Source organism: Prevotella phocaeensis, from assembly GCF_900065875.1.
Taxonomy (GTDB): Bacteria; Bacteroidota; Bacteroidia; order Bacteroidales; family Bacteroidaceae; genus Prevotella; species Prevotella phocaeensis.
The window spans coordinates 1-115343 of the sequence record NZ_LT160619.1 but is presented as its reverse complement, the minus strand read 5'-3'; the positions used below and the strand labels follow the sequence as shown (position 1 = coordinate 115343).

General features: G+C 46.2%; 81 protein-coding genes and 2 tRNA genes (1 of these 83 running past the window's edge). 55 read left to right on the top strand and 28 right to left on the bottom strand.

Translation table 11 applies throughout. The features are described 5' to 3' along the window. The 8 genes from BN3912_RS01500 to BN3912_RS01470 all read left to right on the top strand — a co-directional run. Positions 1-46 carry the 3' portion of a type 1 glutamine amidotransferase domain-containing protein gene (locus tag BN3912_RS01500; RefSeq protein ID WP_023983840.1) on the top strand. It extends 626 nt beyond the left edge of the window, so 46 of the gene's 672 nt are visible here — the last part of the coding sequence; the start codon falls outside the window, past its left edge; the stop codon is at positions 44-46. 118 nt (positions 47-164) lie between these two features. Beyond that, positions 165-1550 (top strand): amidohydrolase family protein, encoded by a 1386-nt coding sequence (locus BN3912_RS01495; RefSeq protein ID WP_230204609.1) that lies wholly within the window; start codon positions 165-167, stop codon positions 1548-1550. A gap of 151 nt (positions 1551-1701) precedes the next feature. Then, a complete protein-coding gene (locus BN3912_RS01490) occupies positions 1702-2232 on the top strand; it encodes a YceD family protein (RefSeq protein WP_023983838.1) in 531 nt (176 codons plus the stop codon). Between the two features lie 13 nt (positions 2233-2245). Next, positions 2246-2431 carry a 50S ribosomal protein L32 gene (gene rpmF, locus BN3912_RS11835; protein ID WP_016665353.1) on the top strand — a complete coding sequence of 62 codons (186 nt, stop codon included), beginning with the start codon at positions 2246-2248 and terminating at the stop codon, positions 2429-2431. Continuing rightward, entirely contained in the window at positions 2431-3447 is a 1017-nt protein-coding gene (locus BN3912_RS01485; protein ID WP_004368728.1) for a beta-ketoacyl-ACP synthase III, read from the top strand. The genes rpmF and BN3912_RS01485 overlap by 1 nt, the downstream gene beginning before the upstream one ends. 84 nt (positions 3448-3531) lie before the next feature. After that, complete coding sequence (gene era / locus BN3912_RS01480; RefSeq protein WP_023983837.1) at positions 3532-4413, top strand: GTPase Era; 882 nt, start codon at positions 3532-3534, stop codon at positions 4411-4413. A 419-nt stretch (positions 4414-4832) separates the two neighbouring features. Then, positions 4833-6146, top strand: coding sequence for a ribosome biogenesis GTPase Der (der, locus tag BN3912_RS01475; RefSeq protein ID WP_064972249.1), 1314 nt, complete (start codon positions 4833-4835; stop codon positions 6144-6146). Between the two features lie 66 nt (positions 6147-6212). Beyond that, entirely contained in the window at positions 6213-6599 is a 387-nt protein-coding gene (locus BN3912_RS01470) for a hypothetical protein (protein ID WP_023983835.1), read from the top strand. 72 nt (positions 6600-6671) lie between these two features. Here the strand turns inward: BN3912_RS01470 and BN3912_RS01465 are convergent, their stop codons facing one another. Continuing rightward, complete coding sequence (locus BN3912_RS01465; protein WP_023983834.1) at positions 6672-7442, bottom strand: ABC transporter ATP-binding protein; 771 nt, start codon at positions 7440-7442, stop codon at positions 6672-6674. 10 nt (positions 7443-7452) lie between these two features. Continuing rightward, on the bottom strand, positions 7453-8211 hold the full coding sequence (locus BN3912_RS01460; RefSeq protein ID WP_016665350.1) for an MlaE family ABC transporter permease: 759 nt from the start codon (positions 8209-8211) through the stop codon (positions 7453-7455). Between the two features lie 549 nt (positions 8212-8760). Here BN3912_RS01460 and BN3912_RS01455 point away from each other — a divergent pair. From BN3912_RS01455 to BN3912_RS01385, 15 genes are all read left to right on the top strand, one after another. Continuing rightward, the gene (locus tag BN3912_RS01455) at positions 8761-11838 is read left to right on the top strand and encodes a SusC/RagA family TonB-linked outer membrane protein (RefSeq protein ID WP_023983833.1); all 3078 of its coding nucleotides are present in this window, start codon (positions 8761-8763) and stop codon (positions 11836-11838) included. A gap of 14 nt (positions 11839-11852) precedes the next feature. Next, positions 11853-13508, top strand: a complete 1656-nt coding sequence (locus tag BN3912_RS01450; protein WP_023983832.1) for a SusD/RagB family nutrient-binding outer membrane lipoprotein — start codon at positions 11853-11855, stop codon at positions 13506-13508. Between the two features lie 279 nt (positions 13509-13787). Further along, positions 13788-14615 carry an LPS export ABC transporter ATP-binding protein gene (lptB, locus tag BN3912_RS01445; protein WP_036859297.1) on the top strand — a complete coding sequence of 276 codons (828 nt, stop codon included), beginning with the start codon at positions 13788-13790 and terminating at the stop codon, positions 14613-14615. Between the two features lie 309 nt (positions 14616-14924). Further along, on the top strand, positions 14925-16283 hold the full coding sequence (gene tig, locus BN3912_RS01440) for a trigger factor (RefSeq protein ID WP_023983830.1): 1359 nt from the start codon (positions 14925-14927) through the stop codon (positions 16281-16283). 163 nt (positions 16284-16446) lie between these two features. After that, a complete protein-coding gene (clpP, locus tag BN3912_RS01435) occupies positions 16447-17115 on the top strand; it encodes an ATP-dependent Clp endopeptidase proteolytic subunit ClpP (protein WP_023983829.1) in 669 nt (222 codons plus the stop codon). Positions 17116-17117: 2 nt separating this feature from the next. Further along, the gene (gene clpX, locus BN3912_RS01430) at positions 17118-18362 is read left to right on the top strand and encodes an ATP-dependent Clp protease ATP-binding subunit ClpX (RefSeq protein WP_023983828.1); all 1245 of its coding nucleotides are present in this window, start codon (positions 17118-17120) and stop codon (positions 18360-18362) included. Between the two features lie 96 nt (positions 18363-18458). After that, positions 18459-20636: a DNA helicase RecQ gene (gene recQ / locus BN3912_RS01425; RefSeq protein ID WP_023983827.1), complete on the top strand. Its 2178-nt coding sequence runs from the start codon at positions 18459-18461 to the stop codon at positions 20634-20636. Between the two features lie 279 nt (positions 20637-20915). Beyond that, a complete protein-coding gene (locus BN3912_RS01420; protein WP_036859468.1) occupies positions 20916-22385 on the top strand; it encodes a PepSY-associated TM helix domain-containing protein in 1470 nt (489 codons plus the stop codon). A 90-nt stretch (positions 22386-22475) separates the two neighbouring features. After that, a complete protein-coding gene (gene guaB / locus BN3912_RS01415; RefSeq protein WP_023983825.1) occupies positions 22476-23960 on the top strand; it encodes an IMP dehydrogenase in 1485 nt (494 codons plus the stop codon). A gap of 79 nt (positions 23961-24039) precedes the next feature. Continuing rightward, positions 24040-25467: a peptidylprolyl isomerase gene (locus BN3912_RS01410; RefSeq protein ID WP_004368711.1), complete on the top strand. Its 1428-nt coding sequence runs from the start codon at positions 24040-24042 to the stop codon at positions 25465-25467. A gap of 44 nt (positions 25468-25511) precedes the next feature. After that, positions 25512-26948 (top strand): peptidylprolyl isomerase, encoded by a 1437-nt coding sequence (locus BN3912_RS01405; RefSeq protein WP_064972248.1) that lies wholly within the window; start codon positions 25512-25514, stop codon positions 26946-26948. Beyond that, entirely contained in the window at positions 26936-28630 is a 1695-nt protein-coding gene (locus BN3912_RS01400; protein ID WP_023983823.1) for an OstA-like protein, read from the top strand. The genes BN3912_RS01405 and BN3912_RS01400 overlap by 13 nt, the downstream gene beginning before the upstream one ends. Beyond that, positions 28627-28923, top strand: a complete 297-nt coding sequence (locus BN3912_RS01395) for a hypothetical protein (RefSeq protein WP_023983822.1) — start codon at positions 28627-28629, stop codon at positions 28921-28923. Before BN3912_RS01400 ends, BN3912_RS01395 begins: the two co-directional genes overlap by 4 nt. After that, on the top strand, positions 28920-30722 hold the full coding sequence (gene mutL, locus BN3912_RS01390) for a DNA mismatch repair endonuclease MutL (RefSeq protein ID WP_023983821.1): 1803 nt from the start codon (positions 28920-28922) through the stop codon (positions 30720-30722). Before BN3912_RS01395 ends, mutL begins: the two co-directional genes overlap by 4 nt. 167 nt (positions 30723-30889) lie before the next feature. After that, complete coding sequence (locus tag BN3912_RS01385; RefSeq protein WP_004368706.1) at positions 30890-32035, top strand: OmpA family protein; 1146 nt, start codon at positions 30890-30892, stop codon at positions 32033-32035. Between the two features lie 278 nt (positions 32036-32313). Here the strand turns inward: BN3912_RS01385 and trpS are convergent, their stop codons facing one another. Then, positions 32314-33300 (bottom strand): tryptophan--tRNA ligase, encoded by a 987-nt coding sequence (gene trpS / locus BN3912_RS01380; protein ID WP_004368705.1) that lies wholly within the window; start codon positions 33298-33300, stop codon positions 32314-32316. A gap of 132 nt (positions 33301-33432) precedes the next feature. Here trpS and BN3912_RS01375 point away from each other — a divergent pair. The 4 genes from BN3912_RS01375 to BN3912_RS01360 all read left to right on the top strand — a co-directional run bounded on the left by BN3912_RS01375 (position 33433) and on the right by BN3912_RS01360 (position 35648). Further along, positions 33433-33507, top strand: a tRNA-Val gene (locus BN3912_RS01375). Positions 33508-33623: 116 nt separating this feature from the next. Continuing rightward, positions 33624-34922, top strand: a complete 1299-nt coding sequence (locus tag BN3912_RS01370; protein ID WP_023983819.1) for a phenylacetate--CoA ligase family protein — start codon at positions 33624-33626, stop codon at positions 34920-34922. 25 nt (positions 34923-34947) lie between these two features. Next, positions 34948-35373 (top strand): hypothetical protein, encoded by a 426-nt coding sequence (locus BN3912_RS01365; protein ID WP_004368703.1) that lies wholly within the window; start codon positions 34948-34950, stop codon positions 35371-35373. A 200-nt stretch (positions 35374-35573) separates the two neighbouring features. Then, a tRNA-Val gene (locus BN3912_RS01360) sits at positions 35574-35648 on the top strand. Between the two features lie 358 nt (positions 35649-36006). On the opposite strand, the gene BN3912_RS01355 is transcribed toward BN3912_RS01360, so the two are convergent. From BN3912_RS01355 to BN3912_RS01325, 7 genes are all read right to left on the bottom strand, one after another. After that, entirely contained in the window at positions 36007-36786 is a 780-nt protein-coding gene (locus BN3912_RS01355; protein ID WP_023983818.1) for a glycosyltransferase family 2 protein, read from the bottom strand. Continuing rightward, complete coding sequence (locus tag BN3912_RS01350) at positions 36783-38063, bottom strand: glycosyltransferase family 4 protein (RefSeq protein ID WP_023983817.1); 1281 nt, start codon at positions 38061-38063, stop codon at positions 36783-36785. The genes BN3912_RS01355 and BN3912_RS01350 overlap by 4 nt, the downstream gene beginning before the upstream one ends. A gap of 774 nt (positions 38064-38837) precedes the next feature. After that, the gene (locus tag BN3912_RS01345) at positions 38838-39908 is read right to left on the bottom strand and encodes a carbohydrate-binding protein (RefSeq protein ID WP_023983816.1); all 1071 of its coding nucleotides are present in this window, start codon (positions 39906-39908) and stop codon (positions 38838-38840) included. A 24-nt stretch (positions 39909-39932) separates the two neighbouring features. Beyond that, positions 39933-40850: a BT_3044 domain-containing protein gene (locus BN3912_RS01340; RefSeq protein WP_023983815.1), complete on the bottom strand. Its 918-nt coding sequence runs from the start codon at positions 40848-40850 to the stop codon at positions 39933-39935. 22 nt (positions 40851-40872) lie between these two features. Next, a complete protein-coding gene (locus BN3912_RS01335) occupies positions 40873-42867 on the bottom strand; it encodes a RagB/SusD family nutrient uptake outer membrane protein (protein WP_016665342.1) in 1995 nt (664 codons plus the stop codon). Positions 42868-42891: 24 nt separating this feature from the next. Further along, complete coding sequence (locus BN3912_RS01330; RefSeq protein WP_036859289.1) at positions 42892-45942, bottom strand: SusC/RagA family TonB-linked outer membrane protein; 3051 nt, start codon at positions 45940-45942, stop codon at positions 42892-42894. Positions 45943-45997: 55 nt separating this feature from the next. Then, positions 45998-47308: an IPT/TIG domain-containing protein gene (locus BN3912_RS01325; protein WP_023983813.1), complete on the bottom strand. Its 1311-nt coding sequence runs from the start codon at positions 47306-47308 to the stop codon at positions 45998-46000. 448 nt (positions 47309-47756) lie between these two features. Between BN3912_RS01325 and BN3912_RS01320 the strand changes: the two genes are divergently transcribed. The 4 genes from BN3912_RS01320 (at position 47757) to ispF (ending at position 53937) form a co-directional block, all read left to right on the top strand. After that, on the top strand, positions 47757-48374 hold the full coding sequence (locus BN3912_RS01320; RefSeq protein ID WP_036859466.1) for a fumarylacetoacetate hydrolase family protein: 618 nt from the start codon (positions 47757-47759) through the stop codon (positions 48372-48374). Between the two features lie 67 nt (positions 48375-48441). Then, a complete protein-coding gene (gene porU / locus BN3912_RS01315; protein WP_023983812.1) occupies positions 48442-52011 on the top strand; it encodes a type IX secretion system sortase PorU in 3570 nt (1189 codons plus the stop codon). An 82-nt stretch (positions 52012-52093) separates the two neighbouring features. Then, a complete protein-coding gene (gene porV / locus BN3912_RS01310; RefSeq protein WP_023983811.1) occupies positions 52094-53272 on the top strand; it encodes a type IX secretion system outer membrane channel protein PorV in 1179 nt (392 codons plus the stop codon). Between the two features lie 101 nt (positions 53273-53373). After that, a complete protein-coding gene (gene ispF, locus BN3912_RS01305) occupies positions 53374-53937 on the top strand; it encodes a 2-C-methyl-D-erythritol 2,4-cyclodiphosphate synthase (RefSeq protein ID WP_023983810.1) in 564 nt (187 codons plus the stop codon). A 218-nt stretch (positions 53938-54155) separates the two neighbouring features. Here the strand turns inward: ispF and BN3912_RS01300 are convergent, their stop codons facing one another. The 4 genes from BN3912_RS01300 to BN3912_RS01285 all read right to left on the bottom strand — a co-directional run bounded on the left by BN3912_RS01300 (position 54156) and on the right by BN3912_RS01285 (position 59058). After that, entirely contained in the window at positions 54156-55103 is a 948-nt protein-coding gene (locus BN3912_RS01300) for a peptidoglycan DD-metalloendopeptidase family protein (protein WP_023983809.1), read from the bottom strand. Positions 55104-55404: 301 nt separating this feature from the next. Beyond that, a complete protein-coding gene (gene recG / locus BN3912_RS01295; RefSeq protein ID WP_023983808.1) occupies positions 55405-57507 on the bottom strand; it encodes an ATP-dependent DNA helicase RecG in 2103 nt (700 codons plus the stop codon). Positions 57508-57710: 203 nt separating this feature from the next. Next, a complete protein-coding gene (locus BN3912_RS01290) occupies positions 57711-58376 on the bottom strand; it encodes a 2-C-methyl-D-erythritol 4-phosphate cytidylyltransferase (protein ID WP_023983807.1) in 666 nt (221 codons plus the stop codon). 112 nt (positions 58377-58488) lie between these two features. After that, on the bottom strand, positions 58489-59058 hold the full coding sequence (locus tag BN3912_RS01285; protein WP_023983806.1) for a DJ-1 family glyoxalase III: 570 nt from the start codon (positions 59056-59058) through the stop codon (positions 58489-58491). Positions 59059-59160: 102 nt separating this feature from the next. Between BN3912_RS01285 and BN3912_RS01280 the strand changes: the two genes are divergently transcribed. From BN3912_RS01280 to BN3912_RS01255, 6 genes are all read left to right on the top strand, one after another. Continuing rightward, on the top strand, positions 59161-60048 hold the full coding sequence (locus BN3912_RS01280) for an NAD kinase (protein ID WP_023983805.1): 888 nt from the start codon (positions 59161-59163) through the stop codon (positions 60046-60048). A gap of 1 nt (position 60049) precedes the next feature. Then, the gene (locus BN3912_RS01275) at positions 60050-61723 is read left to right on the top strand and encodes an ABC transporter ATP-binding protein (RefSeq protein WP_023983804.1); all 1674 of its coding nucleotides are present in this window, start codon (positions 60050-60052) and stop codon (positions 61721-61723) included. A 138-nt stretch (positions 61724-61861) separates the two neighbouring features. After that, on the top strand, positions 61862-62581 hold the full coding sequence (locus BN3912_RS01270) for an ABC transporter ATP-binding protein (RefSeq protein WP_023983803.1): 720 nt from the start codon (positions 61862-61864) through the stop codon (positions 62579-62581). Positions 62582-62601: 20 nt separating this feature from the next. Continuing rightward, positions 62602-63861: an ABC transporter permease gene (locus BN3912_RS01265; RefSeq protein ID WP_023983802.1), complete on the top strand. Its 1260-nt coding sequence runs from the start codon at positions 62602-62604 to the stop codon at positions 63859-63861. Positions 63862-63921: 60 nt separating this feature from the next. Next, on the top strand, positions 63922-65172 hold the full coding sequence (locus BN3912_RS01260; protein ID WP_023983801.1) for an ABC transporter permease: 1251 nt from the start codon (positions 63922-63924) through the stop codon (positions 65170-65172). Positions 65173-65345: 173 nt separating this feature from the next. Next, entirely contained in the window at positions 65346-66464 is a 1119-nt protein-coding gene (locus BN3912_RS01255) for an efflux RND transporter periplasmic adaptor subunit (protein WP_064972247.1), read from the top strand. Positions 66465-66713: 249 nt separating this feature from the next. On the opposite strand, the gene BN3912_RS01250 is transcribed toward BN3912_RS01255, so the two are convergent. The 7 genes from BN3912_RS01250 to BN3912_RS01220 all read right to left on the bottom strand — a co-directional run bounded on the left by BN3912_RS01250 (position 66714) and on the right by BN3912_RS01220 (position 79560). Continuing rightward, the gene (locus tag BN3912_RS01250) at positions 66714-67973 is read right to left on the bottom strand and encodes a glycosyl hydrolase 53 family protein (RefSeq protein ID WP_023983799.1); all 1260 of its coding nucleotides are present in this window, start codon (positions 67971-67973) and stop codon (positions 66714-66716) included. A 537-nt stretch (positions 67974-68510) separates the two neighbouring features. After that, complete coding sequence (locus BN3912_RS01245; RefSeq protein ID WP_023983798.1) at positions 68511-70508, bottom strand: alpha-amylase family glycosyl hydrolase; 1998 nt, start codon at positions 70506-70508, stop codon at positions 68511-68513. A gap of 102 nt (positions 70509-70610) precedes the next feature. After that, positions 70611-71990: a glycoside hydrolase family 53 protein gene (locus BN3912_RS01240; protein ID WP_023983797.1), complete on the bottom strand. Its 1380-nt coding sequence runs from the start codon at positions 71988-71990 to the stop codon at positions 70611-70613. A gap of 104 nt (positions 71991-72094) precedes the next feature. Beyond that, a complete protein-coding gene (locus tag BN3912_RS01235; protein ID WP_023983796.1) occupies positions 72095-73543 on the bottom strand; it encodes an Outer membrane protein SusF domain-containing protein in 1449 nt (482 codons plus the stop codon). 20 nt (positions 73544-73563) lie between these two features. After that, entirely contained in the window at positions 73564-74778 is a 1215-nt protein-coding gene (locus tag BN3912_RS01230) for a SusF/SusE family carbohydrate-binding protein (RefSeq protein ID WP_023983795.1), read from the bottom strand. A 29-nt stretch (positions 74779-74807) separates the two neighbouring features. Continuing rightward, positions 74808-76499, bottom strand: coding sequence for a starch-binding outer membrane lipoprotein SusD (gene susD, locus BN3912_RS01225; RefSeq protein WP_023983794.1), 1692 nt, complete (start codon positions 76497-76499; stop codon positions 74808-74810). A gap of 16 nt (positions 76500-76515) precedes the next feature. After that, the gene (locus BN3912_RS01220; RefSeq protein ID WP_036859464.1) at positions 76516-79560 is read right to left on the bottom strand and encodes a SusC/RagA family TonB-linked outer membrane protein; all 3045 of its coding nucleotides are present in this window, start codon (positions 79558-79560) and stop codon (positions 76516-76518) included. Between the two features lie 404 nt (positions 79561-79964). Between BN3912_RS01220 and BN3912_RS01215 the strand changes: the two genes are divergently transcribed. The 10 genes from BN3912_RS01215 to BN3912_RS01170 all read left to right on the top strand — a co-directional run bounded on the left by BN3912_RS01215 (position 79965) and on the right by BN3912_RS01170 (position 95453). Then, on the top strand, positions 79965-80990 hold the full coding sequence (locus tag BN3912_RS01215; protein ID WP_023983791.1) for a LacI family DNA-binding transcriptional regulator: 1026 nt from the start codon (positions 79965-79967) through the stop codon (positions 80988-80990). Between the two features lie 183 nt (positions 80991-81173). Continuing rightward, complete coding sequence (locus BN3912_RS01210) at positions 81174-82487, top strand: MFS transporter (RefSeq protein WP_004368672.1); 1314 nt, start codon at positions 81174-81176, stop codon at positions 82485-82487. Between the two features lie 125 nt (positions 82488-82612). Beyond that, a complete protein-coding gene (locus BN3912_RS01205; protein WP_023983790.1) occupies positions 82613-83176 on the top strand; it encodes a phosphatase PAP2 family protein in 564 nt (187 codons plus the stop codon). A 391-nt stretch (positions 83177-83567) separates the two neighbouring features. Next, positions 83568-86270, top strand: a complete 2703-nt coding sequence (locus BN3912_RS01200) for a 4-alpha-glucanotransferase (protein ID WP_023983789.1) — start codon at positions 83568-83570, stop codon at positions 86268-86270. Positions 86271-86336: 66 nt separating this feature from the next. Further along, positions 86337-88469: a glycoside hydrolase family 97 protein gene (locus BN3912_RS01195; RefSeq protein WP_023983788.1), complete on the top strand. Its 2133-nt coding sequence runs from the start codon at positions 86337-86339 to the stop codon at positions 88467-88469. A 53-nt stretch (positions 88470-88522) separates the two neighbouring features. After that, the gene (pulA, locus tag BN3912_RS01190) at positions 88523-90511 is read left to right on the top strand and encodes a type I pullulanase (RefSeq protein WP_023983787.1); all 1989 of its coding nucleotides are present in this window, start codon (positions 88523-88525) and stop codon (positions 90509-90511) included. Positions 90512-90533: 22 nt separating this feature from the next. Continuing rightward, a complete protein-coding gene (locus BN3912_RS01185; protein WP_004368667.1) occupies positions 90534-92459 on the top strand; it encodes a glycoside hydrolase family 13 protein in 1926 nt (641 codons plus the stop codon). 174 nt (positions 92460-92633) lie between these two features. After that, positions 92634-93173: an RNA polymerase sigma factor gene (locus BN3912_RS01180; RefSeq protein WP_004368665.1), complete on the top strand. Its 540-nt coding sequence runs from the start codon at positions 92634-92636 to the stop codon at positions 93171-93173. Further along, on the top strand, positions 93170-94471 hold the full coding sequence (locus tag BN3912_RS01175) for a zf-HC2 domain-containing protein (protein WP_036859285.1): 1302 nt from the start codon (positions 93170-93172) through the stop codon (positions 94469-94471). Before BN3912_RS01180 ends, BN3912_RS01175 begins: the two co-directional genes overlap by 4 nt. A 604-nt stretch (positions 94472-95075) precedes the next feature. Then, positions 95076-95453: a hypothetical protein gene (locus BN3912_RS01170; protein ID WP_036859283.1), complete on the top strand. Its 378-nt coding sequence runs from the start codon at positions 95076-95078 to the stop codon at positions 95451-95453. A gap of 383 nt (positions 95454-95836) precedes the next feature. Here the strand turns inward: BN3912_RS01170 and BN3912_RS01160 are convergent, their stop codons facing one another. The 5 genes from BN3912_RS01160 to BN3912_RS01140 form a co-directional block, all read right to left on the bottom strand. Beyond that, entirely contained in the window at positions 95837-96712 is an 876-nt protein-coding gene (locus BN3912_RS01160; RefSeq protein WP_023983783.1) for a DMT family transporter, read from the bottom strand. A gap of 77 nt (positions 96713-96789) precedes the next feature. Further along, positions 96790-97365: a chromate transporter gene (locus tag BN3912_RS01155; protein WP_023983782.1), complete on the bottom strand. Its 576-nt coding sequence runs from the start codon at positions 97363-97365 to the stop codon at positions 96790-96792. After that, the gene (locus tag BN3912_RS01150; protein WP_004368649.1) at positions 97362-97910 is read right to left on the bottom strand and encodes a chromate transporter; all 549 of its coding nucleotides are present in this window, start codon (positions 97908-97910) and stop codon (positions 97362-97364) included. The genes BN3912_RS01155 and BN3912_RS01150 overlap by 4 nt, the downstream gene beginning before the upstream one ends. 32 nt (positions 97911-97942) lie before the next feature. Next, a complete protein-coding gene (purL, locus tag BN3912_RS01145) occupies positions 97943-101692 on the bottom strand; it encodes a phosphoribosylformylglycinamidine synthase (RefSeq protein WP_023983781.1) in 3750 nt (1249 codons plus the stop codon). A gap of 115 nt (positions 101693-101807) precedes the next feature. Beyond that, positions 101808-102896, bottom strand: a complete 1089-nt coding sequence (locus BN3912_RS01140) for a 4Fe-4S binding protein (protein WP_004368645.1) — start codon at positions 102894-102896, stop codon at positions 101808-101810. Between the two features lie 423 nt (positions 102897-103319). On the opposite strand from BN3912_RS01140, the gene BN3912_RS01135 reads away from it, so the two are divergent. Beyond that, a complete protein-coding gene (locus BN3912_RS01135; protein WP_016665334.1) occupies positions 103320-104156 on the top strand; it encodes an OmpA family protein in 837 nt (278 codons plus the stop codon). 175 nt (positions 104157-104331) lie between these two features. Here BN3912_RS01135 and BN3912_RS01130 read toward each other — a convergent pair whose 3' ends face one another. After that, positions 104332-105228: a serine O-acetyltransferase gene (locus BN3912_RS01130; protein WP_023983780.1), complete on the bottom strand. Its 897-nt coding sequence runs from the start codon at positions 105226-105228 to the stop codon at positions 104332-104334. Between the two features lie 157 nt (positions 105229-105385). Between BN3912_RS01130 and BN3912_RS01125 the strand changes: the two genes are divergently transcribed. From BN3912_RS01125 to BN3912_RS01100, 6 genes are all read left to right on the top strand, one after another. Next, positions 105386-106120, top strand: coding sequence for a helix-turn-helix domain-containing protein (locus BN3912_RS01125; protein ID WP_023983779.1), 735 nt, complete (start codon positions 105386-105388; stop codon positions 106118-106120). 197 nt (positions 106121-106317) lie between these two features. Then, positions 106318-108372 carry a TonB-dependent receptor gene (locus BN3912_RS01120; RefSeq protein ID WP_023983778.1) on the top strand — a complete coding sequence of 685 codons (2055 nt, stop codon included), beginning with the start codon at positions 106318-106320 and terminating at the stop codon, positions 108370-108372. A gap of 683 nt (positions 108373-109055) precedes the next feature. Next, the gene (locus BN3912_RS01115) at positions 109056-109421 is read left to right on the top strand and encodes a BlaI/MecI/CopY family transcriptional regulator (RefSeq protein WP_023983777.1); all 366 of its coding nucleotides are present in this window, start codon (positions 109056-109058) and stop codon (positions 109419-109421) included. 20 nt (positions 109422-109441) lie between these two features. Then, positions 109442-111025, top strand: a complete 1584-nt coding sequence (locus tag BN3912_RS01110) for a M56 family metallopeptidase (RefSeq protein WP_023983776.1) — start codon at positions 109442-109444, stop codon at positions 111023-111025. Positions 111026-111043: 18 nt separating this feature from the next. Then, positions 111044-112093 carry a tetratricopeptide repeat protein gene (locus BN3912_RS01105; protein WP_023983775.1) on the top strand — a complete coding sequence of 350 codons (1050 nt, stop codon included), beginning with the start codon at positions 111044-111046 and terminating at the stop codon, positions 112091-112093. Between the two features lie 89 nt (positions 112094-112182). After that, positions 112183-112950, top strand: a complete 768-nt coding sequence (locus BN3912_RS01100) for a TlpA family protein disulfide reductase (RefSeq protein ID WP_023983774.1) — start codon at positions 112183-112185, stop codon at positions 112948-112950. Positions 112951-112989: 39 nt separating this feature from the next. Here BN3912_RS01100 and BN3912_RS01095 read toward each other — a convergent pair whose 3' ends face one another. Beyond that, positions 112990-114162 (bottom strand): pepsin/retropepsin-like aspartic protease family protein, encoded by a 1173-nt coding sequence (locus BN3912_RS01095; protein ID WP_023983773.1) that lies wholly within the window; start codon positions 114160-114162, stop codon positions 112990-112992. 211 nt (positions 114163-114373) lie between these two features. Here BN3912_RS01095 and BN3912_RS01090 point away from each other — a divergent pair, with 211 nt between their 5' ends. Next, entirely contained in the window at positions 114374-114928 is a 555-nt protein-coding gene (locus BN3912_RS01090; RefSeq protein WP_023983772.1) for a sugar O-acetyltransferase, read from the top strand. Positions 114929-115343: the final 415 nt, after the last annotated feature.

The following is a 115343-nucleotide window of genomic DNA, read 5'->3' as shown; positions in this document are numbered from 1 at the left end:
GGCACATAGTGTTGGTGAAGCTGTACTTGCTGAGCTGAAGAAATAAATCGTTGACAACTGTCTGTAGATATTTCCATTGTCTACAGACAGTTTCTTTTTCTGTAGAGTAGAGAATGAAAAGGAACTTATTCATATTATTTTTATTAATTTTATTTCCGATGACAATGAGTGCAAAAGAGGCGCAAGACAGCATGCTTGTGCGTATTGCCGAGATCGAAGTTTATCCCGATTACTTGGACGAATACCTGAAGATGTCGAGGGAAGTTGGTGAAACATCGGTACGAAACGAGCGTGGTGTGGTTTGCATCTACCCTGTGCAGGTGAAGCGTAACAAAAACCTAATTCGCATTTTGGAGATTTATAAAGACCGAGAGGCTTATCAGTCGCATATAGAAACGGCGCATTTCCAGCGATACAAGCAGGGTACGTTGCACATGGTTAAGTCGCTCGATTTGGTCGATACCTATCCGCTCGCTCCGGAAGCAATGCCTCTGATATTCAAAAAAGGCGATATGGCTGCGGAACCTGTTAAGAAAATCATCACCATAGAGGAACATTTCACGTTGCCGAACATTGGTAAAAAGGTGATGGCTTGGCTGACGAAGCAGAACGGAGGTACTCCGCCTGTGAGCGAAACGCAGAAAGAGTTGATGAAGATAGTATTGCCGACGAACGAAGATATAGAGGATGTGGCTGAAAGACGTATCCGCTTTATGGACGAGGCGGGAGTAGACATGCAGGTACTTTCGTATGGTGCGGGCAGTCCGCAGAACATTACCGACCGTAAAGTGGCCGTTCAACTGTGCAAGGAGGCCAATGACGAGCTGGCGCGGCTTATTGCCAAGCACCCTACACGCTTCGCCGGTTTCGCTCTTCTGCCTATGGCAGATCCGCAGGCTGCTGCAGATGAGTTGGAACGGGCGGTAAAGGTATTGGGCTTAAAGGGGGCGATGCTGTCGGGAACATTCAACGGACGTTTCTTCGATGAGCGCGAGTTTAGGCCGGTATTCCGGCGTGCTACTGCGTTGGGAGTGCCCATATACCTGCATCCCGCCACGATAAAAGGCGACGTGGCAAAGTATTATTATCAAAACGAACAGTGGTCGCAGGTGGCGAGTGCGATGTTTGCAACGGCAGGATACGGCTGGCATGTAGACTCCGGCATCGGGGTGCTCCGGCTGATTATGTCGGGAATATTCGACGAATTGCCGTCGCTTCAGATTATTTCAGGGCATTGGGGAGAGCTCGTTCCGTTCTATCTGAACCGGCTCGACGACCAACAGAGCAAGACCATGAAGCTACCCCGCAAGATTTCGGATTACTATAAAAGCAACATATATATCACGCCCAGCGGGTTTTTCTCCGATGCCCAGTTGCGGTATGCCATAGAAGCGGTGGGCGCCGATCGCATTATATACGCGGCAGACTATCCTTTCCTGATCGATAAGAATACGCGGGCGTTTCTCGATATGGCTCCCATATCTAATGAAGACAGGGATAAGGTCGGGTATCTGAATGCCGAACGACTGTTGAAACTGAACGATAAGTAACGCGCTGTCGGTCGTTGTGCCGGCGGCAGTATTACAGTTCGATGTACCGAGATGCCGCTTCTCGGTTTACACCTTATTATATATAGGGGCAGATAAAATAAATCCTATTTTTTTTCATTTATCGGAAAATATTAGTAACTTTGCAACCCAAATGTGTAGTTTAGATACCTTTAAGATTGATTTGAAAGGCTTGCAGGAGGGCAAAACGCAGTTCCGGTACAACCTTGATGATGATTTCTTTAAGGCTATAGATGCTCCCCACGTGCGTCGAGGCAGGCTCATCGTGAAGCTGTCTGTACGCAGAACGGCCGATGTCTTTGAACTCGATTTCCATACGGAGGGCAGTGTACACGTTCCGTGCGACCTGTGTTTGGACGATATGGAAGTGGTAATCGACGCGGATAACCGCTTGGCGGCCCGATTAGGTGCAGAATATTCGGAAGACGATGACCTCATAACGGTAGACGAGAACGATGGAACAATTGACGTGGCGTGGTTCATTTACGAGTTTATAGAGCTTGCTCTTCCCATCCGGCATGTGCATGCGGCCGGTAAATGCAATCCTGCTATGGTCGAATTGCTTAATAAACATTCGGCCGCACAAGGCGGTGAGGCCGAAGAAGAACATACGTCTATGGATCCTCGTTGGGCAGAATTGAAGAAATTAAAGATTAAAGATTAAAAAATAGAACAAAATGGCACATCCTAAAAGAAGACAGTCGAAGTCTCGTACACTCAAGAGAAGAACCCATGATAAAGCAGTAGCTCCTACGCTGGCACTATGTCCTAATTGCGGTGCTTACTATGTTTACCACACCGTTTGCCCCACCTGCGGGTATTACAGAGGCAAGGTAGCTGTTGTTAAGGAAGTAGCTGAATAATGGGCAAGGTAAAAGCAGTCATCACAGGTATCGGAGGTTACGTTCCCGATTATATCCTTACGAACGAGGAGTTGTCGCGAATGGTCGATACGAGTGATGAGTGGATCATGACGCGAGTGGGTATCAAGGAGCGTCGTATACTTACCGAAGAGGGGCTGGGTACCAGTTATCTGGCTCGTAAAGCTGCCAAACAGCTGATACAGAAGACCGGTGTTGATCCAGATACCATAGATGCTTTGATCGTTACAACGACCACACCCGACTACAAATTCCCGTCCACTGCGTCGATCGTATTGGGCAAATTAGGATTAAAGAATGCGTTCGCATTCGACTTCGAAGCTGCTTGTTGCGGTTTCATGTATACGTTGGGAGTGGCTGCTTCGATGATTGAAAGCGGCAGATGCAAGAAGATTATCGTGATCGGAGCGGACAAAATGTCGTCGTTGGTCGACTATCAGGACCGTCAGACATGCGTTCTGTTCGGCGATGGTGCCGGAGCTGTGCTCGTTGAAGGTACGGAAGAAGACTACGGTTTGCAGGATTATTACTTCAGAACCGATGGAAAAGGGCTCCCTTACCTGCACATGAAAGCAGGCGGAAGCGTATGTCCGGCATCGCATTTCACGGTAGATCACCGGCTTCATTACCTCTATCAAGAAGGGCGAACGGTGTTCCGGTATGCCGTAACGGATATGAGCAACGATGTGATAGAAGTGCTCAAGCGCAACAAACTTACGGCAGAAGACGTGAATTGGGTGGTGCCTCACGAGGCTAACCTCCGCATTATCGAGGCCGTGACCAAGCGTGCAGAGATACCACTGGATAAAGTTGCCGTGAATATAGAGCACTATGGTAACACCAGTGCGGCTACTATACCGTTGGCTCTTTGGGATTATGAAAGCAAATTAAAGAAGGGAGATAACGTTATTTTTACCGCTTTTGGGGCCGGATTCGTGCATGGCGCGTCGTATTATCGATGGGCCTACGACGGAGCGACTGCAGCGGCAAAGGGTTAAAGCTCTTACAATATCGCAACGAATAAACGCATCCTTCCTTAGAAAAGAATGCGTTTTTTTATTATAAAAGCAACAAATATCGCTATGCATAAGGCCGGATTTGTGAATATAGTAGGCAACCCGAATGTGGGAAAGAGTACGCTTATGAACCAACTTGTAGGCGAAAAGATCAGCATTGCCACGTTCAAAGCGCAGACAACGCGCCACCGTATCATGGGCATCGTAAATACCGATGATGCACAGATCGTGTTTTCGGATACGCCCGGTGTGCTGAAACCCAATTATAAATTGCAGGAGTCGATGCTCGCTTTCTCGGAGTCGGCGCTGACAGATGCCGATGTTTTGCTTTATGTAACCGATGTTGTGGAGGCTCCGGAGAAGAACATAGAGTTCCTCGACAAGGTAAAGAAGATGACCATTCCCGTGTTGTTGCTCATCAATAAGATAGACCAAACCGACCAGAAAACATTGGGAAACATCGTTGAGAAGTGGCACCAACTGCTTCCGAATGCCGAGATACTGCCCATATCCGCACAAAATAAGTTCGGTACGGATATGCTTTTGAAGCGTATCAAGGAGCTGTTGCCCGAATCTCCGCCCTATTTCGATAAGGAACAGCTTACGGATAAGCCTGCCAAATTCTTTGTCAGCGAGATTATCCGCGAGAAAATTCTGCTTTATTATGATAAGGAAATACCCTATTCCGTGGAAGTTGTGGTAGAGAGTTTCAAGGAAGACAGGAAACACATCCATATCAATGCCGTGATTTATGTGGAGCGAAACAGTCAGAAAGGCATCATCATCGGGCATCAGGGCGTGGCATTGAAAAAAGTAAGTACCGAGGCTCGCAGGGCTTTGGAGCGTTTCTTCGGCAAACCGGTGTACTTAGAAACTTTCGTAAAAGTGGATAAAGACTGGCGCAGTTCGCAGAAAGAACTGAGCAACTTCGGATATAATCCGGAGTAAAGGTAAAAGGGTAAAAAAGTAAAAAGATAAAGGCAGCCGCATAAAAGGCCATCTCTTTACGCTAAAAAGACCGTCTCTTTACGCTAAAAAGGCCATCTCTTTACGGTAAAAAGGCCGTCTCTTTACGGTAAAAAGGCCGTCTCCTTACAGTGAAAAGGCCGTCTCCTTACGGATAAGAGGATGCCTCTTATGTAATTAAAGGGTTTGAATACTCGTGTAACAGCTTGTGCCTGTTGCCGATAGATATGTGCCCTAAGGGGCTTACACAATAGATGTATTACTAATAGGGAGCCTGTGTAATCTGTACGTATCGGGATGCTTGGCATCCGAGAGCCGTGCATGAACAGGTTTCAAACGTGCCTATAGAATGCGTACCCTCGCGGGGCACTCTCCTTTTTGAGAGGAGTTGGGGAAAGTTTATGGCAAATTTAGTAGCGATAGTGGGGCGCCCCAACGTGGGTAAATCCACCTTATTCAACAGACTGACGCAATCCCGAAAGGCGATTGTCAGCGATACTGCCGGTACTACACGCGACCGCCAATACGGCAAATGCAACTGGAACGGGCGGGAGTTTTCCGTTGTCGATACCGGCGGATGGGTAGTTAATTCCGACGATATATTCGAAGATGCCATCCGACGTCAGGTACTTGTGGCAACCGAAGAGGCGGATATCGTGATCTTCCTTGTAGATACGATGACGGGAGTTACCGACTGGGATGAGGACGTGGGGCAGATATTGCGCCGCTCGAAGCTGCCGGTGCTCCTCGTAGCCAACAAGGTAGACAACAGTTCCGACTACTATCAGGCCGCCGACTTCTACCGTTTGGGGCTTGGCGATCCTATCTGTGTCAGCGCTGCAACGGGCGGAGGAACGGGCGATTTGCTCGACCTGCTCATTACAAAGCTGAAGACCGATGACTTCGACGACGTGCAAGACGACATTCCCCGCTTCGCTGTAGTGGGGCGGCCTAATGTCGGTAAGTCGAGCATCATCAATGCCTTCATCGGCGAAGACCGTAATATCGTGACCGAAATTGCCGGTACTACACGCGACAGCATCTACACTCGTTTCGATAAGTTCGGCTTCGATTTCTATTTGGTCGATACGGCCGGCATCCGTAGGAAGAACAAAGTAACCGAAGACTTGGAGTTCTACAGCGTGATGCGGAGCATACGTTCCATCGAAAACAGCGATGTTTGTATTCTGATGATCGATGCAACGCGAGGCATAGAGGCGCAGGATATGAATATTTTCCAGCTGATACAAAAGAATAACAAGTCGCTTGTGGTCGTGGTAAACAAGTGGGATCTGGTAGAAAACAAAGATCAGAACGTTATTAAAACGTTCGAAAATGCCATTCGAGAGCGCATGGCACCGTTCGTAGACTTCCCCATTATCTTCGCTTCGGCGCTCACCAAGCAGCGCATCTTTAAGGTTCTTGAAACGGCAAAGCAGGTATATCTTAACCGTAAGGCCCATGTGGGAACCTCTAAACTCAACGAGGTAATGCTGCCGATTATCGAAGCAACGCCGCCACCTTCTATCAAAGGCAAGTATATCAAGATAAAATACTGCACACAGTTGCCCAACACACAGATACCGTCTTTTGTGTTTTATGCCAATCTGCCGCAGTATGTAAAGGAGCCGTATCGCCGGTTTTTGGAAAACAAGATACGCGAAAACTGGTCGATGCACGGCTGTCCGATCAACGTGTTTATCCGTCAGAAGTAACATTTATGCGATATCCGGTCCCGACAGACCGTGCATATCTGTCGGGATTTTTTATATTTACAAGCAATGAAGAAACTGTTATATCTTGTGTTAGCGGGCCTGCTGGCAGCTTGTTCTGCGGAACTTTCTCCCAATGATGTGGCCGCACAGGCTGCCAAGGTGTATTATGAATATTTGCTGAAAGGCGATTATGCTGCTTTCGTAGACGGGCATTATCGGCAAGACAGCATCCCCCGAAGCTATCGGGAGCAGCTTATTACTAATGCTAAGATGTTTGTCGGCCAGCAACAGACCGAACGCCGGGGCCTGAAAGAAGTACGCATTGTGCGTGCCGAGGCCGATACGGCACTTCACGTAGCCAGCGTATTTATGTTGTTTACATATGGCGACAGTACCAACGAAGAAGTGCTGGTACCGATGGTAGAGCATAAAGGCGTTTGGTATTTAAGATAAAGACATCCGTGGCGAGCAGTGCGGATTTCGTACAATATGTGGCCGGTCAGGTTCCGAAAGCAATCCGTAAATTCACAGATTTCCTTCCTCTTGTTCCACCTCTTTTACCTTTTTGAATAAATCGGAAGCAAAGACAAGGTCGTTCAGACGCTTATTAGTCGAGTTGATGATGTCGTCTTTAGTGCCTTGCCATTCCTTTTTTCCCTTGTATATAAATATGATGTTCTCGCCGATACCCATTACCGAATTCATGTCGTGGGTATTGATGATAGTCGTTATGTTGAATTCATGAGTGATGCCCGAGAGCAGTTCGTCGATGACGAGCGACGTCTTCGGATCGAGTCCGGAGTTGGGTTCGTCGCAGAAGAGATACTTCGGATTGAGCACAATTGCACGGGCTATGGCCACACGCTTTTGCATTCCGCCCGATATTTCGCCCGGGTATTTGTCTTGGGCATCGGTCAGATTAACGCGGGCAAGGCAGTCTTGCGCCCGTTTCACGCGCTCGCGATAGTTCATGGCAGAGAACATATCGAGGGGAAACATAACATTTTCGAGCACTGAAAGGGAATCGAACAGCGCTGCACTTTGAAAAATCATGCCCATTTCGCGCCGCATCCTCACCTTATCTTTCTTGCTCATGCCCACAAAGTCGCGCCCGTCGTAGAGCACTTCGCCGCTTGTAGGCTCGAGAAGTCCCACGAGATTTTTCATCAGAACGGTCTTTCCCGAGCCGCTCTGACCGATGATAAGGTTCGTCTTCCCATCGTCGAAGCGTGCATTGATGTCTTGCAACACCGTCTTGTCTTCGAAAGATTTGGTTAAATTCTTTACTTCTATCATGATAAAAGAGTTAAGAGAGCAACTGTGTGAGGAACACATCGGAAAAAAGGATGAGCACGCTGCTGCTCACAACTGCATCTGTCGACGCCTTTCCTACCTCCACCGAGCCGCCCTCTACGCTGTAGCCGAAGTACGAAGACACACTGGCAATGATGAACGCAAAGAACAAACTCTTGATGATACTCATCCATACGAACCACGGATTGAACGAATGTTGCAGTCCGAGAGTAAGGTCTTCGGGCGTTAGTATGTGCCCGATGTAGGCCGTACCGTAGGCGCCGAGGATACCTGTAAGCGAGCTGAAGATGACGAGGAACGGCATAATGGTGACCAAGCCCATGATCTTCGGCAGTATCAGATAGCTTGCCGAGTTCACTCCCATGATATCCAAAGCGTCGATCTGTTGGGTAACTCGCATCGTTCCGAGCTCCGAAGCGATGTTCGATCCTACCTTTCCGGCGAGGATAAGACACATGATCGACGATGAAAACTCGAGCAACATGATCTCGCGAGTGGTATATCCGGATACCCAACGCGGCATCCACGGACTCTGTATGTTCAGTTTCATCTGTATGCAGATTACCGCCCCGATGAAGAAAGAGATAAGCAGCACGATGCCTATAGAGTCGATACCGAGTTGCGACATCTCCTTAACGTATTGCTTGAAAAACATCCTCATGCGCTCCGGACGGCTGAACGACCGCCCCATAAGGATGAGGTAGCGCCCGAAAGTGGTGAGATATCGATAAGTAAGTTTGATAATAAGCATGCCTACAGATAGCTGTTGTTGCATGCAAAAGTAACCAAAAAAGTGCAAAAACTGCTATAAAGATAGAAGTTTTTTATGCTTTTGCGGGTGATATTATGTTTTGTTGAGTTTCGTTATCGGAGTTTTTGAGGCTGATACGGGCAGTATTTGCTGGCGATAGATAGTGTTCCTATCGTTGATAAGCATGCGGTTTATCGGGCCTGAAGGGTATGCCTATTGCCATTATTTGCTGTGTGTAGTATGAATAAAATGTAAATGAATGTAAATTTAAAACCTCGGGTAGTTAATAAATTTAAAGTCGGTGATGAAAATATGTTATTTTGTTTTTTTCTTGAAACGTAATCAAAAAAATGTTTACCTTTGCGTATTACTAAAAACCGAGGGTGCAAATGTATTAAGTATCTTGGCGATCTAACTAAAACAAACAGTATCTGAACTTCCTATAGAATGCTTCAAGGCTTGAAACATGCCCTTTTCTTAGTTGTATGAATATAACAGAGAACAAATAATATCTATTAAAAGTTGTACACATAATTAATTAGTTAGCTTATGTATAAACCATTGAGAATTGTAAGTTTTATGCTGGCTTTCTCGGCATTTTCTGCATGTCCGGCGCTCGCTGCGGGCACTTCTGCAGTTAATATGCAGGCCACGCAGGAGAACAATGTTTGTAAAGGTGTGGTTACAGATAGCCACGGAGAACCTTTGGCCGGCGTGTCTGTGGTCGTTAAAGGCACGCAGCGCGGTACCACGTCGAATACGGAAGGAAACTTCTCTCTGTCCGGCGTTAAAAACGGCGATGTAATTCAGGTATCGTTTATTGGCTTCAAATCGGCAGAGGCTGTGTGGAACGGTAAGGCTATTAACTTTGTGCTGAAAGATGACTCCGAACTTCTTAGCGAGGTTGTGGTAACGGCTATGGGTATCAAACGCGAATCTAAGTCGCTTGCTTATTCTGCCCAAACCGTAGGGGGCAAAGATGTAAACGAGATCAAGAATATCAATATGATTAACTCTCTGCAGGGTAAGAGTGCCGGTTTGAGCATTACACCCAACTCTACCGGTGCAGGCGGTGCATCTAAGATATTGTTCCGTGGCAGCAAGTCTATCAGCGGAAGCAATCAACCCTTGGTAGTTGTAGACGGTGTGCCTTTGATGATGAATATCTCCGACAATCAGGTAAACAGCAATTATGGCGGACAGCGCGACGGCGGAGATGCCCTCTCGGCCATCAATCCCGACGATATTGCACAGATAACCCTTCTGAAAGGTGCTTCTGCAGCGGCTCTCTATGGCGCCGTGGCAGCCAACGGTGCCATCATGATTACCACTAAATCGGCGCAATCCGGTAAGGTTGCCATCAACGTATCGAGCAACACCACCGCCGAGAGTGCCCTTACGTTACCTAAATTCCAGTCGAATTACGGTGTTAGCGACAGTGGTACTTTCAGCTGGGGCAGCAAGTTAAGCAGCTCGGCTCCTAATTATGCCAAGAAATTCTTCCGTACCGGTTTCACTACAAACAACTCTATATCGGTAGCAGGCGGTAACGATAAGATCTCTTCTTATTTCTCTTATGCCAATGTGATGTCTAACGGTATTATGCCGGAGAATAATTATAAGAGCCATAACCTGTTGGCTAAGGTGGGCTTCAATGTGCTCGAACGCGTGCATATAGACGTAAGTGCAGGCTACAACAAGCAACATGTAAAGAACCAAGCAGCATCGGGTTTCATCAATAACCCGCTTACCGGTGCTTATCTCTTCCCCCGTGGAGAGAACTGGGATGACTACAAGAGCAACTTCGAAGGTTACGATTCGTCGCTGAATACCAACATTCAACGTTGGACAAACGTAAAACAGGAGCAGTTCTCTAACCCATATTGGATGGTCAACAGGCAAGTTCCGATTTCAGATCGTGACCGTTATGATTTCGGTGGAAGCATCAGATATGATATCATGGACGGGCTTTCTGTTACCGGCCGCCTGCGTTATGAACGCGGCGACGAACACTGGGTGTATAACGAGTATGCATCGAGTACCGGCGGTAGAAACCTCTTGGGTACGATGAAAGACAGTCGTATTTTCAGCGAACAGTTCTATGGCGATTTGCTTGCTTCTTACAATCATACGTGGGAAGATTTGTATGCATTCTCGGTAACGGCCGGAGCCAGCTTCACCAAAACTAAGGGCGAAGGTAACGAAGTTATAGGATGGGGCGACTCAAAATACGAGGTTATAGACGGAAAACCATCCGGTAATGCCTACTATCCCAATATCTTCTCGCCGGCGAACTACTATCGTTTGTCGACAACATTCTCTCGTAAAGACAAACGTTTGAACTCTATATTTGCTACGGCACAGTTCGGTTACAAAGACGGATTGTTCTTTGACGTGACTGCACGTAACGACTGGTCGTCTTCTTTGGCATTTACAGAGAGCGTGTCGTTCTTCTATCCATCGTTCGGAACAAGTATCTTGCTCGATAAGTTTATCAATTTGGGCCAGGAAGTGAATATGTTGAAACTCCGCGCTTCTTACTCTATCGTGGGTAACGATGTGCCTGTGTTCATGAGTAACCTTAGATATACGTTGAAAGACGGTGGCTCTTTAACGCCTCCTGACAAGGCTCCGTTCCGCACACTGAAGCCGGAGAAGACGCATTCTCTTGAGCTCGGTATTGAAGGTATGTTCTTTGATAACCGCTTAGAGGCTAACATTACTTACTATAAGACTAACACCAAGAACCAGTTCTTCGACATCGAGGCTCCTTGGGAGACAGGTCTACGTCGGCGTTATGTCAATGCGGGTAACGTAGAGAACCAAGGTGTTGAGTTCAGTCTTTCATGGCATCAGCAGTTCAGCAACGATTTTGCTTGGACAACAAGATACAACTTCGCTTACAACAAGAACAAAATCAAGGATTTGGTTGAAGGATTGAACGACGGACTTACGCTTGCCGACTACGGTGGAGCTAAGTTTATCCTGAAAAAGGGCGGACAGTATGGCGACCTATATGTACGTCAGATCAAGCGTGACAGCAACGGAAAGCCCATCGTGGATAACGGTGCACCGGTCTTAGGTGGCGATAATCTCGCCGATCTGAAGTATGTTGGTAACATGATTGCTAAGGTAAACATGGGCTGGAGCAATACTTTAACCTACAAAGACTTTGCATTATCGTTCCTTATCGACGGTAAGTTCGGTGGCAAGGTGCTCTCTATGACAGAGGCAACTCTCGATGGATGGGGCGTATCCGAACGTTCCGGCGCGGCTCGCGATGCCGGAAGTGTGAACTTGGACGGTACGACATTCGATCCGCAGAAGTTCTATCAGACTGTCGGAGCCACCAACTTCAACTCGCAGTATGCCAACGAAATGTATATATACAAGGCAACCAACGTTCGTATGCGCGAGCTTTCTCTCGGATATACATTCCGCAATCTCTTCGGATTCGGCAAGAATCTCACCGCTTCGCTTATCGCACGTAACCTATTCTTCTTCTATAAAGACGCGCCGATGGATCCGGATGTATCTCTTGGTACGGGCAACGGATGGCAGGGTGTAGACATGTTTACATTGCCGTCTTCGCGCAGTATCGGTCTTAACTTAAAGCTTAACTTCTAAAATTTGATGATCCTATGAATATCAAGAAAATAATATCCTATGCGTCGGCTGCCGCTTTGATGGCGATGAGCGGTACAGCACTGACCGGTTGTACGGATAACTTCGAGACGTTGAATACCAATAAATACGAGGTAGATCCGAACAATATGCCGTTTGCAGCTCAGTTTATCGAGCCCATGACTTATGTCTATGCTCCTCACCAGAACATGTTTCAGTTCTGGACCAACCTGAGTATCGACCTTTTCGGTGGTTATTTCATGACTCCCCATAACTTCGGAGGCAACGGAAACGCAGACTATAAGTTGAACAGAGGTTTCTGTGGGGGGATGTACGAGAACTATTATCTGCACCTATTCAATAATACCAGCCGCCTTATCAAGGCCTGCGACGAGAGGGGCATTGCCGATTTCGCGGCCGTAATGCGTGTGGTTCAGGCTTATGCAACCGCATGTGCGACGGACGCTTACGGCCCTATAGCCTACAGTTCTGTAATAGAAAGCAACGGTGTATCGTTTGCCTACGACAAGCAGGAAGACATCTACAACTCCATTTTCAAGCTCTTAGACGATGCGATAGCCGGTTTCAAGAGCGGTACGTCTACGGCAGAACAGATGCAGGCATTCGATTATTGGTGCAATGGCGATAAGACTTTGTGGATAAAAGTGGCCAACCAGTTCAAACTGCGTTATGCCATGCGCATCGTAAAGGCCAATCCAACCTTGGCTAAACAGAAGGCCGAAGAGGCTGTTCAGGGCGGTGTATTGACATCGGCAGACCGTGATATCCTGATCGACCATGGCATCAGTAACGAGCTCACCCGCATGTTCGAGTGGGGCGATTGCGGCATGAATGCCAATTTGGTTACCATTATGGAAGGCTTCAACGATCCGCGTATCGGTCTTTATATGACCAAGAATACCGGCGATGTGCAGGTAAATGGAGCAACAGTTGTGGCAAAAGGCGCTCAATATCTGGGTATACGCGGCGGTTGTGAATTGCCTAATAAGCCCAATGCGTGGACAAATTATTCCGGCGTTGTGTGCTCTTATGCCACTCCGTTGCCTGTTATGAAAGTGGCAGAGGCCTACTTCTTGCGTGCTGAAGGGGCATTGCGTGGCTGGAGTATGGGCGGAACAGCCAAAGATCTTTACGAAGAAGGCATCAAAGTTTCCATGCAGAACGAGCTTAAATATAAGAAAGCTTACTCTTCGGTAACGTCTATTACAGACGCACAGATTACGGCTTACATCAACGGCACAACCAAGCAGGCGAATTATGTCGATCCTGCAAATTCGGCAAACAACATCAGTGCCCAGAATACCGTGAGCGTGAAATGGGACAATAGTGCAAGTAATGAAGAGAAATTGCAGCGCATCATCATTCAAAAATGGATTGCCAACTTCCCACTCTCTACCGAGGCATGGGCGGATTATCGCCGTACCGGCTATCCTAAACTGTTCCCCAATAGGGTGAATAAGAGCGAAGGTACCATCGATACCGATGAGCAGATACGCCGCTTGATCTACTCTACAGTAGAGATCAATACCAACAATGCCGAGATGCAGAAGGGTATAGAACTCCTCAATCAGGAGAATACAAGTACCAAGTTTAAGGGTGATATCGGCGGTACCCGCGTATGGTGGGACAAGCAGGGCGTAGCCAATTTCTAAACAGTATGTATGAATAACGAGTACCGAGGTGGCGCATAAAACGAAACTTCGGTATTTATATCGGGAAGACAAATAAGAGCAAACGACCGTAACGGTGCCTTGCCTTTTATTTGTCTTCCTTTTCTTTTCCATAGAAAAACCCTTAATAGTTCTAAACAATTCAACCTTTTCCACATTTTTACACTACCTTTGCATAAGATAGGCTGCACCTCGGTAATTTCAAGCAAGCTTGATTACGCTCGGTTCGTACTATCTTTGTAATGGAAGTAACGACTGAATATGGAAGATAAAAGTAATATGCAGGAAGGTAATATGGGGGGAGGAATGGTGCTCCGTACCGAAGGATTGGTGAAAAAGTATGGAAAGCGCACCGTTGTAAACGATGTTTCGATTAACGTAAAGCAAGGAGAAATTGTGGGATTGCTTGGCCCTAACGGTGCCGGAAAGACCACCTCTTTCTATATGACCACCGGTTTGATTGTTCCGAATGCCGGACATATATACCTGAATAATACGGATATCACCAACTATCCCGTGTATAAACGTGCGCGGGCAGGTATAGGTTATCTGCCTCAAGAGGCCAGCGTGTTCCGCAAGATGAGCGTAGAAGATAACATAATGGCAGTACTTGAAATGACCAAACTGAACAGGCAAGAGCGCGAAGACAAGCTGGAAAGTCTGATAGGCGAGTTCCGTTTGAACAAAGTACGTAAAAACAAGGGCGATCAGTTGTCGGGTGGAGAGCGACGAAGAACCGAGATTGCCCGTTGTTTAGCTATCGATCCGAAGTTTATTATGCTCGATGAACCGTTCGCAGGTGTCGATCCTATCGCCGTAGAAGATATACAGCACATAGTGTGGAAGCTGAAATACCGGAATATAGGCATTCTGATTACCGACCATAACGTGCAGGAAACGTTGACCATTACCGACCGTGCATACCTGCTGTTCGAGGGAAAGATACTCTTTCAAGGTAATCCCGACGAGCTGGCTTCCAATAAAATAGTGCGCGAAAAGTATCTTAGCAACAGTTTTGTGTTGCGCAAGAAAGATTTCCAACTCATAGATGAAGAACGCCGTGCCCGCGAGTCTGATGAGGGTAAATAGAACCACTGTTGCGGCTGCATGCATGGCTTTTCTGCGGTAGATATACCCTCTGATTGCGATAGATGGTGCATGTAACAGACTTAGGCATATTGCTTGTCGCTACTACGTATATGCTTTATGTCGGTCGCCCCTTTGCTATAAACTGTTCATGCTGTTTTTTCGAAGTAAACGGAAGTGTTGTTTTCGCATGTTGCAATATCCGTTGAAAACAAAATTTTACATATTATGTTAGGTATTTACGCCAATTATGAGTAATTTTGCAACTCGGTTCGAAAAAAATAAATAAATCATATAACAAAGATATCAGAGATGAAGATTTCATTTGAAAACCCCGACAAAGTGAATGGTTTGATGACCATTACCGTCGAAGAAGCCGATTACAAAGAGAATGTCGAGAAGACATTGAAGGATTATCGCAAGAAAGCAAACGTGCCGGGTTTCCGTCCCGGGCAGGTTCCCATGGGACTCATCAAGCGCCAGTTCGGTACCTCGGTAAAGATGGACGCTATCAATAAATTCGTCGGAGAGCAGATTTATAAGTACGTACAGGATAATAAAATCCAGATGCTTGGCGAGCCTTTGCCCTCTGAAAAGCAGCAACCGCAAGACCTTGAGAAAGATGCACCCTATACATTCGTATTCGATATTGCCGTTGCACCGGAATTTCATATTGAGTTGAACGGCAAGAATAAGATCGATTACTATAACATTACGATAGACGATAAGCTCATAGACCATCAGGTAGATATGTTCGCATCGCGCATGGGCAGCTATGAAAAGACCGAAAAATACGTCGACAACGACATGCTGAAAGGCGATCTTCGTGAACTCGATGCAAAGGGTAATACCAAAGAAGGTGGGCTCACGGTCGAAGGAGCGGTATTGATGCCTAATTATATTAAGGTAGATAAACAGAAAAAACTGTTCGATGAAGCGAAGTTGGGAGATATCATTACGTTCAATCCCCGCAAGGCCTATCCGGAGAACGATACGGAAATAGCTTCGTTATTGAAGATAGACCGCGATCACGTGAAAGACTATGAAGGCGATTTCAGCTATCAGATAACAGAAATCAGTCATTATAAAAAGCACGATGTAGATCAGGAACTCTTCGACAATGTATTTGGTAAAGGTGCTGTAAAGAGTGAGGCCGAATTCCGTGCAAAGATAGTTGAAGGGCTAAAGGCACAGCTTACTGTCGACAGCGATTATAAGTTCTTGCAGGATGTTCGCGACTATTGTGAGAAGAAGGTGGGGAAACTGACCTATCCGGATGCCTTGCTGAAACGCGTAATGCTGAATAATAACAAGGATAAAGGGCAGGAATTCGTAGACAAGAATTATCCCGAAAGCATCAAACAGCTTACTTGGCACCTGATTAAGGAGCAGCTTGTGGCCGCTCATAATATTAAGGTAGACGATAAAGACATTAAGAACGCAGCAAGAGAAACGGCACGTGTGCAGTTCGCGCAGTATGGTATGAACAACGTACCCGATGAATATGTGGACAATTATGTAACCGAACTCTTGAAGAAACGCGAGAATGTAGACGGTTTCGTAGATCGTGCCGTGGATATCAAACTTATTGCCTCGTTGAAAGAAATCGTGAAGTTGAACGAGAAAGAAATCTCGATGGACGACTTCAACAAGATGATGGAAAATAAGTAGGCAAAGCAAAGTTTTACACTTTGTGAAGCATTCTTAAATAACGTTTTTTACGAAAAAAACTTCTTTTTATATAAGAGGTTGTCGACTTTTTTATTAACTTTGTGTTATTAAGTATATAGAAAGGTGGACAACCTCTTTTACATTTAATAATAGAAAGGATAAAATGAACAGCGAATTTAGAAAGTATGCTACCAAACATTTGGGCATGAATGGTATGGTACTTGATGATGTTATTAAGTCTCAAGCACAGTACCTGAACCCTTATATTCTTGAGGAACGCCAGTTGAATGTTACGCAGATGGATGTTTTCTCGCGTCTGATGATGGACCGTATCATATTTCTCGGTACGGAGATCGACGACTATACCGCCAACACGCTGCAGGCGCAGTTGCTATATCTCGACAGCGCAGACAGCGGAAAGGATATTTCTATTTATATCAATAGTCCGGGCGGAAGCGTTACGGCAGGTCTCGGAATTTACGATACGATGCAGTTTATTTCGTCAGATGTGGCAACTATCTGTACCGGCATGGCCGCTTCTATGGCTGCAGTGCTGCTTGTAGCGGGCACGGAAGGCAAGCGTAATGCGCTTACGCATAGTCGCGTGATGATACACCAGCCGCTCGGAGGCGTGCAAGGACAGGCTTCCGATATCGAAATAGAAGCCAAGGAAATACAGAAATTCAAGAAAGAACTCTATACGATCATCGCCAATCATTCGCATACTCCTTATGAAAAGGTGTGGCAAGACTCCGACCGTAACTATTGGATGACGGCTGAAGAGGCGAAAGAGTATGGGATGATCGATGCTGTACTTACACGAAAGAAATAGAAATGCCAAAGAAAATATGCAGCTTCTGTGGCAGAAGCGAGAACGAGGTAAGGTTGTTGATAACGGGACTTAGCGGGTTTATTTGTGAAGACTGTGTACAGCAGGCTTACCAGATCGTTCTTTCATCGGGCGTACTCGATGCTGCCGGAAACGGTAAGAAAGGCGACGATGAGTCTTTCAAACTGAAGAAAGTACCGAAACCCAAGGATATTAAGGCATATCTCGACCAGTATGTCATCGGACAGGATGAGGCGAAACGCTACCTTTCGGTATCTGTTTACAACCATTATAAGCGTTTGCAGCAGCCCAAGGATGAAAATGGAGTAGAGATAGAAAAGAGCAACATTATCATGGTGGGTAGTACCGGAACGGGGAAAACCTTGTTGGCACGTACGATAGCCCGACTGCTCGATGTGCCTTTTACGATTGTCGATGCAACTGTTTTTACCGAGGCAGGCTACGTAGGCGAGGATGTCGAGAGCATTCTGTCGCGCTTGTTGCAGGTTGCCGATTATAATGTAGCGGCGGCAGAACGTGGTATTGTTTTTATCGATGAGATAGACAAAATAGCCCGTAAGAGCGATAATCCATCGATTACACGTGATGTTAGCGGCGAAGGAGTGCAGCAGGGATTGCTGAAGTTGCTTGAAGGAACGATGGTAAATGTGCCGCCTAAGGGCGGACGTAAACATCCTGATCAGGATTACATCCACGTAGATACGAAGAATATCCTATTTATTTGCGGAGGTGCCTTTGATGGTATAGAGCGTAAGATTGCCCAACGATTGAATACGCATGTGGTGGGTTACAATTCTGTTCAGAATGTAAGAAAGATAGACAAGGGTGACCTAATGAAGTATATCCTACCACAGGATCTGAAATCTTTTGGGCTAATTCCCGAGATTATAGGCCGGTTGCCGGTGCTCACTTATCTGAATCCCCTCGATAGAGAAGCCTTGCGGCGTATTCTTGTGGAGCCTAAAAACTCCATAGTCAAGCAGTATATCAAGCTTTTCGAGATGGATGGCATCAAATTGTCGTTTACGGAAGAGGCTTTAGACTATATCGTCGATAAGGCTGTCGAGTACAAACTCGGGGCACGTGGGCTGCGGTCTATTGTAGAATCAATAATGATGGATGCCATGTTTGAGATACCTTCAAAGCGCTTAAAGAACTTTGAGGTGACGCGTGAATACGCACAGGAAGAGCTCGACAAGGCTCATCTAACTAAATTAGAGTCGGCTTAAAAGGTCGTTACAACAATAATCTATCAGTCGTCGGAACGGGATGTAAGGAGCATAGGCAATACCTTTCAGCCCGATCCGACGGTCTATCAGAACACTATGGTGAAGGAAGTTAATCTTATAGAAAAACTAAAACATTACTTCGGCTTCGATAAATTCAAAGGCGACCAAGAAGCTATAATCCGTAATCTCCTTGCAGGTAACGACACTTTTGTGCTGATGCCTACCGGTGGAGGCAAGAGTTTATGCTATCAGTTGCCATCTCTAATTATGGAAGGTACGGCCATTGTAATCTCTCCTTTGATTGCATTGATGAAAAATCAGGTAGATGTAGTCAACGGAATGAGTGAAGAAGAAGGAGTTGCACATTATCTCAATTCGTCGTTGAACAAAGCTGCGATACAGCAAGTGATGGATGATGTGCGTAATGGACGTACCAAACTCCTTTACGTGGCCCCCGAATCGTTGAATAAGGAAGAGAATGTAGAGTTCCTGAGAGGTGTGAATATTTCTTTCTATGCTATCGATGAAGCTCATTGTATCTCGGAGTGGGGGCACGACTTCCGTCCGGAATATCGTAATATTCGTCCCACTATCAACAAGATAGGCAATGCTCCAGTTATCGCACTTACGGCTACTGCCACCGATAAAGTGCGTACCGACATTAAAAAAAGCCTATGTATAACTGAAGCAAAAGAGTTTAAAAGCTCCTTTAACCGGCCGAATTTGTACTACGAAGTAAGGCAGAAATCGAACGATATCGACCGTCAAGTCATCAAATTCATTAAGCAACATCCTTGTAAGAGCGGCATAATCTATTGCTTGTCGCGTAAAAAAGTGGAGGAACTTGCTGCAATTTTGTTGGCTAACGAGATAAAAGCGGCGCCTTATCATGCCGGTCTCGATTCGGCAACCCGTTCGCAAACACAGGATGATTTCCTAATGGAACGCATCGATGTGATTGTAGCAACAATCGCATTCGGTATGGGTATCGATAAACCCGATGTAAGATTTGTGATCCATTACGATATTCCAAAGAGCTTAGAAGGCTATTATCAAGAAACAGGTCGTGCAGGTCGTGACGGTGGAGAGGGTATCTGTATCGCTTTCTATGCTCAGAAAGACTTGCAAAAGCTCGAGAAATTCATGGAAGGAAAGCCTGTTGCCGAACAAGATATAGGCAGACAGCTACTGCAAGAGACAGCTGCATACGCCGAATCTTCCGTATGTAGGCGCAAAATGCTGCTCCACTATTTCGGCGAGGAGTACACGAAAGACAACTGTCACAATTGTGATAACTGCCTTCATCCCAAGGAGAAACGCGAGGCGAAAGATGCTTTAACGATTGTACTCAGTGCGATTATCGCCGTTAAAGAGAACTTCCGTCAGAATTACATTGTCGATTTTGTGAAAGGAAGGTCTACCGATGATATTGTATCCCACAAGCATGATCAGTTAGAAGAGTTCGGTTCCGGCGAAGACGAAGATCCGAAAATCTGGAATCCTGTGATACGGCAAGCGCTCATAGCCGGTTATATTATAAAAGATGTGGAGAACTACGGTTTGCTGAAGATTACGCAGGCAGGCAAGCGATACCTTAAACATCCGCACTCTTTTATGATTGTCGAAGACACCGTTTTCAACGAAGAAGAGGAAGAAGATGTAGGAGAGGCGACCGGTTCCGTATTGGATCCGGAGCTATATTCCATGCTGAAAGACCTACGAAAGAGGGTAGCTAAGAAGCAAGGATTGCCGCCCTATGTCATCTTTCAGGACATTTCTTTGGAACAGATGGCAACCATGTACCCCGTAACCCCTGCCGAATTGCAGCAAATACAGGGCGTAGGCGCCGGAAAGGCCAAACGTTACGGCGATGAATTCTTGGCATTGATTAAGCGTCATTGTGAAGAGAACGATATCGAAAGGCCCGAAGAACTGCGGGTGCGCACAGTGGCCAAGAAGAGTATGCTGAAGGTGAAAATCATCCAGAGTATAGACCGGCAGATTGCATTAGATGATATTGCCAGTGCTCAAGGGCTCGATTTCGATGAACTTTTAGACGAGGTAGAGGCAATAGTCTATAGCGGTACCAAGCTAAATATAGACTATTTCCTTGAAGAGGTGATGGATGAAGATCACGTAGACGAGATTTACGAATATTTCAGAGAGAGTGAAACCGACCGTATTAAGGTGGCTTTAGATGAATTAGGCAACGATTATTCCGAAGACGAAATACGCCTCGTGCGCATCAAGTTCCTCTCTGAACAAGCCAATTAACTTTGAAATATTCCCCAAAGCAGTTGGTTGCGTGTGTATTGCATGCACCAATTGCTTGAACGCCTCGGCAATGGCAGATGTATGTTATTGCCGAGGTGTTATGCGTATATGCCGTGCCTATGTGCCATATATGTATGGTCTGCACGGCTTATCCCTATGATTCGTACAGCATAAACGGGCACTCTGTCGTTGCCGGAGCTTTTGAGAAATACTGATATGTCGGTATTGCAGCAGTGCAAGGAAATACTTATCTTTGCGCAGTTAAAGGCTGTTTGTGAATTGAAAAAGAAGACTTGGAGCAAACATCATCAGGTTTTCGGACTGATATTTTGCTTTTTTATCGTGATGTTTTGCCTGTCGGGTATCGTATTGAACCATCCTTCGTGGTTCTCGCACGTAGATGTCAGCCGCGGCATATTGCCCAAAAGTTACGAATATAAGAACTGGAATGGCGGATTGCTGCGTGGTACTATCAGGTGGCAGGGCCATGTGTTGATCTACGGAAACAACGGTGTATGGCTCACGGATACTATGGCAAAGGCATGCAAAGATTTTAATACAGGCATGCCGACCGGTACGGATAATCGAAATATACGCGGCATGGCATTGATGTCCGACGGGCATTTGTTTGCTGCAGGTACATATCATCTTTATGCGTATGGTACCGATAAGGCTTGGCATGTGTTGCCCGTGCCGTTAACGGATGGCGAACGTTTGAGCGATATTTCTACGAGAGGCGACACTTTGGTGGTGACCGGACGTTCACGAGTATATCTTTCTCGCCCGCCATATATACGTTTTAATTCTGTTGAACCGGCAGCATCGCCCGATAGCGACGGCAAAGTATCGTTGTTTCGTACCGTATGGTGGCTGCATAGCGGCGAGCTCTTCGGTCTCGCAGGCAAACTTATAATAGATGCAATTGCACTGGTTTTACTTTTTTTGTGTATCACCGGAGCAGTATATTGGTTGCTGCCACGAGTAACCAAGCATCGTGATGGAGGTACAATGCGCTGGTTCTTCAGGTGGCACAATGCCATTGGGCGTACCACTATCGTACTCACTGTTCTTCTTAGTGTTACGGGGTGGCTTTTGCGTCCGCCTGCCATGTTACTCATTGTGCAGGGGCGTATTCCCGCCATACCGCTTTCTACGATGAATAGCAGTAATGCGTGGTACGACAAATTGCGCTCTCTGCGCTACGATAAGGTGGCGGGCGACTGGCTGCTATACACTTCGGAGGGTTTCTATAGTATGAAAACTCTCGATGCGGAACCCCGTAGAATAGGCATAGAGCCCCCTGTAAGTGTGATGGGACTTACGGTACAAAAGCAGTACGATGATGGTGCGTGGCTATTGGGTTCGTTCAGTGGGCTTTATTTATGGAGCCGTACTACCGGTAAAGTGTTGGACTGTATGACCGGCACCGCACCTCAAGCGGTGACAGGGGTGCCGGTCAGTGCAAATGCCATTGCCGGTTTCAGCGACGATTTGGCAGGGGGCGATTGCGTAGCAAACTACCGTACCGGTACTGCATCGCCACGTATGCCGCAGTGGATGGGCAGACTTCCTATGTCGCTTCGCAGTGTTTGTTTGGAGATACATACCGGTCGGATTTACACTTTCTTGGGTATGGGTGGTGTGTTCTATATCTTTGTTGTCGGCTTGGGCATTGTTTGGTGCCTTTTAACGGGATGGAAAATCCGCCGAAAGCACCGTGCCGGGGCGGGCGGAAATACCGTTAAATAGAATTAATTCGGGAGCTTTCTTGAACGGCATATAAGATGTATGTGGATTTTTATTGCTAAATTTGCATGCAATAAATTTAAAATAACCATCATGTCATCATTTGTTGCAGATAAAATTGTTATGGACGGTCTTACCTTCGACGACGTCCTATTAATCCCGGCTTATTCAGATGTGCTGCCGAAAACGGTAGAGTTGAAAACCAAGTTCTCGCGCCATATCGATTTGAACGTACCGTTCGTAACGGCTGCAATGGATACCGTTACCGAGTCTTCCATGGCTATTGCTATCGCGCGCGAGGGAGGTATCGGCGTTATTCATAAGAATATGTCGATAGAGGAGCAGGCTCGACAGGTGGCAATCGTTAAACGTGCCGAGAACGGAATGATCTACGATCCCGTGACAATACGCCGCGGAAGCACCGTAAAAGACGCTCTCGGTATAATGAGCGACTATCATATCGGCGGTATTCCCGTGGTAGACGAAGATAACCATCTCGTGGGAATTGTGACAAATCGCGATCTGCGCTTTGAACGTCGCCTTGATAAGAAGATCGATGATGTGATGACGCGCGAGAATTTGGTTACTACGCATCAGCAAACCGACCTGATTGCCGCCGCTCAAATATTGCAGAAAAACAAGATAGAGAAGCTGCCCGTGGTAGATGGTAATAACCGTCTCGTGGGCTTGATAACCTATAAAGATATAACGAAAGCCAAAGATAAGCCCATGGCCTGCAAGGATGAGAAAGGGCGCCTGCGCGTTGCAGCCGGTGTAGGCGTAACGGCCGATACGCTCGAACGTATCAAAGCGTTGGTCGAGGCAGGGGCCGATGCCATTGTGATAGATACGGCTCATGGCCATTCCAAGGCTGTTATCGAGAAATTGGTGCAGGCCAAAGCAGCTTTCTCCAATGTGGATATTATCGTTGGAAACGTGGCTACCGGCGATGCAGCTAAGCTCTTGGTGGAGAATGGGGCCGATGCAGTAAAGGTAGGCATAGGGCCGGGCTCTATTTGCACTACGCGAGTGGTAGCCGGAGTGGGCGTTCCGCAGCTGTCGGCCGTATACGATGTGTACAGTGCACTAAAGGGAACGGGCGTTCCGTTGATAGCTGATGGCGGGTTACGTTATTCTGGCGATGTCGTTAAAGCGCTGGCTGCCGGCGGTAGCTGTGTGATGATTGGCTCTTTGGTGGCAGGAACAGAAGAGAGTCCCGGCGAGACTATCATCTTTAACGGTCGTAAATTTAAGACCTATCGCGGCATGGGTTCGCTGGAAGCCATGGAACAAAAGAACGGTAGCAAGGATCGGTACTTCCAGAGCGATACCAGTGATGTGAAGAAACTTGTACCGGAAGGTATTGCCGGACGTGTGCCTTATAAGGGCACGGTGCAGGAAGTTGTCTATCAACTTACCGGCGGTTTGCGCTCCGGAATGGGCTATTGTGGTGCAGGGACCATAGATAAATTGCATGAAGCCAAGTTCACTCGCATTACTAATGCAGGTGTGCTTGAAAGTCATCCGCACGATATTACGATTACGAGCGAGGCTCCTAACTACTCGCGACCGGAATAATAACGGTCGAATGAATAGGTGCCGGCATGTTTGTTACTGCTTTCATCTTTTCTTTTCGACGATTGACAATTAAAATGAAATGAAATCTAAGATGCTTTTTGCAGCCATGCTTCTTTTTGCAGGTGTGGTTCACGCACAGGTCGATCCCACGATTATGACTATCGGGGGGCAGCCTGTAACACGCTCGGAGTTTGAATATTCATACAATAAAAACAATGCAGAAGGAGTAATAGACAAGAAAAGTGTGGACGAATATGTAGACCTTTTCGTCAATTACAAGTTGAAGGTGATGGCGGCAGAGGCAGCTCATCTCGATACATTATCGTCGTTCAAACAGGAATTTGCTACTTATAGAGACCAGCAAATTCGCCCTGCAATGATCACAAATGCCGATGTCGAGGCCGAAGCATGGCGTATCTATTCTCAAGCGCAGCACCGTGTAGACAGCATGGGCGGACTTGTAAAACCCGCACATATCCTGATCGGAATACCTCAGAAGGCTTCTCAGGCAGAACAGGATGCAGCCAAACAGCGTGTAGATTCTATCTATAACATACTGAAAAAGGATGGCGATTTCGCCGAGTTGGCCAAGAAATATTCTTCAGATGTAGCTTCTGCGCGTAACGGAGGTGAATTGCCTTGGATAGAGAAGGGCCAGACGTTGAAAGAGTTTGATGAGAAAATATTCTCTATGAAGAAGGGGGAATTGAGCAAACCTTTCCTGACGCCGGCGGGATACCATATCGTAATACTGAAAGATAAGGGTAAATTCTTCCCTTATGACTCGCTGCGTGCAGACATACTGAAGTTTATCGACCAGCGTGGATTGCGCGATGAAATCATTAATCATAGGCTCGATTCGTTGGCTAAAGCGGCAGGAAACGGTAAGAGTCCTGATGATGTATTGGCCGAAAAACGTATAGAGATGGAGTCGAAAGATGCCGGATTGCGAAATCTTATCCGTGAATATCACGACGGATTGTTACTCTACGAGATCAGTAATCGGGAGGTGTGGGACAAGGCAGCCAAGGATGAAGCCGGCATAGAGAGCTATTTTAAGAAGCATAAAAAGAGATATAAATGGGATACACCTCGTTTTAAGGGCATTGCATACTATACCAAGGAGGCTTCGGATATAAAGGCGGTAAAAGAATGCATAAAGAATATCCCCTTCGATAAATGGGCGGAACAGCTTCGGAAGGCTTTCAATAACGACAGTATATTACGGATAAGAGTTGAAAAGGGTGTATTTAAAATAGGTGACAATGCTTTAGTAGACAGAGAGGTGTTCAAGAAAGATACGGTTGTTGCCGAGGTGAAAGGCTATCCCTATACTGCTGTGTACGGTGAAAAGCTAAAAACGCCTAAAGATTACAATGATGTCAGGGGCTTAGTTTTATCCGATTATCAGGAAGAACTTGAGAAGCTATGGCTCGAAAAACTTAGGAAGAAATATCCTGTTGTAATCGTTAAAGAGGTTCTCGCTACCGTTAATAAGCACGAATGACTTGATGATAAAGTTTATAGATTAGAAATCCATAACAAAATAAAATGAAGATCAGAAATAAAATATGTATGGGATTGGCTTGTTTGTCGATATTGGCAAGTGTGTCGGCCAAGGCAAATAAGTTTGGTATACACGGAGAAAATAACGCTAAAGACACTCTGAATACGCAGCCTGTCATCCCAGAAAACAGCACTATAGATGAAGTGATATGGGTGGTAGGAGATGAACCTATATTGAAATCGGATGTGGAAGCCATGCGATTACAGGCAGAAGCAGAAGGAGTAAAGTGGTCGGGTGATCCCGATTATATTATTCCGGAACAGATTGCTGTGCAGAAACTATTCCTGCATCAGGCAGAGATCGATTCTATTGAAGTGTCCGAATCGGAGATTTCTTCCGGCTTGGATCAGCAAATAAACCGTTGGATTCAGATGGCCGGATCGCGTGAGAAATTAGAGGAGTGGCGTAATCAAACTATCGCACAGATGAGACAACAGATGCACGATGAGTACAAGAATACGCAGTTGGTGCAGAAAATGCGACAGGAACTTGTAAAAGACGTGAAAGTTACACCTGCCGATGTGCGGAACTATTTCAGGAACCTTCCGGAAGACAGTATACCCTTTGTGCCCACTGAAGTTGAGGTTGAAATCATAACAAAACAACCGAAGATCACTCAAGAAGAGGTCAATCGTGTGAAGGATGAGTTACGTGGATTTACGGATCGTGTGATGAAAGGCGAGACTACCTTTGCCACCTTGGCAAGACTCTACTCCGAAGATACGGGCACAGCTCGGCAGGGTGGCGAGCTTGGTTATACCGGTCGTGGAATGCTTGATCCGGCTTTTGCGAGCGTAGCCTTTAACTTGACCGATCCTAAGAAGATATCCAAAATCGTAGAGACCGAGTTCGGATATCACATTATACAGCTGATCGATAAGCGTGGCGATAAGGTGAATGTGCGCCATATCTTGCTGAAACCGGTGGTATCTGCCGAGGAAATAGGGAAAACAAAGGCACGTCTTGATTCGATAGCTGATGATATTCGCGCCGATAAGATGACTTTCGAAGAGGCTGCTACTTTCATTTCAGATGACAAAGATACGAAGAATAATCACGGTTTGATGGCATTCAAGGATATGGAGAACCAAACGCTGACCTCTAAATTCCAGATGAAAGACCTGCCTACAGAGGTTGCCCGTGTGGTCGAGACGATGAAAGTAGGAGACATATCGCCGGCCTTTGAGATGAAAAACGATAAGGGGAAAACCGTTTGTGCTATCGTTAAATTGAAGAATAGAATAGAAGGTCATCGTGCTACTTTGACCGATGATTATCAGGTGATGAAGAATGTAGTCGTAGCAAAGGAACGTGAGAAGCTGCTTCATGATTGGGTTGTAGACAAGATCAAACATACTTACATTCGTATGAAAGACCGTTACAAGAACGGTAAATACGAATATCAAGGATGGGTGAAATGATAAAATTGCACGATATAAACAAGATATTCGGCGGGCATAGAATCTCTGTAAATGCGATTCTATGCCTGTTTGGGCTATGTTTATTGCTGCCCGTAAAGGCACAACGTAAACAACAACGTGCCGTAAAGCAAGATGATAGGGTGTACATGATACACTCGGATGGGTTGAAATACGATATGTTTGGCAACAATCCCGATGCACAGATCGTGAAAGGGCATGTGAGATTTCGGCATCGGGGTGCCTATCTTACTTGCGACAGTGCCTATTTTTATCAGCAATCCAATTCCGTAAAAGCCTTCGGTCATGTATATTTTACGCAGGGAGACACGCTGTCTTTAAGATGCGAAAGGGCTTTCTATGACGGACAGCAGCAAATGATGGATGCCCGAGAACACGTGGTATTGAAGCATAGACAGCAGACTTTGTATACCGACAGCCTAAATTATGACCGGTTATATAGCAATGCTTATTTCTTTGAAGGAGGTACATTGGTGGATGGCAAAGACAGGCTGGTATCCGATTGGGGGGAATATAATACGCAAACACGGCAGGCCAAATTCTATTTTAACGTAAGACTACGCAGCGAAAAACGACTTGTAACCACCGATACGCTTTATTATGATACAAGAAAGTCGCAGGCCCATGTCACCGGTCCCTCTAAAATAACGACCGATGACGGAAGCGTTATTGATACGCAAGACGGCTACTTCGACAGTAACAGCGATAAGGCACAGCTCTTCGGGCGGTCGGTATTGACCGATAAAAATAAGACAATAACGGGCGACAGCCTATATTATGACCGGAAAACAGGTGAAAGTCAGGGGTTTGGAAACGTGATCTATACGGATAAAGAAAATAAAAACTCGCTGATAGCCGATATCTTGAAATACAATGAAAAGACCGGTAAGGGCTATGCTACCAAGAATGCATTGGTGAAAGACTATTCGCAAAAGGATACTTTATATATGCATGCAGACACATTGAAACTCTTTACGTTTAATATCAATACGGATTCTGTTTACCGTATGGTGCATGCATATAATAAGGTTCGCGCGTATAGAACAGATGTGCAGGCCGTGTGCGATTCTCTTATTTTCTCTACGAAAGACTCTTGCCTTACGATGTATAAAGATCCTATCGTGTGGAATGATAACAGACAGTTGCTGGGTGAACAAATTAAAGTGTATATGAACGACAGTACTGTACGCGAGGCCCATGTGCTGGGGCAGGCACTTTCGATTGAAAAAGTTGACGAAGAAGATCACTATAACCAGATATCCTCGAAGGTGATGCATGCCTATTTTGTGGACGGAGCCCTACGCTATACCGAGTCTGTTGGCAATGTGAAGGTGATATATTACCCCACAGACGACAAGGATAGTTCGATGATCGGGCTCAATTATACGGAGACAGATACGATGCGAACATACCTTTCGAAAGACAGAAAGTTAGAAAAGGTTTGGGTTCCCAAGCATGTCAGCGTAACATATCCGATGACGCAAATCCCGCCAAACAAATACAAACTCTCCGAATTTGCTTGGTTCGATAACCTTCGTCCGGTAAGTAAAGACGATATATTCGTATGGCGCGGCAAGCGTGAAGAGGACAAGTTGAAAACCATTAAGCGGCATGCTGCTCCGCTACAGCATTTTGGTAATGCACCGGAAGGGGACGGATCATGATGTTCTTCCATAATCGTAAGCCCCGCGGTTTCCATCATAAATTCATTTATGTGGACGAACGGCAGGAACGGCTCCGGCAGATAGAGAAAACGGCAAGGCAGGGACTCGGACTTACGGACGGTGGTGAGGCGAAAGAAAAATATTCTTCATCGCGAGCGTTCGGCTCTTTGCGGCGAACAGACCGGGCATGTAATCGGAATAGGGGTATGGGATGTGCCTCGTATATAGCCGTTTTAATTATGATATTCGGGCTATGTATGTTTGCTTATTATATAATGTATAACAAATTATGAGCGATATTATACAACTTTTACCGGACACCGTTGCCAATCAGATTGCAGCCGGTGAGGTGATACAGCGTCCTGCAAGCGTGATAAAAGAGCTTGTGGAGAATGCTGTGGATGCCGGTGCACGCAATATTATGGTGCTGGTTGTTGACGCCGGAAAGACATCTGTTCAGGTTATCGATGACGGGAACGGCATGTCGGAGACCGATGCGCGCCTTTCGTTCGAACGGCATGCCACGTCTAAAATTAGGAAAGCTGCCGATTTGTTTGCCCTTCATACGATGGGATTTCGTGGAGAGGCGCTCGCTTCTATTGCCGCCGTGGCGCAGATAGAGTTAAGGACACGTCTGAAAGGTGAAGATATTGGCACCCGTTTATCTATATCCGGTTCGAAGTTTATGGGGCAAGAACCTTGCTCATGTCCGGAGGGTAGCAATTTTATAATAGAGAATTTATTCTTCAATGTACCTGCTCGAAGGAAATTCCTGAAGTCGAATACTACGGAATTGAATAATATCATCACGTCGTTCGAGCGTATTGCATTGGTGTATCCCGATATCTCTTTCGTGCTGAAAAGCAACGGTTCAGAATTGTTTAACCTAAAGGCAGGCGGATTGAGACAGCGGATTATCGATGTTTTCGGTAAGCGGTTAAACCAAGACTTGCTGCCGGTAGAGGTGCATACTACCATGTGTAATATACAAGGATTTGTGGGGAAACCGGAGTCTGCAAGGAAGAAAGAACCCCGACAATATTTCTTTGTGAACGGTAGGTATATGAAACATCCCTATTTCAATAAAGCCGTATTGGGAGCTTTCGAGCGTTTGATCCCTGTTGGAGAGCAGGTTCCTTATTTTTTGTATTTCGATCTTCCGCCCGAAGATATTGATGTGAATATACATCCAACTAAGACCGAAATCAAGTTTGAGAACGAACAAGCTATTTGGCAGATATTGTCGGCGGCCGTTAGAGAAGCCGTAGGATTGTTTAATGATGTGCCTTCTATAGATTTCGACATGCAGGGGAGCCCCGATATTCCTGTGTTCGATTCGCATTCGAACGCGGCAGTTCCCAAAGTACAATATAATCCTGCGTATAATCCGTTTGATAAACAGTCGCAGTCTTCGAAAGCAAATTCCGATTGGGAACAGTTGTATGAGGGGCTTGAACAGGGGAGCAATCGGCAGATTGATATGTTCGAAACGGACACAGAAAAAGGGACAGAGAGTATTATTACAGATAAGTCGCCCTCACATTATCAATATAAAGGGCGGTATATTATGACGGCCGTGAAGTCAGGATTGATGATCATCGATCAGCACAGGGCTCATGTGCGCGTTTTATACGAACAGTATTTATACCGATTACATGATAAAGTAGCGTCTTCGCAGAAGGTGCTGTTCCCCGAAATCGTCAGCTTTTCGCCGTCCGACAATATAATTCTTCAGAAAATTATGCCCGAGATGACGGCGATAGGTTTCGAACTTTCCGATCTCGGAAATGGCGACTATGCCATTAATGCCGTTCCTGCAGGTATCGAAGGGGTGAATATCGTTAATTTAGTTATGGATATGGTAACGTCTATTAAGGATAATGGAACGAGTGTAATCGATGAGATCGATAAGTCTATGGCACTGAGTCTTGCACGCAATGCAGCCATTCCTCAAGGACAGGTATTGAATAATGAAGAGATGGAAAACCTGATTAATAGTCTGTTTGCTTGTTCCAATGCCAATTATAGTCCGGATGGAAAGAATATCCTGTGTATACTTCGCCAACAAGAAATAGAGCACATGCTCGGATAAAAGGTAGGTTAAAAGAGTTAAAAAACGGCGAAATGTGCTTTCTTTTCGTTAAAATAGTCATTTTCTTAGAAAAATGTGATAATATTTAAATATTATTATTAACTTTGCAGGCAAATCGATTATAGTACGAATAAAGATAAATTTTTGATTATTAAATAAAAAAGGTTATGAAAAAGTTATTAATTGTATTGGCATTTGCTGGTGTATCTATGGCTACTATGGCACAAGATGCAGATCCCGTAGAGAAGTACAGTGTTGCCACAAATTCATTCTGGAGTAATTGGTTTATCCAAGTAGGTGGCAATTGGAATGCTTGGTATTCTGCAGAAGAACATGGAATGGATCTCGCAAAGAGCCCGTTTAAAAAGTTCCGTTCTAACCCGGGTGCTGCAATTGCAATCGGTAAATGGTTTACACCGGGCCTTGGTCTTCGTACGAAATTGCAAGGTATTTGGGGTAAAAGTGTTACTGATGATAACAATGCAGGTAACTGCAATAAGTATTGGGTGCTCAATGAACATATCCTGTTCAATGTAAGTAACATGCTTTGTGGTTATAATCCTTCTCGCGTTTGGAACTTTATTCCATTTGTAGGTGGTGGTGTTGGTCGCAGTATGACACATAATCTTTATGCAATGGATTTAAGTGCTGGTATCCTGAATGAATTCCGTGTAAGCCGTCATGTAGCAATTAATCTCGAACTTGGATGGAACAGATTTGAGAATGATATTGATGGTGTTCTCGGTACAAATGGTAGACGTGGCTGGGATTCTCATGACAACAACTTCTATGGTGAGGTTGGTCTGACGTTTAATCTTGGTAAAGCAACTTGGAATAAGGTTCCTGATGTAGATGCTATTAAAGCACTTTCTCAGGCTCAGATTGATGCCCTCAATGCACAGCTTAACGATGCAAATGCAGAAAATGCTCGCCTGAAGGAGCTTCTTGCAAACCAGAAACCGGTAGAACAGCCTGCTGCTGTTAAGGAATTCGTTACAACTCCTGTTTCTGTATTCTTTAACCTTAACAAGACAAACATTGCTTCTCAGAAGGATCTTGTAAACGTACAGGCACTTGCTAAGTATGCTAAGCAGAAGAACTCTAAGGTACTTGTAAACGGTTATGCAGATAGCGCAACAGGTAAACCTGCACACAACCAGTGGTTGTCTGAGGAGCGTGCAAAGACTGTAGCTAACGAACTTGTTAAGCTTGGTATTAGCCGCGACAATATCACAACAAAGGGTAATGGTGGTGTAGATGAACTTTCACCAATATCATTCAACCGTCGTGCTACTGTTGAAGTTACAGAGTAATATTCGAAATAGTTTTATTTATGATATAAAGGGTATTCCAATACGGGATACCCTTTTTTCGGCTATTTGTCTAAATTATTTTGGATATATCAAATGTTATAGAGATGCAAAATCGTTTATTTATGAAAATAGATTTAATGATGTAGGAATATTCAAGATACGAATAGGAGGAAAAACAAATTGTTTTTCCTCCTATTCGTATCTTGAGCATAACTTGTATCAAGTAATAACCATTCTGTTATGCTACCATAATAGTTACTTTTTGCAACTTCGTAATATTATGGACGGAAACCGATGATCCGGCGTACTTCACGTAGTGTGGCCGTTGCACTTTCACGTGCGACTTCGGCACCTTGTCGAGCAATTCGGTCGAGCAATTCTTTGTCGGCACTGTATTCGAGAATTTTTTCACGTATCGGTGCCACAGTTTTACAGATATCTGCTGCTATTTGCTTTTTCAAATCGCCGTAGCGTAGCGTACAATCATTCCATTTCTCATTAAAAAAATCGTATGTGTCTTGTGTAGAACATATCTTAAGGAAAGTAAATAAATTTTCTATTACTTCCGGTTTAGGACTATTCATAGCCTGCGGACCATTGTCAGTAACCGCTTTCATCACCTTTTTAGTGATTGTTTTATCGTCATCGTGCAGATATATACAATTACCTTCACTCTTTCCCATCTTACCACTACCATCGAGTCCGGGAACTTTCAATGCCGTAGCATTGAAATAAAAACTTTGAGGTTCCGGGAAAAACTCTACTCCATATATGTTATTGAAGCGGCGGGCACACCGACGTGCCATTTCCATATTCTGCTCCTGATCTTTACCTACAGGTACCTTTTCTGCACGGTGTTGAAGAATATCAGCTGCCATCAGTGTAGGGTAAGTTAGCAATCCGGCGTTTACGTTGTTAGGCTGTTTACGTGCTTTTTCTTTAAATGTAGTTACGCGTTCTAATTCCCCTAAATACATATTCATATTAAGAAATAGGTAAAGTTCGAGCGTCTCTTTTACATCACTCTGTATGTATATAGGTGCTTTTTCAGGATCTATGCCGCATGCTAAGTATTCCGCAAGGATGATACGTGCACTGTTTTGGATATCTTCCGGCTTTGGACGTGTTGTCAAAGAGTGCCAGTCGGCTATGAAAAACAAACTTTCGTATTTGTCTTGCATTTCTACAAAGCTCTTTACTGCGCCGAAATAGTTGCCGAGGTGCAAGTTTCCAGTTGGGCGTATTCCGCTAACTACTTTTTCCATATTATAATAATTTGTCTGTTAAATGTATTGCAAAGTTACAAGATTTGGGTGTAATAGAAAAAAAATACACTCAAAAGTTTGGCCGTTTATCCGAAATGCTTTACCTTTGCAAACGCTTACAACAAGTAATAGGGGCGTTTAGCTCAGCTGGTTTAGAGCATCTGCCTTACAAGCAGAGGGTCGGCGGTTCGAATCCGTCAACGCCCACGAGGGGTGTTTCCCTGTAATCTTTCGGGATTGCAGGGATATTTTTTTTCTAAATAGAGGTTGCTCCGACATTATTTATTACTTTTGTAAACGGAACAACTAACTTACTTTAAACTATGATTTGGAATGAGAGTATGGAGTGTATGGAGCGCGGACTGTTGTGCGAGATACAAAGTCGACGGCTGAGAAAAATGGTGGATTATGTATATCATAGTACGCCGTTTTACCGAAAGAAGTTTCAAGAAATAGACCTTAATCCTGATGATATCCGCGATATTAATGATATCGTGAAACTTCCGTTTACAAATAAATTAGATTTACGCGACCATTATCCGTTCGGTTTTGCGGCTGTTCCTATGAGCCAGATTGTGCGTATTCATGCTTCTTCAGGTACAACCGGAAAGCCCGTAGTAGTTCTTTACACTCGTTGCGATTTAGCAACGTGGACAGAAGCCATATCACGTGCTTTTACTGCTTTTGGCGCCGGTAAGAACGATATCTTCCAAATAGCCTATGGCTATGGTATGTTTACTGGAGGCTTAGGGGCTCATGACGGGGCCACAAATATCGGTGCGAGCGTTATTCCCATGTCTTCCGGTAATACACAGAAGCAAATAACGCTTATGCACGATTTCGGTGCAACAGCCCTTTGTTGTACCCCTTCTTATGCTTTGTTCTTGGGCGAAACCTTGAAAGAGTCCGGTTTTCCCAAAAACGAATTTAAGTTGCGTATCGGCGCTTTCGGTGCTGAACCGTGGACAGAGGATATGCGTTCCAAACTTGAAAAGACATTGGGTATCAAAGCTTATGATATCTATGGACTTAGTGAGATTGCCGGACCGGGAGTAGGATATGAGTGCGAATGCCAACATGGCACTCATTTGAACGAAGATTATTATTACCCGGAAGTAGTGAATCCCAAAACCGGCGAACAATTATCCGAGGGAAAGATAGGCGAGTTATGCTTCACACATCTGACAAAAGAAGGAATGCCGTTACTTAGATATCGTACGCACGACCTTACGGCCCTACATTACGACCGATGTTCCTGCGGACGTACGTTCGTTCGAATGGACAGGATACTCGGACGTTGCGATGATATGCTTATTATACGCGGTGTCAACGTATTCCCTACACAGATAGAAACGGTTATTTTGAGTCTGAAAGAATTCGAACCTCATTATTTGCTTACCGTAAATAGGGAGAATAACACCGATACCGCGGAGCTGAAAGTAGAGGTGAAAGATGAGTATTTCAGTGATGAAATGTCTTTAATGGTCGGATTGCAGAAGAGGCTTGTAAACGAATTGCGTAGTGTTATCGGGCTCGGTTTTAACGTAAAACTGGTGGAGCCCAAGAGTATAGAACGCAGTACAGGCAAGTCGAAGAGAGTCATCGATAATCGAAAATTATAGAATAACCTCATAATATTATAACAATATGCTTGCAAAACAGTTATCAGTATTTTTAGAGAATAAGTCGGGAAGACTGACCGAAGTAACCGATATTTTAGGCAAGGCAAAGGTCAATCTTAGTGCCATGAGCATTGCCGATAACAGCGATTTCGGCATTCTCCGTTGTATTGTATCCGATCCGGATAAGGCTTATGCAGAACTCAAACGCGCCGGATTTGCCGTTAAGATTACCGATGTTATTGGCTTTTCATGTCCCAATACGCCCGGTGCCTTGGCCTTGGTAATGAAGTATTTGTCTGATAATGGCGTGTTTATCGAATATATGTATTCCTTTGCCAATGGCGATTCTGCAAATATCGTTATCCGACCTACCGATTTAAAAAGTTGCGAGAAAATACTCGAAGATAAAAAAGTAGACCTCATAGCTGCCAGCGATCTTTACAAATTGTAGTCTGAATGTAGATGATGGGCAGTATTGTTTGCATGTCTACGAAAAGCATGTAAATTCGGTCGCTGCAGCGAAAATACAATAAATGTCTGTGAATTATGTAAGAAAACAAATTCTTAAAATAATGAAAAAAGCGGTGTCTATGTTTGGTTGTCTCATTGAAAAGGTATACCTTTGCACTCGCTTTTTAGGCATAGATATATGGGCGTTTAGCTCAGCTGGTTTAGAGCATCTGCCTTACAAGCAGAGGGTCGGCGGTTCGAATCCGTCAACGCCCACCGCAAGGTTTCATATCTCATGAGAGATGTGAAACCTTTTTTGATGTGCGGAGGCATTCTTTTGCTCTGTTACAAGGATAGGGCAAGGATGAAAGATGAAGGATGAATAATAAGTGTGAACTTTTTCCTCTCCCTACGGAGGAGGGGAGTAGGGACGAGTGATGACTGATTCATGATGATTGTTAAATTGTTGTATTATAGACGTTTAGCTTGTATAAAACCTCTCAAATGATATTGCTTTTACGATGTATGTATAAGTAAACAGGCGAGCTAAGCTCTTATGATACGGTTAGATTATCCTTCTGTCTGGCATGAATAACTCTTGTAGGCGTTTTTATTTTGCTCATGTAGAAAGAAATCACCTGCGAACAATCCCTCTGACAATGAACCATACATGCATTATTACGGCCGTAAAACAACCGTAATGACGGCACATAAGGCGGAAACGTTCCTGCAACGAAGCCCGATGATTTTGCACAGTCATGCCTCCATCAAGGTAGTTAACTGCCACCATCTGTACGTTTTTCAAAACAAGATGCCTCTGTTCGGCCTCTTTCATAATACGAATACACCAATCGACATCGGCAGAATAACGGTAAGAAAGGTTGTAATGTATTGCTTTAGCAAGATCTGTACGCGCATAAAACGCTTGGTGACACACCAACATACCTTGTCTGAACGACCGCCAAGAGAGCTGTCCGACAGGCGGATGGAGGCGCCGATGACGTAGAAATCGCCCCGACTCGTCCACGATATCCGTATCGCCGTAGAGCACTCCGGGCAATGCCTCGGCATCGCCCACGCAGCCCGCAATCATTTCGAGCGTACTGCACGAGGGGAATACATCGCCGGCATTAAGAAATACGATATAGTCGCCCGTAGCCCTGTCTATGCCCTTATTCATCGCATCATACAGCCCCTTGTCGGGTTCCGATATCACAATAACACTGTGAAGTGCACCATCTGCATCCGCCCTTTCCTTATATTCCGTCACCTTAACCATCGTTTCATCTTTGGAAACCCCATCAATAATAAGATGCTCTACATGGGGATACGTTTGCTCGAACACACTTGTAAGCGTGCGCTCTACCATTCCGGCAGCATTATACGTACAGGTTACAACCGAAAAACTGATCATATATGATAACGTTTAAATGCCATAGCCTGATTATATACCTCTATATATTTCAGCGCAACACTGTGTTGCGAATAGGCAGAGTTTACTTTTTGTACAGCTTTTCGGCACAACAAAGCATAATCCGTCTTATCGCCGAGCACCCAATGAATGCCTTTCATCAGGTCTTCCGAGTCTTTGGAACGGGCCACATAGCCATTGGCCTCATGGTCGATCATCTCGGGTATGCCACCTACATCGAACCCCACACACGGCACACCGCACGCCATGGCCTCCATAATCGTATTGGGAAGATTGTCTTCAAGCGACGGCAATACGAACACATCGGCAGAGTTATACACGCTGACAATCTTCTTTTCGTCATTCACATAGCCCAACGGATAGACGGGCAATGCCAGTTTACCGGCAATATCTTCGGCATGTCCGCCTAGAACAGCCACAATCAACCGCTCTTTCATGGCAGGATAAACCGCAACGAGCCGCTCTATCGCCTCGATAAAATAGGCCATTCCTTTGCGTTCATCTGTTACCCGTTGCGACACAAAGAGGATAATACGCCTGCCATCGACCGGAAGTCTTGCCGACAAACGCGCCTTCTGTTTGTCTAAGGGATGATAAATATTCGTATCGATAGGATTGGGAATGCTCGTTACATGCATTCCTTGGAGCAATCTGCTCTGCTTGGCTTGCTGCTCCAACCACCGGCTGCAGGCCACAAAATGTATGTTACTGTTGCGGTAGACGGCTGCCTTGCGCCTCCACACCCGTTTGGAAAGGTCGTTATTAGAACCTCCTCCGGGCAATAAACGGCAACGATGGCACTCTGTTTTGAACGAAGAACACATACGGGCATAATGACAAATTGCCGTGGCCGGCCATAGATCGTGCATTGTCCATACCACAGCCTTGCCTTTGGCAATAATCTTACGGATATCGTTCAGCGAAAGCATGCCCTGATTGATCCATTCCAAATGAATTACATCCGCCTCCTTGAACTCGGGCAAAGTGGTAATATCGGTGCCCGTATTGGCAATATCGACTTCGAAAAGATGCTTACGTGAGAAATGCAAGTGGCAGAAAATGCACCATCTTTCCCACAGAAAATGCCATTCTTGCAGCAACGAATGGCGCAACCCCACCACTGTAATATGATCAGACTCCTTGTCTCTCACCAGCATTTTGGCTTTTACGCCGTTATTATTGAGTGCATTCATGAGTCTGCCCGAGGCAACAGCGGCCCCGCCTGTCCTTTCGCTCGTATTTACAATCAGTATCCGCATAAATTATATTTATCGGGGTAAAGTTACATCAATTCGGCGAGCCGTCAAAATTTACACCTCCTATTTTTAACCGACAAAAGCAAGACGGGTGACGAATAAACGGAACTCGAATGGCATACATACCCGAAATTGCAGAAAATCGACTGCTCTGCAAACAGCATGCGGCCAACATACCAAAAACCTATGCCACATGCGATAGATACGGGGAATAAAGATTACAAATTTAAACAGCGCTTGTATTAAGCGCAGATATTCCATTTATAAGAAATAGACATAAGATTTATGCAATACAAACAGTATATATAGCGGATATCCGCTATGCATCATTGTCGGACGGTATCTCCATCTACCGGATACAGAAATACTGCATACCAGTTGTGTACGCACACAAAAATATTGATATAAGTCAAAAAAGAGGCGGAAAACGGATGTTTTTGCACGATTTGTTTGCGGACACAGCAAAAACGTTATATCTTTGCATCGTCAAAAGGTTAATAGATTGTTTAGGTTAGTAGTAATAGATTTAGGTTTTTAGTTATTAGTTTAAGGTAATTTTTTAAACAGATTGTTTAACAGGTAACAATGGAGACCGTGAGGTTTTCATTTACTTTGAAAAAGAATTTTTAGTTAAACATAGATTTTACGTCACAGCTCGAAGATGAGTTGTGACGTATCTTTTTGTATACAGACATAAGAAAACAAAACGAAACAACGCCCCGCCATATATGATACAATGTATTGGCGGGATGCTCGTTTCGTTCTGTCCAGACAAGTTTATTCAGCAAATGTAAACTTCATATACTGCAGATTGTAGGCCGCTTTGTCCATACAAACCTTCAGTTTATGGCGTCCTTTGGTCATTTCTATATCGCACGACACTTTATATTGGAAGTCTCCCCACCCGCCGGTAGCAGGAACACTGAGAGTACCCGTTGCATCTGCGCCGTCGAGTTCGAAATGCATCTGCCCTCCATTGCCCGATACCTTTACATCCATCGTATAAATACCGGCGTCTTTTACGTCGAGCGTATAAACCAGCCATTCTCCGTCAGCTGTCCATCCGATATTTCGGGTACCCTCCACATCTACATCTTTAGAGTTGTTATCGCCATAACTCGTGCGGTAGTTGCCGCCTCCGTCATCGCCGGCACTCGTATCGTGCCAAGCTACATCCTTGCCACCGAAATCGAAGTCGATAAAAGGAAGTTCGATAGCTGCATCTTTCGAAAGCACATGAGGGCCGCGGAACGGGTTGGTAGAAGATACATAAACGCTTACATCTTTAACAATCGTACCTCTGCGATAATGTATTTTGGCAGTGCCTTCCTTAACTCCAATCACGGTGCCATCGGCATATACGCGAGCTATCGACTCGTCGTCCGACCACCATGCATAGTCTGTTACGGCTACATCATTGGCATTTCCGGGCACCATAGAGGCTTCTACCTTCTTTGACTGGCCCGGCAACAGCTCTACAACATAATCGCCAAACAACGTACTTGCCGTAAGAGTGATATCCGTAAGAGCATATTTTTCGGTCACTTTCACGGCTATTGTGGAAGTTGCATTGCCCCGTTTCACGGTGATATTGGTATTACCTGCTCCGATAGCGGTAACAACTCCGTTCTCTACAGAAGCTACATCAGTATCCGATACTGTCCACTCGGCTGTACTGCCACTCGTAGGACTCAGCAGTAGCGTATCTTTCTGTCCCACAAACAAGGTTAATGAACTCTTATTGACATATATTTCGTTGGTTACTTCCGTTCTGTCATAGCTGTCGCAAGAAGAGAAAATTGCCAGTGCGGAAATGGAAAATACGATGATTTTACCTATATATTTCATTGTTTTGATCATTTTAATTTACAATTAATCTGCTATCACTTGCGCACGTAATTCCTCTTTTATTTCATACCAATTATTGCCGGATTTGTACTTATAGTGCAAAAGAAAGTTGTGATACGTATAATAATCGGTCTTTTCAAGGAAGTACTTGTTAGGATAATCGGTATCTCCGTCGAGCTGTTCTATCATAATATCCTTATACGGACGAATGGTTATCTTGCCGTCATCGGCTATATCGAGACAGATAGCAAACAAATCAAGATTAGATACTTTGCTGTCGAAAGCCTCGTTGCCGGCCATGGTTCTTACAGTTTTTGCCGTTATCGGATACAACGCCTTGGTACCGGGAACGGAGATAGGCGTAGTGCTGCCGTTCTCATAACGTAAACCTGACATTGTATATGAGGTTCCATTGGTTGTGCCTGTCGCCCATGTGTTTTTTATCTGCACTTGGTATAATAGGTAATTTCTCGAAGCATTAACTTCGTAGTTATCATAGCTGTCTATCTTCAATGGCAGATAATATACGCTGTCAGGCGACAGTCCTTCCGGATGCACGGTGAAAGGAATTACTCCGTTTACCTCACCTGCTTTGATTACACATGTGAGTGTGGAGAGCTCGTAGTTTGCTGCAGGCAGCATCTTTGCATATTTGTCTACAGAATACTCGTACTGACTAAGATTGTATTGGCTCAATATATCGGGCGCCTTAACGATCTTTACCGTAACATCTTCATCTGTTGGATTGGAACCACCCATTGATAATGAGATATAACCCGTACGAAGTGTATCCGAGAGATTGAACATCTTTTGGGATACATGGTCGGTATTGCAGATGAAAGAGAATACATGTTTATACTGTTCTTTCTCAAAGACTTCGTTGTCATTGCATCCGCTTAATAACAGAAGTCCGGCAAATATCATAATATATTTTGCTTTCATATATTCTTATTTTTATGGTTATTTAGTTATCCCATCCGGGGTTTTGGTCCAACAAGGGGACTTTTCTTACCTCACTATCGGGCAGTGGCATGAACATCAACTTGCGGTTAACGACTCTTTTTCCTATGCGCGGAGTGTTCGGAACGGTTCTGCGATAGAACGATTCCTTATCTCCGTCCATATTCATACCCATGATGGTCTTAGACTCTTCACGCTCATAGATACCCCATCTGCGCACATCATAGAAGCGTTCGTTCTCAAACAGAAGTTCTACCATGCGTTCCTGCTCAAGCAATCCCTGCATCTTATCCCGATCGGAAAGTTCTTCCTGCGACGGTCCGGGTAAGCCTGCACGGTGACGAACCTGATTGAAAGCCGAACGCATTTCTGCAATATCGCGAGATACAGTATAAGTCTCGCCTCCGACTTCTACGGTATAACTTGCCGTAAGATTATTAAGTGCTTCTGCATACATTAGCAGGATGTCTGCATAGCGTATAATCGGAAAGGCCTTGGACATACGGTTGGCATTGGTTCCGGCCCACGCATCTGTAGGATGTATGAACTTCTTAATCACATAACCTGTAATCGGATAATCGATATTGGAGTTCTGTTTTCCGTCTGGAGAGTCATAATAGTAAGTGATTGTTTGGTTATAATCGCCTGCTGTTGTTGTAGATGTCATCGGCCAGAAGCATTCACAGAAACCGATAGATGCATAGAAACGCATCTCTCGATTGTTATACATATTAAACACACCACTATTCAAACGATAACCTGAAAAAGTTTTTTGTTGCGTAGTAAAGCCGTTCTCGGAATAAGGATACGCATCCGATGACTCATCGATATTGCGCCCGTCGAACATGCGATAGGCATCCACAACCTTTTGAGTAGGGCTGTTGTGGTTCCATCCTCCAAGGTGTAGCGGGAATGACATACGGGTTTGTGCGGTTAAATCATTACTATAACGTGCCCATACCCATTCCGTATTGCTTGAGATAACGGACTCGCCATTGAACATGTCTGCATAAGAATGGTAGGGATCAATGCCTGCTGCACCGTCGGGCCATGCCTTATAATAATCGGGATCAGACGTAACATTAGACGGTAATGCAGGCGTTTCGGAAGAACTTTCCACTGTATGTAACTTGTACATAGGGTTACCTGCGTTCTTCATGTCCATAACTCTTTTGCAGGCAGCGGCAGCTATAGCCCAGCGTTTCTCGTCGTATGTCTGATTTACATAGTATGTCCCGTCGGCCTTGCGCTTCCAATTACCGAAGCAACGTTTTGCTTCTGCTCCGCCATTGAATGCCGGACTCGCCTGATAGATACGCAAACGAGCAATCAAACCATAAGCTGCTCCTTTTGTCGGACGGCCGAAATTTACCAACGACTGCTGCAAAGGTAAGTACTTTCCGGCCTCTTCAAGCTCGCTACAGATATAATCTACCGTTTCATCATAAGTTCCCCGAGAGCGATTGTAATAACTCAAATCCTGATTGTTATCGAGAACATCGTCGCCAAGCAAGATAGCAGGTCCCCAGTCTACCAATAGCCTGTAGTAGGCATATCCACGCATAAAATGTATGTAACCTAACATCTGCGCACGGTCAGTAGCACTAAGTCCGGGAACGTTATCAAGGTTTTTCAGAATAGTATTACACTTTCTGATAGCTCGGTAATTATTGGCATATCGACTCTCGAATGTACCAAGATTTGTTGGTGTAATCTCTCCTAAGACAAAGGAGATACCTGCTTCTCTTGCAGAAGAGAAAGCTTCATCGGTTGCAGTGTATCCCACTGTGGAAGGAGAGGTCTCAATAAGTGCTCCCTCATCAGGAAACATTCGGGAAATATCCCACATATATGCCTCGGCATTCCTTTTGTTAGCGAATAAAGAGTCACTGCTCATCTCATCTGAGAAATAATCTTCCGACACATTCAGGAAGTCACAAGAAGAGAATGTTGAGGCACCTATCAGCAGCGATATGAATGCTATATTTATCTTTTTCATTTTATTCAATTTCATTACTGTGTATTAGAAATGGATATACAATTGCAATGTATACGTAGAAGGAATGGGGTATACGTTTCCTCTTTTGCCTGCCTGTTCTGGATCAAATATCTTGATATCATCCCATATCAATAAATTCTCGCCGATAAGCTGGAAGTCTATTCCCGATACTCCGATCTTGCGTAAGAAGTTTGTGCGTAATGTATAATTCAAAGTTACTTCCTGTAAACGCAGATACCATGCATTGGCATGCCAGAAATCAGAGGTTTGTGTGTTGTTGGCACTCCTTCCGTAAGTAAGTTTAGGATACTTCGCATTCGGGTTCTCTGCCAAACTCGGATCAATTCCATGAGCCAAAGCATAGTCCATCGGTATCCATCTGTTTGCCGGATCAGCCACTTGCGTGAGCACATTACCATACTCCTGTCCATAGAACGGAATATAACCGTAACCGTTCAAATCAACAGTTGTCTTGCCTCTACCTTTGAACAATATACCCACAGTAAAGTTTTTATACCTGAATTCACCACCGAACCCGTACATCAGCAACGGTGTACTGCTATAATCCAAAGGCACCATATCATCAGAATTAATCAGTCCATCACCATTCACATCGCGGTATTTGATGTCACCGGGCTCATAACTACCGAAAGTTTGTACGGGACTTGTCTCGATATCTTTTTTATCCTTAAAGAGCCCGATCGCTTTCAATCCGCGTTGTACGCCATAGGGATAGCCCGAAACCTCCTGATATGGATACCTTGGAGCATTCTCTTCCCAGTGTTTCACATCATTCTTCGCATAAGTGAAGTTACCGCGCAACGTAAAGTCCATATTATTATTGATACGGTGCTTATAACTAATGTTGCCATCAGCACCAAAACTTGTCATCTTTCCTACGTTGCTGAAAGGGTTCGAGACAAGTCCTACATACATAGGTATCTGGTAGCGTTGTTGGAAAATGTTATCGCGTGTATCGTGGAAAAAGTCTACAACAAACTCAAGTTGCTCCTTAAACAATCGTCCTTCAATACCCAAATCAAACTTCTTTGCCTTTTCCCATACGAGATTATCTGCACCGATGTAACTCTCCTGTATGGTCTCTACTTGAGCCGATCCGAACGGGATATTATTAAGACGTTGTACAACTGTAAGATATGGAAAACGCTTGTTTGTTATCTGATCATTACCCACCGTACCATAGGATGCACGCAGCTTTAAGAAATCAAGGAAAGGCAAAGCTTTCTTTACAAACTTATAATTAGTAGGAATCCAGCCTACAGCCAACGACGGAAAGAAGCCGAAACGATGCCCGGGTTGGAAGTTCTCAGAACCCGTATAACCGAAATTCACATCAACCATATAGGTATCCTGATAACCGTAGGTAAGCCTACTTGATATACCTTGGTAACGGTAAGGAATGGATGACATGTTAGAAGTAGCATCTTGGGCATTCTTGGAATCACTCATATAATAATAAAGTAAACCCGATACACGATGGTCCTGTCCGAACACGCGCTCATAATTTAACGTGCTCTCAAAGTGATACTTGCGATACTGGTTCGTATATTTACCGAACGATGCATTTTGACTTGCCACACGCAGAATGGTCACCAAATCGCCTTTGGTATCGCGCCCGACTGCCTGATACAATGCCGGCTGAATAAGTCGGGACTCCGAGTAATAGCTGCTGATATCATAAGCTCCCTGCGCTCTTATCGACAAACCTTTGGTTATAAAGCCAAGATTTTGATCGATAGCCAAGGTAACTTTACCGTCAAACTGTTGTGAAGAACGCCTTCCCATGCGGTTAATGGCCACGTAAGGAGAAGTTCCTGCATTTGCTCCCACAGCAGGATACTGTCCGTTGGAATAAACTGTAGGCAGGCGAAGCGGTGTAAGATAAGACTGCGCTGCCCAAATATAATCGGTGTTCGATATACCCGGATTATTATTTACAGTAAGTGTTCCATCCGTTCCGAAATATAATTTAGTTGTAGGAGTGAGCTTCAAATCAAGGTTCGTACGATATGTATAACGGTTATAACCTACGTTAGAAGCATAGGGACTGCTTTTATCCACCTTGTATGCAGCATCCTCCAAGTTGGCTCCCAAGCTAATGAAATACTGGGCAACATTGGCACCTCCTCGGGCACTTACATAGAAATTCTTATTCCAAGAAGTTTTCTTAACTACCTCATCTTGCCAGTTCACATCAGGATAGATATCTGTATCAAGATGATTTTTGATAATATCTAAGGAAACATTATTATAGAGCGGCGTTTCACCTCGCACTTCCAATGCCTCGTTTACCAAGTTTGCATAGTCGTAAGAGCCTACATAATCAGGCATGCGGCGCAAGCGGTTGAGCGTTACGGATGCGCGACCTGTAATCTGTATTTTATCGGCCACACCGTGTTTGGTATTGATAAGTACAACGCCGTTGGCACCACGCACACCATATACGGCGGTAGCCGAAGCGTCTTTCAACACCGAGAAACTCTCGATATCGGCAGGATCTATGTCATTGATATTGCCTTCGAGCCCGTCGATAAGTACCAAAGCCGAAGCATTCGCACCGAAAGTACCGATACCACGTATCCAGAAATCGGAGATATTTTTGCCGGGTTCGCCGCTCGCAAGCGAAGTGATAACACCCGCAACACGACCGCCCAGCAGATTACTTACCGATGTGGTGGGGCGCTGCAAATCCTTGGTATCTATGGTAGTTACTGCAGATAAGGTGGATATTTTGCGTTGCGTTCCCAATCCCGTAACAACCACCTCGTCTATTTTATTGTCGCTAACAAGTTTGATAGCCAAGTCCGATTTGTTTCCCATTACCACATACTGTTGCTTCTGAAAGCCTACGTATGAGAAAATCAGTTTGTCTCCCTGTTCTGCTTTTATTTCGAACTTGCCGTCTATATCGGTAACGGCGCCTCCTCCCGGTTTGTCTAAAATACTTATAAGTACTCCTGTCAAGGGTTCTTCTCCATCCGTAACGGTTCCGGATACGGTATATTCCGTCTTTTTTTGAGCCTCTTGCGCCCGAACATGTCCCGAAGTCAGCATCAAGAACGACAATATTAATAGAATGGAATGTCTCATGAATGTAATTGAATTAAGGTTAATTGATTGTAAGTTTTCTAACACGTCCGTTTCCCCAATCGGCTACATATACGGCGCCATCCTTACCTATGCCTATTCCTGTAGGCTCATTGAAGAGCGCTTCGCTCTTTGCACCGTCTTTCCAACCTTTTGTTTCCGGCATTCCGAGTACAGTCTCCACCATATCATCCGGCGAAATTCGGCGAATGCAATGGTTATTACGATCGGCCACATAGATATTGCCGTCGGCATCGCAGTATATTTGTGTGGGGTTATGGAACTGCGCTTTCTCTAATTTACCGTCACGATGGCCGCCCGAAATGTTACTGCTCGAGAGGCGTCTGTATGTATTTTCTGGATCGGTTACATCGATGGAACATATACTATTAGCCATTGTACCTGCATTCTCACGGAAAGACATGTAGAGTATATTCGGATGCAACGGGTTGAATGTTAGCCCATAACTATCGCCTTCTTGCGTTTTATACACAGGCGTAACCTCGTATGTGCGAGGATTTATTTTGATGATGTCGCCATAGAAGTAACGGGTATAAATGTAACCATCGGAAGGATTTACCACCATACAATGCTTAAAACCTTCCGAGGGTACCTGATAACCAGCGGGCCATATCATTTCTCGAATGCGAAGTCCCCACATTTCCAGCGGATCGAGCGAGAGATATGAACCTATTGTCGTTTCTGTAGGAATGGTAACAATACCGGTTGTGTTGTTTACACAGGGCACATTGCCCACCATATCATCTTTCAACATGATGAGTTCGCCCGCTTCTTCGTCTATACGCAGAATGGCTGAACGTTCATCACCCTTGCCTTGTCCTCTGCTCACCACAAAAATATTGCCGTCATCATCTACACACAGATACATTGGATGCAGAGACGCGCTGCTTAGAGGCCCCGGTACAATCTTGTCGAGCACACCATTGCCCACCACGGTACTTACCGTTACCGATTGATGATAAATAAAGTGTTTTTGATATACCGCAGAATCGTTACCGATAACCACAGAGATATTACACGTATCGCCCGGTAAGCGTGGCGCTTGCACGTACAGCTGGTCGCCGGTAGAACCTATAAGCGCCGCCTTTCGATGATTGAAATACACGCTGATCTTTGACAAATCAGTTCCAAAGTTTCCGCCCTGTAGGATGACTTTCTCCTGAAACTTACCTGAATCAGGATAGAAAGTCGTCAACTCAATAGGTCTCGTAGGATCATAGTCTTTCCCTGCTGTCTCATCGCTACCGCAACCTGACAGTTGCAACAGCAAACCGGAGAAAGCAAGACATAACATAGTCTGAGTAACTTTCATTTGAAAAAATAGTTAAGGTTTAATGTTTTTATTATCTGATTATCTCGCTTAGCATGTATTGGTATTATATACAACTCAATTGCACGGAAAACATGTCTTCCTTTTATAGCTCCTTAGTTTAGTTGTTTAGATTTTAACAGCCAACAGGTTTATACCATACTGTTATAGAAGATACATTACCGTATAATTTTTCGTGACAAAGAAAACAAAATTACTTTTATCCCCTTATCTTGTTTAACATAAATTATCGTTTTTAACATTACGTGCGCGGTAACAGGCTTTTGCCCTTTGCAAACAGCGGCGGTAGATGGGCAATATAGCGGTTACACACGCACTATCTAAGGCCGATACATAGTGCCTTTATCACGAATAAAAGGTACATTTGTATGCGTTTTTTACGGCAGAACCCAACGGCACATTAAAATCTTATTGTATCTTTGCAGATGTTATGAAGATATTTGCCATCGGCATGAACTATGCCTTACACAATAAAGAACTCGACGGAGCGTTATATAAACCGGAAACGCCCGTGATATTTACCAAGGCCGATTCGGCGTTGCTTAAGGACAGGAAGCCCTTCTTCATTCCCGATCACTTAGGAATAATCGAGTATGAAGCTGAACTTGTCGTTCGTATATGTCGTCTCGGAAAGACTATTCCCGAGCGTTTTGCCCACCGATATTACGATGCCGTGACGGTAGGCATAGACTTTACCGCCCGTGAGTTGCAACAGCAGTTGCGCCGCGAGGGCCGCCCGTGGGAATTATGTAAAGGCTTCGACGGCGCTGCAGCCATTGGCGAGTGGGTGCCGATAGAGAAGTTTCGCAACATACAGGCACTGCGTTTCCACCTCGATATCAACGGGCACACGGTACAAGAGGGCTATACGGGCGATATGCTCTTCAAGGTCGACGAGCTGATCGCTTATATCAGCCGCTACTTTACGCTGAAAACAGGCGACCTGCTCTATACCGGAACGCCTGCCGGAGTAGGCCCCGTGAGCATCGACGACTACTTTGAAGGTTACTTGGAAGACCGTCGCGTGCTCGAATTCAATTGCAAATAACCGACCGCATGCCACCGTATTATGCAGAAAAAGGGGTTGCACGTTTGTTACATAACAAGTATTTTACATGCACACAACGCTGAAATATGTACTTCTTGTCGCTTTTCTGTTTGCTACGGCAACCACGGCCAACGCACAGAAATTCTTCAACTTAACCGCCGATGAGGTTAAGATAGACTCCGTATTGCCCGCTTTCGGCTACTCTTTTCCGCTCGAAGGAAACTATCAGGATTCCCTTTATACCGTTACGATAGTATATCCTGAATATATCGATATGCCTGTGAGTGACATCGACCGCTACAAGGCAATCTCGGGAAAGCCGCTGCCTGCCATGCCCGAAGTGGTGCAACGTTTGACTTTCGAACGCAAGAAAGCATCGCTCGACGTATCGTTTTGCCCGCTTGTCTATCGCAATAAGAAGTATCAGATCCTCGTCAGTTTCATGCTTTCGGTAGAGGCAAAGCCGCTAAAGCGTTCGGTCAGACTTGCCAGAACGCGTGCCGGCAGCGCTGGCAGTACGCGTTATGCCGCCCATTCCGTACTCTCAACGGGCACGTGGGCCAAAATCAGCGTACCCGCATCGGGCGTTTTCGAGCTTACGAATGCCGTAATACGCCGTGCAGGCTTTACGGATATGAGCAAAGTAAAGCTGTACGGCTACGGTGGAACGTTGCAGAACGAAACCTTAACAGGCGATATGTTGACGGCAACCGACGATCTGAAAGAAGTACCCACATGCACCGTGAACGGCAAACGGCTGTTTTATGCCCGTGGAACGGTAAGCTGGGACAGTAAAACGGCCATGCAACGCACACGAAACCCATATTCAGACCGCGCTTATTATTTCATTACGCAAAGCAATGAAGCTCCTCTAACGGTAGACTCCGCCGCTTTTCTGGCTTCGTTCTATCCCTCTAACGACGATTATCATTCGCTCCACGAGGTCGACAACTACGCTTGGTACCACGGAGGTCGCAATCTATTCGAAAATATCCCTATAAATACCGGCTCTTCATATACATTCAAGATCGACGCACCGAGCGAACAACAGGGTAAAGTGGCCGTTGCAATTACGGCAGGCAGTAATTCTGCGGCCTCTGTAGAGTTCAATGGCAAGCCTATAGGTACCGTCTCGTTCGTATGGAACAACGATCCGTACTCGTACGAATCGTATGATATGGGCAAAGAACGTGTGGTTACCGCCGTTATAGATAAGCTGCAACTTACCAATGAGGTAAAGATAACCGCCACGTCGGGCGGTCCGGTGCGGTTAGATTATATTTCTTTGGCTTTCGACACCCCCCGCCGGGCGCCTTATCTTGCCACCTCGTCGTTTCCGGCAGCCGAATATGTGTACAACATCACCAATCAAGACCTGCACGCACACGGGGCTGCAGATATGATAATCATTATTCCTACCTCGCAAAAACTGCTCGCACAGGCCAAACGTCTTAAAGAATTTCATGAGCAACATGATGGTATGCGCGTGCGTATAGTGCCCTCCGACGAACTTATCAACGAGTTTGCAGGCGGCACACCTGATGCAAATGCTTACCGCAGATATCTGAAAATGCTCTACGATAGGGGCGAAAACGAAGCCGATATGCCCAAATATCTGCTGCTGTTCGGCGACTGTTCGTGGGACAACCGTATGCTTACAAGCGATTTGCAGGGCGCTGTGAAAGACGATTACCTGCTGTGTTACGAGAGCGAAGACTCGTTTAACAAGATTACCTGTTATGTAGACGACGGCTACTTCTGCCTTTTAGACGATGGAGAAGGCGGTAATCCGCAAAGCAGAGATAAGCTCGACATGGCCGTGGGGCGCTTTCCGGTAACGACGGAAGAGGATGCCAAGACGCTCGTAGATAAGACCATCGGCTACGTAACCAATAAAAATGCAGGCGCATGGCAGAACACTATCATGTTTATGGGCGACGACGGAAACCAAAACCTGCACATGACAGACGCCAATGAGGCAGCGGACAGTGTTGCCGGATGGTATCCCGGATACCTCATCAAGAAAGTGATGTGGGACTCGTACATACGAGAAACATCTTCTACAGGCAACACTTATCCGGAGGTAACGCGCCTTATAAAACAGCAACAGGCGGCAGGCGCCTTGATTATGGATTATGCCGGACATGGCTCGGAAACGCAGATATCTCACGAATCGGTACTGCGTATCGGCGATTTTTCGAGCTTTACCAACGCTAACTTGCCGCTCTGGATCACGGCTTCGTGCGATATAATGCCATTCGATGGCTCTGCACCTACGATAGGCGAGGCGGCCATGCTCAACAAAAAGGGCGGAGCGGTGGCTTTCTTCGGCACCACGCGCACGGTATATGCCAGCTACAACAAACGCATCAACATAGCTTATCTGAAATATGTACTTGGTCTTTCGGGTGATAAATCTATCACCTTGGGCGAAGCGCAGCGCCTTGCAAAGAACGAAATGATAACAACCGGAAAAGATCTTACTACCAACAAACTGCAATATTCGCTGCTCGGAGATCCGGCAATTGCCCTGAACCGTCCTACCATGAATATCGTTATCGACTCTATCAACGGCATGTCGGTCGGCTCAGGAACACCGCTTCCTACCCTTAAAGCGGGAAGTGCGGCCACCGTTACGGGACATATAGAGAGCGCGACAGGGGATTTCGATGGCATCGTAACGGTAACTGTGCGCGACAAGGAGGAAACGATAACCTGCAAACTTAACAATACTTCGCGCGACGGAGCCACTACCGCGTTTACTTACAAAGACCGCACGAAGACGCTGTTTACAGGCTCCGACAACGTAAAGCAAGGCAAATTCGCCTTTTCGTTCGCCATTCCGAAAGACATAGATTATACCGAAGGCAGAGGTTTAATTAACGTATATGCCGTAAACAACGAGAATACGTTGAAGGCACACGGCGAAAACGACAACTTTATAGTTGGCGGAAGCAGTATCGAGGGCAACGATTCTATAGGTCCGTCCATATACTGTTACCTCAATTCACCGTCGTTCATGAACGGCGGGAACGTGAATACGACTCCCTATTTCGTAGCACAAATTACCGATGAAGACGGTATCAATGCCACGGGGAACGGCATCGGGCACGACCTGCAGTTGGTTATCGACGGCGACATGTCGAAAACCTACACGCTCAACGAGAACTTTACGTACGACTTCGGTTCTTATACCAAGGGAAGTACATACTACTCTATTCCCGAACTGGCAGCCGGTGTACACCGCTTGCAATTCCGTGCATGGGACATACTCAATAATAGTTCTACGACCGAACTGACCTTCAACGTAGTGCAGGGGTTGGAACCGTCGCTGTTCAACGTGAGCTGTACTAATAATCCGGCATCCACTTCGACTACATTTATTATCAATCACGATCGCACAGGCAGCATGATGGATGTGGAAATAGATGTGTTCGACATGAGCGGAAGGCTGCTTTGGAAGCATACAGAGAGTGGGGTTAACACCAATGGAGCCTACACCGTAGACTGGAATTTGACGGTAGACGGTGGCACGCGTCTACAAACCGGCGTATATCTTTACAGGGTTCGGATAGCTTCCGACGGCAGTTCTAAAGCCTCGAAAGCTAAGAAACTCATCGTTACAGGCAATAAATAGATCATCTCGCACGTTTCTTTAGCTACATAGCGGCAATAAAACGATTGCCGAACAAGCGGAATAAATAAACAATAAACGACAAATGAATAAAATCTTGAGAATATTTGCGATATGCCTTTTCGCGCTCATCGCCGCCGATATGTCGGCCCAAGACAAGAAAGACATATTCAATCCTGTTCACCACTCCGTTACCTCTCAGATGATTGCCCCCGATGCCCGTGCGGCCGGTATGGGTGATGTAGGCGCGGCAACCGATGCCGATGCAACCTCGCAATACTGGAATCCGGCTAAATATCCGTTTGCTATTAGTCGTGCAGGCGTAGCGCTCAATTACACTCCGTGGCTGCGCCAGCTGGTCAACGATATGGGAGTGGCCTATTTATCGGGCTATTATCGCATCGGCGATTATAGTGCCGTGTCGTCTTCGTTGCGCTATTTCTCGCTCGGAGAAGTACAACTTAATTCGAAAACAGGTGGCACCGCCCCCATGACCATCAACCCTTATGAGATGTCGTTCGATGTGGGTTACTCGCTTATGTTAAGCGAAAAGCTGTCTATTGCAGCCGCTGTACGTTGGATATATTCCGATCTAACCTACGATTATTCGGGAGATACCTCCCCCGGATCGGCTTTTGCCGCCGATATTTCGCTCTACTATCAGAATTATCTGAACCTCGGAAGCCGCGAATGTCAGCTTGGATTGGGCATGAACATATCGAATATCGGCAGTAAAATTTCGTTTGGCGGCGATAATAACAGCGAATTCATCCCTACCAACCTGCGTCTTGGTGCCTCGTTGATGATCCCTATCGACGAATATAACCGCCTTACCATAGCGGCGGATGCCAATAAACTGCTCGTACCTACCTATCCTAAGCAGAACGAAGGGGAAACTACCGAGGCTTATCAGGAGCGTGTACAGAAAGATTATTACGATGTGTCGTCGATAAGTGGTATTTTTAAAAGTTTCGGCGATGCCCCCAACGGCTTCAAGGAAGAATTGCAAGAGATACAATGGAGCATAGGTGGCGAATATGTTTACCACGACCAATTCGCATTACGTGCCGGTTATCATCACGAAAGCGAGAACAAAGGCAACCGTAAATACTTCACTGTAGGCGCCGGTTTTAGGATGAATGTGTTCTCACTCGATGCAGGTTACGTAATTGCAACGGCCAAAAGTAACCCGTTGGATCAGACTCTACGTTTCACACTTACTTTCGATATGGACGGCATAAAGGATTTATTCCGTCGGAGATAGGGGGCTCTTTCATCCTTTTTGCTTAGAAACGGGCGATATGCTTTCCCCTCTTTCTCCAAGAGGAAGATATTTGTTTTTTAATTCTTATTTGCATTTAAACTATGGATTGTAATCGAAAAATGGGTACAGACGTTGAAAACAAGACAGCTTTAAATACAACCAACGCGTTTCAAAACAGTCTAAAACCGGTTTTCAGATGCGGTTTCGGTTACGATGTTCACCGCCTTGTGCCCGGACGGGCACTGTGGCTGGGCGGCATAAAGATACAGCATGAGCTCGGTTTATTGGGACACAGCGATGCTGATGTGCTCATCCATGCTATTTGCGATGCTCTTTTAGGGGCGGCAAACATGCGCGATATAGGTTATCACTTCCCCGATACGTCGGCCGAAACACTCGATATAGACAGTAAAGTTATCCTGCGGAAGACAATCGAACTGATTGCCACTAAGGGCTATCGGTTAGGAAATATAGATGCAACCGTATGCGCCGAGCACCCTAAAATTAATCCCTATATTCCCGATATGCGTAAGTGCATGGCCGAAATCATAGGTACCGATGAAGATAATATATCCATCAAGGCCACTACTTCAGAATACATGGGTTTCGTAGGGCGTGAAGAAGGCATGGCTGCATACGCCACCGTACTGATAGAGCGCTACTGAAGAAAGACTTCCTCCAGTCCTTCCAACGAAGAGGAGTGACTCATGGAAGTAAGTTTAACATACGGGGTGGCGGTCTCCTTTAGCCATTTTGAGAGGAAAAAAGAAATAATTTAAAATAGACAGCCATATAAACTACCTCTATTAGGTATATGACTTATACCTAATAGATGGGTATTTCTGCAGGCATATTTGTATTGTTTATCTAAGTACTGTTGCTGTTATGAGTACCTTAAGATTTGTCCCGGACGTACACGCATGGTCTTTGTAATATGGTTGAGTTTGCAAAGTGTTTCTACAGTTACGCCTCTCTTTTGGGCTATAGATGTCAGTGTATCTCCTGCAGAAACCTTGTGATAGAGACGTTCTCCATCATCGTTCGTGCCCTTGCTGTCATTCTTGGCGAACTCGCCTTTTACTTCTTCCCGACTATAACTGCCGTTGTCGATCTTTCCGCGTATACGGGTAGCTTCGGCAGACTCACGATCATAAGTACGTTTATTGAATATGTAATAGTCGCCGGTTACGTCTTGAGCACGGAAATCGAACATTAATGCCGGGTTTAGAGCTACGCCACAAAGGCGTGTTTCGAAGTGTAAATGCGAGCCAGTGCTCCGTCCGGTGTTGCCACCAAGGCCAATTACCTCTCCTGCACGGACTTCTTGGTTCTCTTCAACTAATTGCTTGGACAGATGTCCATATATTGTTTCGAGCCCATTCGGGTGACGTATCACAATGTATTTGCCGTATCCGCCGCCTTCATAGCGCACAATTCGGACTTTACCGCTAAAGGCGGCACGGATAGAATCACCAATGTAGACCTTTATATCGAGCCCTTTGTGCTGACGCCCCCAACGATGACCGAAATTACTTGTAATTACACGGCTGGGAGTTGGCATACAGAAGTGGCGTAGGTTTATCTTGAAGGAGTCTGGAAGTGCCGTTGCACGATGTGCATACTTATTGTCCCAGCCATCATAAAGGTCGGCTGCCGGCGATATGTTATTCTCACGTTCGATTATCTTCTTCAATACAAGTGTATCAACTGCCTTCATTTTGCGGTCTACAGGGGCTTGTCGCGCCAATAGGTCCTGCGCCGTCATTGGCTGTGAGGCTAAAACAAAAGAAACAGATAATACAAATGTCTTAAATATTTTCTTCAAATTCATTGTCATTTTAGGTTTAGGTCTCTGTGGAAATAAGTATTTTTATTCCTTCTGAAAGAATCGTTGAATGATACAAGAATCCATCGATTTTTCATAAAGACTTCGCAAAGATAACGAAAAAAATGTAGAAATGTTACGCTATTAACAGTTTTTATCGGCTGTTTAACACATTGCTTATTTCTGTTCTTTTATTTTTATATGGCGGTTTTATAGGCGATCTGCCACATTTTTATAAATAGTACAATAAAGATAAATTAACGAATTTTCGACTGTAAATAGTGAAGATATTCATGATATATATACGTCAACTGATGGCTGCCCAGTTGATATTCGTCTTACGCAAGTTGCGCAGACGGCTCCAAAGCAAGGTATATTCCGGCTTTTCACATAGCGGATCGTTGTCGATGATCTTCTGTGCTTCGTCGCGAGCCAGTTGGATTATCTGTCCGTCACGTGCTATATTGGCGATTTTGAGGTCGAATGCAACGCCGCTCTGTTGCGTTCCTTCGAGGTCGCCCGGCCCACGTAATTTCAGATCAGCCTCCGAAATGCGGAAGCCGTCGTTGGTTTCGCACATGATATCTATACGCTTTTGTGTTTCTTCTGTTAGCTTGTAAGTGGTCACGAGGATACAATAACTCTGGTCGGCACCACGACCTACGCGCCCCCGAAGCTGATGCAGCTGCGACAGCCCGAACCTCTGCGCATCGAGAATAACCATCACGGAGGCGTTAGGCACGTTGACTCCTACTTCTATCACCGTAGTCGAAACCAGTATTTGCGTCTCCCCGTTGACGAAGCGTTGCATCTCCGTCTCCTTTTCTGCCGGTTTCATTTGCCCGTGCACCTTACTCATACGGTAATTAGGGAATGCTTCTTTCAGCGTTTCAAAGCCGTCTTCAAGGTTTTTCAAGTCTATTTTTTCGCTTTCTTTGATAAGCGGAAACACGATATACACCTGTCTTCCCTGTTCTATCTGCTGTCTGATGCCCTGATAGAGGCTCGTCATTTGAGTGTCGAGCTTATGAATTGTCTGTATCGGTTTGCGCCCGGGAGGCAACTCGTCTATCACGCTTACGTCGAGATCTCCGTAGATCGTCATGGCCAAGGTGCGCGGTATGGGGGTGGCGGTCATTACCAATATGTGGGGCGGGTTCTTGCTTTTCGCCCACAATTTGGCACGTTGTTCCACGCCGAAGCGGTGTTGTTCGTCGACTACAGCTAATCCCAACCGCGCGAATTGCACGTTTTCTTCGATAACGGCATGCGTTCCTACCAATATATCCACCTCTCCTGCGGCCAGCGCATCGAGTATATGCCGGCGCTTCTTTCCTTTCACGATGCCCGTAAGCAGTTCCACTCGTATGCTCATAGTACCGAGGAAAGCCCGCAAGGTAGCCAGATGTTGTTCGGCAAGTATTTCGGTCGGCGCCATGATACATGCCTGAAAGCCGTTGTCGATGGCAATGAGCATCGACATAAGCGCCACGAGTGTCTTGCCCGAACCGACATCTCCCTGCAACAAACGGTTCATCTGTCGTCCCGAACCCATATCGGCGCGTATCTCATGCATTACGCGTTTCTGTGCATTTGTCAGTGCAAAAGGCAGATGGTTATGGAAGAAATCGTTAAATTGCATACCAACACGGCCGAATACATAGCCACGGTATTTGCGTCGTCGGTCGTTCGCGTAGCGCAATATGTTGAGCTGAACATAAAAAAGTTCTTCGAATTTCAGCCGTACCTGTGCCCGCTGCATCTCGTCGAGGTTCTTGGGATAATGGATACCTCGCAGAGCTTCGAACCGCGAAACAAGATGATGAGGCCCTGTGATGAAGGGTGGAAGCGTTTCGGGCAGAACATCTGGCGTAAGTTTCTCTACCAAGGTCTTGGTGAGTTTCTCTATGCCACGCGACTGAAGTCCCCCCTTTTTCATCTTTTCAGTGGTCATGTAATAGGGCTGCATGCCCATCGAGGAGAGTTGTATCTCGGTTGTACGGTCGATGTCCGGATGGGCGAACCGGTATCTGCCGTTATAAATGCCGGGCTTTCCGAATACGATATACTCTTCGCCCACCTTATAATTCTTATATACATACTGCGTGCCTTGAAACCAAACGAGGTCGCAAACGCCCGTACCATCGCTGAAATGGGCTACTATGCGCTTCTTGCGTGCACTCACGGCATATTCTTCAAAGCTCAATATACACCCTTTTATCTGCACGAAAGGCATATCCCCCGTAAGATCGGCAATGCGGTAAACCTTGCTACGATCCACATATTTATAAGGATAATACTCCAACAAGTCGCGCCAAGTGTGGATATCGAGCTCCTTGTTCAATATCGCCTGCCGTTTCGGGCCCACGCCCTGAAGGTATTGTATGTCTTGGTCGAGAATGTTGAGCATAATTGAAACTTCTCCCAATCCCTCCGAAAAAGGAGAGTATTGTTGCTTGTCGTTTTCTTATTATATTATAATAATGCGTAATATGCTTTTTAATCTATTACGATTTTTGCCCCGTTTAAATAAAGTAGGAAGTACTCTTGGCAGCGTTGCTTCTCCATACTTTGCCTATATATTTACTTTTTTTCGGAAAAAGAGGAGAGAGGTCAGCCCATCGCTTCGGCGATTTTCATGTCGAAAGGCGTAGTTATTTTTATGTTTTCGCGGTTGCCTTCCACCATTGCTACTTGGCAACCGAGGGCTTCCACTACCGAGGCATCGTCGGTAAACGACTCACGGAAGGGCTGTAGATAGGCACGTTTGAGCAGTTGAATGTCGAAAGTCTGGGGCGTTTGTACAATCCTATAATCGTTGCGCAGTACGTTTTTGCCCCCTCCGCGTGCGTCTATGTAACGCAAGGTATCGGTTACGGGCAGCACAGGAATGGCAGCATACTCGTCTCTTGCCGTCTCGTAACAGTCGCAGATGACGCTTTGATTGACAAAGGGCCTCACTCCGTCGTGAATACCCACCACACCTTCCTCGTCGTCGGGGATGAGGGAAAGCCCGTTTTTCGACGATTCGAAGCGCGTGTCTCCGCCGTCTGCAATCGCGTGTTCGATGGCGAAACCGTATTCTCGGCACAGTCTGCGCCAATAATCTTGCTGCGACGGCGGCAATACCAAGATGATGTTCAACTTGTCGCTGTAGGCTCTGAAACGCTCGATAGTGCGCATCAGTATCGGTTTTCCGCCGATGCAGAGGAATTGTTTGGGCGTTTCTCCGCCCATGCGCAGGCCTTTTCCGCCGGCCACGATGATGACGTAATCCATGAATTATAAATGGTTGGATATGAAACAGATGTCAACTGCCCCAGACAGACAGGTTATCTAAGCGCCTTAGAATGCCTATTTAAGCCTCTTAGATGGTATATCTGTGTGCGGCTTATTCTTCACCTGTCAGATGCAGGTACATCATGTCGTGTTGCAATTGGCGCACCTTGTCCTCATCAACAAAGAATGAAAGGACCTTATATGCATAAGGTAACGTTGCTGCAGGGCCTTCTCCGGTGATGATATTGCCGTCTGTAGTGAAGAGATCGTGCGTGTATTCCGCCCCTTTCATGTACTTTTCGAAGCCCGGATAGCATGTTGCTTTACGCCCGTGCAATAGTCCTAAGCTCCCCAGAACCATAGGTGCGGCACATATAGCGCCTATGCGTTTGCCTTTGTTGTTCTGTTCACGAAGCGCACGGCACACGCCTTCGTGCGCCAAAAGGTTGGTAGCGCCGGGCATTCCGCCCGGTAGAAGCAGCATGTCTGCATCGTCGAAGTTGCTTATGTCTTCGAACTTCAGGTCGGCTTTTATCGTTACGTGGTGCGAAGTTTCTACAAATTCGGAGCCTGTAACGCTCACCGTCTTTATCTCTATGCCCCCTCTGCGGAGGATATCCACCGGTGCCAATCCTTCTATTTCCTCGAAGCCGTTGGCAAGAAATTCATAAACTTTAGCCATAGTATAATTGTTTTGTCTATTTGCAAAGATAATTAATCTTTTCAATATACTGCCATTTTCGCAATTAAATAGTATCTTTGCAACTATATAATATATGGTATTATGGTATCACGAAAGCTAAAGTTCGCCATTTTCGGCAACGAATATCAGTCTAAGAAATCCGTTTCGGTGCAGAAGATATTCTCTCTGTTGACCGAAAAGGGAGGAGAAATCTACATCGACCGTCCGTTTTACGACTATCTTTCCAATGTGCAAGGCGTGGAAGTGAAGGCTTCCGGTGTGTTCGAAGGCTATAACTTCGATGTGGATTATGTCGTTTCGTTGGGCGGAGACGGCACTTTTCTGCGGGCAGCAAGCCGTGTCGGGGCCAAAGGAACGCCCATTCTCGGCATCAATATGGGGCGTCTGGGCTTCCTTGCCGATGTACTTCCCAGCGAAATAGAGGGTGCCATCGACGGCATTTTCAAAGGACAATTCCAAATAGAGAAGCATAGCGTTATCCGGATAGAGGCCGAGGGAGAGCCCATAGAAGGGTGTCCTTACGCACTCAACGATATTGCCGTGCTCAAACGGGATAACGCTTCGATGATTTCCATCCGCGTGTGTATCGACGACGAATATCTGGTTACTTATCAGGCAGACGGTCTTATTGTGTCTACACCCACGGGAAGTACCGCTTACGGATTGTCGAACGGCGGGCCTATCATGGTGCCCCAGTCTGGCATTCTGTGCCTTACGCCGGTGGCGCCCCATAGTCTTAACATCCGTCCGATCGTCATCAACGACAAGTCGGTGATTACTCTAACGGTGGAAGCCCGTTCGCATAACTTCCTCGCAGCCATCGACGGACGGTCGGAGAAGTTGCTCGAAGGCACGAAAGTAACCATTCGCCGTGCCCCTTACGAGGTCAATATAATTAAGCGACTTAACCAAAGATACTTCTCCACATTGCGCGAAAAGATGATGTGGGGAGCCGATACGAGAGAATAGAATGCACTTGAGAAATTTGCTGAAAATACCGCCATCGAAGTATAAGGCCAAGGTAATTCTGAAATGGTTGTGGGTTTCGTGGCGCGGAAATCGCCTGCAAGCCGTGCTCAATGCCACTGTAGGTGTGCTGCAGGTGGTGGTTTCGTTGGGGCAAGTGTGGGCGGTGAAGCGTGCTATCGATATTGCCTCGGGTACCGTCGAGGGCTCTATATATTGGTCGGTTGGCGTAATCGGCATGTTTTATCTGTGCGATTTCGCGCTCAGCATATCATCTGTGTGGATACGAAACATTCTTGGTATCCGCGCCCAGAACCGCATGCAGCAGCGCATGCTCGACCGTTTGCTGCGCTCGGAGTGGCACGGACAGGAGTTACACCATTCGGGTGATGTGCTTAATCGCTTGGAGTTCGACGTGAACACGGTGGTAAATTTCCTGACAGAAACCGTTCCAAACACGCTCAGCGTGCTGGCTCTGTTCTTCGGAGCGTTCTTCTATCTGTTCTCTATGGACAAAGTGTTGGCGTTCGTTACCGTGGCTATCATCCCCGTATTTGTGTCTGTCAGCAAAATATATGTGGGACAAATGCGACGGTTGACGCGTAAAGTGCGCGATTCCGACTCGAAAGTGCAGAGTGTATTGCAGGAAACCATACAGAACCGCATGCTTATAAAGACGCTCGAAAGCGATGACATTATGGTCGGACGCTTGGAAAACACGCAGAACGAGTTGCGTCAAAACGTAGTAAAACGCACTGTGTTCAGCGTATTTTCTAATCTTATCCTTAATTTCGGTTTCGTGTTGGGCTATCTCATCGCCTTTCTGTGGGCGGCATTACGCATGTCTTCGCATACTCTTTCGTTCGGTGGTATGACCGCTTTCCTACAGTTAGTAGGCCGAATACAGTCGCCTGCCCGCAATTTAGCTAAGCTCGTGCCCGCTTTTGTAGGTGTTTTTACGGCGGCAGAACGCCTTATGGAACTCGAAGAAAACCCGCTTGAAGAGCAGGGAGAGCCCATTGAACTGGCTCCGCCGTGCGGTATAAGGTTGAAAGATGTATCGTATGCCTACGACGAAACGGATGGTAATGTGATCGAGCACTTGAGTTTCGACTTCACACCCGGCTCTTGTACGGCGATACTTGGTGAAACCGGTTCGGGTAAAACTACGCTGGTGCGCTTGATCCTTGCCCTTCTGCGGCCGCAAGAGGGGCAGGTCGAGATATATAACGACCACGAAAGCAGGGAGTTATCGTCGCTCTTACGATGCAACTTCGTATATGTACCGCAGGGAAATACGCTGATGAGCGGCACCATACGCGACAACTTACGGCTCGGCAAGCTCAATGCAACGCCCGAAGAAATAGAAATGGCGCTTGAAAAGGCATGTGCCGATTTTGTTTACAGCCTGCCCGACGGGCTCGATACCGTATGTTCGGAGTCGGGAGGTGGACTAAGTGAGGGCCAAGCACAGCGAATCAGCATCGCAAGAGCATTGCTTCGCGACCGTAGTATCATGCTCTTCGACGAGGCGACCAGTGCTCTCGATCCCGATACGGAGCGGCAATTGCTCCGAAATATCTTGGAAAATCACGACAAAACCATCTTGTTTATTACCCACAGACCGGCCGTGGTAGACTATTGCGACCGTATTTTAAGGATAGAAAGAACAACATAAGCGCCACGTACAATATAGGGATAGAGAACTAAGGAATAGCGAATAACGGAGATAGATGTATGGTTTTTTCTTATTATTTTATGGGTTTATCTGCAACTTTCCTGCGGTATTCCCCGTCTAACATACAAAACTTTGCGAATGATACACTTAAAGGATATCAACAAAACCTACTTCGGAGCGCAGCCGCTGCATGTGCTTAAAGGCATTAACCTCGATATAGATGAGGGTGAGTTTGTATCTATCATGGGAGCGTCCGGTTCGGGTAAGTCCACCTTATTAAATATATTAGGCATTCTCGACAACTATGATAGCGGGGAATATACGTTGGGTGGCACGCTTATCAAGGATTTGAGCGAGACGCGGGCGGCCGAATATCGCAATCGCATGATAGGTTTTATCTTTCAAAGTTTTAATCTTATCGGCTTCAAAACGGCGGTAGAGAATGTGGAGTTGCCCCTTTTTTATCAGGGAGTTGGGCGTCGCAAGCGCCATCAGTTGGCGATGGATTACCTCGATAAGCTCGGTTTAGCGCAATGGGCAGAGCATTATCCCAACGAAATGTCGGGCGGACAAAAGCAGCGCGTGGCCATTGCACGGGCATTGATAACGCGCCCTCAGATTATTTTAGCCGATGAGCCGACCGGCGCTTTAGACTCTAAAACGAGCGTAGAAGTGATGGAATTGCTCAAAAAACTCAACGAAGACGAGCGCATGACGATCGTTGTAGTGACGCATGAGAGCGGGGTTGCCAACGAAACCAATAAGATTATCCACATCAAGGACGGACTGATAGGCAAGATAGATGAGAATACGGAGCACAATTCTTCGCCTTTCGGTGTCAACGGATACATGAAATAGAAGTTAATCGTCTAACGAATATGCGCGATATCATCACCGAAATATGGTCTACTACCAAGCGTAATAAGCTGCGAACCGCACTGACCGGTTTTGCTGTAGCATGGGGAATATTCATGTTGATATTCCTGCTTGGCGCGGGAAACGGGCTTATCAACGCCGTAGAACAGAACTCCAGTCGCTTCTTGGATAATTCCATGATGATAGGAGGGGGACAGACTTCCAAGGCTTATCAAGGACTGAAGGAAGGACGCCCCATAGACTTGAACGACAAAGATCTGCATACCACCGATAGCAGGTTTTCGGAAAACATTATCGAGATGGGCGCAGAAATAAGTCAAGGAAACGTAACTGTTTCCAATGGAGAGAATTATGTTAGCAGTACATTGAACGGAGTATACCCCAATGAGGCCGAAATAAACAAGATGGAGATGCTCTATGGCCGCTTCATCAATTCTTTCGACAACGAAAAATCGCGTAAGGTATTGGTCATAAGCAATGACCATGCCAAGGAACTTCAGCCCCGCAATATCGCTTCTTTGATAGGCAAACACGTGAAATTGGGTGATCTTTCTTTCCAAATCATCGGCATTTACAAGAACGATCAAAGCGGAATGAATATGGATTTTTATTCACCTTTTACCACTGTGCGCACCATCTATGGGCGTGGGGATAAGGCTGATAACATCATATTTTCCTTTAAAGGGCTGAAAACAGAGCAAGATAACGAGGCTTTCGAGAAGAAGTATCGCGCACGTATCAACGCTAATCACAGCGCAGCCCCCGATGATGAGAACGCTATTTGGATATGGAATCGCTTTACGCAGGCCTTGCAAATGAATACAGGCTTGGGCATCATCCGAACTGCTTTGTGGATTATCGGCATCTTTACGTTGCTTAGCGGTATTGTAGGCGTGTCGAATATCATGCTTATTACCGTGAAGGAGCGCACACGAGAGTTCGGTATTCGCAAGGCAATCGGCGCGAAACCGCGCTCAATCCTACGGCTGATCATTATCGAGAGCATCATCATCACCACGTTCTTCGGCTATATAGGCATGGTTCTCGGCGTTGCTGTAAACCAATATATGGATGTTACGAGCGGAAACATGCAGGTAGATGCCGGCCCGTTCAAGGCGGCTATGTTCGTTAATCCTACCGTGGGGCTGGATGTGTGTATAGAGGCAACGGTCGTAATGGTGCTTGCCGGAACCGTTGCCGGCTTCATTCCGGCGCGAAAGGCAGCCCATATCCGACCGATAGAAGCTCTGCGGGCAGAGTGAAAAATCATGATTTGTAATTTATAACCCATAATTCGAGATACGATATTTCTGCAAGATAAGATGCGTTTCAGAATAGATTTAGATACATATAAGGAGATACTCGACACGCTCACCCGTAACAAGAGCCGGTCTTTTCTTACGGGGTTCGGTGTTTTCTGGGGCGTGTTTATGCTCGTAGCTCTGATGGGTGGCGGCAACGGGATGAAGGAGTTGCTGTCTAAGAATTTCGAAGGATTTGCCACGAACTCGGCAATCATCTATGTAGAACCCACCACCAAAGCTTATCAGGGGTATCGTAAGGGGCGCCAATGGAACATGGTTTATAAAGATGTAGAACGCTTGAAAGCGCAGGTTCCAGAACTTGACGTGGTGTCGCCCGTACTCTCTATTTGGAACGGCAGTGCCGTCTTTGGCGACAAGAAGGCTTCCTGTTCGGTCAAGGGGCTGCTTCCGGATTACGTAAAGGTAGAAACTCCCAAGCTTTTCTACGGCAGATACCTCAACGAAACCGACGTGCAGCAACGCCGAAAGGTTTGTGTAATCGGCAAAAAGATATACAAGACGCTCTTTCCCGGCGGCGGAGATCCGTGCGGAAAGCTCATTAGAATAGACTCGATATATTATAATATTGTTGGTGTAGACTATAACAGCGGCAATATGAGTGTTAATGGAAAGGCGGAAGAAAGCGTGGTCATGCCGATTACCCTCATGCAGCAGGCCTACAATATGGGCGACCGAGTGTACTTGATCTGCGTAACCGGCAAGCCCGGAGTGACCATGAGTAGCATTGCACAGCACATGCGAGAGGTGATAGCCCGTGCGCATACAGTCGATCCTACCGATGAGAAATCCATTACGGTGTTCAATTCAGAGGTGATGTTTGGCATGGTGGATAGCCTTTTCTCGGGCGTGAACTTCCTGATTTGGCTCGTTGGAATAGGCACATTGCTTGCAGGTGCCATCGGTGTATCCAACATTATGATGGTTACTGTGCGCGAACGAACGACCGAAATCGGTATCCGTCGTGCCATCGGAGCAACGCCCCGTAACATCTTGAGCCAGATTATAACTGAGAGTATCATACTGACCGGCGTCGCCGGAATGAGCGGAATACTCTTTTCGGTGGTGATCTTGCAGTTCTTGGAGGTAGCCAATACCACCGACGGCATACTCTCTGCCCACTTCCAAGTGTCGTTCTGGGCGGCGGTGGGCGCCGTAGTTATGTTGAGCATCCTCGGCGTTCTTGCCGGATTGGCACCCGCTCTGCGGGCCATGAGTATAAAGCCCGTAGACGCAATGAGAGACGAATAAGCGAGACGGCTCCTTTCTGTCTCCCTGTTGTAGAGGGAGTACAGATTGTGAAGAATGGGCATGAAACAGAATGTGAATGAAAGAATATTAATAACAAACGAAGAATGTGCCGTTAAAAAAGCGTGAACCCCGCGGGGCACTTCCCTCTTTATGAGGGAGTTGGGTAGGTCATTATGAAAAAATACATCAAGTTTATTGTTGCAGGCATCATCCTGTTTATTTTCGTCGGAACGTTCATTTTCCTTTGGGCCAAGTCGCAACCGCAGCCGGTAGTCTATGATGAATTTACGCCTAAAGTGACGGATATCAAGAAGACGACGGTAGTAACAGGAAAGATAGAACCCCGCAACGAGGTGAACGTAAAGCCACAGATTTCGGGTATCATTACTCAAATCATGAAAGAGGCTGGCGAGATGGTGCAGGCAGGCGAAATCATTGCCAAGGTTAAAGTGGTGCCCGACATGAACCAGTTGAGCAATGCGCAGGCCCGTGTGCGCCTTGCCGACATTAACATGAAGCAGGCCAAGGTAGACTACGAGCGCGAGAAAACGCTCTTCGACAAGGGACTTGTGGCTGCCGATGAGTACGACAAAATCCGCCAGACATACCGACAAGCGCGTGAAGAAGTAACGGCTGCCAAAGATAACTTGCAGGTAGTGCGCGACGGAGTGTCGAGCAGTAATGCCAATACCAGTAGCACGCTGATCCGTTCGACCATCAGCGGATTGATCCTCGATGTGCCGGTGAAAGTAGGAAACACCGTTATCTTGAGCAACACTTTCAACGACGGAACTACCATAGCTACCGTGGCTAACATGGGTGATTTGATATTTCGCGGGAATATAGACGAGACCGAAGTGGGAAAACTCGTTGCCGGAATGCCTATGAAAATAACCATCGGCGCCATGCAAGATACCCGATTGGAGGCCCGTCTTGAATATGTTTCGCCGAAAGCTGTAGAGAGCAACGGTGCCAATCAGTTCGAAATAAAGGCTGCCATACGTGGTGTAAGCGGAACAAAGATACGAAGTGGCTACAGTGCAAACGCAGAAATCGTGCTTGCCAGCGCCACCCATGTGCTTACGGTGCCCGAAAGTGCCATCGAATTCAGCGGAAACGATACCTACGTTTATATTGTGAAAGGTTCCGGAGAGAACAAAACATACGAACGCCGCAAGGTGGTTACGGGGCTTAGCGACGGCATCAACATAGAGATAAAGAGCGGTCTGACGACGAAAGACAAGGTGCGCGGGCCGAAAGTAATCAAGGAAGATACCTCGGAGAATAACTAAATTTCCGTATTACATATTTTTATTTCTCCCGTTTAAAAGAGGAGATGGGGAGGAATAATATCGTTTAAAGCAGCGTAATGAAGCAGACTTGATGCAGGCGGATTGGCCGTTTCGCAGTCGAAAGTCTATTTTATTACGCTGTTTTTGTGTCGTTCCGTTATGGGCAGATATGCTGTTTCTGCCCGACGGAAATTGTTTGTAACGTTTCTTTTTACGGCAGATTTTACTGGAATAGACGGCAGTTTTTCGTCATTTTCTTACGATCTTTTTGCCGCGATGTATGTAGATACCACTCTGCGTGGGCGCTGCCGTTCTTACTCCGTTGATGGTGTACCAACAGTCGTCGGCTGTCTTTTCTTTGTTCTTTATGGTGGCAATACCCGTTGAAGTATCCAAAAACCGTTTCATTTCATAAAAGGCAGAGGTGGTACGCCCCGTCTCATTGTCGAACAGAGGAGCATTATACCAGTTCGTTGTTACCTGTGCAGTACCCGTATGAGCGTATTCGTTGGCCTCGAACCACCACCAGAAAAGGCCTGTTACAGCCTTGTGTTTGTTGAGCATCGTTATCATGTCGCGGGTAAACTGCCTCTGTCCCGTGTCGGTATAGGGGTAGACGGAGGTATAGTCGTAGGTCGTACCGGGCACAGGCCATTTGAGCGGGTAGCCTGTTTCTACGATCATTATCTGTTTTCCTGTAAAGCCACTCTCTATTGTTGCGACGGCTGTTTCGAGTGCGGCAAGACTGCCGTGGAAATAGGGATAATAGCTCAATCCGATGATATCATAGTCTGCGCCTGCTGTCTGCATATTGTCGTAGAAGTTTTTCAGCACGTCAGTCTGTGCAACCCGTTCGGTATGCAGGATAATCTTGGCCTGCGGACACACTTCGCGGCATGCTTTGGCGGCATTTGCAAGCAGCGTTGTGAAGCGTGCCCAGTTGCTGTTGCTGCCCATATAGCACCGGTTGGCGGCAGAACCTTTGGCACCCCACAGCATTCCATAGCTTATTTCGTTGCCCGTTTGTATGAAGTCGGGCTCGGCATCTGCGGCTTTCATCTGTTGCAGAACCTCCTTGGTGTAGTCGTAAATGCGGGTGTATAGGGCTTCGTCGCTAAGAGTCAGCCACGCTTTAGGCGTCCATTGTTTGGCCGGATCGGCCCACGTATCGCTGTAATGCAAGTCGAGCATCAGCTTCAGGCCCGCCTCTTTGATGCGCTTGCCGAGCGTTTTCACGTAGGAAAGGTCTTGACATACGCCCTGCCCCTTGTCTACAGATGAGGCATTGGCAGGATCGACGAAGAGCCTAACCCGCATGGCATTCATTCCTTCTTGCTTGCAGTATTGCAGCAAAGAACCGATGGTGTTGCCGTTACGATCAAGGTATTTCGAGCCGTTTTCCTCGTATTTGGTCAGCAAGGAGATATCGCCGCCCACGTATTTCTGTGCATCCGTGCCCGTTACGCTTAAGAGAAGCAGGCACGACAAGCAGGAAGTTCTGATGTTCATAAAGCTATCTTTTAAAAATAAATATTGTGCAAAGATACCATAAAAACGTGGAATATGCAATGAAAATGGCTTTCGGCAGCATTCTTTCTTCTCCTATAAAGCGTAGACAGGGAGGGGATAGGTCGAGTTTCCGTGCGGTATGCAATCCTTTTCTATCCTCCCTTTGCTAAGGGGAAGTGTACTGTTTTGCAGTTTTCTTTGCGGCATTTTCTCCCCCTACAGAGGGGAGTCAGAGGGGGACTCTCCCTATGTTGTTATGTGCAGGAACGTGCTCTCCGCTCTTTGCTTATGGTAAGACGGATGTGAACATGCTGCAAGCGACTTGCTTAGATGGTATGTCTGGGTGAGATAGACTGCTTGTTTAAGGCGCTTAGATAGGTGGTGTAAGGTTTTCATCTTTCTATCCGTGAGGTGTTTTCTTGTCTCTTTACTTCTTTTTCTTTTATTTCTTGAATGGAAAAGCCGCAGCTCTATCGGTGTAGAACTACGGCTCCTGTTGCTTTCCTCGGCTTTGTTTGTGCTATGGAAAGTTACGATCTATTTCACGACGATCTTCTTGCCGTTGTGAATATAGATGCCCTTTTGTGTCGGTTGGGTGATGCGTGTGCCGCCCACGGTGTACCAGTTGTTGTCGTTCGTCTTGCTCTTTTCGGCTTGTATATTGCTGATGCCGGTGATGGTGGACGTAACGTTGCTGACGATGTACTTGCCGTTTACGGTGCCTGAAATCTCGTAATAAGTATCTTCGGCTATCGGGCCGATGTCGACGGTCTGCATCTGTCCGTTGCCTTTATTGAAGATGATATTGAACGAATAGTTCTTTGCAGGGATGTCGAACGTATGGCAGTACCATGTCGTTCCGTCGATCTGCTTGGTTTGAATGTCGGTTGCAGTGCCGGGCCATGCACCTAACAGCTGCGTGTTATGGCCGTCGTTCGCCCATGCATAGAAGTAGATGCTCGTCCAGTTCGGATCTTTAAGGTAGACGGTTGCCGTGTGCGGCGTGAACGGCTTGATGGTGTAGCTGCGGCTGATGATGCCTTTGACGACGCCGTTGACCAGAAGTCCGACTTTCAGCGTGCAGTCTTCGTTGATGTTGATGGTTGTTCCGGAGGCTGTTTTCGTATCGTTCGGCGTGGGATCATTGCCGTTGAGCGTGTAGACGAGTTGTGCGTTTGTTGCGGTAGAAACGGCGGTGAGTTTCACGTTGAAAGCACTTTCGTATTCGCCCGACGCCATGTCTGCCCATGCCGTTTCCGTGCTGTTGGCGAGAAAATACTTATAATGATAGCCTGACAGAATTTGCGTGTAGACCGACGAGCTCGGTGTGAAAGCTGCGGTGTTGCCTACGTATACCAGCAGTTCGCCGTTGGTTCCCACAACACGTTTGGAGTTGTAACCGGTGGTACTCCTGAAGTTTATGAACGAACTTGTGTTGGTAATACCCGCCAATTTGCGTGCTTCGATCATCGATTTTATTTCCTGTTTGTAGGTTTGCCAGTGCTTCAAGAACACGCAAGGAGTGCCCGGCATGGCGATAAGAAAGGCGTTTGCCGCCAACGTATCCTTGCGTATCGGGTCTTGTTGTGCTGAAGAAGAGCGGTATTCCGTGTCGTGGTTCTCAACGAAAGTAATGGCATAACGGCGATAAGTAGTGCTGCTCATTACGCTGGGATTGTCGAGCTTTCGCCAATCATTGCCGTTGATGGCGTCGCGCACGGTATATCTGAAAGCGAAATCGAATGCGCCGCTCTGTATTGTGTTGCCTGTTTTGGTGCCGTCGATCCAGTTCTCGACGACGGAAGGATTGCCATCCCAGTACTCTCCGACGGAGAACTCGGTGCCCGAAGCGGCGTTGTAAATTCCCGTATATTGCGGAGCATAGCCCTTTACCATATCGTAGCGAAAGCCTTTGTAGCCGAGATCGTCGAGCAGATACTTCAGATATGCGTTCACTATGGTTTGCACATTGCTGCTCGAATGGTCGAGGTCGCGGCAGCCGGACCAGTCTTCATAGCTCTCCGGATTGCCGAGAGTGTAGCCGTTAGCATCGGCCCAATTCTTTGTTTGCCCACCATCATCGTTCGATGTAATGTCTGTGGAAGTCATCTGATAGGTCGTTCCGTTGTAGGTTTCTTTGGGGAAGTCTACCCATGAACCGCCCACGCCGAGGTTGTTGCGGTGGTTGATGACTACATCGGCAATGATACCGGTGTTCTTCGCCTTGAAGGTCCGGATCATCGAGCGTAGCTGTGTTTCGGTGCCGAACGAGCTGTTTTGGTCGAAATAATATACCGGCATGTAGCCCATGACGTTGCTTGTGGTGTTGCAATTTCCGCTCTGCGGCACCCATATCAGCGAGAAATATTTCGAGAGTTCATCGGCCTGACTTTCAAGACGAGACCATTGTGTGTCTACGAAAGAGTCCCAGTAGAACCCTTGGAGCATCACGCCACCGTAATTGGCCGGCCATCCTTGCGCCGCTATGAGCAGCGGAAAAGCCAGACAGAGAAGTAGTGTATTGATACGTTTCATTTTATTTGTAGATTTTGATTGTGCCACGAAGTTAATATTATTTTGCGCAATGTTTCGTCTGCTGCGGGCCGATAACCGTAACTTTTGCAGTAAACGATTGCATTAATTCAACTGCATGATGCGGTCTCGGCTTACCTGCAGCACGCCTTTCAGCTTGCGGTAATACCTGATGGCGGCATCTATGGTCATGTTTTGGGGCTTGCGTATGGCCACGCCATTGATGATATTGTAGTCGTAAATGAGTTCGGCACCGCTCTTGCGAATAGCTTTTAGCAACGATTTCTTACCTTTCTTGTCGTTGTAATAGATGATAAGTGTTTCGGCACTGTATTCTTGTGCTTCCGGCTTCTGTAAGTTGTGTCTGTCACAGCAGACGGAATCGGTGCCGAATTTCTCCAACTCTTTCATGGCCGGAAGAACCTTTCCCGTACGGTTATCGAACAGTCCGCGGTTGATCCAACTCTTTATAACGCTGTTGTTTTTACCGTTTTCTTCGGGAAACCACCATAAAAGTCCCGTTACGTTGGGGTGCTTGTTGAGCTCGGCTACGAGTTCTCGGGCAAACTGGCGTTGCCCTTCGGCGCTGATAGGGTAGAGATCGGCGTAGTGATTGGCATCCTTTTCCCATACGTCATTGTCGTGTGAGTAGTAGAAAGCGGTCTCTACGATCATGACAGGTTTAGGAAAAGCGGTCTGCAGAGAGTCGAGTACTGTGCCGAGATGCGGTATCGTGCCGTGCCACATGGGGTAGTAACTCAGTCCGATAATATCATAATCCACACCGAAACGGGCCATGCGGTCATAGAAGGCTTTGGTGTCGGCCCAGCTCTGTGCATGCTCTGTATGGCTGATGAGTTTGGCCTGCGGACAGATTTCGCGGCAAGCACGACTGCCGGCATTAAGGAACGATGAGAATGTCGCCCAATTCGTATCGTTGTCGGGCTTTACTCTGCCCGTGGGCCACAGCATACCGAAAGTGATTTCGTTACCTACCTGAATGAAATCGGGCTCGATGCCGGCATTGCAGAGTGCCTGCAGAGCGTGACGGGTATAGGCATATACTGAGTCTTGAAGTTGTGCGGGGGTTAATCGTTCCCACCGTTTAGGTGTAATCTGTTTGTTAGGATCGGCCCACGTGTCGCTGTAATGAAAGTCGAGCATCAGGTGGAAACCGGCTTCTTTTATTTGTTTCGACAAGGCGATGACGTAAGGGATATCTTGACACACGCCCTCACTCTTATGCTCGTCGGATGCATTTTGCGGTTCTACGAACAGGCGTACACGCATGATGTTCCACCCTTCATCCTTGAAAAGCTGCAGGGCTTCGGTAGGTTTTCCCTGTTCATTGAGGTAGTGGGTACCCTGTTTTTGATAAGAAGGTAGTAGCGAGATGTCGCCGCCGAGGTAACGCTGTGCCTGCAAAGAGATGGAGAAAACGATGCCGACAAGCACTGATAATAGTCTTTGAATAAGGTTATTCATGAATTGGTCGTTTATGTTTAAAATTCAGAATAGAGAAAATGAGGGAGAACTTCCGTAGAAATTCTCCCTCGGCATTCTTTAGGTTATTTTTAAGTTACGTGGCCTTATTGATATCTTCCGGTGCCTGTCTTGAAGTTGAGATAAGCCTTTTGGCCGGCTATTACGTTGACGCGTGCCTGATCATCGCCATTGCCACGATAGTCGATTTTACCGTCTGCGGTTACGATGAACTCGGTTTTCCACCAGTCGTAGCCTATGCTGACGCACATACGTACCTCTGCATTTTGAGCAAACTGCGGTGAAACGAACTCTCCGTTCTCCGTTGTGGGAACACTGAACTTATGGCTATCGGCAATAGCCCATTCGCCTGCTGCGTCTCCCATAAGATATACGTCGGGCTTGAGGAACTCTACAGTCTTGTTGCTGCCTGCAGTTACCTTTAACAAATACCAACCGGCATTGGCTATCTTGATATTTCCGGTTCCTCCGGCACCTGCTCCTGCATTATCGACAATAGTTGCTTCCGTACCGAAATCATCGCCCCATCCGGCTTGTGGAGCAAACTTAATTTCTTCGTTTGCATGAAGATAGATGATTGTCCAGAATACATTTTCGGTACTGTACACAATGGTAAGCTTTTTCCAGTCGGTAGTTGCAGCACCCCAATTGTAGTTGCTGCCAGTTAGATAAAGTTCTGTAGAGTATTTCTCGACCTTGTATATCATGTTTACAGCATCGAGTGTAACTTTCCATTTGCCCTTTCCGGAGATGACGGGAGTCTGCACTGTGTACTTGTCTCCGCTCCAGATAATGAAGTTGGGTGTGGTTTTGTCGCCATTTTCTTGGCATCCCATTTGGGCCGAGTTTACCTCATCCCAATCGGTAGCGCTATAATGTGACCTGCCATAGAACTTGAACCAGTTATCGCCTTCCTTAGTTGTTTCGACAACAGCCTCATAAATTCCATTACCTTTACTGTTCATATTGATGGGCTTGGCCAGTTTCCAAGTCTCTCCGGATACAGTATTCTCCACAAAATCACCCAACATAAAATAGCCGTTGGCGTCTTCCGCAGGTGTGGGATCGGTGGTAAGCGAGCCTGTAGATTCGCCGGTCAGAGCTACAGCGTCGCCATTGGCAAGGTTGGCACCGAACTCGGTCACGACTTTGAAATCGTACTTAGTTGTTTTACGAGTGCCTGCATTTTTCCAAAGAGCATCATCGAGTGCCGAAGCCGAAACAACGATGTTGTTGCCTACGATGGAACCTTCGATGGTCAAAGTGTCGTTGCCTGTGACAATATTAAGCTTGCGCAAAGTGTAACCGGTAATATTTTTGTCGGAGGAACTAAAGGTGATGAGCTGCAGCGAATCGTTGTCTACCGGCATTACACTGACTGCATTGGCGCCTTGTGAGACAGTAACGCCATAGGCAGCAGCCGATTTCTCCTGCTGATGAGACTGCGGAGAAGCCCAATCATCGTAATCGCCGTTGCAGCTGGCGAGTATAAATCCCGCCAAAACTGCAAAGCCATATAATATTTGCTTTTTCATAATTGATTATCGTTTTGTTATTATTTTACTTCACCGGTGTTAAGGTTAAAGTCTACATAGAGTTTCTGTCCGGGAGAACATGCTACGGAGTAATCGGCACCTTTTTCCGTCCAAGAGTCTATAATATTGAGATCGCGCCAGTAAATAGAGCCGTTGAAGAGTGTAAATTCCGTTCTCCACCAATCTAATCCGGGTACTTTGATGTAGGCGCGGAGTTCGCCTGACGCCGTGAAAGCGGGAGAAATCCAGTTGTCGAGCTGTGTTGCGGGTTGCTGCAATGCAAGGTTTGAATCGGCATCTGCCCATGAACCGGTTGCTTTACCGATAGTATAAGCTGCTGCAGGGTAGATGTGGAAAGTGTATGCAACTTCGCTGGCGCCAAGTTTAGTGGTTACATAAATGGTATACCATCCGGCATTGGCGATGACTATATTGCCGTCTCCCGTTTGCTCACTGATACCTGCACTGGCCTGATCATCAAATTCTGCCACGTTTTTATAACCGCGCCAATCGCCTTCAGATTCACCCCATTTGAACGAATCTCCGGCTTTAGCGTAGATGATAGAGTAGAAATCGCCGCCCTTCTGCGGATCGTTTCCATAGACAGGGGCCATCTTCTTCCAGTAAGACCAGTACTTCTTATCGCTGTCGTTACCAATAGACGAGCCTACAAGATACAAGCTCTGAGGATATGTGAGCTTGGGTGCCACGTAGGTAGCAAGAACTTTCGGCAGAGTGATAACGTTGGAATAAACAGAGTCCATCGGAGTTCCGGCCAAGTTGACGGGAGTTGCAAGCAGGCGTACGTATAGCTGACGGGCAGTTGCAGGATAGGCTACATCGCCGTTAGCATCCTTATACATAGCGAGCATGGCATTGTTGATCTCTAAGGGATCGACATTCATACTGGCAGTAGTATAGGGAGTATCCAGCTGACGGAAGTTAGCATTACTGTTGCTGCCGAAAGTCTGGTCGAGCGATACTTGTACGAAGTATTTTACAACGTAAGGTACACCGCCGTAATCGGGTTGGGTGCATGTCAGATTCAATCCGTTTGCACTTGCAAGGTCGTAAGTGTTGTTTTCGGCATTCGCCGGCGTATTAAGAACGAAACTTGATGCGTTGGGAATGAATGTCGGGTTGCTGTTATCGTCTTTCTCACATGATGTCAGTACGAACGATGTCAATGCGAGTAGGGAGAACAGGCGTCCTATATTAAATATTTTCTTGTTCATAACTTTCATGTTTTATCCTTGATACTTAATTAATAATCGGCATTTTGGTGCATGTTCTCATTATTGTTGATGTCGTCCAACGGAATGGGATAATATTTAAAGTGAGAATCTACAGCTTGTCCGTTAGGGACACCGCCTTTCCATGCCCAGTTGTATTTCTTTCCGGTAAACATATCGAAGCGTATCAAGTCGCTGCGACGTCGGCCTTCCATATAGAATTCACGGCTCCATTCATCGATGAGGTCTTGCTCTGTGAGCTGTATCAGCGGAGTGGCATTGGCGCGTGCACGGAGTACATTAACATCATTGATGGCTGTCATGTCGCCTTTACGCCATTTAGCTTCTGCACGAGTCATGAATGCTTCTGCATAACGTATCAATGGAATATCCATATCGGGGAATTCTTTATCATGAACTGTTTTCCCATCGGTACGTATATTCTGGAACTTTACAACGGAAATACCATCGAGAAAGTTATTCAGTTTGTCGGTACGCAATTTGCGTATACCGCCGCCACGACCGGCATAAAACAAAGCTCGGTCGTCGCCTGCTGCTGCAATGATGCTCTTTGTATCGGAACCGTCTTGTGCATCCAAAGCTATAATCTCTGCTTCGGTCAGGTTATCCGGAGCCTTTACGGTTGACATAGGAATATCATCGTTCGGGAAGAACTTTTCTATCAAATTCGGGCGAGCGTAGTTACAGCTCCAGCAATTGGTAGTACCTGCATAAGGCATACCAGTAATGCGAGTAGAACTGATCAAATAAGTTGCTCCCGAAAAGCTGCGTGTTTTCTCTCCATCTTGACGTATCGGAAGAATGATTTCTTTCATGGCATCGGTGTTCTCGTCATTGTCTGCCATGAACAGTTGTGCATAACCGCTGTAGGTGAGCCCATTGGTAGGATTGGTTTTAGGTACGTTGCTCAACTTATAAGCACCGCTATTAATGATTTTATCGCAGTATTCAATGGCCTTATCATAAGCTTTCGTTACACCGTTTGTATAGACAGGAGCATTGAGAGCCAAACGTGCGTGAAGCATATATGCGGCACCTTGATCTACACGACCGTAGTTTTTACTGTCGTTGAACGAACCGATTGTTGAGAGTTGACTCTCTATTTCGGTAAGTTCGTTGTCGATCCAATCGTAAAGATCTTTACCGGCTTTTTCTACCGGTTTTTCTGTCATTGAGGATTTTTCGTCCTTGAAAGGAGCTTTATGCCATAGATCAAGGAAATACCAATAGTGCAAAGCGCGCAGGAAACGAACCTCTGCACGGTAGTATTTATAGTTAGCATCTTCTGCTTTTCCTGCAGTTTCCTGCAAATAGAAGTTACAGAGAGTTATATCATATCCTAAACGTTGGTATGCCCATTGGGTACGTACAGAGGTGGAGTTCCATGATATACCCGTGATTTGTGGTATATCCTGATCGGTCTGCCATGCCCAGTTACATTCATCGGTAGGTAGAGTCTGGAGATTAAAAGTGGTGCGATAGAAACCGGATTCGCCTTCATCGGAACTGATATCCCCTGCTCCCGTCGCGCCTTTTTGTCCGGTTACGCCGAGTGTTCCGTAAACCTTAGCCAGCAAAGACATGTCTTCAAACGAAGGTGAAGTTTGCGGATCGATTGACGAAATATTTAGGTCATCGGCACAAGAAGTCATTCCTAAAGCGAGAAGACCTGCGACAGCCGTTTTAACAAATATATGTCTCATAATGATATTTTTTATGTTAGAAGTTCAAGTTCACACCGAGTTGGAAACTCATGGGGCGTGGATAAGGGTTGTTGTCTACACCTGATGAAACTTCAGGATCGATACCCTTGTATTTTGTAATGATAAATGGATTCTGGACAGTGAAGAATATACGACCGGAGAAATAATCCTTTTTCGCACATTTCAATAACGGATCAAAACTATAACCCAATGTGATGTTGGAACACTTTAGGTAGGAAGCATTGCGAACAAAGTAATCGGAAAGCCAATAATCGGTACCTATACCGGTGAAACCTAATGCAACTGCTTCCGGAGTTGTATTGGTGAATGCACTGTTAGAATATAGTCCAGGGGCACTGATAGCGGCCTTACTTGAGAGATTATCATAATACACATAGTTCCCTAATGATGCATGGAATGCTGCACTGAGATCCCAGTTCTTGTAAAGGAACTTGCTTGTAAAGCCCATAATCACGTCTGCCGATGGCTTTTTATAGAAATAACGATCGCTTGCATTAATCTGTCCGTCGCCGTTACGGTCAACATACATTCCTTCTATAGGTTTGCCATCTTTATCGTAGACTTGCTGATAAACAAAGAAAGAGCTTGCCGCATATCCGACTCTATTTGCCATTATCTGTGTATTAGTGCCGCGTGAAATCTTGGTACCTGTCGGTACGTAATAATCTTTATTACCAGTTGCGTTCCCTGTGAGTTCGGTAATCTCATTATGATTCCACGATATATTGTAAGTTACATCCCAAGTGAAGTCTTTTGTTACAACGGGTTTAGCGTTGATTGCAAATTCAATACCGTAGTTCTCGAGTGAACCTATGTTCTTTAACAAGGTAGAGCCGAAGTTTGTACCTACAGGGATTACCACTGTATTCAAAAGGTCGCGAGTCTTACGGTAATATCCATCTATGTTGGTAGAAATACGTCCGTTGAGAACAGAAAAGTCGATACCGGCGTTATAGGTAGTTGTAGTTTCCCATTTACGATCTTCGTTGTAAGCCGATGGACGTTGTGTATAGTAATAGGTGTTGCCGAACGGATACATAGCATAAGAATTGCCCAACGTGTAAAGAGGCATGTAGCCGAAGTCGTCGCTGAGCTTGTTGTCACCGGAGGGATCTATCAGTTCCTGTTGTCCGGTTACTCCCCAACCCAAACGGAGCTTCAGTTCATCTATCCAAGAAGCTTTGTTCAGGAACTTCTCATTATTGATCTTCCATGCAAAAGCTGCCGAAGGGAAATAACCCCACCGATGTCCTTTGCCGAAACGTGATGAACCATCGGCACGGAATGTGGCTGTAAGCATATAACGCTTTAGCAGTGTATAATTCATACGCCCGAAGTAAGAAACCAATGTGTTACGCGTTGCCCATTCCTGTTCGGAACGAATAGAAGGGTTATATATTTCTCCTGTGTAAGGATCAGTGCCTTGTCCTTCGTTGTAACCGCTACGATGATAATGGCTCTCTTCAGCACCACCCATCACATCTATATTATGTATGCCGAATTCATGCTGATACTGTGCATAAATATTGCCTGTGAGAGAGTATTTCCAGTATTTAGTTACGCCATCCCAGCCATAGTAGTTATTAGAATAGGAATATTTTGAAATTGTCTCGTCTTGCGAACTGCTGGTGTATTGGGCACCGATGTTCCCGTGGATATGCAAATCTTCGAAACCGTGAATCTTATAGTCTACTTCGAAGTTTCCTGTGAAGTCGTTTGCATGCGCAATGGTTTCTTTTAAGTTAAGTAGTGCCAATGGGTTTTGCGGTGCATTCGGATTGTTGGTGTATTTCCAGTTAGGATCTTTGAAAGAAGCATTCTGCGAAGGTTGATAATATCCACCGAAGAATTGTGAAGTTTCATCGTTAGAGTAAACAGGACGGGTGGGATCAATACTCAGAGCAGCACCAATTGCGCCGTTGGCATCAGCATAACGGTCTTTTTCGTACATGTATTTTCCCGTAATATTGAAGTTCAGATGCTTGTCGAGCAGTGAAGGTGCAAGATTTAAAGATAAATTTGCACGACGCATCCATGATGTCTTCACGATACCGTCAGAAATGTTATAACCGGCACTTATGCGATACGGCATGTTCTTCAGGCCACCACTCATGGAGATATTATGGTTTGTAGATACAGAAGTACGGAAGATTTGGTCTTGCCAATCGGTATTCTCCGTACCGAGTTTGCTGACATCAAGGCCGACTCTTGCTGCCAATGCCCGATATTCATCACCATTCAGAGTTTCGTACTTTTTCTGTATGGTAGATACAGTTACATCTCCATTATAGGTAAACTGCGGTTTCTGCCCGTCACGTCCCTTCTTTGTTGTGATGATAATTACGCCGTTTGATGCGCGACTTCCGTATATAGCCGTTGCCGAAGCATCTTTCAATACGGTAAATGTTTCGATATCATTCGGGTTGATCATGGCGAGAATATTGCTCATACCTTTAGCGGTGTTGCCGTCTATAGTAAGTCCATCGATTACATAGAGAGGATCATTGGATGCATTAAGCGAGGAACCTCCACGTACACGTATCTGTGCCCCTGCCCCCGGAGTGCCACCTGCAGTGATCACATCAACACCGGCTATCTTGCCTACCATCATATCCGTAGCGTTGTTTGTGATACCTTTAGATAGCTCATCCGGCTTAATGGCCGTTACGGAACCTGTCAGATCTTCCTTTCTAGCACGCCCATAACCGATGACAACAACATCTTTGAGTGTAGTCTGTTCGCTGACAAGCGATACTGCAACATTCGGTGCCGCCGGCACTGTTGCCGTCTGATAGCCGATATAGGTTATAGAAATCGTAGCGCCAGACTTAGCCTGAATGGTGAAATTACCGTTGATATCTGTCATTACGCCACCATCTTGTCCGGCTACACGGACCGTGGCGCCAATGACGGGTTCGCCGGTATCATCCTTAACATGGCCTTTCACAGTAATTTGCTGTGCAAAGGCACTTGCTGAAAGAATAAGCCCACATATGATAGCGAGCATTCTTAGAGGTAATGAAATTTTTACCTGCTTCATCATTTTTGTTTTTAAGTTAACGTTATTTAAAGTAATTGTTAGTTCAATGTTTAGGTTTTATACCTTATTATATTATATGTTTTGTTTCATGTTTGGTCATTAGGTAGGTTTCTTTTTCGTGGGATAAGGAACCGCTATAGTACGCCAAAAGCTATTTTACCGGTGTCTTTCCGTTTCAACTTTTTATGCAAAGTTAGTTTTGTTTACGTATGTTTGTAATTTTTTTCAGTTAAATCCGTTATTTATAACATGCAAACGTTTGCGTTAGGAAAGGCAGGTAATTTATATACCTTTTATGTCTTGTTCGGTATATTTGTATACTTTTGCATAGAAGAATCTATTATAACAGGCGAACCAGTAATAGAGCATGGTCGCAAAAGAATATTGATAAAAGCCATACCTAAATGAAAGAATCTTCACCTATGACAATGAAAGATATTGCAAGAGAGTTTGGCGTCTCTATTGCAACGGTGTCTCGTGCGCTGAAAGATAGTCCCCATATTAGTGCAGACAGGCGAGAGAAGATCAAAACCTTTGCACGCGAACATAATTTTATACCCAATGTAATTGCGGAAAGTCTACGTAACAGTCGTGTGAAACCTATCAAGATCATTGGTGTTATCATACCACAGTTTACTCATTTCTATTTTTCTTCAGTACTGAGCGGTATCGAGGAAGAGGCTTCGGCACGCGGATATCAGGTGATGGTGGCCCAAAGTAACGAGAAATACGGACGCGAAGTGGAGATTTGTCAGTCGTTCTATGAAAATAAGGTGTGCGGTATCATTGTGTCGCAGGCTAAAGATACCAATAAATACGATCACTTCCAAAAACTTATCGACCGCGGAGTACCGATCGTATTCTACGATCGTATTTGTACTGGATTGAATTGTAGCCGCGTTGTTGTAGACGATTATATGGGTGCTTATACGGCCGTAACCTATCTGATCGATTCCGGTTGCCGTAATATAGCATTCTATGGTGCTTCCATGACGTTGGAAATATCGAAGAACCGCTATAACGGTTACCGCGATGCTTTGGTAAAACACGGTTTGCAGCCCGATGATCGGTTTGTGAAATATTGCGATAATCGGGCCGATGCAGAGGCCATCACGCCCGACCTGTTGAGTATGCCCGATCATCCGGATGCCTTTTTTGCCGTGAACGACGATACGGCCATCGGCATTTTGTACTCGGCTAAAAGACATGGATTTCGCGTGCCCGACGATATTAGCATTTGCGGATTTACCAATGGATACCGTGCCATAGCCTGCGATCCCATGCTTACTACCGTAGAACAGCGCGGTGTACAAGTGGGCGAAGAAGCTGCAAACATCCTCATAGGCCAAGTGGAGGGTTCTATTCCCACTGATAAAGTGGAGCGGCGTATTGTCAGAACGCGACTCATTGTGAGGGGAACAACGAGGTAGAGCCGTCATAATCACGGCCTCCCCCATCCCCTCCAAAGGAGAGAAGAGTTTTACTAAAGCTGTGGTTTCTTGGTAGAAAAACAATTCTATAGATATAAGTAAGTTTAACAAATAAAACAATATTCCTTCAGCATCTAATCAATGCTCCCCTCCTTTGGTGGGGATGAAGGAGGCCTATAAATTATGAAAAATAAACCCGATCTTAGTTTCTGGAAACTTTGGAATTTGAGTTTCGGATTCTTCGGCGTACAAATTGCGTACGCTTTGCAGAGTGCAAACATTTCACGCATCTTTGCTACACTTGGTGCAGATCCTCATGATCTCAGTTATTTCTGGGTGCTCCCGCCGCTCATGGGCATCATTGTGCAGCCCATCGTGGGTACGCTTTCCGATAAAACCTGGTGCCGTTTCGGTCGTCGTATACCTTATTTGTTCGTAGGTGCAACGGTGGCCGTGCTTGTTATGTGCCTGTTGCCCAATGCCGGTTCGTTCGGTATGGCAGTGTCGACCGCAATGACTTTTGGCCTTATATCGCTGATGTTCCTCGATACAAGTATTAATATGGCGATGCAACCATTCAAGATGCTTGTGGGCGACATGGTGAACGAGAAGCAGAAAGCCTTGGCCTATTCCATACAGAGCTTCCTCTGTAACGCTGGATCAGTGGCAGGTTTCGTGTTTCCTTTCTTCTTTACGTGGCTCGGTATACAGAATGTAGCGCCGAAAGGGGTAGTGCCCGACTCGGTTATCTGGGCGTTTTATGTAGGTGCGGCCATTCTTATTCTCTGCGTAATCTATACCACGGTCAAAGTAAAGGAGTGGAATCCGCAGCAATATGCCGAGTACAACGGGGTGAAAGAAGTCCAAAAGGAAGAGAAAGCCGACTGGATAACCTTGCTCAGGCATGCACCGAAAGCGTTTTGGGAGGTCGGTCTTGTGCAGTTTTTCTGCTGGGCTGCATTCCTCAATATGTGGAACTATACCCCGGGTGCCATTGCCGAAACGGTGTGGAACACCACGGATACCGCCTCTGCGGGTTATCAAGAAGCAGGCAACTGGGTGGGTATACTTTATGCAGTGCAGGCCGTTGGCAGTGTTGTTTGGGCATTGGCGCTGCCTTTCTTCCCCAGTAAAAAGGCGGGATATGCCATAAGTCTGGTGCTTGGCGGTGTGGGTTTCGCCATGATACCGTTCATCTCCAACCAGTATATGCTCTTTGTGCCTTACGTGTTGATAGGTTGCGCGTGGGCTGCCATGCTCGCCATGCCGTTTACTTTTATTACAAATGCGCTGCAAGGCTATGGACACATGGGAGCTTACCTCGGGCTTTTCAACGGTACGATATGCGTGCCGCAGATCGTAGCAGCTCTGCTCGGCGGCACTATCTTGTGGCTTGTGGGCTCCATGCAAAGCCACATGATGTACGTGGCCGGTGCATGTCTCGTTATCGGAGCGTTGTGCGTGCCGTTCATCAAGGAACACGAAGTTGCCGAATAGATATTAAAAAAGATTGTAATAAGATATATGGGGATAGGGAACTATCCCCTTTTTGTTATGTTGTTTGCGTATTTTCTTTAGGGTTTACGGCATCGATATTTTAAAAATGTATTATCTTTGTAACGATGAAAACATTTCTTTTTTCAATATTCTGTACCCTGTCGTTGGCAGTGAACGCTCAAGATAAGACGTATCATGGCGACGGTATCGACGATTATCTGCGTTTTGTACCCATAACATCGGTGTTTGTAATGAAGGCCTGCGGTGTGGAGAGCGCCAGTTCTTGGAAACGTCTTGCGGTAAATACGGCGGCATCTTATGTCGTTTCATCGGGCGTTGCCTACAGTTTGAAGCACACCATACACGAGCGACGCCCCGACGGTACCGATAACAGAAGTTTCCCTTCGGGGCATGCCACGGCGGCTTTTGCGGGGGCAACCATTCTGCATAAAGAGTATGGAAAGCTCTCGCCGTGGATCAGTGTGGCGGGTTATAGCGTGGCAACACTTACGGCTGTAGACCGCGTAAGGCGTAACCGTCATGTGTGGGGCGACGTTGCGGCGGGGGCAGCCATCGGTGTTGGCGGTACTATGTTGGGCTATTGGTTCGGCGACATGTTGACCGGAGAGAAGAGTCGCTATGCGGTTAGTGCCGGTACAGACGGTATTCAGCTCACCATCAATTTATGAAAACGATTGCTTTACGTATGATGCGTTAACGGTAAAAAGCACGTTTTCATTTCTGTCTTTCTGCGATTAAGGTAATTTAAGGTAATATTTTCGGCTGTTGGATATGCTGTCTAAAGCCGATAAACATGCTGTCTAACGCTGATATATGATATATCTATCGGCGATGGACGGGCGTTCTATTGTTCGATATCCTGTGGCTTAGGCCTCTTTGATCTTTCTCGTTTCATCTTTTGTATAGTTGTATGATTTTCTTATTCATAATGAGCGATGGCATTATTTCTCACATGTAATGCAAACGTTTGCGTTTGCTTTTCACTGATTTATGTAGCGATTGGAAATATACTTATGCGATATTTGCTAATTTTGAAACCGATATACTAACCAAATTGTCATGAAAATAATATTTAATATAGACTACAAAACGGTCTTTGGAGAAGAGCTTGTGTTGAATGTATTAGGCACCGATCGGAAAGATACCGTTAAAGTGTCGCAGTTCAGAATGTCTACGCTCGACGGTTCTCATTGGACTTATCAAATGAACAAGGCTCAATCGCAGCTGCCCGAAGTGATGGATTATTTCTACAGTGTGGACTGTTCGGGGCATGAGCAGCGCCATGAATGGTCGGCAGAAGCCCATCGGTTGGAAATAAATGCTCTGAAAGGCCTTCAATATCGGGTGTACGATCGCTGGATAGATATCCCCGAAGATGCGTATCTCTATAGTTCTGCATTCACAGACTGCCTTTCGGGGCGCAGCGTAAAGCCTCTGGAGAAGTGCGGATATGGCAAAACGGTGAGATTGAAAGTCCGTGCACCGCAGTTGCTGGGCGATTGTTGCATGGCTGTTTCGGGCAGTTGCAAGGCATTGGGTGCATGGAACGCACAGGAAGCCGTGCGGATGACCGAACATAACTACCATGAGTGGGTAGTGGATTTGAATGCAGATGATTTCGAAGACAATAAGGTTGAGTTTAAATTTGTGGCTGTAGACGCCCGTTATGGCAGTGCCGATCCTACGTGGGAAACGGGACTTAACCGTACCGTCACACTGCCCGAGATGCGCGAGGGCGACGTGGTAGTGTACGAACTTTCGCAGGCTTTCCTGCCAATCTATAACCGGAAAGTAGCGGGAACACTCGTTCCGGTGTTCTCGTTGCGCTCGAAGAGCAGTTTCGGAGTGGGCGACTTCGGTGATTTGAAGCTAATGATAGACTTTGTGGCGATGACCGGTCAGCGCGTTCTGCAGGTGCTCCCGCTTAATGATACCACCACTACACACACGTGGACCGACTCATATCCTTACAGTTGCATCAGCATCTTTGCCTTGCATCCGCAATATGTAGACCTGCGACAGCTCCCTCTGCTGGAGGATGAGGCCGAACGTAAGAGGTATATGGCCTTGCAGAAAGAACTCAACGGATTGCCTAAGATCGACTATGAGCGTGTAAACAATGCCAAAACGGCCTATCTTAAAAAGATTTATGAGCAGTCGGGAAAGACGATTGTTGCTTCGTCCGGATATAAAAAGTTCTTTAAGGAAGCCGAACAGTGGCTGGTTCCGTATGCGCAATATTGTTATCTGCGCGATCTGCACGGCACGGTCGATTTCTCTAAATGGAAAGGACATGAAACGTGGAACGAGGCCGAACGCAAAATGTTGTCGTCGCCTAAAAACAAGGCTTATAAGGAATTAGAGTTCTACTACTACGTGCAATATGTGCTGAACGAGCAGTTAGAGGCTGTTCATGCCTACGCTAAGAGCAAGCACGTGATATTAAAAGGAGATATACCCATCGGGGTGAACCGTCGCGGATGCGACGTGTGGATGGAACCGAAGTACTTCTGTCTCGACAGTCAGGCCGGTGCACCGCCCGATAATTTCTCGGTCAACGGACAAAATTGGGGTTTCCCTACCTATAATTGGGATGCCATGTTGCAGGATGGCTGCCGTTGGTGGGTACGCAGGTTCCGCAATATGTCGAAATACTTCGATGCTTATCGCATAGATCATGTGTTGGGTTTTTTCCGTATATGGGATATCCCGATCGATTGTGTAAACGGTCTGATGGGGCAGTTCTCGCCCTCTTTGGGCATGACTCGCGAGGAGATCGAGGCCTACGGGCTACATTTTCAAGAGGAACTTTTCACTCGTCCGTTCATTGCCGATTGGGTTGTCGACCGTATGTTCCGCGAATATGCCGACGAGGTGCGCGAGAAGTATCTCGAAAAAGCACATGACGATATTTATAACCTGAAGCCCGAATACGATACGCAACGCAAGGTAGAGGCGGCGTTCATAGGCAAGACCACCGATAAGGACACTATGTTGCGCGATGGTTTGTACGCCTTGGCAAGCAATGTGCTGTTTGTACGCGACAAGAAAGATGCAAATAAGTTCCATCCGCGTATCACTGCGCAGTTCAATTTGATGTATGAAGCGCTCTACGACAGTGATAAAGACACGTTCAATCGTATTTATAACGACTATTATTACCGCCGTAATAATCAGTTCTGGTATAGGGAAGCCATGAAAAAACTGCCCAAGTTGGTGCAGTCTACTCGCATGCTGGTATGTGCGGAAGATCTCGGTATGGTGCCCGACTGTGTGGCATGGGTGATGGATGAGCTGCGTATATTGAGCCTCGAAGTACAGTCTATGCCGAAAAGCCCCGAAGTAAGGTTTGCCCATCTGGCGCAAAATCCTTATCGAAGTGTGGATACAATCTCATCGCACGATATGCCTACCCTTCGCCAATGGTGGGATGAAGACCGTGAACGTACGCAGGAATACTACAATACGATGCTTCAACGGCAGGGAGCTGCACCGCATCCTCTGCCCGGATGGCTTGCACGCGACATCATTTCGCGCCATCTTGCGTCGCCGTCGATGCTTTGTGTGCTTTCTATACAGGATTGGATGGCCGTTGACGAGCAGCTCCGTCTGCCCGATAAAGATGCGGAACGTATCAATGTTCCGGCAAATCCATGCTATTATTGGCGCTATCGTATGCATGTGAATATCGAAGAGCTGATGCAGAATGATGATTTTAGGGAGAATATCAAGCAACTTATCGCCGAATCAGATAGGAAATAATTAACTTTGCGGGAAGAAGCCGGTATGATGTCGGCTTCGTCTAATCCTTTTAAATATAAAATGAATATGCATAAAATCAAACTTCTTTTGGCGTTTCTGATGCTTCCGATAGCAGTCTTGGCGCAGAAAGTGAAATCGCCCGACGGTAATGTATGCGTAACGTTCTCGCTCACCGGCAACGGCGTACCGACCTATGAAATGACGTATAAGCGCAAAAGTGTGATTAAACCGAGCCGTTTAGGACTGGAACTCGCCAAGGATAAGCACGCTTCGAAAGGTTTGGAAGAGACGAGTTTGATGGATGGATTTGCCATTGCCGATACGAAAACGTCGACTTTTGATGAGACATGGAATCCCGTTTGGGGCGAAACGGCAACGATACGCAATCATTATAACGAACTGGCAGTAACGCTCCATCAGACGTCTTCCGATCGTAATATAGTGATACGCTTTCGTGTTTACAACGACGGAATGGGTTTTCGTTACGAATTTCCGCAGCAAAAATCGCTTAATTATTTCATTGTAAAAGAGGAACACACACAGTTTGCCATGGCCGGAGACCACATTGCGTGGTGGCTTCCGGGCGATTACGACACGCAAGAGTATGAAACTGTTACCTCAAAACTTTCGCAGATACGCGGATTGATGAAGCAGGCTATCACGGAAAATTCCTCTCAAACGCCGTTCTCAGATACGGGCGTGCAGACTTCTTTGCAGATGAAATCGGCCGACGGGCTTTATATTAATATCCATGAGGCGGCTTGTATCAACTACGCCACCATGCACTTGAACCTCGAAGATAAGAACATGGTGTTCGAATCTTGGCTAACTCCCGACGCTACAGGGCTGAAAGGCTGCATACAGACGCCTTTCAACACACCTTGGCGCACGGTGATAGTGAGCGATGATGCACGAGATATGCTGTCTTCCAACCTGATATTGAACCTCAACGAGCCGTGTAAAATAGAAGATACCAGCTGGATTCGCCCCGTAAAATTCTGCGGAGTGTGGTGGGAGATGATTGTCGGAAAGAGCACGTGGAGCTATACAGACGAGTTTCCTTCGGTGCATTTGGGCGTTACAGACTACACAAAGGCGAAGCCGAACGGCCGACATGGGGCTAACAACGACAATGTAAGGCGATATATCGACTTTGCCGCCGCTAACGGAATAAACGAAGTGCTGGTCGAGGGATGGAATATAGGTTGGGAAGATTGGGCTAATCGTTGGAAACAAGATGTGTTCGACTTCGTTACGCCTTATCCCGATTTCGATTTGAAGGCGCTTAACGAGTATGCACACAGTAAGGGCGTGAAGCTGATGATGCACCACGAGACGTCTTCTTCGGTTGTTAATTACGAGCGACACATGGAGAATGCCTATCAATTAATGAACAAATACGGCTACGATGCGGTAAAGAGCGGATACGTGGGAGATATTATTCCGCGCGGAGACCATCACTATAGCCAGTCTATGAATAACCATTATCTCTACGCCATACAGCAGGCAGCCAAGCATCATGTAATGGTCGACGCCCACGAAGCGGTACGTCCCACCGGTCTTTGCCGAACCTATCCCAATTTGCTGGGCAATGAATCGGCCCGAGGCACGGAGTATGAGGCTTTCGGAGGGAGCAAGCCCGACCATACGGTGATACTCCCGTTCACTCGTCTGCAGGGTGGGCCGATGGATTATACACCGGGCATCCTCGAAACACAGCTCAGCACGTGGAGCGAGAACAAGAACATAATCCACACTACATTGGTAGGCCAGCTTGCTTTATATATAACAATGTATAGTCCGCTGCAGATGGTGGCCGACTTGCCCGAGAACTACGCCAAGTTCAATGACGCCTTCCAGTTCATTCGTGACGTGGCCGTAGACTGGGACGACAGCAAATACCTCGAAGCCGAACCGGGCGATTACATCACCGTGGCGCGTAAGGCGAAGGGAACGAGCAATTGGTTTATCGGCGGAAAATGCGATGAAAACGGACATAAGAGCGTAGTAAAGCTCGATTTTCTCGATAAGGGGCGTACCTACGATTGCACCATCTATGCCGACGCCCCCGATGCCGATTATGAAAAGAACCCTAAGGCTTACGTGATTACACACCGCACAGTAAAGAAAGGGGATGTATTGAAACTGATGCAAGCCCGTGGAGGCGGCTTTGCTGTTTCGCTGATTGTAAAGCGATAGAATATAGGAGATGTGTGGAAAGGTATATCTCTTGTATAGTTAAATTATCTGTTATGATAACTAAAAAATTACTCTCAACAATCACTTCTATAGTATTTTCTTTGATATCTACCGATGCTTTTGCACAGGAATTCCGTTTCAATGAGGTTGATTATACGCCCAAAGAAACGACTTTCAGGCTGTTTGTACCGTCGACAGCCAAAAAGGTTTGCTTGAAGATATATAGGGACGATTACACCAATCCCATGGATGTAGGCAAGACAAAGAAAATGAAATTGGCTGGTAAAGACCTGTGGGAACTGACCGTGAAAGGGGATTTGAAAGGAAAATACTATACTTTTTCTGTTTTTCAACATAGGCGTTATTCACGCGGTTGTCTCTTTTCACCCTCCAATAAGTATTTCTCTTATGGCGAAACACCGGGTGTATTTGCCAAGGCAGTGGGCGTTAATGGTAAGCGAGGCGCGGTGATAGACATGAACGAAACCGATCCGCAAGGCTGGAAGAACGATCGCCGACCGGCGTTGGAGTCGCCCTCCGATCTTGTTATCTATGAGCTTCATCACCGCGATTTCTCCATCGATGCCTCGTCGGGCTTGGTCAATAAGGGCAAATTCTTGGCTCTTACAGAACCCAAGGCCATTGATTATCTGAAAGAACTCGGCGTGAACGCCATTCATATTTTGCCTTCTTTCGACTATGCTTCGGTGGATGAAACGCGCTTAAACATTCCTCAGTACAACTGGGGATACGATCCATTGAACTACAATGTGCCCGAGGGATCGTACTCCACCGATCCGTATAACCCTGTTACGCGTATCAAAGAGTTCAAGCAGATGGTGCAGGCATTGCATCAGGCTGGCATCCGAGTGGTCTTGGATGTGGTGTATAATCATACTTTCAATATAGAGGGAAGCGCCTTTCAGCGCACTTATCCCGATTATTTTTACCGAAAACTGCCTAACGGGAAGTATTCCAACGGCTCGGGATGCGGCAATGAAACGGCTTCGGAGCGGGCTATGATGCGCCGATTTATGATAGAATCGGTGAAATACTGGATTGATGAATACCATATAGATGGCTTCCGGTTCGACTTGATGGGCGTTCACGATATAGAAACGATGAACGATATTCGTGCCGAGGTAGACAAGATAGATCCGTCAATCTTCATCTATGGCGAGGGGTGGAGTGCCGGTAGTTGCGCTTATCCCGCAGATAAACTCGCACTGAAAGTCAATCTGCCGCAAATGTCTGGCATAGCTGCTTTCTCCGATGATATCAGAGATGCCCTTCGCGGGCCGTTCAACGATGATAGGAAGGGGGCATTTCTTGCCGGAATATCGGGGAGTGAGGAGAGTCTGAAGGCCGGTATTGTCGGCATGACAGCCCATTCCCAAGTAGATTACGGTAAGGTGAATTATAGCAAAAAGGCGTGGGCGATGCAGCCTACACAGATGATCAGTTACGTTAGCTGCCACGATGATATGTGTTTAGTAGACCGCCTGAAGGCCAGTATTCCCGATATTACGACCGACGAACTTATCCGTTTAGACCTTTTGGCGCAGACCGCAGTATTCACGTCGCAGGGAGTTCCTTTCATTCTGTGCGGCGAAGAAATGCTCCGTAACAAAAAAGGAGTGCACAATAGTTATAATTCTCCCGATAGTATCAACCGTTTGGACTGGAACAATCTGAAGAAATATCCGAAGGTATTTGAATATTACAAGGGACTTATCTCTTTGCGAAAAGGCCACAAAGCATTCCGCATGGCCGACACGGAAGACGTGAGCAATCATCTTAAGTTTATTTGTTCACAGCCTTGTTTGCTCGGCTTTTCGTTGAATGGGCATGCCGTCGGAGATGTGTGGAATACGATTATCGTAATTCTTAATTCGAACCGCGAGGCCAAGGTTGTAGACATACCGCAAGGAAAATACACGGTTGTGTGCTGCGATGGTGTGATCGACGAGAACGGTTTGGGCGAAACGGCGGGCGGAAAGGTAGTGGTCAATCCGCAGTCGGCCTTGATTTTGCATGATTAAATTACTTAAAAACAATCGAAATATGAAGAAAATACTCCTGCTATTCAGCCTTATTCTCGGCGCAATCGATATGAATGCCGGCGTTAAGATCGACAGGATCGAGCCTTCCGACTGGTATGTAGGCATGAAAGATGCCTCGCTACAGTTGATGGTCTATGGCAAGAACATTCGGACGGCCGATGTTGCAACGGATTATCTCGGTGTTCGTGTCGACAGTGTAGTGCGCCTTCAATCGCCTAATTATTTGTTGGTATATCTCAATGTGGGCGGGGCTAAGGCCGGTGAAATGACACTTACGTTTACCAGCAAAGGCTCGAAAGCAAAGGTAAAATACCGCTTGAGGGATAGAGAAATGTCCGGCGAGGCGCGTAAAGGCTTTACTAATGCCGACGTGCTTTATATGCTGATGCCCGACCGCTTTGCCAACGGAAATCCTAAGAACGACCAGCTTAAAGGCATGAATACCTATAAAAACGATCGTACACAGCCGAGTTTGCGCCACGGTGGCGACCTTGAAGGTCTTCGGCAGCATCTCGATTATTTCAATAAATTGGGTGTTACAGCGCTGTGGCTTACCCCCGTATTAGAAAATAATTCGCCCGATAACAACGGTTATAGCACCTATCACGGCTACGGAACGACGGATTATTACAAGGTAGATCCCCGTTTCGGAACGAATGAAGAGTACAAACAACTCGTTTCGGAGGCCCACCGTCATGGTTTGAAAGTAGTTATGGATATGATATTCAACCATTGCGGCTTCGAACATCCGTGGGTACGAGACATTCCCTCGGCCGATTGGTTCAATACATCCGAATGGATGGGAGCGCCGAAAGGACAGACCGACGGCACGCATGCGGCCGGACAAGAGGCTTCTTACGGTCGGGATCGGTCGAAATATCTGCAAACTTCGTATAAACTGACGCCCGTTCTCGATCCATATGCCTCGAAAATAGATTTGAAAGAAACGGTCGATGGCTGGTTCGTACCCACTTATCCCGACCTAAATCAGCGCAATCCGCATGTGATGAAATACCTTGTACAGAACAGTATATGGTGGATAGAGACGGTAGGGATAGACGGTATTCGAATGGACACTTATCCCTATGCCGACCGTAGGGCCATGTCGCATTGGATGAAGACGCTCGACGCAGAATACCCAAACTTCAATACTGTGGGCGAAACATGGGTAACAGAACCGGCCTATACCGCCGCATGGCAGAAGGATTCCAAGCTGTCTGCCATCAATAGTTATCTGAAAACGGTGATGGATTTCAGCTTCTTCGACAAGTTAAATATGGCGAAGAACGAAGATACAGACGATTGGTGGAAAGGATACAACCGCATTTACAACAGCTTGGTGTATGATTATCTCTACGAAAACCCGTCGAGTGTGATGGCTTTCATAGAGAACCACGACACGGATCGTTTCCTTGGTAACGGCAGAGATACGTTGCTGTTGAAACAGGCTTTGGCACTCCTCCTTACGATAAACCGCATACCTCAGTTGTATTATGGCACGGAAGTGCTGATGAACGGCACCAAGGAAGTAACCGACGGTAATGTGCGCAAGGACTTTCCGGGTGGCTTCTCGGGCGACAGCCACAACGCTTTTACGGCGGAAGGGCGTACGGTCGAGGAGAATGCCATGTTCGACTGGCTTAGCAGATTGCTGCATTGGAGACTCGGAAACGAACTCATTACCAAGGGGAAGCAGGTGCAGTTTATTCCCTACAAGGGCATTTATGTAGTGGCGAGGCAGTATCGTGGCAAAACTTCTCTCACGATATTGAACGGCCGGAATGCCGAAGGAGAGCTGGATGTAGCCCGCTATGCCGAGGTTATCGGCAACACGAAATCGGCACGCGACGTAATGACAGGCACAGCGATAGACCTTTCTCGTAACCGGAAACTGAGTCCGCGACAGACGTTGATCATAGAGTTTTAGCACCGAGGCGGTTCCTCTGTTACGGGAACCGCCTTGTTTTTGTTCTTTTATACAGTCTTTTACAGCAAGAAAAATACGTTCTTTTTCAATTATATCCATATCGTTTAAATCTTTTTCTTCGTTCGTGCGTCTTTATTTGTAGATTGCAATCTTCACCATAATTTTGTAAAACTAATGAAGAAGAAAAATAATGAACGACGGTCAACATCGCGGTTTGTCGAAGCCATGCAGTCCGAACGGCCGAACATGTTGCGCTATGCACGCTATAGACTTGGCAGTCGTGAAGATGCCGAAGACGCGGTGCAGGATGCTTTCTTTATGCTTTGTAACCGAGAGTATGGTGTCGGTTGCGATGATATTGCCGACCTGCGCGGCTATTTATTTCGCATGTTATCGAACCTCTGTGCCACTCGTTTGCGCCGTACTCCGTACATAGAACACCTCTCGACCGACGTTTTAAGGAACTTATCTGCCGAACAGCCGAGCACATTCGGACAGGAATACTGTAAGATAACGTTGCTCTTAGCGTCGATACCCGACGAACAAGCCGAGGTAATACGCCTGCGTATCTACGGTAACAAGAGTTTTGCCGAGATTGCCGGCATCCTCTTGCTGCCTTTACCTACGGTAAAATCGCGCTTTCGTTATGGCATCGATAAAATCAGGAAAGGGATGCAGCCGTCCCATGTTGAACCTTTAAAAGCAAAAAAATGATGACTTGTGAAGAATTTAAGAATAGGATAGCCGACCTGTTCGATAAGAATGTGGAACCGGATGCGGCAGAACTTTTGTATGAACATATGGATATATGTCCGGAATGCAGAGAGTATTATAACAATTTTGCTGACACCATAGGGGTATTAATGCCGAAACTGTATGGCGAATGCTGTATTGGTAAAAAGAAAAGGCATGCATTCGCAAAGCAAAAAACGATACGTATAGCCGGAATAGCCGCGGCGTTTGCGTTGGGTATGTTATTGGGATGGAGCCATCTGTTTACCGCGGAAGCTACGGCAACCGTTACCGATAATTTTTCTATAAACGATGCCTTGAACAGCGTTCGCAATGTAGGAAGCTGTTCGGTCGAGATGTTTGTACGCGCTTCTGCTATAGAAAATTTTGCTTCTATCGATCCTGCGGCCGACTTCATTGCCGTGTCTATGAAAACACTTCGTGTGGGCGATTCTCTTTATTGGCGAGTAGAAAGGCAAGGAGGTCGCACGGTCGTATTCGACGGAAAGGAGCAATATATGTGGTATCGGGGCGGACAAATGATGAAAGGCGGGCATGATACCGACTTTTTAGAGTATTTCAAGATACTTTTATATCCCGACCAGCTGTTGAATACGCAGAAAGCGATGCTCGGGAAATATCCGGATAGCAAGCATAAAACGAGCGAAAACGATACCGTAATCACGATGACGACTGAGATAGATGTGCCGGATGGCGACCTTATATCGCTGTTTCGTACCGGAAAAGCGGAGAAGGTGCATGTGATAATAGAAAACTTGTTTACGAAAAACGATAGACTTTTACGGCGTGTCCGGGTGTGGATTATGCAGAATGGTAGACGTATATTGGTGGCGAAATCGGGTAAAATAGAGTATAATCTCATGCTCTCCAAGGCACAACTGATAGCCCTGCCGAACACGGATGCCGCGAGGTGGCAGCGTGTAGATAGCATTCCGCAAGTTTATTCGCCGCATGTAAAGGCCTTACAGGTCGAAACTGCCACGCAAGCCGCGCGACGTATCATCGGCGCATTGATAAAAGGAGATACGAATATTGCCCATGAAGCATTGTATTATTATCAGTCTCAGTTGGATCGTCTGAAGGAATATTACCGCAATACTCATGCCGAAGCGTTCAGTGAGCCAAAGCGCGACGGTGGTTATGCGGGCGTATATGTGTTTTACAAGTTTACTGATAGAAAGGGAAAAACAACGGTTGAACACATTGCACTGCGGTGCGACAACCCGCAGCACATATGGATTGCCGACGGAGGTCTGTAACGCGTTCCTGACAGGGGGTGCAGATGCTTCAGACGTGTGGTGCATCTAAGCATCTTAGATAGGTATTCTAATACTATTAGAATACCTATCTGTCTTTGTTAGATATACCACTTGTCTGATACACATCTTAGATGTAGTTAAAACAGCAATGCGATTTATCAAAATTCGTTAGGCGTTCTGCCGGTTTATTCGTACATTTGTAAATGGGAAAGAGTTATCCTCAAAGAGACTGAATTAATTTTTCTTAATTTTAAGATGCAATTATAAACCTTTGCTAATTTGTCGGGGTGATATCTTGTGTTCTATAATTTTTTGTATATTTGCATAGAAAATAATATCAATTTCTTTAATCCATGCGTCATGAAAACAAATAAACTTAGTTCTGAAAACCACACAGGTATTCGTGACATTATTCTCATATAGAGAATGAAGTGTGTTTCCATTGCTTTATTGTGCTTACTAACTGTGTACAAACAGAGATGATGTATAAAAGAATTGTAGATAATTATCAATCGATATTGTCCAAGGAACATACAAATTGGAAGGTGTATCATAATTTATCTTTAGATTTGCTCAAATACTTATAAGCAATAAAGATTCAATAATGATGTTTATTAAAGAAAATTATTCCATAGATTTTTTAAATCTATACAAAGATATTGATAACAATGATTATTGTAAGGTGTCTTACGATGATATCATTGGGTATTCTGAATTGGCTTTTAATGAAAAACCTGCTTTAACAGTGGGAAAGACTGTAAAAGAGGTAGAAGAAAAATATGATTTACTATCAACAAGAGCTGATCCATGTTTATCTAAATATATGTCTTCACGTGAAGTATGCGCTGTAGAATATCTTGCAGGGTGTGCACTTTCTTGTACAGGTGGCCCCTTTTTAGTAGCGGCAGGGATTGCTCTTGCTACATATGAACTTGATGAATGTCTTGACTCTTCTTTATTTCGTTACCAACACAGTCATTAAAAATGAATAAATACGATCAATTGTTAATCATAATACTCCTATTGCTTTCTATCGGAAAGGAACGGATTTATGGGATTTCAACTACGGTATTTGGGGGGAAAAGCTATGTTTTATTACTGCTTTATTTATTAAGTACATTATATTATATCTCCCGTTTCGTATGGGTTTTTAAAGTAGAAAAGAGGGTGAATTATCGTTTGTTGATAGCTGTTGTCGCCATTATTCTCTTAACAATAATCGGACAACTGTAGAAATATCATTTCGTAGATTTAGCTTCTCTCTCCCTAAAGTACAGTTGTTTCTCTCAAAAATATCCCGAACTCAAGCAAATTTGTATGTATCTATGGGTTTGAAATTTAAAATACAGGGGTACGATATTGTGACTAATTCTTTAGAATTAGCAATACCACGGCAACGATAATGAGTGCGAAACCGATGCAACTCATGATGGTTAGCGGCTCGTCGAATACGATGCAGCCCACGCTCATGGCCGTTATGGGCTCGAAAGCCCCGAGGATGGCGACGCTCGTACTCTCTATTCGTTTTAGCGCCATGATAAGGGTAATGTTGCTTACTGCCGTGGGTAACAAGCCGAGGAGTGCGAGGTTGACGAATTGTTTGCCCGACGCGATGGGCTGGATGCCGCCCTCCGTGAAGCTCGCATAGAGCATGAGAAGCAGGATTGTGAAGAAGAAAACGTAGAAAGTTACCTTGAGTGTGGAAAGATGGCGTACCTTCATGGCTGGAAATGTAACCATGTAAACGGCGTAAGTCAGTCCGGATAAGAGCTCTAAAGCTACGCCCGTAACAGACGAGATACTGATACCGTTCTCGATACCCGATAGCAGACAGACGCCTGCAACGGCGAGGAATATGGCCAAGGCGGTGCGCAGAGTGAGGCGTTCATGAAAGAATACGATCATCAGGATGGCCGTCCATACGGGATAAGAGAATACCAATGTGGTGGCAACTCCGCTGGGCAAATAGGCATAACCGCTGATTAACGATACGGCGGATATGGCATATAGGAGCGAAAGAAACATGATGCGCAACGATTCTCCGAAGCGAAGACGCAGCGACTGTCGGTTGTACATGAGTATAAGGAGCAGGATGAGTGCGCCGAAAGTAAAGCGGTAGACGACCAAAGAGGGCAGACGCATGCCGTCGGCAAGTACCGGAATGCTGAACAACGGGATAAGCCCGAATGCTGCAGCCGATATGATTGCCTCTGTAAAACCTCGGATTTTATTCGATTCCACGGTGTGAATTGTTTTGAATGTAGCTTTGTTTTTCTTTTTTAAATAGTGTGGGCAGTTGGCTTATAGGGCGGTTTTAATCAGTATAACAGGAGCAGTCCGGCGAATGCTGCATAGCATATCATCTTGATAGGATTGATCTTTAAGAACATTGTTCCGAAGAAAGTGGCGGCGAAAAGCGCAACACTGATCCAGAATTGCCAAGGGTTCAGGCGCATCGAGCCGAAGTTTTCTTCATTTAAAAGCAGCAGTGTAGCGGCGGCAAGCAGTCCCACTACGGCTGGTCTTAAACCGCTAAAGATGTTCTGCACGGCAGAAGTATTCATGTATTTCATGAACATTTTGCTGATGAGAACCATCAAAATGAGTGACGGAAGCACCAAGGCAAAGGTAGCGACGGTGGAACCTAATACCGCCATGAAACCGTTATAGCCCGCGTTGTGTGTGGCAACGTATCCGCAATAGGTAGCGGAATTGATACCGATAGGGCCCGGTGTCATCTGACTGACGGCTACTATATTGGTAAATTCTGCCGAGGATAGCCAATGATGATGTATCACAGTTTCGGTCTGTATCAGTGATAACATGCCGTAACCTCCGCCGAATCCGAACATTCCTATCTCAAAGAACGTGATGAAGAGATACAGGTAGATCATGTTTGTTCCGTGGGTTTAATGAATTGTCCGTATATATAACCGCCGATACCCGCTGCAATGATGATGAATACAGGATTCACGCCGATAGCCCAGATGAGCAGAGCGCAGGCGATAGGTATCCAGCAGTTGACCAATGAGATGCCGGCACTTTTGGCTAAGTTGAACGTGGGAACGGCGATAAGCGCCACCACTGCAGGACGTATGCCGCGGAACATGGCGGCTACCCACGGCACATCAATGAAGCTATGGAAGAACATTGCTATCAGAAGAATGATGAGGAATGAGGGTAAGGCACAGCCCAAAGCCGTGCAAAGTGCTCCGCGCAACTTCTTTAGCTTGTAACCGATGAAGATACTGATGTTGACTGCAAAGACGCCCGGACAGCTCTGTGCAATGGCTATCAGGTCGAGAAACTCTTCTTTCTCTATCCATTTGTTCTTGTCGACCACCTCTGCTTCGATAATCGGAATCATGGCATAACCGCCTCCCAAGGTGAATGCGCCGATCTTAAAAAATATTTTGAAGAATTTCCAATAGATGCTCATTTGTCTTATTGTCTAACGAATATGGCTGTCGGTCAACATTTGTTCTCGATCCATTTCCTTGCATTAACGAAGGCTTCTATCCATGGTGTCACCTCATCATGGCATCGGTCGAGGGGATAATAAGCATTCTGCCACGGGAAAATGGCGCGTTCCAAATGTGGCATCATGGCCAGATGACGCCCGTCTTTAGAACATATACCGGCCACATTATAGTCGGATCCGTTCGGATTCCCCGGGTATTCGGCGTAATTGTACTTAGCTATAACATTGTAATGATCCTCGGGTTCGGGCAGATAAAAGCGTCCCTCGCCGTGCGCAACCCATATTCCGAGTTTGCTGTTGCTTAGCGATCCGAACATCACACTATCGTTCCGAGGGATTGAAAGACCGAGGAAAGCGCTCTCGAACTTCTGCGATGTGTTGTGAGTCAGGTGCGCACGGTGTTCGTGTTCGGGGTTGATAAGGTTGAGTTCCACCATCAATTGGCAGCCATTACATATGCCCAAGCTCAACGTATCCTTGCGTGCATAGAACTTATCCAGCGCCTCTTTCGCCTTCGGGTTATAGAGAAAGGCCCCTGCCCAGCCCTTTGCAGAGCCGAGAACATCAGAGTTTGAGAAGCCTCCACAGAAGACAGTCATGCGAATATCGTCCAATGTTTCGCGACCGCTGACGAGGTCTGTCATCGTTACATCCTTCACATCGAACCCTGAAAGATATAGGGCATAGGCCATTTCACGTTCGCCATTGGTGCCTTTTTCGCGTATGATGGCAGCCTTAATGCCGGTAGGTGTGCGGCGTTCAGGGGAAAGACGGAACTGACGGAGCATGCCTGTAAAATCGTTGTTGAATTTTAATTCAATGGGTTGTTTCTTGTAATTTTGGAAACGTTTGCGCGCCATACCGTTCATACTTTGGTCTCTGTCGAGCAGATAAGAGGTACGATACCATGTGTCGCGCAGCATATCAATATCGAAGTCATGGCTGAATTGCTCTTTCACAACCGTAATCTTGCGGTTCTGCGGTGTAGGATAGCCAATCTTGGCAAAGCCGATTCCACGGTCTTCGAAAAACTCTTTCAGCTCGTGTTTATGCTCATCGCTCACCTCGATAACTACTCCCGGGTTCTCTGCAAACAGCGTTTTCACAATGTCATCGCACGGTATATTGTGCAAATTGATATGCAGTCCGCCCGTCGTATTGGCAAAAGTCATCTCTAAGAGGGTAGTAATCAGACCGCCGGCACTAATATCGTGGCCTGCCATTACCCATCCCTTTCGTATCAATTCCTGTATGGCGTTGAAACAATCTGCAAAGTATTCCGCGTCTTTTACCGTGGGTACGTCGTCTCCCACCTTGCATAAAGACTGGGCAAAAGCGCTTCCGCCGAGCCTAAGCTCATCGAATGAGAAGTCTATATGATAGATTGAAGCATTCTTATCGTTGATGAGAACGGGCGAAACCACCTTCTTTATGTCGCTTACTTCACCGCCGCTTGTCACGATAACAGTACCCGGAGAAATAATCTTTTCGCCGTTCGGGTATTGTTGAGTGAGCGAAAGTGAGTCTTTGCCCGTAGGAACGTTGATATTAAGACGGCAACATAAGTCGCTTAGAGCCTCGACTGCCGCATATAGACGGGCATCCTCTCCCTTTTGAGAGCGGCATGGCCACATCCAGTTTGCAGAAAGTGACACGCTTGAAAGGCCGTTTGTCAAAGGTGCCCATACGATATTCGTCAGTGCTTCGGCCACACTGAGCACGCTACCCGCTTCGGGCGAGGCCAATCCTGCTTGCGGTGCGTGCCCCAGAGCAGTGGCGATACCGCTCTTACCGCGATAATCTAACGCCACTACACCGCAATCCGATAGAGGTAATTGTATTTCTCCTTGGCATTGCTGACGGGCTATTTTGCCCGAAACAGAGCGGTCTACTTTGTTTGTAAGCCAGTCTTTGCATGCCACAGACTCTAACTGCAACACGCGTTCGAGATACTCGTCCAAGTCGTTCTGCGTATATGTAACGTCTGCATAATGGCGTTCTACCGTCTCGTCACGCATGATAGTCTTGGGCGAATGCCCGAACATTTGTGCTACATCGAGGTCGAATGGTTTCGTTCCGTCGCCCTGCTTGAACGAGAAATGCGCATCTCCGGTGGTTTCACCCACTATATACATCGGCGCTCTTTCGCGTTCGGCAATCCTTTGCACGTGCTCCAGATGCTTCTCATCGATAAGGAGTCCCATACGTTCTTGGCTTTCGTTGGCGATGATTTCTTTAGCGCTGAGCGTCTTATCCCCAATGGGTAATTTCGTCATATCTACTTCTCCGCCGCATTCTTCTACGAGTTCGGAGAGACAGTTCAGGTGTCCGGCGCTGCCGTGATCGTGGATTGAGACCACCGGATTATTGTCCTCTTCCACCAAGGCACGCACAAGATTGTAGGCACGTTTCTGCATTTCGGGGTTTGCACGCTGTATCGCGTTCAGTTCTATGCCGTTTGAATAACGGCCGGTATCTACAGACGACACGCTTCCGCCGCCCAGACCGATGCGATAGTTGTCGCCTCCCACTATCACGATTTTATTGCCTGCTTGCGGTGTTTTCTTCAAACAGTCGCGCTTTTTGCCGTAACCTACGCCGCCGGCCAGCATAATTACCTTGTCATAAGCATATTTGGGAGCGTTTTCCTGCGTACTTTCCTGATGCTCGAACGTAAGCACCGAGCCGCATATAAGCGGTTGCCCGAATTTATTTCCGAAGTCTGAAGCGCCGTTAGAGGCCTTGATTAAAATCTGTTCGGGCGACTGGTAGAGCCACTTACGCACGGGCATAACGTTCTCCCAGTCGCGTTCTGTCGGTGCCTCTTCTGCGGGGGAGCCGACGGAAGCAGTGCGAAGTCTGGGGTAAGCCGTCATATATACCGCCGTTCCCGCAATGGGCCAAGATCCCGTACCGCCACCCATACGGTCGCGAATTTCGCCGCCTGTACCCGTTGCAGCGCCGTTGAAAGGTTCTACGGTAGTAGGGAAATTGTGCGTTTCTGCCTTGAGCGAGATTACACTTTCTATATCCTGCACGTGGAAATAGTTGCTTGTAGACTGGTCTTTAGGTGCGAATTGTTCGATTACAGGGCCTTGTGCGAATGCTACATTGTCTTTATAAGCCGACAATATCCTGCCCGGATTTTCCTTGGTTGTCTTTTTGATGAGGCCGAACAATGAAGATTCTTTCTCTACTCCGTCTATAATAAAAGTGCCGCCGAATATCTTATGCCGGCAATGTTCCGAGTTTATCTGCGCAAAACCGAATATCTCCGAGTCGGTAAGCGGCCGACCGTTCTGCTTTTCTATAGTGTGTAAGTATTCTATTTCTTCGGATGAGAGTGCCAGACCTTCCGTCTCGTTGTACTCTTCGATGCTCTCAACATGCTTTACCGGTTCCGGTTGGCGGTCTACTTTGAATATCTGCTGATCCAATCCCTTATACATACGCTGCAACATCGTATCGTATACCGCCTTTTCAGAGTTTACCGGAAAGTATTCTTCTATACGAGAAATGCCGTTAAGACTCATGTTTTGAGTAATCTCAACGGCATTCGTACTCCACGGAGTAATCATTTCGCGGCGCGGCCCCACGTAGTAACCGTCCAAATGTTGGGCATGTAAGCACGTTGCATCGCCATACAGCCAGCATAGTTTGTCTATTTCGTCCTGATGGGGCTGGTGGTCGATCTCGGTGGCAATCACGTTTTCTTTGGGAGTTTTAAAGAAAAGAATCATACATATTAATATTTACGGGTGTTTAATTCTTGTGCAAAGATAGCATAAATTGAGCATATAGAGCTCAAATCGCATAGAAATTTTGATGGTAAACCGGCGATTTGAACTTTCTATATCATTTGGAATCCTGTGCTACCTTGAACAAAGTGCCGGTAGGACAGATAAACCTACAGTACGGACGCGGTACGAACACGGAGAGTATGAAGAACAGGCAGGCGAGCAGTAAGACCACCGTAGAGGCTGAAGTAATGATAAATGCCGAAAATATTTCGTAGTCCATCCACTCGAAGCCCACGCCTGCGAGCATCAAAAGCATCAGAACCGTCCAAAGTGCTTTGCGGAAGAATGTAAGCCGTTTCACGGTTTTAGCTCCCATCTTCCATTTCTTTACCTTTGCTTTTCCTGCCAAGTCTTGCATCGAACCGCACGGACAAATGTACGTACAGTAATAGTTTTTCTTGCCGAAAAGCGGGTAAATGAAGGCTGTAATTAGCATGACGATGGGGATAAATGATGTCCATACGTCTATTCCGTTGGCCATGTAATTCACGAAAACCGAGTAACTAAGGAACGTGCCGCACCAAAGACCAAGCACAACAACGTTCAGTATGAGTTGCAGGGTGCGGTAATTCTTGTTCTTGAAGAACCAAGGAAGAATGGCAGCCAGCAGCACTACCAAGAGTCCGGCAATGGTTTTGATGCTTAAATCCATCTTCTCGAAGATGGTAGGCATAACAGCTTTTTGCGATGCATATTGCAAACCGGCCCGCATGTTGCCTATTATAGCGCGCGAAGAGAACGTGGCTCCGCTCACTCCATCGACTTTTAGGGCAAGTGCCTCGTCGGTTTTCTTACCGTTCCACTTGGTAAGAAGGGCAGAAGCCTGCTCGAAGAAGTCGGGTGTTTCGTGGTTCGGTTGGGCTTCTACCTTATCTATAACGCCGTTTTTCAGGTAGATATTCAACGGTACTTGCCCCGCAAAGCCCGTAATATCCTTGCCTAAAGGCAGCGTATTGATAACAATTGTGCCGTCTGAAAGCACCTGCATCGTGTCTTTAACGGCCGCTGTTTTCGTGTCGGATGCCTCGGTTGTCGCTTTCAGGTCGTGCCCCAACAGCTTTCCATTGCGCCTGATAGCCACACCGGCCATCACTGCAATGCAGGTAAGGAGCATAAGTATCTGTCGTATTTTCTTTCTATTCATAAGTTCTTGCTATAAACTATTTGCGATTGCAAAGTTAAATATAAAAAGAATTTTAAGCATTCGTTATTGCTATTTTTAATATTTTGCCGACTTAGGTTTTGTGTTTTTTAACAACATTCTTTTTAGGAATATCAAATAGATGTGCCCCCTAAGCTGTTTAGATGTGTTGTCTAAGTTTCTTAAATATACTGTCTATGGCCGATGACTATATGGTATGCTGCTGCCGAAGGTAGTTTTGTAGGCCGGTAAATATGGTCGGTATTTTGCGAATGTATGGAAAATAGGCCTGTCGTACATGTTAATTCCGGATAAATACATGCCTGTGTGGTTAAATTATTCTAATTCAAAATAACATCTTAACCTATTATCCGTCTTATCTGTATATTTGCAACAATAATGTGTAACCATAAAACTTATAACGATATGATGAGAAAATATGTGTTTTCAGCGATGCTTCTTTCGGGCGTACTGCTTGTTTCAAGTTGCGCAAGCAAGAAGGATTTGGTGAATTGCCAGAACGAAAATCGGGAGCTGACCAATAGTTATCAGACTGCTAAAGAGCAGCTGGCCGCTTCACAGGCGCGCGTTTCGTCGCTCGAAGAACAGTTGGCTCAACAGAAAAGAGACTATGCCGCGTTGCAGAATTCGCTCGATAAAAGCTTGACGAATGCCAATCAGAACAACGTTAGTATAGACAAACTCGTCGATCAGATCAACGAATCTAACCAATACATACGCCATTTAGTGGAGGTAAAGAGCAAATCAGACTCCTTAAACATGGTACTTACCAACAATTTAACCCGCTCCTTGAGTAAAGAGGAGTTAAAGGAAGTTGACGTACAAGTCCTTAAAGGCGTAGTATATATATCGTTGGCCGATAATATGCTTTACAAGAGCGGTTCGTATGAGATCAACGATCGTGCGCAAACCACGCTTAGTAAGATTGCTAAGATTATCATGGATTACAAAGACTATGATGTTCTGATTGAAGGAAATACCGATAACGTGCCTATCAGTCGCGAGAATATCCGCAACAATTGGGACCTTTCATGCCTGCGAGCATCAAGTGTTGTGCAGTATCTACAGAACCACTATGGCGTAGATCCCAAACGTCTGACGGCAGGAGGTCGTGGAGAATACAACCCTATAGCAAGCAATGGAACGGAGGTAGGCAGGCAACGTAACCGCCGTACACAGATTATCATAACGCCGAAACTCGACCAGTTTATGGACTTGATCGATAAGGCTCCCGAAGAATAACGTAGCGGGTAAAGAAATTAAAGCGGTTGTCGCTTTGTTTTAGGATTTAGGTTTGTTAAAGTAGTTAAGGCGGTCGAAACCGTTAGTTCCCTGAATATATAACTGATGTGTATTGACCTTTGTGCCGACACGGGCACAGTTTTCCTTAACTGCTTTAACTTTTTCGTCTTCTTATTTATATCCCCAATCCGCCCGTAAACGATACATCGAGCGCCTTGCTTTGCAGTATTTTCGAGTGTGGGGGTACGCTGTTCGTAACCCAGATATTGCCGCCGATAACGGTATCGTGGCCTATCGTGATGCGTCCCAGCAGGGTGGAGTTGGAATAAACGGTTACGTTGTCTTCGATAATCGGATGTCTGGGAACGTTCAACGGGCGACCTATCGAGTCTAACTTGAAGTTTTTCGCCCCTAAAGTTACTCCCTGATACAACGTAACGTGGTTTCCAATCACGCAAGTTTCCCCGATTACCACGCCTGTACCGTGATCTATCGAGAAAAACTCGCCTATCTGTGCCCCGGGATGGATATCTATACCGGTCTTGGCATGTGCCTGTTCGGTAATTATACGCGGTATCACGGGCACGTCCATCGACAGTATTTCGTGGGCGACACGATAGTGTAGCATCGCTTCCACCACCGGATAGCAGAAGATAACCTCGCTGATGTTGCTCACAGACGGATCATCGTTGAAGATAGCCTCTACATCTGTGTAGAGTAGACGTTTGATCTCGGGCAGACGGTCTATGATGCGAAGGGCCATTTCTTTGGCATTTCTCTCGCCTGTTCCGCCGTTTTCCGCCTCTTCGGAGAGCAGAGCAAGGCAAATTTGTTGCTGCAACAGCGCAAACAGACGTTCCATATTCACGCCGATATGGTATGATCTGATGTTGCTATCGGTCTGTCTACGGTCGAAAAACCCGGGGAATACGATCACTTTAACTAACTCCACGATGTCGCGAAGCGCCTCTACGGAGGGCAGAGGAATGCCTTTTACCGGCGTTGCACGTTCCTCTTCTTCCGAGACTTTCGATAGTATAGCTACGTTTTTTAGAAAGATATCGTTGTTCATATGCGTTGTGTTTGAGCGTTAAACCCTGCTGCAAAGATACGTTTTTCCTTGGTATATCGCAACCGTAGCAGTGCTTTTTGCTTGTTTTTTGCCTGCTGAATGTAGGTTATTTGCCGATAATTCGCTATATTTGTAGCCGACTTAATACCTTTAGCTTATGAAACCTATCCATTCAGTGCTGGTGTTTTTTGCAATTATATTGTCGTCTTTTTTGGCGAGTTTCGGCAGTTATCGGCTCGCAGAGGCATCGATCGTTGCCGATATGAACAAGGCCTTGTCGCAGACTTTGGCCGAGAAACGCGACTCATGGATTACGCCCGACACCGTTCAAGCCTATAGAAATCACCTTTCCATTGCCCAGTTGAAAGACAAATCCATACTCTCTTACGATGTTTCCGGTACGGAGAATGTTCTTTGCAGCCGGCAGATGGCATGGAAAAACAACGATCGTACGATCCTTTTCCGTAGCTATGCAAACTGTTCTTTTATGACTGTATTCGGCATGTCCGACCAGCGTTTGCCGCTTGTGTTGTCGTTCTTGGGCTTTTTGTGGCTGTTCCTGTCGATGCGATATATACGCCGTCGCACCGAAAACATGCTCTCTTTCGGCAGTCTTTCGTATGCTCTTGGCGAGCAACAGTTCTATGGTACCGGCCATAGACCGTTGAAACTTACGCCCATGCAGGAACAACTGATGCGGATGTTCATGCATTCTGCCGATCATAGACTGACCAAATCGGACATCTGCAAGGCGCTCTGGCCCAAGAAAGACGATGCTGCAGAAACGTTATATACCCTTATCCGTCGCCTTAAACCTGTTATTGAGGATAACAGCAACGTGCGGATAGCGGTGGAACGCGGTAAGGCTTACGAGCTCACTATAGCGAAATAGGCCATATATGATTAGGTGACAGTGCGGCAGTTTTGAAGTAATACTATACGAATAAAGGCAATGCAGAAGCCCTGCAGTGCCTTTTATTGTGTTATAGACGCATGTCGGATAAATGTCAGACAGTTGTCAGACAATATTTTCTTGTGCCGATAATCATTCTTATACCTTTGCTTTCGGAACAACAAACGAATGCAAAGATGAAGAAAACCCTTTTATTCATTCTCGCCATCGGTATGGCGTTGCCGTTTTACGGACAGCAGCCGACAACCGTGGCCGACACTGTTACCTTGGGTGAAGTGGTGGTGCATGGCGCACATGTTATTAATAAAATAGACGGACAGCAGATATTTCCCTCGCAAATACAGAAGGAAAAGTCTACTTCGGCCTACGGTCTGCTTGGCAAATTGGCACTGCCCAACATTAAAGTAGATGAGGTGTTGCACACCATTTCGGCAGATGGAAGTCTGGGAGAAGTACAGGTTCGCATCAATGATGTTATTGCCTCGGGCGAACAGCTGTTGGCTCTCGACCTGAAAGCCGTTAAGTATGTAGATTACATTCGCAGCCCGGGAGTGCGTTACGGCGATAATGTGGGTTTCGTTATCAATATCGTTACGGCGCGTGCAGTACGGGGATATGCGCTCGGAGCCGACCTCACGCAGGCTTTAACCGCGCGCCTTGGCAACAATATGGCGTATGCCGACTTGAATTATGGCAAGCACCAGTTCGGCATAAGCTATTTTTTCGGTTACAGAAACTTTACCGGCCGTCGGTCAGAGGAGACCTTCCGATACTTGTTAGAAGATGGGAGCGTGTACTCCGGATGGCATCGCGACCTGTCTTCTACAGACAAAACGTTTGGCAATAATCTGCAACTTACCTACAGTATTGCCGACTCCAATCGCTACGTGCTGCAGGCTAAACTGACGGTAGATGCCGACCGCACGCCCGAAGACAGGCAGATGCGTCAGAGTATGCTTAACGGTGTGTCGGCGATATCCGAACTGAACAGTACCGATAAATCGTCGTCTCCCGCCCTCGACCTGTATTGGCATGTAGCGTTGGGAGCCCATCAGAGCCTTACGGCCAATGCGGTGGGCACTTATATCCGCTCCTCCTATACCTATTATAATAAGGAAGATAGGGTGTACGAATACGGCGGAAAAGGCAACAGTTATTCGCTTCTGTCGGAGGCAATCTATGAGAATAAGCTGCGTCCGTTTACCTTCTCGGCCGGCTTGCAGTACCGTCAGAAGTACGTAGAGAATACTTATACGGGCGATATAAGCAAGCACGTGGGCGAACAGTCGGCCGACTGTTACGTCTACACCCAGCTTAAAGGCCGGCTGTATGGCCTGAATTACATGCTCGGCATGGGGCTGAGTCGCATTTATTACCGTCAGGCAGCCGACCGATACACCTATTATTTGCTGCGTCCGAAGTTCACCTTGTCTTATTCTTTCCTCAATGTGTTCACGGCGAAGTACGATTTCAGCATCGCGCCCCATGCACCCCGTCCGCAGTATCTGACCGATGTAGCCGTGAAAGTCAATGCAATGGACATCAATGCAGGCAATCCCCGTCTGCGTTCCAACAGCCGTTTAGAGCACCAATTCACGCTGTCTTATCAAGACAAACGCCTCTATTCGGAGCTGATGATGCTTTATCGTAACAATCACAACTGCATCATGCAGAGCATTGAACGCATCTCTGCAGGCTTTGTGTTCGCACGAAGTAACCAGCGTGCCATCAATATGTTGCTTTTGCAAAGCTACGGTCAATACGAGATAATCCCGTCGGTTTTCACGGCTGCATGGACGGCCAGCGTGATACGTTGCCTAAACTACGGCCACGATTACAAGCACCATTACACAGGTTTCAGTACTGCCTTGCGGCTCAATGCCTATCTCGGAAAGTTCGTACTTGCGGCAAGTATCGATAACGGATGGCGTTGGTTGGAGGGCGAAAACAAAGGCTATCAGGCCCCGGCCTACTATGTGTCGGGTACGTATAAATGGGGCAACGTCGATTTGTCGCTGCATTGGCAGCACTGCATGCAGCACAATCCGCTCACGATGCGTACGGAATTGCTCAACAGGTATGTCAACAAGACCACTTCGATACATCAACAAGACATCGGAAATATGGTGTCTTTTACGCTCACATGGCGTTTCTCGCACGGTCGGAAGTACAGAGAAATCAACCGAACCATGAAGAACAGCGATATCGAGTCGGGGTTGTTGAAGAAGTAAGGAGCATTCATTCCCTTCCTCCTTCCTATTTGCAAGCGGAGGAGTATTGTTTGGAAAGCCATCAGTGTATATCTTTTTAATGTGTTGTCAATAAAAGCGTCTCCCCTTGGAAAGGGCAGATTGAGCGGGGATTGATAACAGGTACATCTGCTAATTTAGTTGCGTATTATCGACAAACGAACCTGCCGTATGGTGCTTATCGTAAAAGTGAGTAGGTTTATTGTGCGTTGCGTTTATATTAGTTCAAGGGGATAGGGGAAAGAAAGTATTGGATAAGTGAAAAGAAGAGCACAATAAACGATAGCGAAAAATAATACCTGCTACTGATACACCTATTGTCTGTCGGACTTAAACGGTGCATTTGTCACCGTTAGGTGTACTGCCTGTCGCCGATAAACAGGCATTCTGTTGGTGCAATACCTGTAGTCATCTCTCCTTAGAAAGGGGAGATTGAGAGTGGATTGCTACCTCTTTTCGTTGATAATTTATCTTTTTATCTTACTTACGATAATTTCGTAATGGTTTTATATTCATAGAAAAATATTTATACTGTTAACAACTTTTAATCTTAAAGCTATTGCGTGTCTACGAAATTTTCGTAGATTTGCAATCGAAAGGATATGATATATTCTTTTTATGCAGAATGTTTAACCGCTTTAAAAGCCCCATTAAAACACGGAATAATGGAGAAATTGACGATACAAGAAGAAGAAGCAATGCAGTATATCTGGCAACTTGGCAGCTGTACCATAAAGGAAATACTCGCTTCGATGCCCCATCCGCAGCCGCCGTATACCACGCTCGCCTCGGTTGTGAACAACCTGAAGCGCAAGAAATACGTGCTTCAGGAGCGCAAAGGCAATACATACGTGTATGCTCCGGCCGTGAAAGAGGCCGACTATAAACGCCACTTTATGGCAGGATTTGTACACGATTACTTCCGTAATTCGTTCAAAGATATGGTGTCGTTCTTTGCACATGAAGACAAAATATCCCCCGAAGAATTGCAAGACATTATCGATGAAATAGAAACAGGGGCACGCAACTGAACACTTAAACATTACGAACGATGGTAATTTATCTGCTTAAAGTCAATGTCAGCCTGATTATATTGTACGGCTTCTACCGCGCTCTGTTCGGGCAAGACACGTTTTTCGGCTGGCGCAGGGCTATGCTCATCGGCATCTATGCCGTAGCCCTGTGCATCCCGTTTCTCAATATAGAAGCGCTTATCCGGTCGAACGAGTCTGCCGTAAGTATGGCCTATGCTTATGCCGAAGTAGTTCTGCCTACGGTAACGGTACGGGCCGAGGCTCCTGCATTCTTATGGACGGCACTTGTGCAGGCCATCTATCTCTCGATAACGATACTTCTTGCCGGCCGGTTTGTATGGCAGATCGCGAGTATCTGCATGCTGGCGCACCGTTGCAAGGTGCAGACGATAGACGGAGTGCGCGTGTATGTGGTCGATGGAAAGGGCAGTCCGTTCTCGTTCTTCGGCTGGATATTCCTCAATCCCGATGCACAGAGCGCCGCTCAACGGCAAGAAATCATCGTTCATGAGACCACCCATGCCCGACAGATGCACTCTTTAGACGTGCTGTTTGCCGAACTGTTCGCCGTAGTGTGCTGGTTTAATCCCTTTGTATGGCTGCTCAAACGCGAAATAAGAATAAATCTGGAGTTCCTTGCCGATAGCAGCGTCATTGCTCGGGGCAACGACCGGAAGGCGTATCAGTACCATCTGTTGGGGCTGACCTATCAAAAGAACGTAGCTACAATATCGAATAATTTCAATGTTTTACCCATTAAAAGACGAATAAAAATGATGAACAAACGTCGTACACATGAAATCGGAAGGGCCAAATACTTGCTTTTCGTGCCATTGGCAGCGGCTCTTCTTGTGGTTAGTAATATAGAAACGGTGGCACGGAGTGTAGGTAACAGTCTCGAAGATATGGAGACTGTGATCGGTAAACCGAAGACGAAAGCAAAGAAGAAGGTACATTCGCGCGTTGCAAAGAGCAATACGTCGGCGGTTGATGATAGATATATCGGTGTTGCACCTGCGGAGGATGCGCAGAATTCAGTCCAAAACGGTGAAACGAAAGTATATGAAGTCGTGGAAGAAATGCCTCAATTCGTGGGCGGGACAAGTGCTCTGATGCAATATCTCGGTACAAATACCAAATATCCCAAGGAGGCCTATGAGGCTCATTTGCAAGGAAGAGTTGCGGTAAGTTTCGTTGTACGGAAGGATGGCAGTGTGTCTAATGCCGAAATAAGTCGATCTGTGGCGCCTTCTCTCGATGCCGAAGCGCTACGGGTTGTACAAAGTATGCCGAAATGGACACCGGGTAAGCAGAACGGAAAGCCTGTTAACGTGAAATATGTAGTGCCGATAACGTTTAAAATGGACGGAACAGAGAAGGCCGGAGGGCCGAATACGACCGATAGAAGTAATGTTACGGACAGCAAGACGACCGATGGAAAGTCGGTAGAAGCTGCGCTCGGGTTCGATAAAGCGAAATATATCGTCGACGGAAAGCCCGTTGCGATGGAACAGTTGAAAGAGCTATCTCCGGATCGCATAGAATCTATGACCGTTAACAAGAAGAATAACACCATCTATATTACGCTGAAAAAGGAATAATCTCTCTTAATTAAGGTCATGAGGAAGGCAGTTTTCCTATTGATGATGTGTGTTGTCTGTGCCCGAGCGGGTGCAGACAATCACGATATGGAGTATCTCGGCGACAGTTGTATGGAACAGTTCGACGTGCTCGGAGCACTGAATTGCTACGAAAGAGCACGTATGGAGCATGATTCCGACGGTCTGCGGATGAAGATAGCCGACTGCTATTACCTGCGCGGAGACTATCGCCGATGTCTCGAAATGCTGGGTGTAATGGCGGAAGATACGCTCTCGCACAAGGCTTTTCGCGAGAAGTTCTATTGCTATAAGCACCTTGCTTTGGGCGAAGAGCAAATAGTTTGCGGCGCTGCATTGGTGAAACGTTATCCTTATGACGGAGAAATAGCGGCGGAACTGGCCAAGGCTTACAACGCTAAAGGGCTTTTTGAGAAGGCTTTAATGCTCACCTTGCAGTACAATATGAGAGACTCGTCGAACGTATTTGTAAAGAGAGAGCTTGCCAACTCTCACTTCATGTGCCGGAATTGGGAGGGTGCAAGAGGGGAATATGCGAAACTGATCGGGAACGGAGACGGCACTTTCGAGGATTATTATTCGCTTGCGATGTGCTTGTCGCAATTGAAAAAGCAGGCCGAAGCCTATGAAAATTACAAGAAGGCGGTAGAACTGAGCGCCCGTAAGAATGCGGGTGTGCTTTACAGATACGGTCTTTTGTGCATCGAAATGGGCTTTACAGACGAAGGAGCAGGGGCGCTTAACGAAACTCTTTCTATGCTTTCGCAGGAAAAGAGCATGCTTTTCGGCGCGCATAGGGCACTGGGCGAGACAGACGCCAAGCGCGGAAATTATAAATCGGCAGCCGAACAATGGGAAGAAGCCGTGAAGTATAATCCCGACAACATGACCATTTATTACAATCTGGGACAGGTTTACGGGGCGTTGGGCGATACGGGCAGGCAGAACACAAGTTATGAGAAATTCCTGCAAAAGGCCAAAGAAGAGCCACAGCCCTCAGCTGTATTGCAGCGAATGATAACCAATGCTAAGGCTGCATTGAAGAAATAGCCTACGTAGGTATTTTAAAAAAGGTGCATAGGTATTTTGAATTACGTGTTTTGGAAACACCGATTGCCTGTACATTTTACCGGTTGAATATGAAAAGAATATATATCATTACATTATTGTTGTGCGTTCTGTCGGCGACAGGGCGTGCACAGAAGGCAGACTCTTTAGTAAAATGCCGTTATTTGGTGAACGGTTTTTACTTCGAGTTCGCCCCTTTCAGCGTGGAATATTTGCCGATGCGTCTCTATTCGAACCGCGAACAAGGCTTGGCAGTCTTTGTGATTAATGCCGACAGACCGTTGACTTCCGACGATATGAAGTATGCCGTACCGCCCGAACGAGTACAAAATGTCGACGGCATACGGAAAATGTTGCAAGATGGGAAAGAGGGATTTCCTGTGAGAACTATGGTGCCTATCGATCCCAAGTGTCCTAAAGTGGGCGATAAAGTGCCCCGTTTCGAAGTGAAAGATATAGAAGGTAACAGCTATACAGAGGGCAACACGGCGGGCAAACCGTTGGTTCTGAACTTCTGGTACACGGGCTGCGGGCCTTGTATACGGGAGATGCCGGAGATCAGCAAGTGGCTCGCAGCGGTGCCGGACGCACGGTATCTTGCCGTTACCTATAATAAGAAAGACGAAATAATGGATATTGTAACGCGCCAAGGGTTCAAATTCAAGCAGGTTGCAGCCGACAGGCAGCTGAACGAGATATTCAAGGTAAAATCGTTTCCCACCACGGTTCTGATCGATAAAAAGGGCATTATCCGCATGATTATGTACGGCACGAACCGGCAAAAACGCGATATGCTGCTTACGAAATTAAGGGAAATAGCGGCCGAACCGGCGGTGTAGCGGTGGCAGACGAGGGAATGAACGCGTGCAGACCGACTGTTAATCGATGCTGATATATACCTCTCGCTGCATTCCGTTGCGGGTGATGATGTGCAATTTATAGTGCCTGCCCGAAACGAACGGGTAGGCTACGAATTGTTCGAAGGATGTTACGGGTTCGTTGTTTATACGTATAATCCTGTCGCCTTGCCGTAAGCCGGCCTTATACTCTGCACTTTCTTTGCGTACAAGGCCCACTGTGGGCATGTCGTCCTGCGGTACATAGGCGATATTTACCTGCTTATTGGCCACCGTAACGGTGTCGTTGCCGTTATAGGGACTGAAGATGATACGCTTGCGAAACGGATCGATGGTTATCGTACCGTACTTCAATATCTGCGCTCCGATACGTGAAGCGCCTTGAGTGGTAATGGCTTTCACGTCTGTAAAGGCGAAATTGCCCCATTTCAAACGGTCGAGATTGAGGAAAGCCACCTCGTCTTCGTGCTCCGGACCATAGCTCCCGATGGAGAGATTGCCGTAGGCGAAGCCCTCGACCTGTGCGTTTACCTGCTTGCTTTTGTAGACATGTTTGTCGAAGTTCTGCTTGTTCATGGTGTAAAGTTGCCTGTATCCGAGGTCGAAAAGTACCTCGTCGGTATGACGCATGAAAGGACTGACGTAAACATACGGTACGAACCACTTCAGTCGATACTTCAATTCATAGCCCTGTTCGCCGCGGAAAGCATCCTTATCCGTGCTGAGTATCATCATTCTACGGCGAAGATCGAGCTTCATGCACACGCCTTTGTTGATGAGATCGAAACCGATAACGGCATCACATTTGGTTTTCATTGCCGGTCGGGGCATCACCGAGGCCACATAATCGGTAAGAGTGATGTGCCCGAACGTAACGGGCGGCAGCGATACCACCCGCACGGTGTCGGCACGTTCGTTGGCATCGAGCGACACGATGTTGCCCAATTCGCGATACGAGCGGGTGCTTTCTCCCTCATAAACCGTGCCCTGACTGCTGCCGGTGTCTATACATAAGCGTTGCAGACGGCCGTTTATCGTGGCATTGAGGTATATCCGATCGTCGATAATCTCGATGGGAATGGTGTCGCAAAAGGCATGCGGCGAGAGTGTGAAGCCCGTGTTGTAGCCATAGGTCTGCGCTGTAGCCGGCATACCACAGAGCAATCCGAGGAGTATAGGTAGTATCTGTTTCATTTCTTTCGGGCTCTTATTGGCGATAGGCGTATGGTGTATCTGCGATAGAGAGTCTGTCTATCAGCGATAGACCTTAACTGTAGCGCCGGAAATGCTATTGGTAAGCTGTTCTCCTTGCGCCATGTGCTGTTGTCTTTTCTTGTTTCTTCGGTTGTTCGATAGGGCAAATGTACGAAAAATTTCGTAACTTTGTCATCAAAAGCTATTGCGAATGAAGACGGAATACGAAAAAATGATCTCGGGAGAACTGTATTGCTTTGCCGATGAGGAAGTACTTGCAAGTGTGAAACGTGCCAATGAATTGTGCCGTAGGTTGCAGACCATGACGCTCCATTCGCCCGATTATCGGGCTGTAATCGAAGCGCTTATCCCGGGTATACCGACTTCTTCGAGCATAAATCCGCCGTTCCATTGCGATCATGGCACAGGAATAGCGATGGGAGAGCATGTGTTTTTGAATTATAATTGTACCGTTCTCGATGGCGGAAAGGTATCTTTCGGTAACTTTGTAAAGGTAGGTCCCGACTGTAGGTTCTTCACTGCGCAGCATCCGATGGACTTTCAAGAGCGACGAAAGCCTATAGAAACCTGCTTATCCATAACAATTGGCGACGATACATGGATCGGCGGAGGGGTAACGGTATGCCCGGGAGTGACGATTGGAGCCCGCTGTATCATTGCTGCAGGTGCTGTAGTGGTGCGCGATATACCCGATGATTGTATGGCTGCCGGTAATCCTGCCGTGGTTAAAAAGCGGTTGCGTTGACGAAATACAGTGCTCTTATATATAATAATGTGTTTTATTTTTTTTGTTTTGATTTACATCAATTTTGTTTTTAAATATCTTTTTTCTTTCATTTTCTTATTCAAATATTTGGTGGTTATTTATTTTTGTATTACTTTTGCCGTCGCTTTCCTCTGATGAGGGATTATATTTGCAAGAGTTCTTTGACTAATTTACATAGGAGACAGAAGAAGTAGTACGAAATTCTATCCGTTGTTCTATCCATTTATTTTTTATTTGGATATGTTCGGCGTTTTAGGTTAGGAATGACATTCGACTTTGTCATTTATATCCTTGATTCAGGTTATATTTTGTCATTTGCATATCGTTTGTGATCCAATTTGAGCTAACTTATGAGCGTTTTAATACAGACATTTTAGGTATTTCGTGATATCCT

Bases quoted from the DNA above. Each gene is read 5' to 3' on its own strand.
- BN3912_RS01495 (WP_230204609.1), top strand. From the start codon at position 165: ATGAGTGCAAAAGAGGCGCAAGACAGCATGCTTGTGCGTATTGCCGAG.
- BN3912_RS01490 (WP_023983838.1), top strand. From the start codon at position 1,702: ATGTGTAGTTTAGATACCTTTAAGATTGATTTGAAAGGCTTGCAGGAG.
- rpmF (WP_016665353.1), top strand. From the start codon at position 2,246: ATGGCACATCCTAAAAGAAGACAGTCGAAGTCTCGTACACTCAAGAGA.
- BN3912_RS01485 (WP_004368728.1), top strand. From the start codon at position 2,431: ATGGGCAAGGTAAAAGCAGTCATCACAGGTATCGGAGGTTACGTTCCC.
- era (WP_023983837.1), top strand. From the start codon at position 3,532: ATGCATAAGGCCGGATTTGTGAATATAGTAGGCAACCCGAATGTGGGA.
- der (WP_064972249.1), top strand. From the start codon at position 4,833: ATGGCAAATTTAGTAGCGATAGTGGGGCGCCCCAACGTGGGTAAATCC.
- BN3912_RS01470 (WP_023983835.1), top strand. From the start codon at position 6,213: ATGAAGAAACTGTTATATCTTGTGTTAGCGGGCCTGCTGGCAGCTTGT.
- BN3912_RS01465 (WP_023983834.1), bottom strand. From the start codon at position 7,442: ATGATAGAAGTAAAGAATTTAACCAAATCTTTCGAAGACAAGACGGTG.
- BN3912_RS01460 (WP_016665350.1), bottom strand. From the start codon at position 8,211: ATGCTTATTATCAAACTTACTTATCGATATCTCACCACTTTCGGGCGC.
- BN3912_RS01455 (WP_023983833.1), top strand. From the start codon at position 8,761: ATGTATAAACCATTGAGAATTGTAAGTTTTATGCTGGCTTTCTCGGCA.
- BN3912_RS01450 (WP_023983832.1), top strand. From the start codon at position 11,853: ATGAATATCAAGAAAATAATATCCTATGCGTCGGCTGCCGCTTTGATG.
- lptB (WP_036859297.1), top strand. From the start codon at position 13,788: ATGGAAGATAAAAGTAATATGCAGGAAGGTAATATGGGGGGAGGAATG.
- tig (WP_023983830.1), top strand. From the start codon at position 14,925: ATGAAGATTTCATTTGAAAACCCCGACAAAGTGAATGGTTTGATGACC.
- clpP (WP_023983829.1), top strand. From the start codon at position 16,447: ATGAACAGCGAATTTAGAAAGTATGCTACCAAACATTTGGGCATGAAT.
- clpX (WP_023983828.1), top strand. From the start codon at position 17,118: ATGCCAAAGAAAATATGCAGCTTCTGTGGCAGAAGCGAGAACGAGGTA.
- recQ (WP_023983827.1), top strand. From the start codon at position 18,459: ATGGTGAAGGAAGTTAATCTTATAGAAAAACTAAAACATTACTTCGGC.
- guaB (WP_023983825.1), top strand. From the start codon at position 22,476: ATGTCATCATTTGTTGCAGATAAAATTGTTATGGACGGTCTTACCTTC.
- BN3912_RS01410 (WP_004368711.1), top strand. From the start codon at position 24,040: ATGAAATCTAAGATGCTTTTTGCAGCCATGCTTCTTTTTGCAGGTGTG.
- BN3912_RS01405 (WP_064972248.1), top strand. From the start codon at position 25,512: ATGAAGATCAGAAATAAAATATGTATGGGATTGGCTTGTTTGTCGATA.
- BN3912_RS01400 (WP_023983823.1), top strand. From the start codon at position 26,936: ATGGGTGAAATGATAAAATTGCACGATATAAACAAGATATTCGGCGGG.
- BN3912_RS01395 (WP_023983822.1), top strand. From the start codon at position 28,627: ATGATGTTCTTCCATAATCGTAAGCCCCGCGGTTTCCATCATAAATTC.
- mutL (WP_023983821.1), top strand. From the start codon at position 28,920: ATGAGCGATATTATACAACTTTTACCGGACACCGTTGCCAATCAGATT.
- BN3912_RS01385 (WP_004368706.1), top strand. From the start codon at position 30,890: ATGAAAAAGTTATTAATTGTATTGGCATTTGCTGGTGTATCTATGGCT.
- trpS (WP_004368705.1), bottom strand. From the start codon at position 33,300: ATGGAAAAAGTAGTTAGCGGAATACGCCCAACTGGAAACTTGCACCTC.
- BN3912_RS01370 (WP_023983819.1), top strand. From the start codon at position 33,624: ATGATTTGGAATGAGAGTATGGAGTGTATGGAGCGCGGACTGTTGTGC.
- BN3912_RS01365 (WP_004368703.1), top strand. From the start codon at position 34,948: ATGCTTGCAAAACAGTTATCAGTATTTTTAGAGAATAAGTCGGGAAGA.
- BN3912_RS01355 (WP_023983818.1), bottom strand. From the start codon at position 36,786: ATGATCAGTTTTTCGGTTGTAACCTGTACGTATAATGCTGCCGGAATG.
- BN3912_RS01350 (WP_023983817.1), bottom strand. From the start codon at position 38,063: ATGCGGATACTGATTGTAAATACGAGCGAAAGGACAGGCGGGGCCGCT.
- BN3912_RS01345 (WP_023983816.1), bottom strand. From the start codon at position 39,908: ATGAAATATATAGGTAAAATCATCGTATTTTCCATTTCCGCACTGGCA.
- BN3912_RS01340 (WP_023983815.1), bottom strand. From the start codon at position 40,850: ATGAAAGCAAAATATATTATGATATTTGCCGGACTTCTGTTATTAAGC.
- BN3912_RS01335 (WP_016665342.1), bottom strand. From the start codon at position 42,867: ATGAAAAAGATAAATATAGCATTCATATCGCTGCTGATAGGTGCCTCA.
- BN3912_RS01330 (WP_036859289.1), bottom strand. From the start codon at position 45,942: ATGCTGACTTCGGGACATGTTCGGGCGCAAGAGGCTCAAAAAAAGACG.
- BN3912_RS01325 (WP_023983813.1), bottom strand. From the start codon at position 47,308: ATGAAAGTTACTCAGACTATGTTATGTCTTGCTTTCTCCGGTTTGCTG.
- BN3912_RS01320 (WP_036859466.1), top strand. From the start codon at position 47,757: ATGAAGATATTTGCCATCGGCATGAACTATGCCTTACACAATAAAGAA.
- porU (WP_023983812.1), top strand. From the start codon at position 48,442: ATGCACACAACGCTGAAATATGTACTTCTTGTCGCTTTTCTGTTTGCT.
- porV (WP_023983811.1), top strand. From the start codon at position 52,094: ATGAATAAAATCTTGAGAATATTTGCGATATGCCTTTTCGCGCTCATC.
- ispF (WP_023983810.1), top strand. From the start codon at position 53,374: ATGGATTGTAATCGAAAAATGGGTACAGACGTTGAAAACAAGACAGCT.
- BN3912_RS01300 (WP_023983809.1), bottom strand. From the start codon at position 55,103: ATGAATTTGAAGAAAATATTTAAGACATTTGTATTATCTGTTTCTTTT.
- recG (WP_023983808.1), bottom strand. From the start codon at position 57,507: ATGCTCAACATTCTCGACCAAGACATACAATACCTTCAGGGCGTGGGC.
- BN3912_RS01290 (WP_023983807.1), bottom strand. From the start codon at position 58,376: ATGGATTACGTCATCATCGTGGCCGGCGGAAAAGGCCTGCGCATGGGC.
- BN3912_RS01285 (WP_023983806.1), bottom strand. From the start codon at position 59,058: ATGGCTAAAGTTTATGAATTTCTTGCCAACGGCTTCGAGGAAATAGAA.
- BN3912_RS01280 (WP_023983805.1), top strand. From the start codon at position 59,161: ATGGTATCACGAAAGCTAAAGTTCGCCATTTTCGGCAACGAATATCAG.
- BN3912_RS01275 (WP_023983804.1), top strand. From the start codon at position 60,050: ATGCACTTGAGAAATTTGCTGAAAATACCGCCATCGAAGTATAAGGCC.
- BN3912_RS01270 (WP_023983803.1), top strand. From the start codon at position 61,862: ATGATACACTTAAAGGATATCAACAAAACCTACTTCGGAGCGCAGCCG.
- BN3912_RS01265 (WP_023983802.1), top strand. From the start codon at position 62,602: ATGCGCGATATCATCACCGAAATATGGTCTACTACCAAGCGTAATAAG.
- BN3912_RS01260 (WP_023983801.1), top strand. From the start codon at position 63,922: ATGCGTTTCAGAATAGATTTAGATACATATAAGGAGATACTCGACACG.
- BN3912_RS01255 (WP_064972247.1), top strand. From the start codon at position 65,346: ATGAAAAAATACATCAAGTTTATTGTTGCAGGCATCATCCTGTTTATT.
- BN3912_RS01250 (WP_023983799.1), bottom strand. From the start codon at position 67,973: ATGAACATCAGAACTTCCTGCTTGTCGTGCCTGCTTCTCTTAAGCGTA.
- BN3912_RS01245 (WP_023983798.1), bottom strand. From the start codon at position 70,508: ATGAAACGTATCAATACACTACTTCTCTGTCTGGCTTTTCCGCTGCTC.
- BN3912_RS01240 (WP_023983797.1), bottom strand. From the start codon at position 71,990: ATGAATAACCTTATTCAAAGACTATTATCAGTGCTTGTCGGCATCGTT.
- BN3912_RS01235 (WP_023983796.1), bottom strand. From the start codon at position 73,543: ATGAAAAAGCAAATATTATATGGCTTTGCAGTTTTGGCGGGATTTATA.
- BN3912_RS01230 (WP_023983795.1), bottom strand. From the start codon at position 74,778: ATGAACAAGAAAATATTTAATATAGGACGCCTGTTCTCCCTACTCGCA.
- susD (WP_023983794.1), bottom strand. From the start codon at position 76,499: ATGAGACATATATTTGTTAAAACGGCTGTCGCAGGTCTTCTCGCTTTA.
- BN3912_RS01220 (WP_036859464.1), bottom strand. From the start codon at position 79,560: ATGAAGCAGGTAAAAATTTCATTACCTCTAAGAATGCTCGCTATCATA.
- BN3912_RS01215 (WP_023983791.1), top strand. From the start codon at position 79,965: ATGAAAGAATCTTCACCTATGACAATGAAAGATATTGCAAGAGAGTTT.
- BN3912_RS01210 (WP_004368672.1), top strand. From the start codon at position 81,174: ATGAAAAATAAACCCGATCTTAGTTTCTGGAAACTTTGGAATTTGAGT.
- BN3912_RS01205 (WP_023983790.1), top strand. From the start codon at position 82,613: ATGAAAACATTTCTTTTTTCAATATTCTGTACCCTGTCGTTGGCAGTG.
- BN3912_RS01200 (WP_023983789.1), top strand. From the start codon at position 83,568: ATGAAAATAATATTTAATATAGACTACAAAACGGTCTTTGGAGAAGAG.
- BN3912_RS01195 (WP_023983788.1), top strand. From the start codon at position 86,337: ATGCATAAAATCAAACTTCTTTTGGCGTTTCTGATGCTTCCGATAGCA.
- pulA (WP_023983787.1), top strand. From the start codon at position 88,523: ATGATAACTAAAAAATTACTCTCAACAATCACTTCTATAGTATTTTCT.
- BN3912_RS01185 (WP_004368667.1), top strand. From the start codon at position 90,534: ATGAAGAAAATACTCCTGCTATTCAGCCTTATTCTCGGCGCAATCGAT.
- BN3912_RS01180 (WP_004368665.1), top strand. From the start codon at position 92,634: ATGAAGAAGAAAAATAATGAACGACGGTCAACATCGCGGTTTGTCGAA.
- BN3912_RS01175 (WP_036859285.1), top strand. From the start codon at position 93,170: ATGATGACTTGTGAAGAATTTAAGAATAGGATAGCCGACCTGTTCGAT.
- BN3912_RS01170 (WP_036859283.1), top strand. From the start codon at position 95,076: ATGATGTTTATTAAAGAAAATTATTCCATAGATTTTTTAAATCTATAC.
- BN3912_RS01155 (WP_023983782.1), bottom strand. From the start codon at position 97,365: ATGATCTACCTGTATCTCTTCATCACGTTCTTTGAGATAGGAATGTTC.
- BN3912_RS01150 (WP_004368649.1), bottom strand. From the start codon at position 97,910: ATGAGCATCTATTGGAAATTCTTCAAAATATTTTTTAAGATCGGCGCA.
- purL (WP_023983781.1), bottom strand. From the start codon at position 101,692: ATGATTCTTTTCTTTAAAACTCCCAAAGAAAACGTGATTGCCACCGAG.
- BN3912_RS01140 (WP_004368645.1), bottom strand. From the start codon at position 102,896: ATGAATAGAAAGAAAATACGACAGATACTTATGCTCCTTACCTGCATT.
- BN3912_RS01135 (WP_016665334.1), top strand. From the start codon at position 103,320: ATGATGAGAAAATATGTGTTTTCAGCGATGCTTCTTTCGGGCGTACTG.
- BN3912_RS01130 (WP_023983780.1), bottom strand. From the start codon at position 105,228: ATGAACAACGATATCTTTCTAAAAAACGTAGCTATACTATCGAAAGTC.
- BN3912_RS01125 (WP_023983779.1), top strand. From the start codon at position 105,386: ATGAAACCTATCCATTCAGTGCTGGTGTTTTTTGCAATTATATTGTCG.
- BN3912_RS01120 (WP_023983778.1), top strand. From the start codon at position 106,318: ATGAAGAAAACCCTTTTATTCATTCTCGCCATCGGTATGGCGTTGCCG.
- BN3912_RS01115 (WP_023983777.1), top strand. From the start codon at position 109,056: ATGGAGAAATTGACGATACAAGAAGAAGAAGCAATGCAGTATATCTGG.
- BN3912_RS01110 (WP_023983776.1), top strand. From the start codon at position 109,442: ATGGTAATTTATCTGCTTAAAGTCAATGTCAGCCTGATTATATTGTAC.
- BN3912_RS01105 (WP_023983775.1), top strand. From the start codon at position 111,044: ATGAGGAAGGCAGTTTTCCTATTGATGATGTGTGTTGTCTGTGCCCGA.
- BN3912_RS01100 (WP_023983774.1), top strand. From the start codon at position 112,183: ATGAAAAGAATATATATCATTACATTATTGTTGTGCGTTCTGTCGGCG.
- BN3912_RS01095 (WP_023983773.1), bottom strand. From the start codon at position 114,162: ATGAAACAGATACTACCTATACTCCTCGGATTGCTCTGTGGTATGCCG.
- BN3912_RS01090 (WP_023983772.1), top strand. From the start codon at position 114,374: ATGAAGACGGAATACGAAAAAATGATCTCGGGAGAACTGTATTGCTTT.